The organism is Streptomyces sp. NBC_01171, assembly GCF_045039805.1.
GTDB lineage: Bacteria > Actinomycetota > Actinomycetes > Streptomycetales > Streptomycetaceae > Streptomyces.
This window is the reverse complement of sequence record NZ_CP108609.1, coordinates 3079203-3193398: the sequence shown is the minus strand read 5'-3', so window position 1 is coordinate 3193398 and position 114196 is coordinate 3079203. Positions and strand designations below refer to the sequence as shown.

Below are 114196 nucleotides of genomic sequence, written 5' to 3'. Positions count from 1 at the left end.
GCTCATGTGCCAGTCGGTGGCAAATGTGAGGATCGCTCCCACGGCTATGAGGATGATGCATCCGCCGAGGCCCATGAGATCTTGCCTCCCCTAGTAGGTTCCGGAATCTCCGGTCCCGTTCGGCGGGTACCCCCCATCCGGCCGGTTAGCCACCCAACCGGGTTGTCAACTACGCCTCCAGAAAGGCCGTCAGTGCCTCGGCGAGGAGGAACGGGTCCTCGGCGCCGCAGAGTTCACGCGCACTGTGCATGGAGAGGATCGCCACGCCGATGTCCACGGTGCTGATGCCGTGGCGGGCGGCGGTGATGGGGCCGATGGTGGTGCCGCAGGGCATCGAGTTGTTCGAGACGAACGTCTGGAACGGCACCCCGGCCCGCTCGCACGCCGCGGCGAACACCGCGCGGCCCGAACCGTCCGTGGCGTAGCGGTTGTTGACGTTCACCTTGAGGATCGGGCCGCCGTTGATCCGCGGGTGGTGCGTGGGGTCGTGCCGCTCCGCGTAGTTGGGGTGCACGGCGTGCCCGGTGTCGGAGGAGAGGCAGACGGTGCCCGCGAAGGCGCGGGCGCGGTCCTCGTAGGAGCCGCCGCGCGCGAACACCGAGCGCTCCAGCACGCTGCCGAGGAGCGGTCCGTCGGCGCCGGTGTCGGACTGCGAGCCGTTCTCCTCGTGGTCGAAGGCGGCGAGGACCGGGATGTGGGTGAGGGTTTCCCCGGAGGTGGCCGCGGCGATCAGCGCGGCGGTACCGGCGTGCACGGACAGCAGGTTGTCCATCCGGGGCCCGGCGACCAGCTCGCGGTCCCGGCCGAGGTAGGCGGGCGCCTCGACGGGATAGGTCATCAGGTCCCAGCCCGCCACCGAACCGGCCTCCAGCCCGACCTCCTCCTCCAGGAAGGCGATCAGGTCGCCCTCGCCGACGTCGTTCCCGAGGCCCCAGACGGGCTGGAGGTGGCGCTGCTTGTCGAGCTTGAGGCCGTCCACGGAGACCGAGCGGTCCAGGTGGATGGCGAGCTGCGGCACCCGCAGCAGCGGGCGGTCGATGTCGACCAGGACCGAGCCGCCGTCGCGCAGGGTGAGCCGGCCGGCCAGGCCCAGGTCGCGGTCGAGCCAGGAGTTCATCAGCGGGCCGCCGTAGATCTCCACCGCGACCTGGCGCCAGCCGTGCGCGCCGCTGTCCGGTTCGGGCTTGACCCGGAGGTTCGGGGAGTCGGTGTGCGCGCCGACGATCCGGAACGGGGTGTGCGGGGCCGCGCCCTCGGGGACGTACCAGGCGATGACCGCGCCGCCGCGCAGCACGTACCGTCCCCCGCTGCCGGTGCCCGCGGGGGTGTCCCACGCCTCGGTCTCGGTGACCTGGGTGAAGCCGGCGTCCTCCAGCCGTGCGGCGACGTTCGCCACGGCGTGGTACGGCGTCGGGCTCGCCGCCAGGAAGGCCATCAGGTCGTCGGTGTGGCCGCGGTCGAAACGGGACGGTGCGCTCATGGCGTTTACCTTAACGACGAGCGCGGGCCCGCTCTCCGGAAGGAGGAAGCGGGCCCGCGCCGGGTTTTCTCGAGGAGGGGCGAGGACTAGAAGGCGGCCTCGTCCAGCTCCATCAGGTCCAGGTCGACACCGGAGGCGACCTTGCGGGCCAGGGTGACGCCGGGCAGGACGTTGGCCGCGAAGAACTTCGCCGCCGCGATCTTGCCGGTGTAGAACGCCTTGTCCTTCGCCGAAGCCGTCTCAAGCTTCTCGGCGGCGACGGCCGCACCGCGCAGCAGCAGGTAGCCGACGATCACGTCGCCGGAGGCCATCAGCAGGCGGGTGGTGTTGAGGCCCACCTTGTAGATGTTCTTGACGTCCTGCTCGGTGGCCGCGAGGTCGGTCAGCATCAGGCCGACGATCGCCTCCAGCTCCACGGCCGCCTTGGCCAGGTGCTCGCGGGCGCCCGCCAGCTCCTCGCCGCCGGTGGCCAGCGCCAGGAACTTCTTGATGTCCTCGGCCAGACCGTTCAGCGCGGCACCCTGGTTGCGGACGATCTTCCGGAAGAAGAAGTCCTGGCCCTGGATCGCGGTGGTGCCCTCGTAGAGGGTGTCGATCTTGGCGTCGCGGATGTACTGCTCGATCGGGTACTCCTGGAGGAACCCGGAGCCGCCGAAGGTCTGGAGCGACTGCGCGAGCTGCTCGTAGCCCTTCTCGGAGCCGTAGCCCTTCACGATCGGCAGGAGCAGGTCGTTCAGCGCGTGCTCGGCGGAGGCGTCCTCACCGTTCGCCTCCTTGACCGCGATGGTGTCCTGGACGGACGCCGTGTGCAGCACCAGGGCGCGCATGCCCTCCGCGTACGCCTTCTGCGTCATCAGCGAGCGGCGCACGTCGGGGTGGTGGGTGATGGTGACCTTGGGCGCCTTCTTGTCCATGAAGTTCGCGAGGTCCGGACCCTGGACGCGCTCCTTGGCGTACTCCAGCGCGTTGAGGTAGCCGGTCGACAGGGTCGAGATGGCCTTCGTGCCGACCATCATGCGGGCGAACTCGATGATGCGGAACATCTGGCGGATGCCGTCGTGCTTGTCGCCGATCAGCCAGCCCACGGCGGGGTGGCGGTCGCCGAACGTCATCTCGCAGGTGTTGGACGCCTTGAGGCCCATCTTGTGCTCGACGTTGGTGGCGTAGACGCCGTTGCGCTCGCCCAGCTCGCCCGTCTCGCCGTCGAAGTGGTACTTCGGCACGAGGAAGAGGGAGAGGCCCTTGGTGCCGGGGCCGGCACCCTCGGGACGGGCGAGGACGTAGTGGAGGATGTTCTCCTCCATGTCGTGCTCACCGGAGGTGATGAAGCGCTTCACGCCCTCGATGTGCCAGGAGCCGTCCTCCTGCTGCACGGCCTTGGTGCGGCCGGCGCCCACGTCCGAACCGGCGTCCGGCTCGGTGAGGACCATGGTGGAGCCCCAGGTCTTCTCGACCGCGATCTTCGCCCACTGCTTCTGCTCCTCGGTGCCCTCCTCGAAGAGGATGCGCGCGAACGCCGGGCCGGAGGAGTACATCCAGATGGCCGGGTTGGCGCCGAGCACCAGCTCCGCGTACGCCCAGATCAGGGACGGCGGGGTGTTGGTGCCGCCGATCTCCTCGGGCAGGCCGAGCCGCCAGTACTCCGAGTCCATGAAGGACTTGTAGCTCTTCTTGAAGGAGGCCGGGACCGGCGCGGTGTTGGTCTCGGGGTCGAAGACCGGGGGGTTGCGGTCGGCGTCCACGAAGGACTCCGCCAGCTCGTTCTCCGAGAGACGGGTCAGCTCCGCGAGGACGGACTTGGCGGTGTCGGTGTCCATCTCCTCGAACGGGCCGGTGCCGTACAGCTTCTCGCGGCCGAGGACTTCGAAGAGGTTGAACTCGATGTCGCGGAGGTTGGACTTGTAGTGCCCCATGGTGACTCCATCACGGACTCGGCGAGGCACTGACTCCTCGCGGCTGATCACGTACCAAGCAAGTGGCTACGATGATGCTACCCGTCGGTAATAAGACGCAACCCCGCCCCCTGTCATCTGCGCCACGCCTCAAGAAGATGCCGGGCCTCGGGCGGGCCCACGTGCCTCGTTCGCGCGCTCTTCGCCGTGCCCCACCGCGCGCCCGCCTGTTCGGGTGAAGCGACGCCTCCGGAACAGGCGCGTCGTGTGACCGGATGGATACCTTCCGTGACGACCCCTTTCTCTCGGTGTTCGGAGGCACAAGTGCGACGACTTCTGACCAGGTTCGGCGGCCTTGCCGCGGCGGCGATGCTGACCGTCGGACTGGCCCATCCCTCGCAGGCGGCGAACCCGGCGTACTTCGAGTTCACGGACATCACCCGTCACACGGCGGTCGTCCGGATCGACGACCCGGCCAAGATCGAGCACGCGCGGCGACTGCTCAGCGGTGAGACGCAGGACCGTCCCCACCTCGTCGGGCGGATCGTCACGCGGCCCGCCCCGTACAACCCCAGGTGGAGCTACCACTACGACCCTTCGACGGTCGACTTCTTCGATGTGGCCATCGAGGTCTGCGACGCCACCCTCCCCTACGTCGAGGATCACGTCGACGAGGTGGGCGGCGCCTTCCTGCCGGGGCGCGTCTGGTGCCCGTGGTCCTCCCGCCTGACGCGTGAGGTTTCGATTCCGTAGGTCATGCGGGCGGGGCGGCTCGGTACTCTTGCGCCCATGTACGGCTACGACCAGAACGTGGGCGCCCAGCAGCAGTACGTGCCGCCGCAGCAGCAGCCGGGTGGTGTCGGCGGGTACGGCCAGCAGCCGCCGCTCTACCCGGAGCCGTCCGCACCCTCGCTGGCGGACGCGGTGCGCGCCTTCACCACCGGGCAGATGCCCGCCGAGGACTTCCAGCAGGTCTTCGCCACGTCCAAGGTGTACTGCCCGCGTGGCGACACCCCCGGCTTCCTCGCCCTGCACAATACCCAGCAGCCGGTGATCCCGATGTTCACCTCGCTGAAGGAACTGCGCCGGTACGCGGGCAAGGAGTCCAAGTACTTCGTGATCACCGGCGCGGAGGTGATCGACCTGCTCCCCACCGGCTACGGCTTCGTGGTCGACATGGAGGGTGAGCACCGGATGGTGTTCGACGCCAAGGCGGTGGAGCAGATGGTCGACTTCGCCATGCGGCGCATGTACGGATAGCCCCTGTCATCGCTGAGAGGCCCGGAGGGAATTACCTCCGGGCCTCCTGTGTTGTGGCTGGCGAAAAGTTCAACGCTCAACTAAACTGGGTCCACAAGGAGGTACCGACCATGCCTGCAGTGACCGTCGAGAACCCGTTGACGCTGCCCCGTGTGACCGCGTCCGCCGACGCCGTGTCGCGTCCGGTGCTGACCGTGACGACCGCGCCGAGCGGCTTCGAGGGCGAGGGGTTCCCGGTGCGCCGCGCCTTCGCCGGGATCAACTACCGCCACCTCGACCCGTTCATCATGATGGACCAGATGGGTGAGGTGGAGTACGCGCCGGGCGAGCCCAAGGGCACCCCCTGGCACCCGCACCGCGGCTTCGAGACCGTCACCTACATCATCGACGGGATCTTCGACCACCAGGACTCCAACGGCGGTGGCGGCACCATCACCAACGGCGACACCCAGTGGATGACCGCCGGCTCGGGCCTGCTGCACATCGAGGCCCCGCCGGAGCACCTGGTCATGTCGGGCGGTCTCTTCCACGGGCTCCAGCTCTGGGTGAACCTCCCCGCCAAGGACAAGATGATGGCGCCGCGCTACCAGGACATCCGGGGCGGCAGTGTCCAGTTGCTCACCACCCCCGACGGCGGCGCGCTGCTGCGCGTCATCGCCGGTGAGCTGGACGGGCACGCGGGTCCCGGCATCACCCACACGCCGATCACCATGATCCACGCGACGGTGGCGCCGGGTGCCGAGATCACCCTGCCGTGGCGCGAGGACTTCAACGGTCTCGCCTACGTGCTCGCCGGGCGCGGTTCGGTGGGCGCGGAGCGCCGTCCGGTGCGCACCGGGCAGACCGCGGTCTTCGGCTCCGGGGGCTCGCTGACCGTCCGCGCGGACGAGAAGCAGGACTCCCACACCCCGGACCTCGAGGTCGTCCTCCTCGGTGGACAGCCCATCCGTGAGCCCATGGCCCACTACGGCCCGTTCGTCATGAACACCAAGGACCAGCTCATGCAGGCCTTCGAGGACTTCCAGAAGGGCCGCCTGGGCACGGTGCCGGCGGTGCACGGCATGACGGAGAGCGGCCCGCAGGGCTGAGCCCGCTCCCACTGAGCCCCGCCGCCCCGGCAGACAACGGAGTCTGCGGGGGCGGCGGTGTGTGGGGAGGTGTTCTCGCTTCGCCACTCACCCACCCGGCCCGCCGCAGCAGGACAGCCGAGCCAACCCCGTGCTCCGCTGGAAGCGTGTCGCTTCTCCCCGTGCCCGTACGCCGGTTCGCCGCCTGGTGTGCCGTACTGCTGCTGGCCGCAGGCATCGGCTGGGTCGGCATCAAGCTGTGCGGAGAGCTGCGTACCGCCGTCACCCCCGTACTGCTGGCCCTCCTCGGTACCGCCCTGCTGGGCCCGCTGTACCGCTGGCTGCTCAAGATGAGGCTGAACGCCAGTCTCGCCGCCGCGCTGACCTGCGTAGCCGTCGTGGCAGTCGTCGGCGGCGCGGTCTACATCGTGGTCGCCGCCCTCGTCGACACCGGGGACGAGATCGTGGCGTCACTCCGGGAGGCGGCCAAGGCCATCGCCCGGCACTTCGGCGCCGCCGGCACCGGCCTGGACGACCTGGCGGGCAACGCCCGCGAGCTGCTGGGCAAGTTCGGCGGCACCGCCGTCTCCAACGTCATCAGCGGCGTCAGCGTGGTCGGCGAGACCATCGCCATCGCGGTCCTCGCCCTGCTGCTGGTCTTCTTCTTCCTGCGCGACTCCCAGCGGGCCCTGCGCTCCCTGCGCGGCTTCGCCCCCGCCGGTACCGCCGACGTCGTGGAGGCCATGGCGCGCCGGGCCTTCGAGGCGGTCGAGGGGTTCATGCGCGGGACGACGATCATCGCCCTCATCGACGCCGTCTGCATCACCGTCGGCCTGCTGATCCTGCGCGTACCCGGCGCGGTGGGCCTCGGCGCGCTCGTCTTCGTCTCCGCCTACATCCCCTACCTCGGCGCCTTCCTCTCCGGCGCGGTCGCCGTCCTGGTCGCCCTCGCGGACCGGGGTTTCGTGATCGCGCTCTGGGCGCTCGGCGTGGTGCTCGCCGTCCAGGTGCTGGAGGGGCACGTCCTCCAGCCGGCCATCCAGAGCCGCACCGTCCAGATGCACCCGGCGGTGGTGATGCTGACGATCACCGCGGGCGCCTCCGTCGCGGGCATCCTCGGCATGCTCCTCGCCGTCCCTCTGACCGCGGCCGTCTTCGGCGTCGTCCAGGAACTCCGCGAGCGGTACGGCACCCCGCACGAGCAGCCCTAGCCGTCCGCCTCGCCGTCCGTGTCCGCATCGGGACGCTCGTACATCTCGAACCAGATGCTCTTGCCCTCGCCGCGCGGCTCGACCCCCCAGGCGTCGGCGAGCATCTCGATCAGCATCAGGCCGCGCCCGGAGGAGGCCAGTTCGCCGGGGCGGCGCTTGTGCGGGAGGTCGTCGCCGCTGTCGGTGACCTGTACCCGCAGCCGCCGGTGTCCGGGCGCGCCGAAGATCTCCGCGAGCAGCAGCGCGTCGGCGTCGGTGTGCACCAGCACGTTGGTGATCATCTCGGAGATCAGCAGCACCGCCGCGTCCACCTGCTCGGCCGGGGTCCAGTCGTGCAGCAGTTCGCGCACGTGCTGGCGGGCCTCCGCGATGCGCTCCGGCTCGTCCTGCGCCACCGACAGCAGCGTGCTGCGCACCCGCGTCCGGGACGGGGCGGCCGGGCCGGTGCTGAGCCCCCAGCTCGCCCCGGAGCGGAACAGCAGCAGCACCGCGATGTCGTCCTCGCGGCGGTCGGTCAGCGGGCCGGTGGTGTGGTGCGAGGAGGGCCCGTGCACCCCCTGCACCAGCGCGTCGGCGAGCCCCTCCAGACCGTTCTCGCGCTCCGACTCCTTGGCGCCGTACTCCTCGAGGATCGTCCGGATGCGCCGCCAGCCGCTCTCCATGTCGTGGCCGCCGGTCTCGATCAGGCCGTCGGTGCACAGCATCATCGTCTCGCCGGGCTCCAGCGTGAACCGGGTCGTCGGATAGTCACCGTCCGGGTCCACACCCAGCGGCAGCCCGCCCGCGGTCGGCCTGAGCACCACGGTGCCGTCGGGCAGGCGGATCACCGGCTCCGGGTGTCCGGCGCGGGCCACCTCCAGGCGCCCGGTCGCCGGGTCGGCCTCCGCGTACAGGCAGGTGGCGAAGCGCAGGTCGGTCATGTGCTCGTCGTGGGTGATGCCGTGCAGGAAGCGGGAGGCACGGGAGAGCACCGCGTCCGGGCGGTGCCCCTCGGCCGCGTACGCCCGCAGCGCGATCCGGAGCTGGCCCATCAGGCCCGCCGCCCGTACGTCGTGTCCCTGCACGTCCCCGATGACCAGCGCGAACCTGCCTCCCTGGGCGGTGGTCGGGGACACCCCGCCGGGCAGCGGGATCATGTCGTACCAGTCGCCGCCCACCTGGAGGCCGCCGCCGGTCGGGATGTAGCGCGCGGCCACGCCCATGCCGGGGATCTCCGGGAGCAGCGAGGGCATCATCGACCTCTGGAGCCCCTCGGACAGCTCCCGCTGGGTCTCCGCGTCGCCCGCCCGGGTCAGCGCCTGGGCGAGCATCCGGGCGACCGTGGTCAGCACCGCCCGCTCGTCCGGCGTGAACGCCACCCGGTCGCTGAACGCCGCCATCCACGCGCCCCGCGTCCGACCGCCCAGCGTCAGCGGCAGGAACGCCCACGAGCAGCGCCCGAACCGCTCGGCCAGCGGCCAGGTCGTCGGGTAGCGGTCCCGGTACTCGGCGGGTGTGGAGAGATAGACGGCCTGACCGGTACGGACCACCTCGGCGGCCGGATAGTCCGTGGACAGCGGCATCTGGCTGAAGGGGCCGGCGTCGCCGGGGAGGTAGCCGTGGTGGCCGATTATCGTCAGCCGGTCACCCTCCACGCCGAAGACCGCGAGGCCGTCCGGGGAGAAGCCCGGCATGGACAGCGTGGCCGCGACCCGCAGCACCTCGGTCGTCGACCGCGCCTCGGCCAGCGCGCGGCCCGCGTCCAGCAGGAACGCCTCGCGGGAGCGCCGCCAGTCGCCGGTGATCGCCCTGCGCGCGGAGGACGTCCCCGGCGCCGGCTCGATGACCTCCTGAAGGGTGCCGGTCAGCTCGTACGCCCGCCGTTCCCGGTTGTAGGCCGGCTTGGAGCGGCTGCGCACCACCCGGACGGTGCGGCCCTCCGCGTCCACCACCCGGATGCGCACCTCGGCGAGCGTGCCGCGGGCCACGGCGAGCGGGATGACGCCCGTGATCTCGTGCCAGTCGGAGGGGTGCATCCGGGCCCGGGCCTGGTTCTCGGTGAGGGTGGTGGGGCGGGCCGGCAGGCCCAGCAGCCGCGCCGCCTCCGCGTCCACGGTGACCAGCTCCGTGGCCGTGTCCCACTGCCAGAGCCCCGTGGCGAGGGAGACGAGGACATCCCCCAGGGAGGGCAGTGGCTCACCTGTGCGCATTGCCCCACTTTAAGAAGGTCGTCCCCACTACTGCCACCCTGGTTCGGCCGGTGGTAATGGTGGGGAGGCGATCATGGGGTGCCCGGTACCCTTGATGGGTCCGGGCCCCGTGCCCGTTCTGGCCGGGGAGAGCACACTCCCGGCGAAGAACCCCCAACGAAGGACGATGAACGACGATGCATCGGTACAGGTCCCACACCTGCGGCCAGCTCCGCGCCTCCGACGTCGGTACCGACGTCCGGCTGAGTGGCTGGCTGCACAATCGGCGCGACCTGGGCGGCATCCTCTTCATCGATCTGCGTGACCACTACGGCATCACGCAGCTCGTGGCCCGCCCCGGTACCCCCGCGTACGAGGCGCTGGACTCCCTCTCCAAGGAGTCCACGGTCCGCGTCGACGGCCGCGTTGTTTCACGTGGAACCGAGAACGTGAACCCCGACCTGCCCACCGGTGAGATCGAGGTCGAGGTCGCGGAGGTCGAGCTGCTGGGCGCCGCCGCGCCGCTGCCCTTCACGATCAACGCCGAGGACGGGGTCAACGAGGAGCGGCGCCTGGAGTACCGCTTCCTGGACCTGCGCCGCGAGCGCATGCACCGCAACATCATGCTGCGCACGTCCGTGATCTCGGCCATGCGCCACAAGATGGCCGCGATGGGCTTCAACGAGATGGCGACGCCGATCCTGTCCGCCACCTCTCCCGAGGGCGCGCGCGACTACGTCGTCCCCTCCCGCGTCCACGCGGGCCGGTTCTATGCCCTGCCGCAGGCCCCGCAGCAGTTCAAGCAGTTGCTGATGATCTCCGGCTTCGACCGGTACTTCCAGATCGCGCCCTGCTTCCGCGACGAGGACGCCCGCGCGGACCGTTCGCCGGGCGAGTTCTACCAGCTCGACGTCGAGATGAGCTTCGTCGAGCAGGAGGACGTCTTCCAGCCGATCGAGAAGCTCATGACCGAGCTGTTCGAGGAGTTCGGCGGCGGCCGCCACGTCACCTCCCCCTTCCCGCGCATCCCGTTCCGCGAGGCGATGCTCAAGTACGGCTCCGACAAGCCGGACCTGCGCGCCAAGCTGGAGCTCGTCGACATCACCGACATCTTCGAGGGCTCGGCGTTCAAGGCCTTCGCGGGCAAGCACGTGCGTGCCCTGCCGGTGCCGGACGTCGCGTCGCAGACGCGTAAGTTCTTCGACCAGCTCGGTGAGTTCGCGGTCTCGCAGGGCGCGCAGGGCCTGGCCTGGGTCCGTGTGGGCGAGGACAGTTCGCTGACCGGCCCGATCGCCAAGTTCCTCACCGAGGACAACGTCGCCGAGCTGACCAAGCGCCTCTCGCTGGCTCCCGGCCACGCGGTGTTCTTCGGCGCGGGCGAGTTCGACGAGGTCTCGAAGATCATGGGCGCCGTGCGCGTCGAGGCCGCCAAGCGGGCCGGCCAGTTCGAGGAGGGCGTCTTCAGCTTCTGCTGGATCGTCGACTTCCCGATGTACGAGCGGGACGAGGAGACGGGGAAGCTCGACTTCTCCCACAACCCGTTCTCGATGCCGCAGGGCGGCATGGAGGCCCTGGAGACCCAGGACCCGCTGGACATCCTCGGCTGGCAGTACGACATCGTCTGCAACGGTGTGGAGCTCTCCTCCGGCGCCATCCGGAACCACGAGCCGGACATCATGCTCAAGGCCTTCGAGATCGCGGGCTACGACCGTGACACGGTCGAGGAGAAGTTCGCCGGCATGCTGCGCGCGCTGCGCTTCGGCGCCCCGCCGCACGGTGGCATCGCCCCCGGCGTGGACCGCATCGTCATGCTCCTCGCCGACGAGCCCAACATCCGCGAGACCATCGCCTTCCCGCTCAACGGCAACGCCCAGGACCTCATGATGGGCGCACCGACCGAGCTGGACGAGTCCCGCCTGCGCGAGCTGCACCTGACCATCAGGAAGCCGCAGCCGAAGTAGACAAGCAAGTAAGCGGTCCTGGACCGGCCCGGCTCCTTGAGGGAGCCGGGCCGGTCTTTCGCTGTCTTCACTCCTCGTCCTCGTCCGGAGAGGCGCCGTCCTCCAGCAGGCGCTCCGCGATGTCGTCGGACCAGTGCTGGGCCCAGGCGCGCAGGGGGCCGACCTCTTCGCGGGAGAGGCCGTAACGGAGGAACTCGAAGTCGGAGTAGAAGTCGGTGCCGGTGAGGCGGGACTGGAGGGTGGGCAGGTCGAAGGCGTCGTACGCGTGCCGACGGCCCAGCTCCTCCAGCTCGGGCAGCGAGAACCGCTCCGCAGCGCCCCGCGCGTCGATCAGGTCGACGGCCGCTCCCCGGTCGTACAGCGCCCGGATCTTCGTGCCGACGGCATCCGCGAGCGAGAGAGCGGGCCCGTACACGGTCAGCTCGGGCGGCTGCCAGAAGGCTTCCTTGTGCAGCGCGAGGTCGACGTCCTCACCCGTCTGCGGATCACCGACGGCGAGCTGAGCGGAGAGCACCCCGACAGCCCCGGTCCGCACGGCCCGCCCCCGCGCCTCGAGCGCGGCCCCGAGCCCCCGCACAACCCCTTCCATCGCCTCGCCACTCTCGGTGGCGAAGTCAAGATTCGCGTGCGCCCGCCCCACCACCCCGTGCGCCTCCAGCGCATACCCCCCAGCCAGCACCAGTCCATACGGACTCCCCGCACTGACCACATCCGCCAACAACCGCCGATGAACTCCGGAAGCCTCCACGAGGCCCGTACTCTGCCAGACCGGACCCAGGTCAGGCCGACTCCGGAGCCTCCGGGGTGTCGGTGAGGAGGTCCTCGGCGCGTTCGACGGTCCCGGCGCGGTCGAGCCATCCGCTCACGCGAGCCAGGTCGGAGCAGGCGGTGATCCGCTCGCGGACATCGTCCGGGCTGCGGTGCGCCGGTCGGTGACGGCAGGCAGGTTGTCCGGTCCGACGACAAAGGGGTGGGTGCGCTGCACGGTCCAGCCGCGCGCCCCGCAGGGAGGCGGGCATGCGGCTGGCGCCGTCCCCCGAAGGGGACGGCGCCAGTGAGGAGGGGGTGTGTCAGGCGTCCGTGCCGCCGAAGCGCTCCTTGTAGGTCTCCAGGTCCTCGTCCGTGAGCTTGGCGAAGAGGACCGGGGGGACGGTGAAGGGGACGCCCGGCTGGAGGGTGGTGAGGGTGCGGGCCTCTTCCGGGGTGGTCCAGGCGGCCGTGTCGTCCGGGAGGTCGAAGGCCGCGCGCATCGCCGCCGAGGACGCCGGGATGAAGGGCTCCGAGACCACCGCGTACAGGTGGATCAGGTTCATCGCGGTGCGCAGGGTCAGGGCTGCCGCGTCCTTGGCGGTCTTGATCTCCAGCCAGGGGGCCTTCTCCTCCAGGTAGGAGTTGCCGGCCGACCACAGGGCGCGCAGGGCGGAGGCCGCCTTGCGGAACTGGAGCGTGTCCATGTGGGTCTCGTACTCCGCCAGCAGCGTGGCGATCTCCTCGCCCAGGCGGGTCTCCGCCTCACCGGGCTCGCCGCCCGCGGGCACCTCGTCGCCGAAGCGCTTGCGGGAGAAGGAGAGGACGCGGTTGACGAAGTTGCCGAGGGTGTCGGCGAGGTCCTTGTTGACCGTGGCGGTGAAGTGCTCCCAGGTGAAGGACGAGTCGTCCGACTCGGGGGCGTTGGCGATCAGGAAGTAGCGCCAGTAGTCCGCGGGCAGGATGTCCAGGGCCTGGTCGGTGAAGACGCCCCGCTTCTGCGAGGTGGAGAACTTGCCGCCGTAGTACGTCAGCCAGTTGAACGCCTTGACGTAGTCGACCTTCTTCCACGGCTCGCGCACACCCAGCTCGGTCGCCGGGAACATCACCGTGTGGAACGGGACGTTGTCCTTCGCCATGAACTGCGTGTAGCGAACGGTGTCGTCCGCCTCGTACCACCACGACTTCCAGTCCCGGTTCTCCGGGTCCTGGTCGGCCCACTCCTTCGTCGCGCCGATGTACTCGATCGGCGCGTCGAACCAGACGTAGAAGACCTTGCCCTCGGCGGCCAGCTCCGGCCAGGTGTCGGCCGGGACCGGCACGCCCCAGTCCAGGTCACGGGTGATCGCGCGGTCGTGCAGGCCCTCCGTCAGCCACTTGCGGGCGATGGAGGAGGCGAGCTGCGGCCAGTCCTGCTCGTGCCGGGCCACCCACTCCTCGACCTCGTGCTGCAGCTTGGACTGCAGCAGGAAGAGGTGCTTGGTCTCGCGGACCTCCAGGTCCGTGGAGCCGGAGATCGCCGAGCGCGGCTCGATCAGGTCGGTCGGGTCCAGCACGCGGGTGCAGTTCTCGCACTGGTCGCCGCGGGCCTTGTCGTAGCCGCAGTGCGGGCAGGTGCCCTCCACGTAGCGGTCCGGCAGGAAGCGGCCGTCGGCCGGCGAGTAGACCTGGCGGATCGCCCGCTCCTCGATGAAGCCGTTCTCGTTCAGCTTCCGCGCGAAGTGCTGGGTGATGTCGCGGTTCTCGGCGGAGGAGCTGCGGCCGAAGTAGTCGAAGGCCAGCGCGAAGCCGTCGTACACCGCCTTCTGCGCCTCGTGCGCCTGGGCGCAGAACTCGTCCACCGGCAGGCCCCGCTCCTTCGCGGCCAGCTCGGCGGGGGTGCCGTGCTCGTCGGTCGCGCAGATGTACAGGACGTCGTGGCCGCGCTGGCGGAGGTACCGGGAGTACACGTCCGCCGGGAGCATGGACCCCACCATGTTGCCCAGGTGCTTGATCCCGTTGATGTACGGAAGGGCGCTGGTGATGAGGTGTCGAGCCATCGGGGGCTGCTCCCAGGTCGCTACGGGTACGAACCTTGAAATCGTAGCCGACGTGTGTATGCCGCCCGCCTCCCGTTTTACGGGGTGGGACGCGGGCGGCATCGGGGGTGGGACGGGGATTACGGGCGCCAGGCCGCGAGTACGCCCTCGTACAGCTCGGTGTCCGTCAGTTCGCGGGGGGTGGGGCCCGCGTGGAAGAAGGACGTGTTCTCGGTCTTCAGCTTGCGGAGGTAGTCGAACGCCTTGTTGTCCGGCTCACCGAAGGCGACGAACGAGAAGAAGACCTTGGGGTGGGTCTTCGCGGCGTTCGTGAGGGCCTGGGTGGCGGGGGTCTTGGCGTCGGGGGCGCCGTCCGTCTGGAAGACGACCAGGACGTTGTCCTCGGGGGCGTTGTGCTTGTCGTGGTGGGCGAGTACGGCTTCCACGGCGGCGTGGTAGCTGGTGCGGCCCATGCGGCCGAGGGCCGCGTGCGTTTCGTCGATCTTGGTGGCGTGGTCCTCGGTGAGGGTGAGGTCGGCTGTGCCGTCGACCTCGGTGGAGAAGAAGACCACGTGGACCTGGGGGTCCTTGTCCAGGTGGGCCGCGAGGGCGAGGGTCTGGTCGGCCAGGGCCTGGGCGGAGCCGTCCTTGTAGTACGGGCGCATGCTCGCGGAGCGGTCCAGTACGAGGTAGAGCTTCGCTGCGGTGCCGGTGAGGTCGGTTTTGGTGAGGGTTGCTGCTGCGGCGGTGTGGGCGGTGGTGAGGGAGGGGGTCTGGGTGAGGGGGGTTGCCTCGGCGAGAGTCTCGGCCTCGGCTGCGCCCTCGGCGGCCTCCGGCTTGGCGTCGGGCTCGGCCTTCGCCTTCGGCGCGGGGGTGGCCTTCGACTTGGCTTCGGCCGCCGCCTTCGGGGCCGGGGTGGGCTCGGCCTCGGCCTCCGGCGTGGGCTTCGGCTCGGCGTCAGCGTTCGCCGTCGGGGCGGAGGTGCTCTCGGCGGCCACCTTCGGTGCGGAGGCGGAGTCCTGGTCGGTGTCGGCCTCGGAGGCCGGGGCGTCGTCCTGCTTGGCGTCGGCTTCCGGGGCGGGGGTGACGTCCTGCTTGTCGTTCGCCGCGGAGACGGTGTCGGCTTCCGGGGTCGGGGTGGGCTCCGGCTCCGCCGCCTCCGGCTCCGCCGCCTCCGGCTCCGCCAAGGTGTCGGCGGGGGGTTCCGTTGACTGCTCGGGGATGGCCGGCTGGTCGTGCTCCGCCTCGGCCTCCGGGAGGGGCTCGGTGCGCTGCTGGGGGACCACGACCTCCGGGTCCGCGTCGATGATGGCCGGCTCCATCATCAGGGGCTCGATCTCCGGGGCCTCCGTGGCCGGGGCCAGGGGGTCCGGCTCCGCCGTCTTCTCCTCCGGAGCATCGGCCTGCTCGGCCTTCGCCGTGTTCTGCGGGGCGTCCGCCGGGGTCCCCGCAGCGGCCTGCGGCGCCTCGGGCTCCGGGGTGACCGGCTCCCCCGGGCCCGGGGCTTCCGCCGTAGGCGCGGTCTCCGCCTTCGGCGACTCCGCTTCCGGCGTCTCAGCCGTGGCGGGGGTCTCCGACGCAGCGGTGGCTTCCGCCTCCGTCGACTCCTCCGAGTCCAGCGTCTCCGATACGGGCGCGGCCTCCACCGGGGCGGGGGCCTTTGACGCGGGCGCGGTCTCGGCCTTCGGCGCTGCCGTCTCCGACGCAGCCGCTTCGGCCGACTTTTTCGAGGCGAGGGCCTCCGGCGCAGTTGTGGCCTGCGCCTCACGGTCCGCCGTCGCGGGGGCGGGTTCCGCCTCCGTCGACTCCACCGTGGCCGGTGTCTCCGACACCGGCGCGGTCTTCGACTCCGGCGTCTCCGCCGTGGCCGCGGGTTCCGGTGCAGCCGCGGCTTCCGACTCCGGCGACTCCGTCGCGGTCTCCGGTGCAGACCCCGCATCCGCCTTCGGCGACTCCGAGTCCTCCCGCGTAGCCCCCTGGGAAGGGACCCTCGGGGTGTCGAAGGCGTCTGTTACCAGGTCGTGTTCCTGGCGGGGGGTCGGGAGGTGGTCTGCACTCTCCGCCTCGGCGGGACGCCCTTTGCGTCCTCGGCCGAACGCGTTCCGCAGGAGAGTGAGAATGCCCATGTGCGCACCCCTTCGCGTGAGTTGTCGCCGTAGATCCCTGGCCAGGACGGCCACGTTAGGTTAGCGGCCCGTCAGTGCGGTGTGGCGATGGCTCTCGCGGCCGCCACTTCTTGTCGTACCGGTTCCAGCACGCTGCCCGCCGGGCCGGTCAGGTGGGTGGGGAAGCCGGTGAGGATCTCGGCCTCCCGTACCCCCTCCGCCAATTCACCGAGTTGGCGCACCACTTGGTGGACCTCGGCCGAGGACGGGGGCGGTGCGCCGTGGTGGACGCGGACGCGGGCCGCGGTCGTCGCGTCGACGATCCGCTCCACGGCGACCACCAGCGGCCACCATGCCGCGGCGCGCCGTCCGGTGGGCGGCGGTTCGGTGAGCGCGCGCTGGAATTCCGTCCGGATGGTGGACAGATCGCGGTACAGGCGGCGCCGCATCCGGGTGCGGCGGGCGGGGTCGGTGTCGGCGCCGAACGCCGTCTGGACGTACGCCGCCGTGTCCTCGACCGCGTCCGCGAGCCGGTCGCCGACGCGGGTGTGCCAGCTCTCCGGCCACAGGAGGTACCCCGCGACCAGGGCGATCCCGCAGCCCGTCAGGGAGTCCAGCAGGCGGGGCAGCAGCAGGCCGGTGCCCTGGTGGTTGAGGATGTCGGAGAGCAGCAGGATCACCGGGGTGATCGCGGCGGTCTGGAAGCCGTAGCCGCGCGGGGTGAGCGCCGGGACGAGCGGGGCGAGCAGCATCATCACCGGTACGTCCCACCAGCCGATCGGCACCTCTGCCAGGACCGCCGCGGCGATCGCCAGCCCCGCCACCGTGCCCAGCGCGCGCAGCAGGGCGCGGGAGAAGACCGAGCCGAAGTCGGGCTTGAGGACGAAGGTGATGGTCAGCGCGACCCAGTACGAGCGTGGGACCGGGACGAGGGAGACGAGGGCCTGCGCGATGCCGATGCAGACGGCGAGGCGGAGCCCGTAGCGCCAGGAGCCCGCGGACAGCACCGCGTCCCGGGCGGTGCGGGCGATGCGTACGTGCAGGGCGACGGTGCGTTCGTCGATGCCGCGCGGGTCCACCGACGGGGAGGTGACGACCTCGGCGGTGTGCCTGAGGGCGTGGTCGACGGCGCGTTCGGTCTCGGTGAGGGCGAGGGGGAGCTTCGGCAGGCGCAGGCCGGCCGTGTCGCCGGTCTCGACGGCGTCGGCCAGTTCCCGTACCGTCCGGGGCACTTCGGGGGGCAGCGGGCGGCCGGTGAGGTGGACGGCGGGGGCGGCCTCGACGACCGGGGTGATGGCGTTCAACCGGGCCAGCAGCCGGGTGAGTTCCTCGCTGCGGCCGTGGTGCCGGGCGCGGTGGCCCAGGATCAGGTCGTACGCCTGGTTCAGCGAGCGGGTGACGTCGAAGCGGGCGCCGATGTAGCGGTCGTCGTCGGAGGTGCCGTCCAGCAGGTCGGCGACCCGGCGGTAGGCGTTCGCCACCGACGCCCGCTCCGGCACCCCGGCCCGCAGCGGCCACGCCAGCAGGGCGAGGGCCAGCACCAGCAGGCCGCCCCCGGTCATCAGCAGCGGCGCCAGCCACCAGGGGTGGGGCAGCGGGAGCCCGGCGCCGACCACACAGTTGAGCAGGAGCAGCAGCCCCGACACGGAGGCCACCGCGCCGATGGTCGAGATCATCCCGGACACCAGCGCGACCCCGGTGACCACGGCGACGGCGTACCACCCCTGCCCGAACACGAGCTGCCCGAGGATGACGCCGACGGCGCCGGTGAGCTGGGGTACGGCGATGGTGATGACCCGCATCCGGTACGCGTCGGCGGTGTCACCGATGACCCCGTTCAGCGCGCCCATCGACGCGAGCGCCCCGAGCGCGGGCTGCCCGGCCGCGAGCCCGATCGCCAGCGGCAACGTCATCGCCACGGCGGCCCGCGCGACAGCGGCCCAGTTGACAGGCGCCGGCTGCGGCCGAAGGTTCCGAACCAGCCAGTCGGGCGGGGTGAGGCCGATGGGCAACTCTCGGAACATGCGCCCATTATGTCCACTGTGCCCACCGGGCCCCTCAACCGGCCCGCCAGGTGGAAAGGTTGACCGTACTCAGACCCGCGCCCGGGTCCGCGCAGGCGACCCGGCGGACTTCCCCCCTCCCTCCCCCCGGCGACGGGCAGAGCGGCGGCGGGTCAGCCACGCCGTCAGCGCCACCACCAGGCCGAGGCCGAGGAGGAGCCAGGAGACCGTACGGAGGCCGGAGGTCAGGGCGTCGTAGACCGCGGCGGCGACCGGGTGGGGGACGTCGGCGGGGAGGTCGGAGAGGGTGAGGGCGCGGCCCGCGGTGAGGGCCAGGCCGAGGAGGGCGCCGCCCAGGGCGGTGCCGAGGGCGGTGGCGACGACCGCGCGGCGGCGGCGTACGGCCAGGGCGATCCCGGCGGCGGCGAACAGGACGGCTGCCACCGGCAGCCACAGACCGGCGACTTCGAGCATGTGGAATCCCTTGCGGTACCGGGTCAGCTCCCCCGCCGGGAGCACCGGGACCTCGGTGTGGCGCACCGGGATGCGGGCGGCGAGCGGTATGTGGTCCTCGGCGAGCTGGGCCTTGACCTCGGCGGTCACCGGGGCCAGGTCGACGGTGACCGCGCGCGGGACGCCGCCCGCCGGGGCGTCCTCGCGCAGCGCGCGCAGCACCGCGTCGTGGGTGACCCGGTTGCCGGTGTTCCAGGCGAGGCGGAAGGCGCGGGTGTGGGTGAAGGAGCGCACCGCGTCCCGCACGAAGGGGCCGACCGAGCCGCGTACCGGCGTCATGTCCGCGTGCTGGTCGACCTCGCGGAGGATGCCGTCGCCGACCGTGTCCGCGACGGCGTCCCGCACGGCCGGGTCGGCGGCGAGCGGGGCCATCGTGGTGACGTACCGGCCCGTGTCGGTGAGCGTGTACGCCGCCCAGGCCGCCGGTGCGCCGAAGGGCACGAGGAGGCAGGCAAGGGCGATGAGCGCGGCCGACAGGGCACTCCTCAGTCGGGGGTGCACGCCTTACAGGCAAGTCCCGCCGGGCCCGCGGCGCGAGCGGAGGGGGTGCGTTCGGGGGACGGGCGCCCTCAGCTCACCCGGTGTCCCACCGCGTCCTCGCGGGTGTAGAAGCGGTAGAAGAACACGACGAACGTCACCGCCGCCACGATCAGCGGTATGCCCACCGACCGCACCAGCGAGGCGCCCGCCTGGTTGTAGAGGAAGCCGAAGGAGACGCCGACGAACACCGCCCACAGCAGCGCGTGCACCTCGCGCCGCAGCCGGGGCGCGATGGTCAGTACGGCGTAGAACACGACCCCGAAGACCAGGGCCGTGAGGAACCCGAAGAGCAGGTTCCAGCCGGTGACGGGGCCGCCGCCGCGCCGGTTGGCGGCCGCCCAGTAGCCGTAGACCAGCGCCAGCAGCACCGGTACCGCCATCCTGGCCATGCGGTGGACGCGGTTGTCGAAGATGTCGGGGGGCGGGGTGATCGCCTTCGGGGCGTCCTTGCGACCGCCCAGGTGCCGCGCGCCGGGCGCGGGTGCCGCGTGAGCCATGAGAGCGCTCCTTACTCGCCGCTTCGGGCCACGACGTGACGGCCCGGCTTCCAGGGCACACCTGCGGCGACGGCCCGGCAACTCGGCCGGGCGGGTGACGGGGCCCGGATGCGGCCGGTACCGGCCCGTGTTCCCCTGAGGTTTCCGAGGACGGCGGCCCGCCGCGACCTTCGCGTCTCGGGACGGAGATGGGGCTCGTGACCGAGATGGAGTACCGGGACCGGCGCGAGCGGCGGCGGATCCTCAGCCGGGGCACGTCCTGGCTGGTCCCGCTGGTGCTGCTGGCGGCCATCGTGGCGGTGGACTTCCAGACGAGCGAGAAGTTCCGCGTCGTCTCCTGGATCATCCTGGTGCCGAGCATCGCCGCCGCGATCTGCGGGGTCGGCGCGACCATCACGTTCGCCCTGCTGTCGCTGGTCACCTACCTCGCCGTGGACACCGCCTTCCCCGAGCGGTACCGGGCCGGCACCGCCGACTTCGTGCTGGTCGCGCTCGGCGGCGCGCTCGCCGTGATCGCCTCCGTGGTGCGGGCGCGCCGGGAGCGGCATGGCCTGCACATGCGGGACATCGCCGAGACCACCCGCCGGACGGTGCTGCGCCCGCTGCCGCCGAACTGGGCCGGTCTGGAGCACGCGGGCGTGTACCTGGCCGCCGACATGGACGCGCGGGTCGGTGGCGACTTCTACGACATCCAGCCCGGCCCCCACGGCACCCGGGTGCTTGTCGGGGACGTGCAGGGCAAGGGCCTGGGCGCGGTGGAGACGGCCGCCGCGCTGCTGGGCACCTTCCGAGAGGCGGCGTACCACGAGGCCGACCTGGGGACCGTCGCCGACCGGCTGGAGGTGCGGATGTGCCGCCACCGCGGGCACACCGCCGCGCTCGGCCGGTACGACGGCGACCGGTTCGCCACCGCGCTGCTGCTGGGTTTCCCCAAGGACGCCCGGGACGCCGTCGAGGTGATCAACTTCGGCCATGAGCCGCCGCTCGCCGTGGGCCCGCGCGGAGTGCGCCCGCTGCCCGGCGGGGAGCGGCTGCCGATCGGCTTCGGGGACCTCACGGGGGACGCGGCGCCCGGCGCCGAGCCGGGGCCGCCCGCCTGCCGGGAGCGGCTGGACGAGGACGAGACCCTGCTGATGGTGACGGACGGCGTGACCGAGGCCCGCGACCGCACCGACGAGTTCTACCCACTGCTGAACGACGTGGTCCGGGCGGTGGCCGCCGACCCCGGCCGGGCCGCGCCCCGGCGGCTGGTGCGCCTGGTCCGCGAGGGGGTGCTGCGGCACACCCGCGGCCGGCTCGGCGACGACACCACCGTCTTCGCCGTACGCAGGCTCCCCGAGCCGCAGTCCGAGCCCCCGCCCGCGGCCACGACCGGGCGACCTTCGCCGTCCTGAGCCGCGCGCCCTCGCGTCCAGCGGTTACGGTGCTGGCTGACCGGCGTACCCGGCCGGCGAACAGGGGGAGGCGCCATGCCCGGAACCGTGCTGCTGCTCGCGGCCGCGCCGCTGGGCCGCGGCCGCCTGGTGGACGCGGCGGCCGTCCTGCCCGTACTGGGGGCCGTCGCCCCGTCCGTGCTGGCGGGCACCGACACCGCGAACGTGGTCGAACTCGCCGACCCGCTCGACCCGCAGGGCGTGCTGACCCGGCTGCGCGCGGCCGCCGCCGCGTCCGGCCCGCTGACGGTGTACGTCACCGGGCAACTGCTGCTGGACCGGCGCCAGCGGCTCCCCCACCTGGCGCTGGCCCGCACCACCCCGGCCACCGCCCGGTACACCGCGCTGCCCTGGCACTGGCTCAAGGACGAGTTGCGGCTCCGCCCGGCCGGGACCACCCATCTGCTGCTGGACCTGCACGCGGACGCCGAGACCTGGGCCGATCTGGCCGAGCGCCCGCTGGACTCGGGCCGTACGGCCGTCGTGCACGGCCGGATCGCGCCGCCGCCCGGCTGGCGCCGGATCGCGGAGCCGACGTACATGCGGGCGGTGGCGGCGCTGCTGCGCGGCGGGCACCGGCCGCCGGTCGCGGAGCTGCACCGGCGGGCGCTGGACCGGATCGCGGCGGAGCTGCCGTCCAACCTGGTGCTCACCGCCCCCGACGACGAGGGCGACCCGCACGCCGCGCTGAGCGCGGCCGTCCGGGCCGGACGGCACGCCGACGCCGACCGGCTGGCCGCCCGCCACCAGGAGGCGGCGGTACGCCGGCACGGCCCCGCCTCCGAGGACGCCCTGCACTGGGCGGAGGTCCGCGCCGACCTGGCGATGTTCGCGGGCGACCCGGTGCGCAGTTGCCGCGCCTGGCTCGGCGTGGCCGGCTTCCGCCTCGCCTCCGGCCACGCCCCCGACGCCCCCGCCGTGGAGTCCGCGGTGGACCGGGCCCACCATCAGTGGGGCCGCATCGAGGACGCGGACCGGGTCCGCGAACTGGGAGTCAAACTCGCGGAGTTGCGGGCCCGCGTACCAGGACGTCGGGAGGGCGCCCTGGACGACGTGCGGGACCGGCTGGAGCAACTACAGGACGGCTAGCGTCACTTGGTGAACAGGAAGTACTTCCAGGAGCCGTGGGTCGTGGAGTTCACGCTGTCGCCGGAGCTGCCGTTGATGTACGACGAGCGCACGCGGAGCCGGTAGCCGACCTCCTGGCCGTGGTCGCCGGTGTACCGCACCTCGGAGACCCCGTCGGTGCCGAGCCTGAAGTACTCCGACCCGGCGTCGTACCAGGTGCCCTGGTAGTAGACCTGGATCTCCAGCCGGTGCGAACGGCCCTGGTAGTAGGGCATCTTGGTGGTGAAGCGCGGGTCCGTGGACTTGTGGAAGTAGGCGTAGGTCTGGCCGTACGTCCTCACCGACTTGTACTGCTTGGCGGCCGTCAGGGAGACGCTGACGCGGGTCCAGACGGTGCTGGTGGCGCTCGCCGTCGCGGTGCGCGCGTCACCGGCGAACTTCGCGGTGAGCTTGGTGTCCCGGCGCAGGTCGAGGGTGACGGCCAGGTCGCCGTGGGAGTTGACCTTGCCGGACTTCACCAGCTTGTTCGGCTTGTCGGCGCCGTAGGGGTCGGCCCAGATCTCCACCGTGCGGTTCTTGTACGTCTTCCCCAGGTGGGCCGTGAACTTCACGTCCTTGCCGTAGGAGTAGACCTTGCCGTTGTTGTTCAGCGACAGCGACGTCTTGCTCCGGGAGACGGTCGCGCTGTCGCTGCCGGAGGCCGCGGTGTGGGCGGCGTCGCCCGCGTAGGACACCTTGTACGTGACCTTGCCGCCCGCCGGCGGGGTGTCGGTGAAGGAGTAGCTTCCGTCGGCCTTCGTGGTGACCTGGGGCAGCGCCTTGCCCTTGGGGGACTCCAGGTCGGTGCGGGTCACGCTGAGCCGGGTACCGGCCGGGAGCGCGGCCTTGGCGGAGACCTTGCCCTTGACGGTGAGCTTCTTGGCGCGGGGCGCGGTGGCCGGGGCGTCGGCGGTGACCTTGGTGACGGCCTTGGTGGGGCCCTCCAGCACGCGCAGCCGGTAGGCGCCGTCGTAGTCGTGACTGACCGCGAAGAGGCGTGAGCTGTCCGGCGCCCAGGCGAGCCCGGCGGGCGCGAGGAGCTGGTCGCTCGCCCCGAAGTCGTACTCCCGGACGGTGGTCCGCTGCCCCGGCTTGAACACGTACACGTCGGGCTCGTAGGCGCCGTCGATGCCCGCCGCCACCGAGCCGTCCGGGGCGATGTCCACCGCGTTCGGGTAGGCGTTGCTGGGGTACGTGCCGTCCTCCGACAGGTCGGCCGTGTCGTAGACCGCGTGGCTGTTCGGGGACGCGCTGGCCACCACCACGTGCCGGCCGTCCGGCGTGATGGCGAGGTCCTGCGTGTTGCCGCCGTCCATGGTCCGGTGCGCGGTGCGGGCCGGGGTGCCGGACGAGACGTCGTACACGCCCAGTTCGGACGGGCTCTGCGACGGGATGCCGACGACCAGCGTGCCGCCCGCGCCGTCGAGCATGGGCGCGGCGAACCAGGGGCTCTGCGGGTCCTGGGCCAGGGCGACGGTGTGCTCGGGCGCGGCGAGGTCGACGGAGCCGATGTTGCCGCCGATGCCGGTGGAGTCGGAGTCGTAGCCGAACCACAGCTTGTCACCGGCGACGGCCGGGTACTTGGGGTCGATGTCGCCCACGGGGTAGCGGGTGGACTCGGTGGCGGTCGCGGTGTCGAAGGCGACGATCGCGTCCGTGCCGCCGGGGACCGCCGCGTACAGGGTGGCGGAGTCGGCGGAGAGTTCCAGGCCGAGCACGCCGGGCAGGGCGGTGAGCTGCTTGACGACCGTGCCCCGGTAGTCGGTGATGACGATCTTGCCGCCGGACGGGTCGCTGAGGAACACCCGCTGGTGGACGCCGTCGACCACGATCGAGCCGGTCGACCTGACCGGCAGCGGCTGCACCGTGTCGGCGTGGGCGGGGGCGGCCGCGAGGGCCGCCGAGCTGAAGAGCACCGCGAGAGCGGTGGCGGTGGAGCGGGTGCGCATACGCACGCTGATTCGAACCCCCCGGAACGAATGCTGAGTTGGAGCCGTACGGGCGGCACGGCGCGGAGAATCCCCGGTGCGCCTGTGGTGTGTGTGACCTGTGTGCCTCGTGCGGCGAGTGAGCAAAGAGTAGGTCATGCCGCTGACAGCGTCACGCGGTGATCACCAGGTGAAGCCCTCCTGGATCTTCATGCAGGCATCCGTCCTGTCACCGCTCAGGACGGCCGCCGACTTGGGGACCTCGCGCCTGGCCGGTTCCGGGAAGCGGTCGCCGGAGGGCCAGTCGGCGCCGACGACGAGGGTGATGTCCTGGGCGTCGTCCACCGCGCGGACCCGGGCGGAGGGGATGTTCAGCGCCTTGGCCACCGCGAGGGCGTCGCCCCTGAGGGTGGTGCCGGAGTACAGGACGGAGGTGCCGGGCTCGGCGGCGGCCGTCTTCTCGTAGATGGTGTGGGTGAAGCCGTCGCCGCGGAGGATGCCGGCGACCGCCCCGGCGCGGTCGGGGGCGGGGGACTCCAGGCCCGCGCCGGTGCCGTTGCGGACCCGGACGGTGATCTCGGCGGCGGGCGCCGCCGGGTCCGTGGCCTTCGGGCCGGGGTCCTTGGTGCCGCGGCCGTCCAGCGGGACGTCGTCGCGGACCATGGAGACGAGCTTGTCGGCGTCGCCGGCGGCGGGCACCAGGCGGTTGGGGTCCTGCGACCACGGCGTGGTGGGCAGGGTGGTCATGGTGATCCGCTCGGTGGGCACCTTCTGCAGCTCCATCGAGAGGTCGTACAGCTTCTTGACCGTGCCGAGGCCCTCGTCGACGGTGAGCGCGCTGGTCGCCGCCTCCGCGAGGCGTCGCATCTCGGCGGGGTTGCCGAGGGTGGCGTCGGCGCGGAGCTGGCGGACCATCGAGTTCATGTACATGTGCTGGGCGTGGGTACGGCCGACGTCGGTTCCGTCCTCGAAGCCGTAGCGGGTACGGAGCCACTGGAGGGCCTGCTTGCCCTTGACCGGGTGGGTGCCCGCCCTGAGCTTGAGGCCGGAGCCGTGGCCGCTCGCGGTGTGTGAGTAGACGTTCTGCTCGACGCAGACCGGTACGCCGCCGATGGCGTCGGCCATGGCGACCACGCCGGAGAAGTCGACCATCATGAAGTGGTCCACGGGGATGCCGGTGAGCCGCATCCAGGTGGCGACCGTGCAGCCGGGGCCGCCCCGGCCCAGCGACTCGTTCGCCATCGCCAGGCTCAGCTCCGGGTAGACCTTCTTGGTGACGGGGTCCGTGCAGCGGGGGATCGGGACCATGGTGTCGCGGGGCAGGCTGATCACCGACATGTCGTTCCGGTCCGCCGAGACGTGCAGCAGCATCTGCACGTCCGCCAGCGGGGGGCGGCCCACGTCGCCCTTGGAGCCGCCGAGTTCGAGGTCGTCGGCGGTGTTCCGGCTGTCCGAGCCGATCAGCAGGATGTTCAGCGGGGTACGGCCCGCCGCGTCCGGGGTGGCCGAGGGGTTCGGGCTGTCGCCGAGGTTGAGCGGGGCCTTGGCGAGGTTGCCGTTGAGGTGCTGGTAGTAGAGGTAGCCGGCGGCGGCGGTGCCGAGCAGGAGCAGGGCCAGCGCGAGGGCGGTCCAGCGCAGGACGCGTTTCGCCCGTCTCCCGGGCGGCCGCACGGTCTCGCCGGTGGTGTCCGGTGCCCCGGTGTCCTCCGTGCGCAGGCTGCTACCCGTCATCCCCCGTGCCCTTCCGCCCTGGCCCCCCGACCCCGGCCACCGAAAAGAATCCCCGTTCAGCGGCCGGGCGGTGCGCGATGCGCGAAGGGCCTGGCCGGATCGACGCTCACCCTAATGGCGGGGTCCGCTGTCAACTGTTGACGGTGAGATATTCCACTCCCGTACAACCGGTCTCTTGGCGGGGTTTGGGGGGATTCACCGCTCGGCTTGGGGTGGGTTTTACTCGGGGTTGGGCGAGAAACCCCCTTGCGCGGAGGGGTTGTCGGGGGTTGTCAGGGCTGGGCGTGCCGGGCCACCGGCGCGGCATCCGCCGCGCGGGCCGGGCAGGCGTGGCCGGCGATCACGAGGGTGGCCACGGCCACGACGGCCGCGGCGACCCCTCTGGCGAACGGGCCGGCGTCCGCCGGGCGGAGCCGGGCGCGGGCGGGTGCATGGGGGCGTGCGACGGGGGCGGGGGTGCGACCTGGCACGGCTACCTCGCAACATCAGCGACGGGTCAAGCGGACTTGAGCCGCCGTTTAACCTAGGGCTGCGGGAACCCAACGACAAGGGGGACCCAGGGGAGTTGGGGAGGCGCGGGCATGCCGGAGCGGGACGGGCCGGAGGTGGTCGGGCGGCGCGTGCAACGGCTGCGCGCCGAACGCGGTATGACACGGCGACAGTTGGCCGAGCCCGCCTACACCCCCGCCTACATCTCCACCCTGGAGGCGGGCCGGGTGCGCGCCTCCGACGACACCCTGCGGCACATCGCGGACCGGCTCGGCGTCACCTTCGACGAGCTGGCCTCCGGCCGCCCCGCCGGGCTCGCCACCGCCCTGCAACTCCGTCTCGCCGAGGCGCAGCGGGTACTCGCCGACGGCCGGGCCGAGGAGGCCGTCGAGCGGTACGCGGCCCTGCTGGCCGAGGCGGAGGAACACGGTCTCGTCCCCGAACAGGCCGCCGCGCTGCTGGGTCTTGGCGAGTGCGCGCTGGAGACCGGTGAACTCCAGGCGGCGCACGGCCACTTCGAGCAGGCGGAGGAACGGCTGTCCGGCGAGACCCTCCCGGTACGGGTGCCCGCCGTACGCGGCCGGGCCGTGGCGCACTACCTGGCCGGTGAACTCCGGTACGCCATCTACCTGTTGGAGTCCACCCTCGACGAACTGAACCGGGGCGGCCTGCACGACCCCGACGCCCTGCTCCACCTCTACACCGCCGTCATCGGCCCCTACATGGACATGGGCGCCCACGCCCGCGCCGCCCAGGCCGCCGAGTTCGCCCTCGCGCTCGCCCCGCGCGCCGCCGACCCCGCGCTGATCGCCCGGATGCACCGCACGGTCGCCCGTACGCTGCTCGCCGAGGGCCGGCACGCCGAGGCGGACGCCTCCCTGGCCAAGGCGGCCGGGCTCTACCGCCGGCTCCGGCTGCGCACCGAGCTGGCCAACTGTCACTGGATGCGCGGCTACATCCACGCCCAGGCGGGCGAACTCGAGCGCGCTGAGACCGAGTTGCGGCAGGCGCTGGAGATGCTGGCCGAGACCCGGGCCGCGCTGTACCGCAGCCAGGCCGCCGTCGAGCTGGCCGACGTCCTGCACCGCCGGGGCAGACCCACCGAGGCCGCCGCCCTCCTCGACGGCGTCCTCGGCGACTTCTCCTCCGAACGCGGCGCCGTCCACGCGGCCGCCGCCCACCGCCTCCTCGGCATCATCGCGGAGGAGGCGGAGGAAACGGACTCCGCCGAAGAACACTACGTACGCGCCCTGAGCTTCCTCGAACGAGCGGGAGCGGCAGGCGACTTGGCCGATCTCTGCCGTCTCCTGGGCGACCTCCTCCGCCGCACGGGCCGCACGGAAGCGGCCCTGGACGCCTACCGGACGGGACTGGGCCACCGGACGACCCCGGGCACGACCACGCTGGGCCCGGCACCGGCGGGCTCGCCGTTCTAGACCCTCCCTTCTAGACCTGCGCCCGCCCCTGCCGCCGTACGTCCGCCAGGCGCAGCGCGCCGATCTGGACCGCCGCCTGGGTCGCGTCGTTCGGGACGTCGCCGGGGCCGCCGTTGGTGAGGGCGAAGGCGTCCTCGCCCACTCGGGCGGCGGCCAGTTCGAGGGTGAGGTCCTGTTCGTCGGCGTCGGGGTTCTCGGGGTCGGTGGCGGTGAGGGTGAGGCGGAGGCCCTGGCGTTTGTCCCCGACCTCGGGGAGGGGGAGGTCGGAGACCTGGATGTCCTCGGTCCAGCCGGTCTGGGTGGTGGCGGTGAAGCGGGCGCACTTGGCCGGCATCTCGCTCAGCCACTTCAGGTCGGCGTCCACGTCGGAGGGGCGGCGGGCGCCGATCTGGTAGCGGAGCTGGGCCTCGGTGCCGGGGTCGTCCAGGGCGACGGCGACGCGGGCGGGGGCACCGAGGACCTGGTCGGAGTAGAGCGCGTCCAACAGCCGCTGGCAGTCGGCCACCTCGGACCTGGCCTTCAGCATGCCGTCCCGCCAGGTCGCGATGCCGCCCGCCACCGCCCACGGCGAGCCGAGGTCGGACTCGGTGACCAGTGCGGCCTGCGCCTGGGCGTCGGTGAGCGCGGAATCGCCGGCCGGGGCCTTGGAGGTGGCCGCGGGCTTCTCGACCGTCGGCAGGGAGTACGTCGCGGTCGGCGGATGCTCCAGGCCGAGGGTCGCGCAGCCGCTCAGCGCGAGCAGCCCGCCGAGCGGCAGGAGGACACGGGCGCCGCGGGTACGTATGCCTCCGGTCATCGGGTGTGCCTCCTGATCGTTCCGGCCGCTGCCTGCTCCTACGGCACCACCGGTGATCAGGGCCCACCAGCGCTCCGGTCCGTTCGGGTGAGGAGCCCAGCGCCTACGGCCGGACGCTCGTCTAGGGTCGAGGCGTCCGTACGCAGCGAAGCCGGCAGGAGGCCGCCGTGCAGCCCGTGGTGCCCGTGATCATCGACTGCGACACCGGCGTCGACGACGCCCTGGCCCTGCTCCTCGCCGTCCGCCACCCCGGACTCGACCTGCGCGCGGTGACCTGCGTGGCCGGGAACACCGACGTGGACGGCGTGGTCCGCAACACCCTCACCGTGCTGGAGCGGGCCGGCGCCCCGGACATCCCGGTGGCCCGGGGCGCCGAACGACCGCTGCTGGAGCCCGCCCGCTCGGCCCGCCATGTGCACGGCCACGACGGCATGGGCGACCTCGGCCTGCCCGCCCCCACCCGCGCCCCGGCCGCCGTGGACGCCGTCACCCTGCTGCACCGGGAGATCCTCGCCTCCCCGCGCCCGGTGACCCTGATCCCCACCGCGCCCCTGACCAACATCGCCCTGCTGCTGCGCACCCACCCGGAGGTGACGCGCAACATCGAGCGCGTCGTCTTCATGGGCGGCGCGGTCGGCGTCGGCAACGCCACCCCGGTCGCGGAGTTCAACGTCTGGCACGACCCCGAGGCGGCCGCGATCCTGCTCGGCGCGGACGTGCCGATCACCATGTACGGGCTGGACGTGTTCACCCGGGTCGTGGTGCCCGGCACCGAGGTGCGCCGCCTGCGCGCCTCCACCGAACCCGGCGCGAAACTCGCCGGCGACCTGCTGTCCCACCGCCCCAGCGCCCCCGGCACCACCCCGGACGACGAGGAGGCGGGCGGTCTCGGCGACGCGGGTGCGGTCTGCGCGGTCGCCGACCCGGCCGGACTCACCACCCGCCCGCTCCCGGTCGAGGTCAGCCTCGCCCCCGGCCCGGCGCGCGGCCAGACCGTCGTGGACCGCCGCCCCCGGCCGGGCGAGTCCGAGATCCACGGCGGCACCCGCGCCCGCCCCCTGGTGGACGTGGCACTGGACGTCGACGTGGCCCGGTACGTGGACCTGTACCTGAAGACGGTGGAGCGGCCCTGACCCAGGTTTCCCCCGCCGGGCGACTTGGACAGCTTTCTGTCGACACCCCCAGGTGAACCGTACGAACGGAGCCCGCATGGCGGACCTCTCGTCCAGGAACCCCGACTGGTGGCGGCAGGCCGTCATCTACCAGGTATATCCCCGCAGCTTCGCGGACGCCGACGGCGACGGCCTGGGCGACCTCGCGGGCGTCATCGCCCGCCTGGACCACCTGGCCACGCTCGGCGTGGACGCCCTGTGGCTCAGCCCCTTCTACCCCTCCGAACTGGCCGACGGCGGCTACGACGTCGCCGACCACCGCGGCGTCGACCCCCGCCTCGGCACCCTGGACGACTTCGACACCCTGGTCGGAGAGGCGCACCGGCTGGGCCTGAAGGTCATCGTGGACCTCGTCCCCAACCACACCTCGCACCGCCACCCCTGGTTCCAGGAGGCCCTGCTCTCCGCGCCGGGCTCGGCGGCCCGCGCCCGCTACGTCTTCCGACCCGGCCGGGGAAAGTACGGCGAACTCCCGCCCACCGACTGGCGGTCGGTGTTCGGCGGCAGCGCCTGGAGCCGAGTCCCGGACGGCGACTGGTACCTGCATCTGTTCGCCCCCGAGCAGCCCGACCTCGACTGGTCGCACCCCGAGGTCCGGGAGGACTTCCGCACCACCCTGCGCTTCTGGTCCGACCGGGGCGTGGACGGCTTCCGCGTGGACGTCGCCCACGGCCTGGCAAAGGACCTCACCGAACCCCTACGGGACGTCGGCGGGATCGGCGCCACCGGCGAGGAGGCCCTGCCCCGCATGGCCCCCGGTAGCCACCCCTACTGGGACCGGGACGAGGTCCACGAGATCTACCGCGACTGGCGCACCCTGCTGGACACCTACGACCCGCCCCGCACCGCCGTCGCCGAAGCCTGGGTCCCGGACACCCGCCGCGCCCTGTACGCCCGCCCGGACGAACTCGGCCAGGCGTTCAACTTCGAGTACCTGGAGACCGGTTGGGACGCGGACCGACTCCGCCGCGCCATCACCGCCTCCCTCGCGGAGGCGCACACCGTCGGCGCCTCGGCGACCTGGGTGCTCTCCAACCACGACGTGGTCCGGCACGCCTCCCGCCTGGTCCTGCCGCCCGGCACCGACCTGGACGCCTGGCTGCGCTCGGGCGGCACCGACCCCGGGACCGACCCCGAGGCGGGACTGCGCCGGGCCCGCGCCGCGACCCTGCTGATGCTGGCGCTGCCCGGCTCCGCCTACCTCTATCAGGGTGAGGAACTGGGCCTGCCCGAGGTGGCCGACCTGCCCCCCGAGGCACTGCGCGACCCGGTCTGGGAACAGTCGGGGCACACCCGTAAGGGCCGGGACGGCAGCCGCGTGCCCCTGCCGTGGACGGCCGGCGGGCCCTCGTACGGCTTCGGGCCCGGCCCGGCCTGGCTGCCGCAGCCGGAGGCGTTCGCCCGGTACGCCGTCGAGGCGCAGGCCGGTACCGAGGGTTCCACGCTGGAGCTGTACCGCACCGCCCTGCGGCTGCGCCGCAAGCTGCTCCAGGGCGAGGAGCTGACCTGGACGCCCGGCGCCCCGCCCGGCGTCCTGGACTTCACCCGCGCCCCCGGCTGGCGCTGCCTGACCAACCTCAGCACGGAACCGGTGGCGCGTCCGGCGGGCGAACTCCTGCTGTCCAGCACGCCGTTGGGCGAGTCGGACGTGCTCCCGCCGGACACCACCGTCTGGCTCGGCTAGCCGATCGTCGGCGTGGGGCTCGGCTCCGCCGGGGTCGGGTCCTCGCGGGTACTGTTCGAGCCCGGTTCGCCGGGGATGGCCAGCGGAGTCGAGGTGGCGTTCGGCGGCGGGGTGAGCACGACCTGCGGCTGACCGGGGTCCGGCGCGGGCGGCGTCAGGTTGTCCGAGGGCAGCTTCGGCGGGGTGGTCTGCTGGAAGATGGTCTGGTCGAAGTCGACCAGACCGGTCTTCTCCATCACCGTCATGTGGTCGAGCACGGTGTCGTTGGCCTGGTCGGCCAGCGAGCGGATCAGCGAGTTCTTGGTGGTGGACCGGATCTTCGCGATGGCGTTGAAGATCGAACCGTGCGTCATCCGCAGGATGTTGGCGAAGTCGGTGTCGAACGCCTTGCCCGTCTCGCCCTTGAGCTGGGTCACGAACCCCTCCTGCTGGGGGCTCGCCACGTTGGGGATCGTGATGTTCAGCATCGGCGCGATCTTGCGGCAGGAGGCGTCCAGCGCCGCGTGCCCGTCGACCAGGTGCTTGCTGGCCTCCTTGACACCCGGGGAGGCGCCCTTCTGGAGCCCGATCTGCCCGAGCGGGTACTCCCACAGCCCGGCCGCGCGCACCTTCACCACGAAGTCCCGGTCCTGCTCGGTGAGCGGACCCCACTGGGTGTTGGCGATGATGCGGGTCTGCGCAGTGGAGACGGTGTCCAGCCCGAGCATGCTCGGGTAGGCCAGCGCCGCGAGGGTCAGTGCCATGGCACCGCCCACGAAGAGAGTTCCCGTCGCGTTCCGCGAAAAGCGCACTGTTCCTCCTGCCCGGTCGTGGTTCCGCCGACAGGCGGTTCAGACACACAGCAGTACGGACGTGGAGCCGATTCGTCTCGACATCCGCCGCAAAGATTCCGCGCCGGTTTCCGTAGCTGTGCGGCGGGAGCGTCCTTGGCCCGCCAACAACCAGTGTATGAGTGGACGTTGGCCAAAGGTTGACCTCTCCTCGGGCGAAGCGGCCCAGGTCAGCGGCCTAGATTTCGCCGCATGCCCCCGCAGCCACCGCCCGGAACGCCCGCCGCCCTGCCCGTCCTGCCGTACCGCAAGCCCACCGAGGGCCGCGACTACTGGGTGCTGGACGACGCCCTGCCCGACGCCGGCGCGGTGCGCGAGCGGTGTCTCGCCAAGGAGGACTGGGCCGAGGGGTACCCGTACACATCGGAGACCTGGCCCGGACTGCGCGCGACGCCCGGCCTCGAACCCGGTGAACTGGCCTGCGTGGAGCGGCTGGTGAAGAAGGCGACCGGCGCGAAGGAGCTGTGGGTCCAGCGGACGCCCGGCGGCGGCACCCTCAACCACAACTGCGTGCAGGTCGTCGGCGAGGGCGAGAGCGAGCCCCGCCCGCACACCGACTCCCGCGCGCTGTGCCGGTACGCGGCCGTGCTCTACCTCAACCCCGCCGTGCCGAAGTCCTGCGGCACCAGCTTCTACCGCCAGTCCCTCCCCGGCGGCCGGCTCGGCGGCAATGTCGTCCAGGCCCCGCACAACAACCTCGTCGACGCCCTCGGCACCCGCTTCGTCGCCTCCGACGCCTTCGCGGAGGACGTCCGCGTCCCGCACCGGGCCAACCGGCTGCTGCTCTACAACGCCAACCTGGTGCACAGCGCGACCGCCTACACCGGCCGCACGCTGGAGGAGAAGCGGATGACGGCGGTCTTCTTCTGGATGGCGTGAGCGACCGGGGCGTCACCCGTACGGCCTAGCCCCCGTGGTAGCCGGGCGCCGCGCGCCGGATCGTCGTACCTATGGCCCCACCCGGGGTTCACGGGGGACGAGACGTCGGAGGTAACGGCCATGAGCCAGCAGACGCAGTCGGCACGGTCCCAGCACAACGGGCTGGCCGAGGGAGGCGCGGTCTTCGCGGGTGTGCTGATGCTGGTGAACGGCATCCTCCACATCTTCCAGGGCATCTCGGCGATCGCCGCGGACGACGTGTACGCCCGTATCAACGCCTACGTCTACAAGATCGACCTGACCGGCTGGGGCTGGATCCTCCTGGCGGCCGGTGTGCTCGTGGTGGCGACCGGCGCGGGCGTGCTCATGGGCGCCGCCTGGGCGCGGGTGGTCGGCATCGTGCTGACCTCGGCTGGCCTGATCCTTCAGTTCCTGTTCCTGCCGTACGCCCCGATCTGGTCGCTGATCCTGATCGGCCTCGACTTCTTCATCATCTGGGCGCTGGCTACCTGGCACCCGGAGCGCCGTACGGCGGTCTGACCGCCGCATCCCGTACGGGCCGGTGCCGCGACGCTCTCCCGCTCGGCACCGGCCTCCTGTCCGGATTTCCGTGGGCTTCATGGGCGCGACAGTCCCTGGTGCCGGGCCGGTCGGCCGGGCGAGGATGGGGCCCGTGACCATGGACAACGCTCTTGAGACCCCTGCCGCGCCCCCCGACCCGCGGGCCTCGGACACCCTCGCCCGGCTGGCCGCCGGGGCACTGCTGCTGACCGGGGCCGGCTGGCTGGCGCGGGCGGTGTGGGAGGTACGGCTGTACAGCGCGGGCGAGCCCGCCTCCGGGCCCCCGGACCAGGGCGGCGGGGTGCACCGCCCGCTCACATCCCTGGAGAACTCGTACCACCTGGTGAGCACGGCCGGTTCCGTGCTCACTCTGCTGTGCGCGGCGGCCTTCCTGATGTGGCTGTGGCGGGTCCGGGACAACGCCCGCGCGCTGTCGGGGCGGCCGCCGAAGTACGCGGGGATCTGGGTGTACCTGGGCTGGGTGGTGCCGGTGGTGAACCTCTGGTTCCCACGCGGCATCGTGGCCGACGCCTACCGGGCGAGTGCGCCGGACCGGCGGCTGCCGGCCGTGGTCAACGTGTGGTGGGGGCTGTGGCTGGCCGGTCTGCTCGGCGGCGTCCTCCAGCAGGGGGACGCCGACTCCGTGATCGGCCGTGCCTACTCCGGGATCGGGTCGCTGCTGGTGGCCGACCTGGCCGTGGCGGGCGCGGCCGTGGCGGGGGCGCTGATGGTGCGTACGGTGACGGCGGCGCAGACGGCGCGTCTCGCGAGGGCCTGACGTCTCATGGGGTGTTGCTCCGGGACCGACCCCCGCAAGAACCCTTAGGCCAGACGGGTTTCCCGTCCTGCGCGCCGGGGTGGGTTGGGCGAATATGAGGATGTTTGCCCTACCCCTCCTCTGCTAGGGGGCCTCAATGGCTGCTGTCGACATTCCCCCGCTCATCAAGCCGTCCCGGCTCCGGCACCGGGGTGGGCTGGCGGGCGAGCTCATGGCGGAGTTCATCGGGACCTTCGTCCTCATCTCGTTCGGCTGTGGTGTGGTCGCCATGGCGGTCGCCGCGCTGCCGGGTTCCGGCCGCGCCGCCACCACCACGACGATCTTCCTCGCCGCCGGTGACTGGCTGCTGGTCGCCTGGGGCTGGGCCCTGGCCGTGACGTTCGGCATCTACGTGGCCGGCGGGGTGAGCGGCGCCCACCTCAACCCGGCGGTCACGCTCGCCATGGCCGTACGCCGGGGCTTCCCCTGGCTGAAGGTGCTGCCGTACTGGTTCGCCCAGGTCGCGGGCGCGTTCGCGGGAGCGGCGCTGGTCTACCTCGTCTACCACAACGCGATCGACGCCTTCGACTCCGCGGTCAAGGGGCCCAAGACGGACGGCCACACCCTGGCCTCGTTCTCCATCTTCGCCACCTTCCCCGCGCCCTACTTCCACGGCGGCATCTGGGGCCCGCTGATCGACCAGATCGTCGGCGCGGCCTTCCTGGTGATGTTCGTGGTCGCCATCCTGGACCTGCGCAACCAGGCGGTGAAGGCGAACCTGGCCCCGTTCATCGTGGGCCTCGTGGTGGCCGCGATCGGCATGTCCTTCGGCGCCAACGCGGGCTACGCCATCAACCCCGCCCGTGACTTCGGCCCCCGGCTGTTCACCTGGGCGGCGGGCTGGGGAAGCCTGGCCTTCCCGGGGAGCGTGGCGGGCCAGTTCAGCGGCTACTGGTGGATTCCCATCGTCGGCCCGCTGATCGGCGGCATCGTCGGCATCCTCCTCTACGACCTCTTCGTCGGCGACGTCCTCTACCTCCGCCACGACCTCGGCGAACTTCCCGAGCCCGGCCGCAGCCGCCCGGTCCGGACGATCGACCGGGACGACGAGACGGGCCGGGGCGGCGACAAGCCGAAGGGGCCGGACGAGGACGACGAGTATTAGGTTCTCTCCGCAGGCTGGACCCGTGGGCGGCTCGGACTCCGGGCCGCCCACCGGTATGTGCACCTGTGTACGAGGCTTCAGTGCGGCGTGTGATCCCTGGCCCGCGTCCGCACCCGAGGTCGCGGGCGGCCGTTGGACTCTGCGTGAAGGCGGCGCGGTGCAGGAACGATTTGGCTGTGCCTCGCGCCCCCTCCCTGAGCGTGCGGCCACGCGGAGCCGCACCGCCGCGAGCTCTGGAGCGCAGAACAGTGTGGGCATACGCCGAGGACACCGAGTGGGCTTCCGCAGCGGGGCGTTGTGGACCGGACGGGCTGATCGGACGGGGGGAGGAGACGGATTCCCTCCGGGAAGGGCTGGCCCGGCATCGGCTGGTGACGGTGACGGGCGCTGCGGGCGTGGGGAAGAGCGCGCTGGCCGCTGTAACGGTGGGGGGAGCGGGGGGTGGGCCTGGTGTGGAGCCCGCGTACGGGCGCTCGGGCGACGCGGCTTCACCCCGCGTCGACGGTTCGACGGCCGGACCCCCCTGGGCTCGGGTGATCTACGTGCGGTGCCCCGGCGGGGGCGGGCCCGTCGCCGTGGGGGCGCTCGCCGCTCGGGTGGCGGAGGCGGTGCTGGGGTCGCTGGGTGCGGGCGCGGACCGGCGGCGGACGGGCGGCGTGGGGGCGGTACCGGACGCGCGCGGTGCCCGTACGAAGGCCCGGCCCGCCCTCGCCGACCTGATCTCGGCGTTGCGGGGCACGGCCGGGCGGCGTCCCGTACTCCTGCTGCTCGACGACGCCGACGCGGTGCGCACCGAGTGCGCGGGGCTGGTGCAACGGCTGCTGATGGACGTACCCGGCGTGCGGGTGCTGGTGACCTGCCGCCAGGCGCTCGGGCTCGGTGAGGAACGGGTGCTGCGGCTGATCCCGCTGGCCCCGGACGCGGCGGTGGAACTCTTCCTCGCGCGGGCCCGCGACACCGCCCCCGGTTTCCGCGCGGAGGGCGCGGAGTCGGCGGCCGTGGCCCGGATCTGCCAGGTGCTGGAGGGCGTACCCCTCGCCGTGGAGCTGGCCGCCGGCCAACTGGACGCGGAGCCCTCCGTCCGGGCGCTGGCCGACCGGCTGGAGCAGGGCCAGTGCTGGCTGTCCGCACCCGGCCCGGCCCTGCGACGGCACCGCTCGCTGCGGTCGGCCGTCGGGGCGGCGTACCTGCTGTGCGAGCGGCCGGAGCGCGCGGTGTGGAGCCGGAGCAGCGTCTTCGAAGGGGCGTTCACCGAGCCGACGGCGGCGTACCTCTGCGCGGGTGCGGGCGTCGCTCCGCACCAGGTCTCCGCCTGCCTCGCCCAACTGGCCGCCGCCGGGGTGCTGGACACCCTGGACGAACCGGGTGGCCTGCGGCCGCACCGCTACCGCATGACCCGCGCCGCCCGCGACTTCGGCGCCGAACGACTCCGCGCGGCCGGTGAGTTCGAGGTGGCCGTGGAGCGCCACGTACTGCACCACCGCCGCCTCGCGGAGGTCGCCGAGCACCTGTGGCACGCGGGCGACCAGCGCCAGGCGGCCCGCCTCGTACGGGACAACGCGGCCGACCTGACGGCACTGGTGGAGTACGCGTCCCGCCCGGAGGCCCCGGCCGCCCAGGTGACGGCGGCGCTGGCCACGGTGGCGGACCTGTGGTTCTGGTGGACGGTGTACGACCACGGCGAGGAGGGCCGCGCCCACCTGGCCCGCCTGCTGCCCCGAGCGACCGCCGACGACCACCTCACCGCCCGTGCCCGCTGGCTCGCCGCCTGGCTGCACGCCCCCGGCGACCCGGCCACCGCCCGCGCCCTGCTCGGCCAGGTCTGGCCGACGGCGGTCCTCGCCGGTGACGACGCGCTGATCGGCTGGGTCGCCCACGTCCAGGGCGTACTGGCGTGGGAGCGCGGAGACGCCCGTACCGCCGCCGAGTGCTTCCGGCAGGCCGCCGACACCGTCCCGGCGTTCGCCCCCGGCGGCCCGGCCCCCGCCGTGAGCCTGGCGGCGCTGGCCGTGGCCCAGGCCCGCACCTCCCCGGGCGCCGCGGGTCGCAGCGCGCGCCGGGCGATGGCCACCCCTGGGGTACGCGACGACGCCTGGGCGACGGCCCTGGCCCGCTACGCCCGCGCCTACACCGACCACCACCAGGGCCACACCGCCCGAGCGTGGCACCGCGCCCACCGCACCCTGGCCACGCTGGACACCCGCGTCCCCCTGCCGGGCACCTGGGACTCCCCCGACATCCCGTCCGTACGCGCCTCCCTGCACCGCCTGCTCGCCGACATCGAGTCCCCCCGCACCCCGCGAGCCGCCCGCCCCACGGTGCCGGCCCCCCGGACGGACACATCGACGCCGAGCAGAACGTCCAGCCGCGCCCAGGGTTGACGGACATTCGGGTTGTTTCACGTGAAACACGTAGGCGAGCGGGATCAGCCCTTGATGGCCGGTGGCCGCCAGCGCCACCCCGCCGCGTGCAGGGCCTCCGCCCGCTGGACGGCGATCTGGACGCGGAGGCGGGCCTCGGCGCGGTCACGGAAGGCTTCGGACGCCGTGTGCTGGGTGGGGTGCTTGCGGTAGAGGGTGCCGGGCTCGGACTGCATCCAGCCGGGGCTGACCGCCTCGCAGCTCAGCAGCAGCGCGCCGTCCTCGAAGGCGGGCAGCGCGGGCCAGCCGCCCAGGAGCCGGACCAGTTCGGTGTGGACGGTCTGCGTGGTGCCGACCACCGGCATCGCCCCGCGCGCGGCACCGTCCAGCAGAGCCCGGGCGGGCAGCGGGCCGGGCTCGGGGTCGTAGGGGCCGGGCTCGAGACGCCCGTCGGGATGCAGGTCGAGACAGGGCGAGACGGTCCACCCGTAGCCAGGTTGGGCAGCCAGCACCTCGATGTCGCGGGCAAGCGTGTCGGCATCAGGCAGAAGATCATCGGCATCGACGCACCGCAGCAGGGCACCGGTGACCCGAGCCAGCCCGAGCGTACGAGCACGAGCGGCTCCACCGTGCCGCCCTGTCCTGGTGGAGATCCACGCCTCATCAGGCAGCACCCCCGCAGGCCGCCCCGTCTCCCCGTCCTCCTGCACCACCCACTGAAGCCCCCACCCCGCAGGCAGCCGCTGCGCACACAACGAGTCGTACAACTCGCGCAGATAGGCGTGCCCGCCGTCATGAACCGGCGTCAGGACGCTGAGCGTAGGCATACGGAACGCGCTCCCCTTCGACGACCGAGGCCCTGCCCCGAAGTTTTGAAAGCCTAACGGGGGCCCCAGCCACACGGGTCGGCTCTGTAAAAGGCTCCCCCAACTCCCTTGCCCACCTGCACTTCTTTTGTCCGGGTCGACGCGGTGCGCCCTGCTGGCCGACCCGCTCTGTACGGACGGCCGCCTCGATGCTGCCGAAGCGGGTCATGCGGGGGTGGGTGCCGGGGACCGCCTGGAGCTGGTCGGCGAGCCAGTCGCTGTAGGAGCAGCCCTGTTCGTGGAGGAAGAAGTCCTCCGTGGCCAGCTCCTCCCAGGCCCCGGGGCGGGTGCGGTCCGCCAGCCGGTGGCCGGGGGCGCACAGCAGGTCCAGCGGCTGGACGGCGATGCGTTCGGCGGTGATGTCCGCGTGGTCGACGCGGTCCTCCAGCAGCAGGGCGACTCGGCGGCTTGCTCCAGCAGGGCTCGTGCGGAGTCCGCGTAGCGCATGGGCCACGTATGGCCGTGATTTCGTCATGTGTCCGGCGCCGGCGCAGCAGCTCGGCCCGAACGCGGCCAGGCCGCCTACGCGACGTCGTCCTTTCTGGTGATCGTCATGCCGGTCACCCTCCCATCCGTGAGGATGACGAGAGGATGCACCACACAACGACCGCACGCGCGGCGTGACATTGCACGAGAACCGCCCGGGACTCCGGGGCAAGCTCACCTTATGGAATGGGGTCGCGGTGCGTCGTTCTGTTCTCGCCGGCTTGATCGGCTCTGCCACGCTGGCAGCGGCGGTCCTGTCTCCTGCCGCGGTTTCCGCCGCGCCTGCCAAGGCTGCCGCGCCGGCAGACTTCTACCAGGCGCCGTCGCCACTGCCGGCCGATGAACCTGGCGCGATCATCCGGACCCGGCCCGCGAGGGTTGTCGCGACCGCGGTGACCGCAACCGCCACTACGGTGATGTACCACTCCCGCAACGCCCAGAACGCCGACATCGCGGTCACCGGCACGGTGTTCACACCGACGCTGCCGTGGCTCGGTGCCGGTTCCCGGCCGTGGGTGGATCTCGCGGTCGGAACCCAGGGGCTGGGCCAACAGTGCGCGCCGTCCAAACAGTTCGTCGCCGGCACCGAACAGGAACTCGAGCCGGTCGAGGCGCTGCTGGCGAAGGGCTGGGGTGTCGTTGTCAGCGACTACGAGGGTTACACCACCGGTTCCACCCCCACCTATGTTGCCGGGGTCTCCGAGGCGCACACCGTGCTGGACATGGCCCGCGTGGCTGCCTCGATCCCTGGGACGGGCGTCTCGGCGGCGACCCCCTGGGCCACGATGGGCTACTCGCAGGGCGGCGGCGCGTCGGGCTGGGCGGCGTCGCTGGCCCCTTCCTATGCTGCGGACCTCAAGCTGATCACCGATGTGTCCGGGGGTGTGCCGGCGGACGTCCGGAACGTGGCCGAATCCCTCGACGGCAGTGTCACCGGCGAGGGCCTGCAGCTCTACGCGCTGATCGGCCTCCAGCAGGCCTACCCCGGCCAGTTCCCACTGGATGACTCCCTCAGCGCTGCAGGCAAGGCCACCGAGGCGTCATTGAAAACCCAATGCGTCGTGCAGACCCTCGCCGGTTACCCCTTGAAGAAGTTCAGCGACTACTCGACGGGCGCGACGATTCAGCAGTTCGACGCACAACCCGGTGTCGCCTCCGTGTACGCGCAGAACAACCTGATCACCCGGCCGGCACCGACCGTACCCGTGCTCCAGTACCACGGCGCCCTGGACGAGATCATTCCTATCGCCCAAGCCCGTGCCCTGAACCAAGCCTGGTGCACCGCAGGCATCCGCACGGTCTTCACCGTCGTACCCGGAGATCACATCGCCGGCGAAACCGCCGGCCTGCCCGCTGCGGTCAACTGGCTGTCCGACCGGTTCGCCGGGCGGCCCGCGCCGACCACCTGCGCATAGCGTGGCGAAGGTCTGGAGCAGCCGGGTTTCCATCACGGAAGCGTAGTCAGCCATCGAGACAGCCGATGGCTCGTATGAAAAACTATCGCTGGTATTGATGCCGTGGGGACGCCAGCATGAGGGCATGGCTCACACCACGGAAACCGATGTCCTGCGCTACGCGGCCTTCACCCCCGACCCTGATGGGGGAAACCCCGCAGGGGTCGTCCTCGACGCGACCGGCCTCGACGAGCAGCGCATGCTCGCCCTCGCGGCCGAGGTCGGCTACTCCGAGACCGCCTTCGTCACCGAGCGGGACGATGCCGAACGCCGGTTCACGCTCCGCTACTTCAGCCCGCTCGCCGAGGTCGCCTTCTGCGGCCACGCCACGGTCGGCACCTCGGTGGCCCTCGCCGAACGCATCGGCACCGGTGAACTCCTCTTCGACACCCCCGCAGGGGAGATCAGGGTCGAGACGACGGCCGATCAGGACGGCGCCGTACGGGCGACCCTCACCAGCGTCCCCACCCGCTCCCGGCCGGCCGACGCGACCGAGCTGGCCGCCGCGCTCGCGGCCCTGCGGTGGGACGCCGCCGACCTGGACCCGGCCCTGCCGCCCCACGTGGCCTTCGCGGGCAACGACCACCTGGTCCTCGCCGCCGCCTCCCGCGCCCGACTGGCCGACCTGGCCTACGACTTCGACGCCCTCACCACCGTCATGCGGACCCACGGATGGACGACCGTCCACCTCGTCTGGCGGGAGAACGACGGCAGTTACCACGCCCGCGACCCCTTCCCCATCGGCGGCGTCGTCGAGGACCCGGCCACCGGCGCGGCGGCGGCAGCGTTCGGCGGTTACCTGCGCACCCTCGGCCTGGTGACCGCCCCGAGCACGATCACCATCCGCCAGGGCGAGGACATGGGCCGCCCGAGCGACCTGACCATCGAGGTGGACCCGTACGAGACCCCCGTAAGAGTCACGGGACAGGCCGTGCCGATCCCCGCGCCTGCCTCCTGAGCCCCGCCCGTCTCATCCGTAAATGATCAGTAGCGCCCCATCTGTGTGCTGAACTCGGGCAGTCCGCGTAGAGATTTCGAAACTTTTTGGGCAACCCTTTTTCCCGCATGTGAGTCAGCTATGCGAAAACGTTGATCCCTGCTGCCTAAAGGTTCGTTATGAAGCTGCGTCGTTCCCTGGCTCTCGCTGCTGCGACGGCCGTCCTCTCTCCGGTCGTGCTCATGACGGCCTCGGTGGCGCAGGCGGAGGAGAACCCGTCGTCGTCCACCACCGCCACCGAGTCGGCCTCGACTGGCGAGACCGAGCCCGAGGGCGACGTCACCACCACCCCGGCCACCAGCACCTCCACCCCGGCCGCGACGGACACCTCCACCCCGCCGGCCCAGAACTCCACGTCGGCCGCGCCCACCAAGGACGCCGCCTCGGCGTCGGCGTCCACCTCCAACTCCACCTCGCCGAGCGCTTCCGCCTCGGCGTCGGCGTCCGCGTCCACCGGCCCGGAGGACTGCGACGAGACCGACCCGAAGCTCGACAAGGACCTCAGCACCAGCCTCTCCGGCCTCCCGTCGAAGATCGTCGCGGGCAGCGGGTTCCACGGCTTCAAGCTCAACGTGAAGAACTCGGGCAAGCACTCTTACAAGCGGGTCGACCTCGGCGTCTTCGCCGCGGCGATGGGCGAGGACGACTTCTCCGATGCCACCCAGTACCTCACCCTTCAGTACCAGGACCCGACCACGGGCAAGTGGAACGACATCTCCGTGGACCTCGACGACGAGGCCGCCGGCTACCTCGGCTACACCGACGTGAAGGCCAAGGAGTCGTTCTCCATCGACCTGCGCCTGTCGGTCGACAAGAAGGCGCCCGCCGGGGCCGGCTTCGCCATCAGCATCGGTTCGTACGTCGACGACGAGGGCAACTGCGTCTACGCCTCGGACGACGACTTCTACGAGTTCGACATCCTGGCCGCCGGCACCACCCCCGGCCCGGTCGACGACTCCACCCCCAAGCCGCAGGGCGGCAGCAAGCCCCTGCCCACCACCAAGCCCGCCGGCAACACCGAGGTCGTCCCCCAGGGCCACCTCGCCGAGACCGGCTCCAGCTCGGCCCTCCCGGCGATAGCCCTCGCCGGCGGCGCGGCCGTCGCGCTCGGCCTCGGTGCGGTGTTCGTCGTCCGCCGTCGCCGCAACGAGGGCGGGAACGTCGCGGTCTGACGAGGCACGAGGCCCTGGCCGCCCCGTACGACTGAGGCGGAAGCCACTTTGTACGGCTGAGGCCACAGCCGCCCCGTACCACCCCGAGCAGGCCCGGACGATCTCCCGTCCGGGCCTGTTCGCGTACCTCCCCGCACCCAGGTACGCCCGTTGTTGATCAGTTATGTCCATAGGGGCGCATTTCCGTGCCCTGTGCCGATAAGTTGAGGCGCATGCTGTCACGGGGGTCTTCGCGAATATCCGGCATCACCACGCCCACCACGGCGCGCCGACCACGGAAGAGACTCTGGGCCGCAGCCGGTGTGACGGCTCTCGGATTCCTCATCGTGCTGGAGATGACCGCGCGTCGTTACGGCCTGCCGGGGCCGCTCACCAACCAGGTCGCGGAGTTGGTGTACCGCCCCAAGTCGGGCGCGCTGTTGTACGCAGGCTTGGCGTTGACGCTGGTGGTCCTCACCTGGCGGCAGCGCTTCATCGCGGTCGGAGCGGCGATCGGTATCGACGTCGTCCTCGCGCTGACGCGGTGGGCATTCGGCATCGGCGGGGTCGGTGGGACCGAGGGCCGCGCCTTCGGCAACGGCGCGTTGTGGGTGGTGCTGGGCTGCGGGGTCATCGCCGTCACCCGCCGTACCGGCCACGAACGCACCCTGCTGCTGAAGGGCGTCGGTCTGGGCCTGTTGCTGGTGGCCGGCCGCAAGACGGGCGACACCTGGCTGCTGATCACCTCGAAGAGCCGCCCCCTGGTGCTCGACCCGTACGTGGCGACCGCCGATCACGCGCTGGGCAACCCGTCGTGGGTGGCGGGCCGGATCGTCGCGGCCACCGGCCCGGTCGGCTCCCATGTCCTCGACGCGGTCTACGGCCAGCTCGCGGTGGCCGCGGTCGTCGTGGCGCTGTACCAGCTTCGCAACGTGGCGGCCGAGCGCCGCTTCCCGGCCCACCACCTGGTGCGCACGTTCCTGGTGATCGGCCTGCTCGGACCGGCCATCTACATGATCTACCCGGTGGTCGGGCCCGTCTTCGCCTACGGCACCGGCGCGTTCGGCACGGGCAGCGCGCACTGGGCGGTCGCCGAACTCTGGCCGCACACCCCGCCACCGATCGGGTCCCCGCACCCGGTGATCTACGACGCGATCACGCCCCGCAACTGCATGCCCAGCCTCCACACGGCCTGGGCCACCGCGATCTTCATCCACTCCCGCAGGGCCCCGCGGTTCCTGCGCTTCGCGGGCACGTTCTGGCTCCTGGCCACCCTCACCGCGACCCTGGGGTTCGGCTACCACTACGGCATCGACCTCGTCGCCGGCGTGGTCTTCACGCTCACCATCGAGACGGCCCTGCGCGCACTCGACCACGGCTGGGACCGCCCGGCCGTCCGGCAGGTCGCCTGCGGAGCGGCGTTCTTCACCGCCCTCCTGCTCTCGGTCCGCTTCCTGCCCGTCCAGATGGCCTACCACCCCTGGACGGCCGGCCCCCTCGTCCTCCTGGCGACGGCGGCGGTGATCTACGGCTACATACGCACCACCGCCCGCTGGGAGCCGAGCCTTGCCGCGTCGGCACCACGACCGGAGCCGCAGCTCGAACCGGCGTGAGGCGTCGCCGTGCCGGGGCTCAGTGGTCGTCGCGGATGCTCGTGGCGATGCCGTTCCTGATCACGACCTCCGCCGAGACGCCCTTCTTCGCGGCCGTCTCGAGCTGGGCCTCGGTGCACTTGGTGCCGCCGGTCGCGCCGGGGTCGCCGCAGATGTCGTCGTAGCCGGTGATCTCGGTGTCCTCGGCGACGAGGAACTCCTGCTCCTCGTTCTTCTGGCCGCTGACCGTGTACTTGCCGGGGGCGAGGTACGAGACGTTGCCGAACCAGGTGCCGTTGACGCCCTGGCCCTCGTCGATGCCCTCGACGGCGGTGTCACGGGAGGGTGAGGCGGTGCTGGGGCCGGAGTCCGTGCCGGAGGCGACACCACTGCTGGAGTCCGAGCCGGAGCCCTGCCGCGCGGTGTGCCGCTCCGACCCGCGGGTGTCCTCGGACCCGGGTGACGCCGGGGCCTTCCCCGCGACGGACGCCGTGCTCGTGCCGGACGCGGCGGCGGAGTCCGAGCCGCTCTGGCACGCCGTCATCAGCAGCCCGGCGGTGAGCGCGGCGGAGACGGCAACGGCCTTGCGCAGGTAGCGGTTCATAAGTGGAGGTTCCTTCCGGAGTAGGGGGGTCGCAAGTGGGGCCGAACGGGACTCAGCGCACGGGAAAGCCGAAGGCATAGCCCTGTTCCTTCAGCCGGGGCAGCACGCGCCGCAGCGCCTCGACCGTCTGCGAGCGGTCGCCTCCCGCGTCGTGGAACAACAGCGTCGGGCCATTGGGGAGTTCACGCTCGACCGTGGCGACGATGGCGTCCGTGCCCGGCCGTTCGAAGTCCTTGGTGTCCACGTTCCAGCCCAGCGGACGCATCCCCCGCGAGGCGGCGAGCTTGCGGCTGGCGGGGGTGAAGGCGCCGCCGGGGGCGCGGTAGTACATGGGCCGTACGCCCCCGGACGCCTCGGTGATCATGCGCTCGGCGTCGAGGATCTGCCGCGACTGGTAGGGCACCGGTTTCTTGTCCATCGCGGTGTCGTGCGACACCGTGTGGTCGCACAGCCGGTGCCCGGCCGCGACGACCTGCTTCACCAGGTCGGGATGCGCCTGCGCCTGGGTGCCGACCATGCAGAAGGTGGCCTTCACCCCGTACTCCTTCAGCACGGCGAGCACCTGGGGCGTCCAGGTGGGGTCGGGGCCGTCGTCGATGGTGATGTTGACGCCGCGCGCGCCCTGGTCCGAGGAGTGCGCGATGGTCACGTCGACCGGCTTGACGCTGCTCGTCGCGGGCTTCGGCGTGGGTCCGCCCGCGGCGTCGGCCTGCGCGGTCCATATGGAGGCACCGACCGCGAGCATCGTCACTCCGAGCGCCGCCCCGACCACCTTGCCGTACCAGCCCCGCGTCCCGTTGTGCCGCGCCATGCCCGCCCCCACTCTCGCCCGTCCGACCCCGGCCGCGTCGCGACCACTTGTCAGGACGGAGGGCGGGAGCGGGGGGATGCGCGTGTTACCGATCACGGACAATTCCGGGGGAGTTCACGGACAACGTCCCTACCAGGTCAGGGCGTCGGCCGCGTTGTCCTGCCAGTACGTCACGGCAGCGGCGCTGTTGAAGAAGACCCCGCCGTTCGGCAGGTTCAGCGTCTTCTCCTTGCCGGTGCCGCCCGCGTTGCGGTCGGTGAAGAACACGCCGAGGGTCTTCTCGGTGGCGCCGCCCTCGCCGTCGGGGGAGTACGTGGCGATGCCGGCGTACGCGGACTCGCCCGGCTCGAGCGTCACCACGGCCTGCGGCTTGCTGTCCTCGACCCGGGCCAGCGGGGCCTGCGCGTCGGCACCGGCGCGCAGGAGGGGCGCGTAGTAGGCGTTGCAGGTCGTGGTGCCGGTGTTGGTGGCCTTGAGCAGCAGGTGGTTGATCGGGCGGGCCGCCTCGGTGACGGTCAGCTTGGTGTTGGCGGTGGTGCAGGTGGCCGTGGTGGCGGCGGTGGCCGCGCCGGCCTGGACGCCGACGAGGGCGAGCGCGGTGAGGGCCACCAGGGAGGAGGCGGCGGCGGTGCGGGTGGTGATGCGCATGAGTGAGTTGCCCTGTCTGTAAGTGAGTTGAGCTTCCGCCGGTTCAACGCGCCCGAGGCGCGGGGGAAGCTGGGTCAGCACGGTGACCTGTGGGGTGCCGTGCTTGGATGGCCCCAGCCTGTGCCACCCCGCGTTCCGCCCGCCATTCCATCGGGATTTTTGGAACGCTGGGATGCCCGCACCGGCTCTGACCCGGTGAGACGCGTTCGGCATGGGATGCGGGACGGAATGGGGGACTGGTGGGGGCGGCTGAGGAGATCGCCGAGTTCGCGGCGCGGTTACGCGAGTTGAAGCAGCGGTCCGGGCTGAGTTACGAGGCTCTGGCGAAGCGCGCGCACATGAGCACCTCGACCCTGCACCGGTACTGCCGGGGGGACGGCGTACCGGCCGACTACGCGGTCGTCTCCCGCATCGCCCGGCTGTGCGAGGCGACGCCGGAGGAACTGGTGGAGCTGCACCGGCGGTGGGTGCTGGCGGACGCCGCGCGGGAGCGGGGGCGGCGGGCGGTTCCTTCCGCGCCGGAGGAGAGTGCCCCACCACCCGTCCCCGTCCCCGTCCCCGTCCCCGTGGCAGAGTCGTCCCGCCGCAGGCACTGGGCCCTGGCCGCGGCAGCCGTCGCCCTCGTCGTCACGGTGGCCACCGCGCTGACGCTCAACCGCGACGACAGCGACACCCCGGCACACGACACCACCCCGGGCCGGGCCACCGCCGCCCCCCTCACCGTGAGCACCCGCACCTACGGCTGGGACGACCCGCAGTGCGAGGCGAAGTACCTCGTCGACCGGCCTCCCGCCGAGGTCGCCCCGCCGGTGATGGGGCAGGACGTACCCGGCTGGGTGAAGGCGCACCGGGCCGTCGCGGCCGACGAGCAGCGGGTGGCGCTGACCGTCCAGGGCACCGGCGACGAGGCCGTCGTCATCGAGTCCATGCACGTCGGTGTGGCCGACTCGAGCCCACCGCCGGCCTGGAACGCGTACCTGGGCTCCTCCGGCTGCGGCGGAGGCGTCCGGACGAGGTCCTTCGACACCGATCTCGACGCCCCCCACCCCGTCATCACCCCGAAGGCCGGCCAACGCGGCTTCCCCTACAAGGTCAGCCGCACCGACCCCGAGGTCCTCTACATCACCGCCCACGCCGACACCCACGACGTCCGGTGGTACGTCGACCTCCAGTGGAACAGCGCCGGCCGCCAGGGCACGATCCGCATCAACGACCACGGCGAGGCGTTCCGCACGAGCGGGAGCCGGGGTCGGCCGGTGTACGAGTTCCTGGTGGGCGGGACGCATTGGTACCGGGACGCCTGATCCTCGCCCCGGACGACGAGAAGGGCCCCGGCCGATGACCGGGGCCCTCTCAATGACGCGGCTGCCGCGTGCTCACTCCGACCGCTGGGCGACCGGCACGGTCACGGCCTGGACCTCGCTGTACGGCGAGTAGTTCCCGGCCGCGTCGTAGGAACGGGCCCGGTACTCGTAGGTGTGCCCGTCGGCCGGCAGCGGGTCGCAGACGGTGGCCGTGGCGGTGTAGGAACGCGGGTCGTAGCCCTGATGCAGGACGGGCGACCAGGTGCCCGCCGTCGCCTCGCGGCGCTCGATCTCGAAGCCGGTGAAGTCGCGGATCGGGGCCGGCGTGGTGTCCGAGGCGGTCGCCCGGATGCCGCCCGCGCAGGTGCTCAGGGTCAGGTCGGGGGCCCGGTAGGGGGCGATGCCGTCGGGAATCTCCAGCCAGAGTTCGTTGGTGGCTCTGGCGTCGAGCCCCTCCGAGCTGTAGGTGGTGGTGCCGCCGTCGTTGGTGACCAGGACGCGGTAGTGACGCCACTCGCCGTCGGCGGTGACGGGACCGGTGGTCCAGGTGCTGCGCGTGGTGGTGCCGAGCGGGACCCAGACGTAGTAGCCGTCCACCAGGTCGTTGCTCAGGACCGTGTAGTGGTCGAACTGCGGTTCCGTGTTCTGCGGCCACTTGAGGGTGACCTTGCCGGTCGCCTTGTCGTACGTGCCCGTGAGGGACGGCACGACCGGCAGCGGCCGGACGACGGTGTCCGTACTGCCCGACGAGGTGTTGCCCGCCTTGTCCTTGGCGCGGACCTCGTAGAAGTACGGCGTACGGTCGTCGGGGTTCACCAGGGGGTCGGTGAAGCTGCGGGCGGTGGTCGTGGTCACCCGCGTCCAGGTGCTCGATCCCTCGGGCCGTCGGTAGAGGGAGTAACTCGCCAGGTCCATCTCCTTGTTGGCGGACCAGGAGACAGTCGTCCTGCGGGTGGTGGTGTTGTAGGCGGTCTTGACCCCGGTGGGGGCGAGCGGCTTGGTCTTGTCGTACTGAGCCGAAGTACGCGGCGTGTAGCTGTACTTGACCTTCGCGGCACCGCTCCAGTTCACGCTGTCGACGCGGAGGGTGTGCCTGCCGGACGGGACGGTCACGTTGACGCTCTTGGAGCGCGCGCTGTCACCCGTGCCCGACCACAGGTCGATCTTGCGCACGCCGTCCAGGTAGACACGCACGCCGTCGGTGGCGGACACCCCGAACGTGAAGGGGCCACCGGAGCCGAAGTCCCGGGTCACCGACCAGCGGACACCGAAGTTGTCCGACGGCATGCCGGACAGGGGCCTGCCGGACCAGCTCTGGTCGATGGCGCTGTCGCAGTCGGTCTTCACCGGCGAGCCCGAGAACGAGGTGTTCTTGTAGAACGCCCGCGTATAGACATTGGCCGAACAGCTGACACCGGCAGCCACCGCCTGGGGCGCGGCCACCAACAAGCCACCCAGAACGACGGCCGACATTGCACCGCCGGTCACGGCGGCAACGAGATTCTTCTGACGCACGGGGGCCTTTCACGCTGTGCTGAGCAGGACGTACGGCGTGAAGACCTCCGGGGAGGGCGGAAGGTTGCACGGGTGTTCGAGCATGTGAGCGGGTGACGAGCACCAGAGGTGAAAGCATGCAGTCGTGATCGCCCTCGAGGTCAGCGGGCTCCCTGACGAGCGAGCCTTGCACCTGTTGCTGCAGCGGGAGCTGGGATTCCCGGACTTCTACGGAAAGAACTGGGGTGCCTTCTGGGACGCGATCACCGGGCTGGTCTGGATCCCGGACCAGTAATCCCGAACAACAAAGGGCCCAGGTCATTGACCTGGGCCCTTTCAAAGAGCGGGTGACGAGAATCGAACTCGCGCTCTCAGCTTGGGAAGCTGATGTTCTACCATTAAACTACACCCGCGCAATACGGACATATCGACCGGGGTGCAGTCGACGTCCGAACGCCCGCTCACTGTACCTCATGGGCGGCCGAGGGAGGGGCGGAGCGGGGCGTACGGTGGGGGCTTCGGGGCCCCGGAGTGCCGCCTGGAACAGGGTCCGGTTGGTCCCGTAATGTGGCATTCGGCGTCGGGGGAGTGAGCCCGACGCGGCTCCTGGGGAAGGGACTTGAGGGACTTGATGGAACGCACCGTCGTCCGCTGCGCGGACGGGCACGTCTTCAGCGCCGCTTCGTTCCCGATGCAGCAGGCCGAGCGGCTGGGTCCCGGCCGGCTCGTCCGGTGCCCCCGCTGCGCGCGGTTGCGCAGCGCGGTGCCGGTCACGCTGCAGAAGCGGTAGGCACAGCACCACCAAGGGGCGCGGACTCGTCACGATTGTCGGCGGTCCGCGCCCCTTGCGTATCCTCGGGGCGTGCTTCTCTCAGACAAGGACATCCGGGCCGAGATCGACGCCGGGCGGGTCCGGATCGATCCCTTCGAAGAATCCATGGTTCAGCCCTCGAGCATCGACGTACGGCTGGACCGTTACTTCCGGGTGTTCGAGAACCACCGGTACCCCCACATCGACCCCTCCGTGGAGCAGTCGGACCTCACCCGGCTGGTCGAGCCCGAGGGCGACGAGCCGTTCATCCTGCACCCCGGTGAGTTCGTGCTGGCGAGCACGTACGAGGTCATCACGCTCCCCGACGACCTCGCCTCCCGCCTGGAGGGCAAGAGTTCCCTCGGCCGGCTCGGTCTGGTCACCCACTCCACCGCCGGCTTCATCGACCCCGGCTTCAGCGGCCACGTGACCCTGGAGCTGTCCAACCTCGCCACCCTGCCGATCAAGCTCTGGCCCGGTATGAAGATCGGCCAGCTCTGCATGTTCCGGCTGTCCTCGCCCGCCGAGCACCCCTACGGCAGCGAGCGCTACGGCTCCCGCTACCAGGGCCAGCGCGGCCCGACCGCCTCGCGGTCCTTCCTGAACTTCCACCGGACCCAGGTATGAGGGCGACGAAGATATGAGTGACGTGCGGGAGAACCTGACCTACGAGCGCTTCGGCGTGGCCGTCCGTGAGCTGGCGCAGACCATCGCGGACGACGGCTACGAGCCCGACATCGTGCTGAGCATCGCGCGCGGCGGCGTCTTCGTGGCCGGCGGGCTGGCCTATGCCCTGGACTGCAAGAACATCCACCTGATCAACGTGGAGTTCTACACCGGCGTCGGCACCACGCTCGACATGCCGGTGATGCTGGCGCCCGTCCCGGACCGCATCGACTTCTCCGACAAGAAGGTGCTCATCACCGACGACGTCGCCGACACCGGAAAGACGCTCAAGCTGGTGCGCGACTTCTGCCTCGACACCGTCGCCGAGGTGCGCTCCGCCGTCATCTACGAGAAGTCCCAATCCCTCGTGAAGTGCGAGTACGTCTGGAAGCGCACCGAGGACTGGATCAACTTCCCGTGGAGCGTCGAGCCGCCCTGCCGTAAGGCGGGCACTCCGATCACGCCCTCGAAGGACGCCCTGTAAGACCGTCGCCGCAAGCCCTGTAGGACCGCATGCCCGGCATGCCCGGCATGCCCGGGTGCCGCGTCAGGTGCCGCTCGGACGAATGTCGTCCAAGCGGTCGACGATCACCACGGACGACGGATGTGCGGGCCTGGGGACCTGAATGAGAATGGGCACATAGACCACGTCGCCATGCCTGTACTCGGCCTTCCACGAATGCCGATAGCACACGATCTCTTTCGGAGCACCGCGCGTCGCATAGCACTGGGGTACCGACTTCGTGGATGCGTTCTGCGAGTTCTCCCACCGGGCGACCGATTCGCTCGCTGATGCACCTGGTGCACCCCACGCACCGAGTGAAATGCAGCAACAGCAGAAAATCGCGGCCACGGCACCGGCATTCCGGAACGCTGCTTTCTTGATTCTCATCACGGAACCCATGTCACGGTTCGGGATGGTGCAGTTTGCGGGCGGCGTCGTGACGGGTGTGGACGCCGAGCTTGGCCAGCACCGCGCCCACGTGATGCCCGGCGGTCTTGGGCGTGATGTAGAGGCGCGCGGCGATCTCGGCGTCCGACAGGCCCTCGTTCAGCAACTTGAGGACGTCCAGCTCGCGGTTGGTCAGCCCGTACGGGTTGGCCCGGGTGGCCGCCCGCGCGCCACGCCGGATCGGGCGGATGCCCCGGGCACGCATCACGGCGCGGGTGCGTGCCATGGCCGGCCGGGCGTCCAGGGCCTCGAAGGCGGCCAGGGCCTGGTGCAGCGCGGATGCGTCGCCGGACAGGCGGGCCAGCGCCGCGTCGTGCGGGCAGCCGAGCCCGTCCCAGCGGGCCGCGGCGCCGGCCCAGTCGCCGGTCAGCTCCAGCGCGTAGGGTTCGGCCGCCGGCACCTGCGGGGGCGTCCCGCCGGCGCGGCGGATCCAGCAGGCCAGCGGGCCGGACAGCCAGGGATGCGTACGTTCCGCCAATGCGGCTAGTCCGCGGCGTGCCTCCCTCTGCACCAGCTCGTGGTCACCGGCCAGCCAGGCCGCCTCCACCCGGGCCTCCCACCCCAGGCCCGTGGTCAGCAGGCAGTTCGAGTCGACCAGGCCCGCCGCCTGCTCCAGCAACGGCCACACCTGGGCCTTGCCCTGACGGGCCCGCGCCAACCCCAGGACGGTCAGGGCCAGGGCCTCGCCGACCGGCGGTGAGCCGGGGTGGGACACGACGTTCTGTGCGGTGTCGGCGGCCTGGGTCCACAGGCCCCGGTTCAGCAGTCCCCAACTGTCCCAGGCCCTCGCGCACAGCAGGTAGGGCAGCAGGTCGTGATCGAGGAAGTAGGCTTCCGCCCGGCTCACGGCCGCGGTGGTCCGGGTGGCATCACGCTGCAACGCGGCGAGCCAGCACTGGGTGAGCGCCAGGAAGCCCGCGTCCACCGGCAGATCCCGCGCCATCGCGCTGGACAGCGCCCGCTCGCAGTCCTCCCACCCCGCCCCTTCGCTCAGCATGCGTGCCGCCGCGGCATGGAAGTGCGCATGGTCGGCCACCCCCGCATCGCCGAAACGCTCGCCCAGAGCGGCCGCCTTCTCGGCGTAGGCGGCGGCGACCGCCACCCCTTCATGCTCGTAACAGGCCAACTGGCAGAGGTTCAGGTACGCCCACGCCAACTCCCGGCTCGGCCGCAGCCCTTCGAGTACCTGCACTGCCTCCAGGCCGGTCTGCCTGGCCTCGGCGGTGCGCCCGGCCGGCCACAGCCAGCACGACAGCCAGCGCAGGTCCTCCCCCTCGCGCAGCCGGTCACCCAGTGCCCGGCGCAGCCGCACCGCCGTACGGCGGGAAGCCACCCCCTCGTCGAGCCGGCTCGACAGCAGACAGGCCTGCGAGTGGCCCTCCAGCAGGGAGGTCTGCTGGTCGGCCGGCAGATCGTCGGCGTACCGCAGGGCGCGGGCGTACTGGGCGGCCGCTTCCCGATGCGCGCCTGCCGCGGCGGCGTGGGCGGCTGCCGCGGGCGCGTACTCCAGCACGGCGGCTGCGTCCTCGGCGCCCTCGGAATGGTCGGCCAGCAGCGCCAGATCGTCCGCCGCTACCGGGCCGGACCGCATCAAGGCCAGTGCCTGCCGGTGTACTCGCAGCCGGTGGGCGGCGGGCACGGCCTCCAGCACCGCCCGCCGGGTCAGCTCATGGCGGAACTCGGTCGTTCGCCCCTCGGCGCGTACGATGCCGCAGGCCACGGCCTCGTCGAGAGCCTCCTCCGGGGCCGGCAGGATGCCGGCCAGCAGCGGCAGCGAGACCCGGCGTCCGAGGACGGCCAGCACGTCGACCACCCGGCGCGCCGGGACCGACAGGGTGGCCAGGCGGCCAGCGACGGCCTCGCGCACCGTGGCCGGGATGGGCTCGGCGGGGGCGGCCAGCATCTCGGTGACGATGAACGGGTTGCCGGCGGAGACGCGGTACACCTGCTCGGCGTCCACGGCGTGTCCGGTGGCCAGCACGGCCACGGCCCGGCGGCTCAGGGGGAGCAGGTCGTGGCGGTACACCCACGGATAACCGGCCAGGGTGCCGAGGAGGGCGGTCAGGTCGTGGGTCCGGCCGATCTCGTCGTCGCGGTAGGTGACCGCCACCAGCGCCGGAACGTTCGGCAGGCGCCGGGTCAGATGGCGCAGCAGGTCCATCGTGGCCTCGTCGGCCCAGTGGACGTCCTCCACGACCAGCAGGCTCGGGTAGGTGCTCAGGTCGGCGAGCAGGCAGTCGAAGACCTCGTCGGAACGGCAGGTGCCGGCCAGCGCCCCGGTCAGGGCGGAGCGCGCCGCGGCACCCAAGTGCGGGGCCAGGTCCATCAGGGGGCCCAACGGGCGGGGAGTGGCCAGCGGATCACAGGCGCCCGACAGCACCCGGACGTGGGGATCGGCCAGCCGAGCCAGCCGGTGGACAACGGCGGTCTTGCCGATGCCGGTCTCGCCACGCACAAGCGCCAGGCGTCCAGGGCCGCTCACTGCCACTTTCAGGTGGCCGGTGAGGTCTTGGAGTACGGCCTCTCGCTCTAGCAGGTCCATCACACGTCAGTTTCTCTCCGTGGTCGGAGCCGCGCAAAAGATCCAGTCCGATCCCAGCAGGTAGGCCGTCGGGGCGGTGATGCCCGGGTGCCGCGCCGGGACCTGGGGTGTGCCCGGGTGGAACTTGGGGTGTTCGCCCGATGCGCCGCCGGAGACAGCGGCGCATGCTGGTCGTGGAGTTCCAAACCCGGGCACACCCGCGCCTCCGAGAAAAGACTGTGGCAGTCCGCTGCGTCTTGACGTCTCGGGGTTGAGGCGGCTGGAGCCCCAGGGCTACGGAGGACGCCCTCCGTAACGAATCGGGGCCGCGAACCGCGCCGGTCCCGGCAGTCCCCGGAAAGGAATCATCATGCAGAACTTCGCGAAGCGTGCGGCGCTGGTGACGGCATCGGCTGCCCTGGCTGCTGGGGGTGCTCTGACGCCCTCCACCGCGTTCGCCACCCCGGCGCCCACAGGAACTCACGCGACGACGCCGGACAAGCCGTGCCAGAAGAAGAACTGCAAGGTCAACCGTAATGCCCAGGGCCGTAATACCCAGGGCGGGGTCCAGGGCGGTAGGGGCAACACTCAGGGCGGTGTCCAGGGTGGCGGTACTGGGAACACCCAGGGCGGTGTCCAGGGTGGCGGTACTGGGAACACCCAGGGCGGTGTCCAAGGCGGTAGGGGCAACACCCAGGGCGGTGTGCAGGGTGGCGGCACCGGCAACACCCAGGGTGGCGTGCAGGGTGGCGGCACCGGCAACACCCAGGGCGGTGTGCAGGGTGGCGGCACCGGCAACACCCAGGGCGGTGTGCAGGGTGGCGGCACCGGCAACACCCAGGGTGGCGTGCAGGGTGGCGGTACTGGGAACACCCAGGGCGGTGTGCAGGGTGGCGGCACCGGCAACACCCAGGGCGGTGTGCAGGGTGGCGGCACCGGCAACACCCAGGGCGGGGTCCAGGGTGGCGGCACCGGCAACACCCAGGGCGGGGTCCAGGGTGGCGGCACCGGCAACACCCAGGGCGGCGTGCAGGGTGGCGGCACCGGCAACACCCAGGGCGGCGTGCAGGGTGGCGGCACCGGCAACACCCAGGGCGGGGTCCAGGGTGGCGGCACCGGCAACACCCAGGGCGGTGTGCAGGGTGGCGGCACCGGCAACACCCAGGGCGGTGTGCAGGGTGGCGGCACCGGCAACACCCAGGGCGGCGTGCAGGGTGGCGGCACCGGCAACACCCAGGGCGGTGTGCAGGGTGGCGGCACCGGCAACACCCAGGGCGGGGTCCAGGGTGGCGGCACCGGCAACACCCAGGGCGGTGTGCAGGGTGGCGGCACCGGCAACACCCAGGGCGGTGTGCAGGGTGGCGGCACCGGCAACACCCAGGGCGGGGTCCAGGGTGGCGGCACCGGCAACACCCAGGGCGGTGTGCAGGGTGGCGGCACCGGCAACACCCAGGGCGGGGTCCAGGGTGGCGGCACCGGCAACACCCAGGGCGGGGTCCAGGGTGGCGGCACCGGCAACACCCAGGGCGGTGTCCAGGGTTAATCGCTAGACGGAGTTCATCACCCCGCGGAGGAAACCTCTGCGGGGTGATGCCGTGTTCTCCAGGGTCGATCACATCGCATAACCCCTGGGGCCACGGCACTCTTCTACGCCCGGATAGTTATGGCACGGAGAGAGGACCCGCCGGCCTGGAGTCGCCGTTGCGGTATTGGCATGCAAAGCGCCTCGCCATCACGGTGCAGCCTGCCGACACTCTGTACGGGTGACATTGCCTGTGTCGCTGTAGTTACGCAGTGAGGGGTTGCGGCTAATTTGGTCCGCAAGAAGTCCTATCTGCTGTCTACCGCAAGAAAGGCTTACCGTGAAACGGGTCGGCATCTTCGCAACTCTGTCTTTTGCCGCTGCCATGGCGCTGACAGGCGCAACGGCGGGCCAGGCTTCCGCGGAAAACCGCAACGATCCTGGATCCCCCGCAGGGGCTACCATTGTTTTCAACAATGGGTATTACGGTAATATTTTCAACACCCAGGGCGGTAGCCACAACACCCAGGGCGGCACGCAGAGCGGTACCAACAACACGCAGGGCGGCACGCTGAGCGGCACTCACAACACCCAGGGCGGTACCCAGGGCGGTACCAACAACACCCAGGGCGGTACGCAGAGCGGCAGCGACAACATCCAGGGCGGCACCCAGAGCGGCACCGACAACATCCAGGGCGCCATCACGCAGGGCGCCCAGGACGCAACAAAGAGGATCACTACGCGCACTCTCAAATTGATCAGCGATGGTCTGATCGGTTGATGAGGATGCGAGAGGGGCTCCCGGCACAGTGCCGGGAGCCCCTCTTGTACGTACTCGAAGTCTGTGCGTACTCGAATCAGAAAGTCCCCAGTTTCACGATCGACAGCAGCGCGATCAACTGGATCGCGGACGCGCCCAGCGCCTTCGGCCAGGGCAGGTCGTGGGAGCGGGAGACCATCAGGGTGAGCAGGGTGCCCGCGCCGAGCCAGGTGATCCAGCCGATGACCTGGACGAAGCTCGCGTCGCCGCCGAAGAACATGGCGAAGACCAGCCGCGGGGCGTCCGTCAGCGACATGATCAGCATCGACAGACCGACCGTCGGCTGCCAGGCGCCGTCGCCGCCGAGCTGGCGGGCCAGGGTGTGGGTGACCACGCCCAGGATGAACGCGCTCAGCACCATCGCCACGGCCGAGATCAGCACGATCGGGACCGCGTTGGTGAACGTCGCGCCGATCACGTCCGCGCGGGCGCCGTCGAAGCCGAACACCGCGAGCAGGCCGTAGAGGAACGTCACGATCAGGGCCGGGCCCCACATCGTGTAGTCCCGCATGCGGAGGAAGGTCGGGTTCGGGTTGAGGACGACCCCCTTCAGCAGTTCCTTCCAGTGCAGCGGCGGGCCGGACGGCCCGGGGGGCTGCGCCGAGCCCGCGTGGTAGGTCTCGCCCTGGGTGTAGGCGGACGCCTCGTCGATGGAGAACGCCTGGGTGTGGCCCGGCTGGTTCGCAGGGTACGGGTCGTGCCCGCCGTGGCCGGGGTCGCCGAAGTACTCCGGGCCGTCGTTCGCCGGCCCCGGGTACCCGTACTGGTTCCCCTGCGGGTGCCCCGTACGGCCCTGCGGGTAGCCGTAGGCGGGCCCCCGCTGCCCGTGGTGCGGGGCCTGACCGCCGTACGTCGGGCCCTGGGGTGCGTGCGCCTGCTGTCCTTGCGCGGTGCGGTTGTCCCGGTCCCCGCGTCCCATCCTGAATCCAGCCACCCGTCGAACGTACCTGCTCCCGGCCGCCCGCGTGCCGGGCCCGGGGGGTCGGGCCCGGCATTGCGGCCATCCTGTGACATCCCCTAAGGGACCGTCAGGGTTCGCATCGGGGTTGAGCAGAGGTTGAGCAAGGGTTGACCGGGGGCGGGCAGGAGGCGACAGCCGGGCTCAGCCGTTGAGGGCCGTCCCGAAGTGCGGGGTGCCCGTGGTGGCGATGCCGGTGGTCCTGGGGCCGAAGGAGAGCGAGCCCGTGGTGGTCGGGCCGCCCGCCGAGCCGCGCAGTGACCAGACCGCGCCGTCGCCCGCGTCCTCGCCGGGGCCCGCGACGGTCAGCTCGGCGCGGCGGTCACCGGAGTGGTCGGCGAGCATGAGACGCCCGCCGAAACGGTCGCCCTTCTCCGACCCACCGGGGACACCCGCGGTGTTCTGGCCGAACCATGCGGCCTTCTGGGTGGTGAGCCCCGAGACGCTGCCGTACAGCAGGGTGACCGCTCCGGCGCCAGCGTCCTCGCCGGGCGCGCCGACGGCCAGGTCCATGAACCCGTCCCCGTCGACGTCGCCCAGCGAGACGCTGCCGCCGAACGCGTCGCCGGTCTCGGCTCCGCCCGGGACGCCCGGCGTGTCCTGGTCGAGCACCAGCGGCGCGCGCGAGGTGTCCTTGCCGTCCGGCCCGCCGTAGACGACGGTGACCCGGCCGCCCTTCGCCCCGGCGGGGTCGGCGGAACGCTCGGCGGGGTTGCCGACGGCGATGTCGGCGTACCCGTCCTTGTCGATGTCGCCGATCGCCGAGACCGTGCCTGCGGGCAGGCTCTGGAGCCAGTCGCCGTAGTTGCCGATGGAGGGGTCGGCGATGAGGTCGGTGACCGTGCCTCCCGTGCCCGGCCGCCTGCCGTGCACGACCAGGCTGGTGGACCAGGCGGCGGAGACGTTCCCCGCGGTCATGGAGGTGACGCCGTACGACGGGGAGTAGGCATCGGTGACACCCGAGCCGGAGGCGCCCTGCCAGGCGCCGGACTTGGTGATCGGGCCGTTGAGGAAGCTCAGGCCGATGGAGCCGTTGGAGCCGATCGCCGCGTCGAGGTCGCCGTCGTGGTCGAGGTCGCCCACGGCCAGCGCCTGCCCGTAGCGGTCCTTCTCGTCGTGCCAGTAGTCCATGACCCCGCGGGCTCCGGACAGCCCGTTCCGGCCGCCCCAGACGACGACCACCATGCCGTCATTGGTGTCGCCGTCCACGTCCTCGCCGGGCGCGCCGACCAGCAGGTCGGCGTAGCCGTCCTTGTCCAGGTCGGCGCTCGCCACGGCGGTGCCGAAGGCGTCGCCGGCCTCGGCGGCGCCCGGCACTCCGGCGGTGTCCTGGGTGATCAGGGTGCGGGTGGCCGTCTTCAGCCCGGCGGAGCCGCCGTAGACGACGGAGACGGCACCGGCCTTGGACCGGCCGTTCACGGTGGCGTCGGGTGCGCCGACGGCGAGGTCGACACGGCCGTCGCCGTTGAAGTCGTAGGGGGCGGCGGCCGGGGCCGCGTGGGCGGGCACGCAAAGCGCGAGCGGGGCGACGAGTCCGGTGAGAGCGAGGGCGAGGACGCGCGTACGCATGAAGTGTCCTTGGGGAGGCCGGAGTCGGGTGCGGGTCACGGGGCGATCGCCGAGGCGAAGTTGCCCGTACCGGTCAGGGCGACGTCGCGGGCGGCGATGAACTTGGCGGAGCCGGTGGTCGGGCCGGATGCCGAGCCCCGCAGGATCGTGACGGCGCCGTGGCCGTCCTCCCCGCCCGCGCCGGTCACCAGGTCGGCCTTGCCGTCCCGGTTGATGTCGAGCAGACGGACCGACTGGCCGAACTGGTCCCCCGTCTCCGAGCCGCCGGGTACGCCCTTCGAGTCCTGCGTCCAGCCCTGGGCGCCCTTCGTGGTCAGGCCCGAGGCGGAGCCGAACAGGATGGTCACCGCCCCGGCCCCGAGGGCCTTGCCGAGGGCCTCGCCGGGCGCGCCCACCGCGACGTCGGCGTAACCGTCGCCGTTGATGTCACCGGTGCCGACCGAGGAGCCGAACAGGTCGTCGGACTCGCCGGTGCCGGGCACTCCGGTGGTGTCCTGGTGGATCACGGTCGGGGTCTGCGCCGGGTCCGGGCCGCCGGGGCCGCCGTACCAGACGGTGATCTGGCCGCCCTTGTGACCGGACTTCTTGGTCGTGGTGGGGTCGGAGGCGTCGCCGAGGACCACGTCGCCGTAGCCGTCGCCGTTGATGTCGGCCACCGAGCCGGCCACGCCGTCCGCCTTCGGCAGGTGCTTCATGGCGTGCTTGTAGCCGGTCCAGGTGTAGTAGATGATGTCGCCGCCCTCGTCACCGTCGACGAGGAAGGGGTAGAAGCGCTCGGCCGCGCCGTCGCCGTCGAGGTCGCCCGCGAAGGTCTCGGTCGTGGTGCCCAGTTCGCCGACGCCGGTGTTGGTCACCGGGGTGCCCGAGCGGGTGAAGGGTCCCCTGTACAGCCGGGTCTGGGTCCGGCCGGTGAGGGTCAGGTCGAGCTTGTGGTCCCCGTCGAAGTCGGCGACCGCGATGCCTTGGGCGAAGTCGCTCCACTCGGGCAGGGCGGCCGGCTGGGGCACCAAGGCGCCGCCGGACAGGCCGGACCTGCCTCCCCACAGGATGGTGGCGCTGCCCACCTGGTCCCGGTCGCCGATGCTCTCGCTCGTGGCGCCCACCACGAGGTCGGAGTAGCCGTCGCCGTCCAGGTCGCCCGCGGCCAGGCTCGCGCCGAAGAGGTCGCCCGTCTCGGCCCCGCCGGGGACCCCGGCGGAGTTCTGGGTGATCACACTGCGCCTGGCGGCGGAGACGCCCGAGGAGGAGCCGTAGAGCACGACGACGGCGCCGGCCTGCTGGGCCTTGCCGACGTCGTGGCCTGCGGCACTCAGGGCGATGTCCAGGTACCCGTCACCGTTGAAGTCACCGGACAGCCGGGACGGCGCGGCGCCGGCCGGGGTGGCGGGCAGGGCGGTGAGCAGGCCGGTGGTCAGGGTGGCGGCCAGGAGAAGGACGCGCTTGCGCAAGGCGGGCTCCGAGCGGGAGTGGGCCGGGCCCGCACTGCTGCGCGCCCGGCCGGACGAGGGATCGCCGACGGCCCGCGAGGCGGGCCGGCGGCGATCAGGAGACCCGCGGCGAAAGGTAAAGGTTGTACGTGAGTTCGGTGTGATCCCCGTGGTGCGGTGGGGGCCTCAGTCGCCGAAGATGCTGCCGAACCGGGGCGTGCCGGAGGTGGAGACGCCCACGGCGGCCGTGTTGACGAAGCGGGAGCCCGACGTGGTGATCTTCGTACCGTCGGAGGGCAGGTAGGTGAGGGCGCCGTCGCCGCCGTCCTCGTCGGCGCCGACCAGCAGGTCGGCCCGGCCGTCGCCGGTGACGTCGTCCAGCTTGACGTCGATGCCGAAGTGGTCGGCCTTCTCGTCGCCGCCGGGGACGCCCGCGCTGCTCTGGGCGAAGGACTGGGCGCGGGTGGTGGTGTTCACGCCGCTCGCGGAGCCGTACAGCACGGTGACCATGCCCGCCTCCGACACCTTGCCGAGGTCCTCGAAGATGCTTGCGATCACGAGGTCCTGGTAGCCGTCGCCGTTGATGTCGCCGAGGTCCAGCTCGCCGCCGAAGCCGTCGCCCTTCTCGGAGCCGCCGGGGACGTTGCCGGTGTCCTGGTTGATCGCGGCGGTGCGGCTCGGCCCGGAGACGGACCCGTAGGTGATGTTGACGCGGCCCCCGGTGGAGGCGTCCGGGACCGCGGTGCCGTCCTCCAGCTTGCCGGCGTCCCACATGGCGCCGCTGACGATGTCGCCGTAGCCGTCGCCGTTGATGTCGCCGATGCCGGTGATGATGCCGGACTTGAGCTTCTTGGCGGCGGCGGTGCTGAGACCGTTCGCGGTGCCGGGCAGCCAGTAGTTGGTGTTCCACCCGTAGCGGGTCTTGGTCTCGTAGCCGTCCACGACCAGGTCGGTGCGGCCGTCGCCGTTGACGTCGCCCGCGGTCAGGTTCAGCGGGCCGAAGGGGTACGTGTCGTCGCCCGACTGGATCGGCGGGTTGAGGGTGGTGCGGCTCGGGGTGGTGCCGGTGGAGCTGAAGCCGCCCTTGTAGAGGTACAGCGCGGAGGTCGAGGCGCCCACGACGAGGTCGGTGCGGCCGTCGCCGTCGAAGTCGCCGGCCGCCATGACGTGGCCCCAGTAGTCGTGGGAGGACTGCGCCGGGTCGAGGAGTTCCGCGCTCTTGCCGGTCAGCCCGCTCTTGGAGCCCCAGAGCAGGGCGACCGCACCGGCGTTGGTGTCGCTGCCGAGCTTCTCGTGCGGGACGCCGACGGCGAGGTCGTCGTAGCCGTCGCCGTTGAAGTCGCCGTACGCCAGGGAGCCTCCGAAGGCGTCGCCGATCTCGGCGCCGCCGGGGACGCCGGGGGTGTCCTGGCTGAGGGTGGTGTGCCTGGCGCCGGAGACGCCGGTCTTGGTGCCGTACAGGACGACGACCTGGCCGGCGCCCTTGCGGCCGGCCACGTAGGCGTCGGCGGCCGAGGTGGCGAGGTCGCCGATGCCGTCGCCGTTGAAGTCGGCCTTGGCGACCGTGGTGGAGTCGGCGGCCGTGGCCGGGGCGGTGGTGAAGGTGAGCAGGCCGCCGGTGAGCGCGGCCGTGGTGGCCGTCGCCATGACGATTCTGTGGTGCGCGCGCATGGGGTTCTCCTGCGGCGTACGGGGGATGCCGGGAGCGGCATCCGCAAGTCGGTGAAGGGCCGACAGCCCGCGTGGGCCCTGGTCGCCCAGGGGGCCGCGAAGCGGTTGGCGATCATCAGACCGACACCGGCGGGGAACGGTTGTGCGGCTTCCCGGAAAACTTCCGGGGCGGGCGGGGCCCGGCCGGTGGGGGCAGGATGGGGGCATGAGCGTAGTGAAGATCAATGTGCTGACCGTTCCCGACGAGCAGCGGGAGGTGCTGGAGAAGCGGTTCGCCTCGCGGGCGCACACGGTGGAGAGCTCGGACGGGTTCGAGTGGTTCGAGCTGCTGCGGCCGGTGGAGGGCACCGATCAGTACCTCGTCTACACCCGCTGGCGCGACGACGCGGCCTTTCAGGCGTGGATGGAGGGCCCCATGAAGGCCGCCCACCAGGGCGCCGGCGGCGGTGAGGGCGGTGAGAAGCAGCGGCCCGCCGCGGCCGGCTCCACCCTGTGGTCCTTCGAGGTCGTGCAGCAGGCGTCCCCGAAGTAACCCCTACGGGTACGACGGCGCCCCCCGGCCTCGTGGACCGGGGGGCGCCGTCGTGTGCGAAGCGGTGCGCTACTTCGCCGGCTCGGGCTCCGGCTCGGTGGCGGGCTCGTCCTCGTCCGCGGGGTCCGCCGGGGTCCGGACGGAGTCCAGCAGGAGCTGGGCGACGTCGACGACCTGGATGGACTCCTTGGCCTTCCCGTCGTTCTTCTTGCCGTTGACCGAGTCGGTCAGCATGACCAGGCAGAACGGGCAGGCGGTGGAGACGATGTCGGGGTTGAGGGAGAGGGCCTCGTCGACGCGCTCGTTGTTGATGCGCTTGCCGATCCGCTCCTCCATCCACATCCGCGCGCCACCGGCGCCACAGCAGAAGCCGCGCTCCTTGTGGCGGTGCATCTCCTCGTTCCGCAGCCCCGGGACCTTGCCGATGATCTCGCGCGGAGGCGTGTAGATCTTGTTGTGCCGGCCCAGGTAGCAGGGGTCGTGGTAGGTGATGATGCCCTCGACCGGGGTGACGGGGATCAGCTTGCCCTCGTCCACCAGGTGCTGGAGCAGCTGGGTGTGGTGGATGACCTCGTAGTCGCCGCCGAGCTGCGGGTACTCGTTGCCGAGCGTGTTGAGGCAGTGCGGGCAGGTGGCGACGATCTTCTTGGCCGACTTGGGCTTCGCCGACTCGGGCACGACCTTGCCGTCCTCGTCCATCTCCTCGCCGAAGGCGGCGTTGAGGGACATGACGTTCTCCATGCCGAGCTCCTGGAACAGGGGCTCGTTGCCGAGGCGGCGGGCGGAGTCACCGGTGCACTTCTCGTCGCCGCCCATGATGGCGAACTTGACGCCCGCGATGTGCAGCAGCTCGGCGAACGCCTTGGTGGTCTTCTTGGCGCGGTCCTCCAGGGCGCCGGCGCAGCCGACCCAGTAGAGGTACTCGACCTCGGAGAGGTCCTCGATGTCCTTGCCGACGACCGGGACCTCGAAGTCGACCTCCTTGGTCCACTCCAGGCGCTGCTTCTTGGCCAGGCCCCAGGGGTTGCCCTTCTTCTCCAGGTTCTTGAGCATCGTGCCCGCCTCGGACGGGAACGCGGACTCGATCATCACCTGGTAGCGGCGCATGTCGACGATGTGGTCGACGTGCTCGATGTCCACCGGGCACTGCTCGACACAGGCGCCGCAGGTGGTGCAGGACCACAGGACGTCCGGGTCGATGACACCGTTCTCCTCGGCGGTGCCGATCAGCGGGCGCTCGGCCTCGGCGAGGGCGGCCGCGGGCACCGAGGCGAGCTGCTCCTCGGACGCCTTCTCGTCGCCCTCCATGGTCTTGCCGCCACCCGCGAGCAGGTAGGGCGCCTTGGCGTGGGCGTGGTCCCGCAGCGACATGATCAGCAGCTTCGGGGAGAGCGGCTTGCCGGTGTTCCACGCGGGGCACTGCGACTGGCAGCGGCCGCACTCGGTACAGGTGGAGAAGTCCAGCAGGCCCTTCCAGGAGAACTGCTCGACCTGGGAGACGCCGAAGACGTCGTCCTCACCGGGGTCGGTGAAGTCGATCGGCTCGCCGCCGGAGGTCATCGGCTGGAGCGCGCCGAGCGCGACCCCGCCGTCCGCGTCCCGCTTGAACCAGATGTTCGGGAACGCGAGGAAGCGGTGCCAGGCCACACCCATGTTGGTGTTGAGCGAGACCACGATCATCCAGATGAACGAGGTCCCGATCTTGATCATGGCCACCAGGTAGACCAGGTTCTGCAGCGTGGTGACGCTGAGCGCCTTGAAGGCCAGGACCAGCGGGTACGAGGCGAAGTAGGCCGCCTCGTAGTGGTCCACGTGGTGCAGGGCGCCCTCGAGGCCGCGCAGGGTGTAGATCGCCAGGCCGATGGTGAGGATGACGTACTCGACGAAGTACGCCTGGCCGGCCTTGGACCCGGCGAAGCGGGACTTGCGGCCCGGCCGGCTGGGCAGGCTCAGCAGCCGGATGACCATGAGCACGGCGATGCCGAGCACGGTCATCACACCGATGAACTCGATGTACAGCTCGAAGGGCAGGAAGTCGCCGATGAAGGGCAGCGTCCAGTCGGCCTTGAAGAGCTGGCCGAACGCCTGGGCCAGGGTCGGCGGCAGCGTCAGGAAGCCCACGGCCACGAACCAGTGGGCCACGCCGACGATGCCCCAACGGTTCATCCGGGTGTGGCCGAGGAACTCCCGCACCAGGGTCACGCTGCGCTGGTACGGGTTGTCGGTCCGGGTACCGGCGGGGACGGGCTGGCCCAGCTTGAAGTACCGGACGAACTGTCCGATGGCCCGGGCGAGCAGCGCGACACCGACCACGGTCAGGACCAGCGACACGATGATCGCGGCGAGTTGCATGAGGGGCTCCTGAGGCGGCCTCGAAATTACTAAGCGGTAACTTATGCAGTCCGTCTGAGACTACCCCCATCCTCCTGCGCGATGCAGCACGGCGCGGGGTGAGATGAGTCGCTGAGGGTTGCCTTCGCCGGGACGGCGGAACGGCGCCCATAGAGGGCAAGTCGCCCCCGTGCGCACTGCCTTGCATATAAGCGCCATATAAGAGTTGAGTCCGGTCGGCTCATGTCTGTTGACCCCGTGCGATCGGAGTGGCACACTTGAGCCAGTCCCACTCAAGTCCTCTGGAGGAATCAACCATGGCACGTGCGGTCGGCATCGACCTGGGCACGACTAACTCCGTCGTCAGCGTTCTGGAGGGCGGCGAGCCCACCGTCATCACCAACGCCGAGGGTGCCCGGACCACGCCGTCCGTCGTCGCCTTCGCCAAGAACGGTGAGGTGCTCGTCGGCGAGGTCGCCAAGCGCCAGGCGGTCACGAACGTGGACCGGACCATCCGCTCGGTGAAGCGCCACATGGGCACCGACTGGAAGATCCAGCTCGACGGGAAGGACTTCAACCCGCAGCAGATCTCCGCGTTCATCCTGCAGAAGCTGAAGCGCGACGCCGAGTCCTACCTGGGCGAGAAGGTGACCGACGCGGTCATCACCGTCCCGGCGTACTTCAACGACTCCGAGCGTCAGGCGACCAAGGAGGCCGGTGAGATCGCGGGTCTGAACGTCCTGCGCATCGTCAACGAGCCGACCGCCGCCGCGCTGGCGTACGGCCTCGACAAGGACGACCAGACCATCCTGGTCTTCGACCTCGGTGGCGGCACCTTCGACGTGTCGCTGCTGGAGATCGGTGACGGCGTCGTCGAGGTGAAGGCCACCAACGGTGACAACCACCTCGGTGGTGACGACTGGGACCAGCGCGTCGTCGACTACCTGGTCCAGCAGTTCAAGGCCGGCCACGGCGTGGACCTCGCCAAGGACAAGATGGCCCTCCAGCGCCTCCGCGAGGCCGCCGAGAAGGCCAAGATCGAGCTGTCCTCCTCCACGGAGACCTCGATCAACCTGCCCTACATCACGGCGTCCGCCGAGGGCCCGCTGCACCTGGACGAGAAGCTCACCCGCGCCCAGTTCCAGCAGCTCACCGCCGACCTCCTGGAGCGCTGCAAGACGCCGTTCCACAACGTCATCAAGGACGCGGGCATCCAGCTCGGCGAGATCGACCACGTGGTCCTCGTCGGCGGTTCGACCCGTATGCCGGCCGTCGCCGAGCTGGTCAAGGAACTGACCGGCGGCAACGAGGCCAACAAGGGCGTCAACCCGGACGAGGTCGTCGCCATCGGTGCCGCCCTCCAGGCCGGTGTCCTCAAGGGCGAGGTCAAGGACGTCCTGCTCCTCGACGTCACCCCGCTGTCCCTCGGTATCGAGACCAAGGGCGGCATCATGACCAAGCTCATCGAGCGGAACACGACGATCCCGACCAAGCGGTCCGAGATCTTCACCACCGCCGAGGACAACCAGCCCTCCGTGCAGATCCAGGTCTACCAGGGCGAGCGCGAGATCGCGGCGTACAACAAGAAGCTCGGGATGTTCGAGCTGACCGGTCTGCCGCCGGCCCCGCGCGGTGTCCCGCAGATCGAGGTCGCCTTCGACATCGACGCCAACGGCATCATGCACGTGACCGCGAAGGACCTGGGCACGGGCAAGGAGCAGAAGATGACCGTCACCGGTGGCTCCTCGCTGCCGAAGGACGAGGTCGACCGCATGCGCCAGGAGGCCGAGAAGTACGCGGAGGAGGACCACGCCCGCCGCGAGGCCGCCGAGTCCCGCAACCAGGGCGAGCAGCTCGTCTACCAGACCGAGAAGTTCCTCAAGGACAACGAGGACAAGGTCCCGGGCGAGATCAAGACCGAGGTCGAGGAGGCTGTCGCCGAGCTGAAGGAGAAGCTCAAGGGCGAGGACAGCGCCGAGATCCGTACGGCCACCGAGAAGGTCGCGGCCGTCTCGCAGAAGCTCGGCCAGGCCATGTACGCCGACGCCCAGGGCGCCCAGGCCGCCGGCGGTCCCTCCGCCGACGCCGGTGAGGCCAAGGACGACGACGTCGTGGACGCCGAGATCGTCGACGACGAGCGCAAGGACGGTGCCGCGTGACGGAGGAGACCCCGGGCTTCGAGGAGAAGCCCGACGTCCCCTCCGGCGCGAACCCCGACGACGCCGAGCCGAAGGCCGCCTCCGAGAAGGAGGCGGCCCCGGCGGGGGACGCAAGTGCGGACGCCGGTCTGGTGGCGCAGTTGGACCAGGTGCGGACGGCGCTCGGTGAGCGCACGGCCGACCTCCAGCGGCTCCAGGCCGAGTACCAGAACTACCGCCGCCGCGTCGAGCGCGACCGCGTCGCGGTCAAGGAGGTCGCCATCGCGAACCTCCTGACCGAGCTGCTGCCCGTGCTGGACGACATCGGCCGCGCACGGGAGCACGGCGAACTGCTCGGCGGCTTCAAGTCGGTCGCCGAGTCGCTGGAGACCGTGGCGGCCAAGATGGGCCTCATGCAGTTCGGCAAGGAGGGCGAGCCCTTCGACCCGACGATCCACGAAGCCCTGATGCACTCCTACGCGCCCGACGTCACCGAGACGACGTGCGTGGCCATCCTCCAGCCCGGTTACCGCATCGGTGAGCGCACCATCCGCCCCGCGCGGGTGGCCGTCGCCGAGCCGCAGCCCGGCGCGCAGACCGTCAAGGCGGAGGAGGCCGAGGAGAGCGCGGCCGACGACAAGGAGAACGGTGGCCCGGAGGAGGGCTGACGTAATCACGGAAATCATGCAGGTCCGGAAGGAGGGACGTCGGGGATGAGTACCAAGGACTTCATCGAGAAGGACTTCTACAAGGTCCTCGGCGTCCCCAAGGACGCCACCGAGGCCGAGATCAAGAAGGCGTACCGGAAGCTCGCCCGCGAGTTCCACCCGGACGCCAACAAGGGCAACACCCGCGCCGAGGAGCGCTTCAAGGAGATCTCCGAGGCGAACGACGTCCTCGGTGACCCCAAGAAGCGCAAGGAGTACGACGACGCGCGGGCCCTGTTCGGCAACGGCGGTTTCCGGCCGGGGCCGGGCGCGGGCGGTGGTCAGTTCAACTTCGACCTCGGCGACCTCTTCGGAGGCGCCGGCGGTGCGGGCGGCGCGCAGAGCGGCAGCTTCGGCGGCGGCCTGGGCGACGTCTTCGGCGGCCTGTTCAACCGGGGCGGCGCGGGTACCACCCGTACCCAGCCGCGCCGGGGGCAGGACGTCGACACCGAGGTGACGCTCAGCTTCACCGAGGCGATCGAGGGCGCGACCGTACCGCTCCGGATGACCTCCCAGGCGCCCTGCAAGGCGTGTTCGGGCACCGGCGACAAGAACGGCACGCCGCGCGTGTGCCCGACCTGCGTCGGCACCGGACAGGTCGCGCGGGGCTCGGGCGGCGGCTTCTCGCTCACCGACCCGTGCCCCGACTGCAAGGGCCGCGGCCTGATCGCCGAGCACCCCTGCACGGAGTGCAGCGGCAGCGGCCGGGCCAAGTCCTCGCGGACCATGCAGGTCCGCATCCCGGCGGGCGTCACCGACGGGCAGCGCATCCGGCTGCGCGGCAAGGGCGCGCCCGGCGAGCGCGGCGGCCCGGCGGGTGATCTGTACGTCACCGTCCATGTCGGCGAGCACAAGGTGTTCGGCCGCAAGGGCGACAACCTCACCGTCACCGTGCCGGTGACCTTCACCGAGGCGGCGCTCGGCGGTGAGGTGCGGGTGCCCACCCTCGGCGGGTCCCCGGTCACCCTGAAGCTGCCGCCCGGCACGCCCAACGGCCGCACCATGCGGGCGCGGGGCAAGGGCGCGGCGCGCAAGGACGGCAGCCACGGCGATCTGCTGATCACCGTGGAGGTGAGTGTCCCGAAGGACCTCTCGGGGAAGGCTCGTGACGCGCTGGAGGCGTATCGCGAGGCGACCGCGGACGAGGACCCGCGGGCGGAGCTGTTCGAGGCCGCGAAGGGAGAATGAGCCCGATGGACACACCAGGTCGTCGGCGCAACCCGTACGAGCTGACCGAGGAGACCCCGGTCTACGTCATCTCGGTCGCCGCGCAGCTCTCCGGACTCCATCCGCAGACGCTCCGGCAGTACGACCGCCTCGGTCTGGTCTCCCCGGACCGCACGGCGGGGCGCGGGCGGCGCTATTCGGCGCGTGACATCGAACTGCTCCGCCAGGTGCAGCAGTTGTCGCAGGACGAGGGCATCAACCTGGCCGGCATCAAGCGCATCATCGAACTGGAGAACCACGTCGCGGCCCTCCAGTCCCGTGTCGCGGAGCTGGAATCGGCCCTGGACGGCGCGGCGGCGACGATGCGTCAGCGCGAGGCCGCCGTGCACGCCTCCTACCGGCGGGACCTGGTCCCGTACCAGGAGGTCCAGCAGACCAGTGCGCTGGTGGTGTGGCGGCCGAAGCGGCAGCAGTCCGCGGACTGACCTCACTGGCCGGACCCGTCCGGCGAGCACCCTCGAAGGGCCGGGAGGCACGAGCCTCCCGGCCCCTTCGTGTTTTCACGAAGGCCGTGCACAGCGGGCGTTCACGCCGTGGCCGAGTTCATTCGCCTGTGTGTACGTAACACGCGGTTCGCGCGGGGAGGCTGTGAAGGGTGTTTACAGTGGATTACGCAAGGTTCCGCCAGGTCTTCACCTGCTGAACGCAGCGTGGTGTTGCCATCTCGTTAAGTTGTTTTGCTTGACGCCATGGGGCGCCTCCGCGTTGTCTTTTCAGACACCCGGGTCGCACGCAGCACCCCGTCGGAACGCACCTGAAGTGAGCCCTCCAATGCGTCGTATCGCCATGTCCGTGGCCGTCTCCACGATGGTCCTCCCGCTCGCCGGCTGCGGCGTCCTGAACGCGGCGGGAGACGACGCGAGCGCGAGCCCGACCATGGGCGACCAGGTCACCGTCGGCCTGCTGCTGCCGGAGAAGGCGAACACCCGCTACGACAAGTTCGACTACCCCATCATCAAGAGCAAGGTGGCCGAACTGACCCACAAGAAGGGCAAGGTCGAGTACGCCAACGCCGACGCGGACGCCGGTCAGCAGGCCGAGCAGATGCAGCGGATGATCGACGAGAAGGTCAACGTCATCCTGCTGGACGCCGTCGACGCGCACGCGATCGCGCCGACCGTGAAGAAGGCCAAGGACGCGGGCATCCCCGTCATCGCCTACGACCGGCTGGCCGAGGGCCCGATCCAGGCGTACATCTCCTTCGACAACGAGCTGGTCGGCGAGGTGCAGGGCCGTTCCCTGCTGGAGCGGCTGGGGTCGGGTGCCGGGCTCTCCGACAAGATCGTGATGATGAACGGCTCGCCCACCGACCCCAACGCCAAGCAGTTCAAGGAGGGCGCGCTCTCCGAGCTGAACGGCAAGGTGACGATCGCGGAGAGCTTCGACACCAAGGAGTGGAAGCCGGAGAACGCCGAGGCCAACATGACCGAGGCGATAGGCCGGATCGGCAAGGACAACATCGCCGCCGTCTACGCCGCCAACGACGGCATGGCCGGCGGCGTCATCAAGGCCCTGAAGAACGCCGGCGTCACCAACCTGCCCCCGATCACCGGCCAGGACGCCGAACTGGACGCCGTGCAGCGCATCCTGGCGGGCCAGCAGTACATGAGCGTCTACAAGTCCTACCCGGACGAGGCCGAGGCCGCGGCCCAGATGGCCGTCGCCAAGGTGCAGGGCAAGGACATCCAGTTCGACGCCCTCACCCAGGACCGCATCGACAGCCCCACCGACAAGCAGATCCCGGCCAAGCTGGTCCAGGTGACCGCGCTGACCAAGAGCAAGATCAAGGACACGGTCGTCGAGGACGGCATCTACACCGTCGACCAGATCTGCACCGCCCCCTACAAGTCGGCCTGTGCGGCCGTGGGCCTGCGCTGACGCGCCGGTACGCGGCCGGGGAGCGACCCGGAGACAGGTGAGGGAGGCGGCCCCGGTGACGGCGGGGCCGCCTCCCTCTTCGTGTGCCGGACCGCCCCCGGCGATCCGGGCATACCGGTGTTTCGCGGTCCGTGGGCCGGGAGGAGCCGTGTTGCGGAGGCGGGCGGGGCCGCGCATAGTTGCGCTGCGAAGTGGCGGCGACCGGGGGTGGAATGGGCGATGGCCGGGCACGCGACGGAGGAGCATCCCCACGGTGCCGACCGGCTGTGCGGGCAGGGGGACCGCGTGTACTCCCGTGCCGTGCGCCGGGGCCGGGTGCCCCGCGCGGACGCCGAGCCGGTGCCCTGCCTGCTGGAGCTGGCCCTGCTGCACCCCGACCCCGACGACATGGACTGGCTGGTCCCCACCTCCCCGCAGGAGGTGATGACCCGGCTGCTGCGCGGGGTCTACGACGAGGTCACCGAGAGCCGGCGCCGGATGGGCTCGGCGGTCGCCGCGTTCGACTGGTACGCCGGACTCGGCCGTCAACTGCCCGCCCTCGCCGCACAGGGTGAAGGCGCCGCGATCCGGGTGCTGGACGGGCTCACCCGTATCCAGGCCGCGATGGACGAGGCGACCGAGCGGTGCGCGACCGAGGTGCTCACCGTGCAGCCCGGCGGCATCCGGCGCGAGGCCGAGCTGACCGAGGGGCTGCACCGGGCGCTCGAACTGCGTGGCCGCGGGGTACGGATGCGCGACCTGTACACCCATGTCGCCCGGCACGGCCAGGGGTTGCTCAACTACCTGGAGCTGATGGGTGACGCGGTGGAGGCCCGCACCCTGGACGAGGTCATCGACCGGCTCATCCTCTTCGACCGCACGGTCGCCTTCATCCCCGCCAACACCGACCGCACGATGGCCCTGGAGCTGCGCCACCCGGCGCTGGTGGAGTACCTGGTGACGGTCTTCGAGCGGCTGTGGCGGCTGGCGATCCCGCTGACCGCGCCGCTGCCCGACACCGGCATCGAGGGCATCTCGCACCGCGAACGCGCCATCGCCGCGCTGCTCGCCGAGGGGCACCAGGACGCGGTGATCGCCGAGCGGCTCGGCATCAGCGTGCGCACCTGCCGCGCGCACATCGCGCGGCTCTCGGAGACCCTGGGCGCGACCAGCCGTACCCAACTCGGCGTCCGTATCGCCCAGGTGGGGCTGGACGGCCCCTCGCACGGACCCGCGCCCGCGCCCGCCGGTGCGCGTACGCCCTGAACGCCCCCCTCAGACCTCCTCGTTGAGGATGCCGGAGCGGGCGATCAGGTAGCCGAGCTGGGCCCGGCTGCCGCTGCCCAGTGCGGTGGCCAGCTTGGCGATGTGGGCCCGGCAGGTGCGGACGTTCATCCCGAGACGCCGCGCGATGGCCTCGTCGACGTGCCCCTCCACCAGCAGCTTGGCGATGGAGTGCTGGATGTCGGTGATGCCGTCCGGGGCGGTCTCGTAGGGCGTGCCGGCGCTCAGCGGGACCGCGCGGTTCCACATGAACTCGAAGACCTTGACCAGGTAGCGCACCAGGCCGGGGTGGCGCAGCTCCAGGGCGACCTGGCGGTCCTCGCGGACCGGGATGAAGGCCACCGTCTCGTCGCAGATGATCAGCCGCTCGACCAGCTCGTCGATGGTGCGGTACTCGGCCTTGCCGTCGGTGAAGCGGTCCACGTAGGCGAGGCGGTCGGCGCTGTAGCGGGCGGTGTGCTGGTACAGGGTGCGGATGCGCACCCCGCGCTCGATCAGCGGGCGGTCGCGGTCCAGCGCCTCCAGCAGGCGGTTCTCGGGGCTGCGGCGGCCGCCGGGCTGCACGGTGAGCACCTCGGTGCGGCACTGGCCGGTGGCGAGGTCCAGGGCCGCGTTGATGCGGTCCAGGCCCTCCAGGACGGTGATGGCGTGCGTCGGGGCGTCCTCGCGGGCGCTCAGCGTCATGAAGGGTTCGAAGATCTCGGAGAGCACGATGGACCGGCGCCGCCGCTCGGCGATCTCCCGCTCGATCGGGGTCAGCCGCTGGGCCAGCGCGACGGCCGGCGCCACGGGCCGCAGCCAGCCGGGATCGTCGGGGTCGGGGTGGAGCAGGGCGAACTCCATCAGGCACGGAGCGGCCTCGGCGTCCGCGCGCGGGATGCGGCCGGTGCGCAGGGCGCTCGCGTAGAGGCGGCTTCCTTCCGCGCACATCTCTGTCACCGCGTGGGGATGTGTCGCCTCTGTCCCGTTTGTTACCAAATCTCCACCCCCCAGGGTCCTGAACATGCAGGAACATGATGCACCGATCGTGTGGCGATGATGTGCCTGAATGAGCCATCGTCTAACTCGACGGGGGAAGAGGGGACTTTCAAGTGAGGACGAAGCCGACCATGCGTAACAGAATGCTTCGCTCGGCGCTTGTTGCCGCTCTCTCCGCCGTTGCGGCCGTCGGAACACTGGCGGGCCTCTCCGGTGCGACGAGCGCGCACTCGCCGGGTGACGGGGGGGCCGCGACAGCGGCGGGCGTTCAGGACACCCGGTGGGACACCACACCGGCCGACACCAGGTGGGACACCACGCCGGCGGACACGAGGTGGGACGTCGCCCCGCTCGACACGCGGTGGGACTGATCACCATGACCACGCCTCCCGACGACCGCTCCTTCCGTCGTGAGATGGCCACCGCCTACCGCTCCGGCTGGCACTTCATCGACCTGGTCACCGCCATCCCCCACAGCGGCGACTCGTTGATGGTGACGGTGTTCGGCGAGCCGGTGGTGGTCACCCGTGACGAGGACGAGGACGTACGGGCGTACCGCTGCCTGCGCAAGCCCCGCGGCGCGCCGCAGCCGGTGCGGTGTGCCGTCCGGTACGGCATGATCTTCGTCAATCTCGACCAGCGGGACCACCGTCTCGCGGAGCCCGAGGTCGCCGACCTCAGGACCACAACTGCCACCCCCCGCAGTGCCTGACGCGATTCCCCCGTCGTAAAAGATCGCCTCAGGTACTTCCCCCCGCAGCGGCGTCACCGTGACCTGAACACGGTGACGCCGCTGCAGTTTCTGCGCATATTTCGGGGTATCGGCACTCCGGCCACGGGGCCGGAATTCTTCAGCCGCGCCCGAGCGCGCGTTCCACCTGGATCTCCAGGGCGACCCGCAGCGGGTTCTCCCGCGGCTCCCGGCCGTACCGCTCGGTGAAGCGCCGCTCCGCCTCCGCGACCGCCGCCCGGTCCTCGCGCACCCGCGCCCGCCCCTCCAGCGTGGCCCAGCGCCGGCCGTCCACCTGGCACACCGCCACCCGCGCGCCCTCGTCCCCGGCCGCGCGCACCAGCGCCGCCTTGGTGCTGGTGCCGCTGGTGATGACACGGGCGATGCCCGCTTCGGGGTCCCAGGTCACGCACACCGGCACCACGTGCGGGCTGCCGTCCGGGCGCAGGGTGGTGAGCGTGCTCAGGTGCCGCTCCCGCCAGAAGGCGACGTACGCATCGTCCGGTGTGTCCAGATCCACGGAATATGAGGCCATGGCTGAAACCTAGCCAACCTGAAGTTCCCCGCCCTTAATTGAGCGCACCAGACTCAAGTTTGTGTACACTGGTTAAGTCATCAGTGGAGCAGTGGCGGAAGGGGAGAACACGCACGTGGACGCCGAGCTGACCAACAGGAGCCGGGACGCGATCAACGCCGCAAGCCAGCGGGCCGTGACGGAGGGGCACCCCGACCTGACGCCCGCTCACCTGTTGCTGGCGCTGCTCGCGGGCCAGGACAACGAGAACATCACCGACCTGCTCGCCGCCGTCGGCGCCGACCCGGCCGCCGTGCGTACCGGGGCCGAGCGCGCGCTCGCCTCGCTGCCCAGCGTGACCGGCTCCACCGTCGCGCCCCCGCAGCCCAGCCGGGAGCTGCTCGCCGTCCTCGCGGACGCCGACGAGCGCGCCGGGGACCTCGGGGACGACTACCTCTCCACCGAACACCTGCTGACCGGTCTCGCCTCGAAGGGCGGCGCCGCCGGGGAAGTGCTCCGCGAGCAGGGAGCCACCGCCAAGAAGCTGCAAGACGCCTTTCAGAAGGCCAGAGGAGGACGCCGCGTGACCACCGCCGACCCCGAGGGTCAGTACAAGGCCCTGGAGAAGTTCGGCACCGACTTCACCGCCGCCGCCCGGGAGGGCCGCCTCGACCCGGTCATCGGCCGGGACCAGGAGATCCGCCGGGTCGTGCAGGTACTGAGCCGCCGCACCAAGAACAACCCCGTCCTCATCGGTGAGCCGGGCGTCGGCAAGACCGCCGTGGTCGAGGGGCTGGCGCAGCGCATCGTCAAGGGCGACGTGCCGGAGTCCCTGAAGGACAAGCGGCTGGTCTCGCTGGACCTCGGCGCGATGGTCGCGGGCGCCAAGTACCGCGGTGAGTTCGAGGAGCGGCTCAAGGCCGTGCTCTCGGAGATCAAGGGCTCCGACGGGCAGATCATCACCTTCATCGACGAGCTGCACACCGTCGTCGGCGCGGGCGCCGGGGGCGACTCCGCGATGGACGCGGGCAACATGCTCAAGCCGATGCTGGCCCGCGGCGAGCTGCGCATGGTCGGCGCGACCACGCTGGACGAGTACCGCGAGCGGATCGAGAAGGACCCGGCGCTGGAGCGGCGCTTCCAGCAGGTGCTGGTCGCCGAGCCGAGCGTCGAGGACACCATCGCCATCCTGCGTGGTCTCAAGGGGCGGTACGAGGCGCACCACAAGGTGCAGATCGCGGACAGCGCGCTGGTGGCCGCCGCGACCCTGTCCGACCGGTACATCACCTCCCGCTTCCTGCCCGACAAGGCGATCGACCTCGTGGACGAGGCCGCGTCCCGGCTGCGCATGGAGATCGACTCCTCCCCGGTGGAGATCGACGAACTCCAGCGCGGGGTCGACCGGCTGCGGATGGAGGAGCTGGCGATCGGCAAGGAGACCGACCCGGCCTCCCGCGAGCGCCTGGAGCGGCTGCGCCGCGACCTCGCCGACAAGGAGGAGGAGCTGCGCGGGCTCACCGCCCGCTGGGAGAAGGAGAAGCAGTCCCTCAACCGCGTCGGTGAGCTGAAGGAGCGCCTGGACGACCTGCGCGGCCAGGCCGAACGCGCCCAGCGCGACGGCGACTTCGACACCGCCTCCAAGCTGCTGTACGGGGAGATCCCCGAGCTGGAGAAGGAGCTGGAGGCCGCCTCCGAGGCCGAGGAGGAGGCCGCGAAGGACACCATGGTCAAGGAGGAGGTCGGCTCCGACGACATCGCGGACGTCGTCGCCGCCTGGACCGGCATCCCGGCCGGCCGCCTGCTGGAGGGCGAGACGCAGAAGCTGCTGCGCATGGAGGACGAGCTGGGCAAGCGGCTCATCGGCCAGAGCGAGGCCGTACAGGCCGTCTCCGACGCGGTACGGCGTGCCCGCGCCGGGGTCGCGGACCCGGACCGGCCCACCGGCTCCTTCCTGTTCCTCGGCCCGACCGGCGTCGGCAAGACCGAACTGGCCAAGGCGCTCGCGGACTTCCTCTTCGACGACGAGCGGGCCATGATCCGCATCGACATGTCGGAGTACGGCGAGAAGCACAGCGTCGCCCGCCTGGTCGGCGCGCCTCCCGGCTACGTGGGGTACGAGGAGGGCGGCCAGCTCACCGAGGCCGTGCGGCGGCGCCCGTACAGCGTGGTGCTGCTGGACGAGGTGGAGAAGGCGCACCCCGAGGTCTTCGACATCCTGCTCCAGGTGCTGGACGACGGCCGCCTGACCGACGGCCAGGGCCGCACCGTCGACTTCCGCAACACCATCCTGGTGCTCACCTCCAACCTGGGCAGCCAGTACCTGGTCGACCCGGCGCTGGACGAGGCGGACAAGCGGCAGCGGGTGCTGGACACGGTACGGGCCTCGTTCAAGCCGGAGTTCCTGAACCGGCTGGACGACCTGGTGGTGTTCTCCGCGCTCAGCGAGGCGGAGCTGGCCCGGATCGCCCGCCTCCAGATCGACCGGCTCGGCCGGCGGCTGGCGGAGCGGCGCCTCACCCTCGACGTCACCCCCGACGCCCTGGCCTGGCTCGCGGAGGAGGGCAACGACCCGGCGTACGGCGCCCGCCCCCTGCGTCGCCTGGTCCAGACGGCCATCGGCGACCGACTCGCCAAGGAGATCCTCTCCGGCGAGATCAAGGACGGCGACACGGTCCGCGTGGACCGCGCCGAGGACGGCCTGAAGGTGGCTCCGGCGACCGGAAAGTCCCTGTAAATCCGGGCCCCCACGTTTGCCCGCGCGGTCCGGGTGTCACTCGTCCAGGCGACGCGTGGCACCCGCGCGCGGGCCGCGTGTCCGCCCGTGGCTGACAGGCCGCGCCGGGGCTTGCCACGGACCTCCCCCTCTGGGGGAGGATGGCGGAATTCCGTACGAAGGGAAAACCACGGTGAGCATCGACCCGTCCTCGATTCCGAACTTCGGGGGCCAGCCCGAGCAGCAGCCGCAGGGACCGGCGGGCCCCGTCCTCCCGGATCAGGACCTCGTGAAGCAGCTCCTGGACCAGATGGAGCTGAAGTACGTCGTGGACGAGGAGGGCGACCTCGCGGCGCCCTGGGAGCAGTTCCGTACGTACTTCATGTTCCGCGGTGAGGACGAGCAGGCCGTCTTCTCCGTGCGGACCTTCTACGACCGCCCGCACCAGATCGAGGAGAAGACGCGGCTGCTTGAGTCCGTCGACGACTGGAACCGGCGCACCCTGTGGCCCAAGGTCTACACCCACACCCACGACGACGGCACGGTCCGCCTCATCGGCGAGGCCCAGATGCTGATCGGCACGGGCGTCGACCTCAACCACTTCGTCTCCTCCGTCGTGAGCTGGGTCCGCGCGGCCATCGAGTTCGACAAGTGGCTCGCCGAACAGCTCGGCCTCGAGCAGGAGATCGACGACGCGGAGGACTCGGGCGGGGACGTGGAGTAGTCCACGGCCTGACCGACCGACGGCCGAGGGCCGGGGCGCGCAGTCTGGCGCCCCGGCCCTCGGTCGTTCCGTTGTCAGGCCATGCGGCGGAGGCGGTCCGTGGCCTCCTGGAGGATTTCCGGCTTCTTGCAGAACGCGAACCGTACGAACGGGGCGCCCGCCTCGCGGTCGTCGTAGAAGACGGCGTTCGGGATGGCGACTACGCCGGCGCGTTCGGGAAGGGCGCGGCAGAAGGCGAAGCCGTCCTTTTCGCCGAGGGGGCGGATGTCGGTGGTGATGAAGTAGGTGCCCGCGGGGCGGAAGACGCCGAAGCCCGCCTCCGCCAGGCCCGAGGCGAGGAGGTCGCGGCGGGCGAGCATGTCGCGGCGGAAGCCGTCGAAGTAGGAGTCGGGCAGCGCGAGGGCCTCGGCGACCGCGTACTGGAAGGGGCCCGCGGAGACGTAGGTGAGGTACTGCTTCGCCGAGCGGACCGCGCTGACCAGGGCGGGAGCCGCCGTCACCCAGCCGACCTTCCAGCCCGTGAACGAGAACGTCTTGCCGGCCGAGCCGATCGTCACCGTGCGGTCGCGCATGCCGGGGAAGCTCGCGAGCGGGAGGTGCTCGGCGTCGTCGAAGACCAGGTGCTCGTACACCTCGTCCGTCACCACCAGCAGGTCCCGCTCCACCGCCAGCTCGGCGATGGCGGCCAGTTCCTCGCGGGTCAGGACCGTGCCGGTCGGGTTGTGCGGGGTGTTGATCAGCAGCAGCCGGGTGCGGTCGGTGACGGCAGCGCGCAGCTCGTCCAGATCCAGCCGGAAGCGGTCCTCCGCCGGGCGCAGCGTCACCGGTACGCGCCTGCCGCCCGCCATGGCGATGCACGCCGCGTACGAGTCGTAGTACGGCTCCAGCGCCACCACCTCGTCACCCGGCTCCACCAGCGCGAGCAGGGTCGCCGCGATGGCCTCCGTGGCGCCCGCTGTGACCAGGACCTCGGTGTCGGGGTCGTACGCCAGCCCGTACCGGCGCTGCTGGTGCGCGGCGATCGCGTGCCGCAGCTCCGGCACGCCCGGCCCCGGCGGGTACTGGTTCCCCCGCCCGTCCCGCAGCGCCCGCACCGCCGCCTCCCTGATCTCCTCGGGGCCGTCCGTGTCGGGGAAACCCTGCCCGAGGTTGATCGCGCCGGTGGCCGTGGCCAGCGCGGACATCTCGGCGAAGATGGTCGTCCCGAACTCGGCGAGCCGGCGGTTGAGGTACGGACGTGCGGTGGAGGTCATGCCGGCCATCCTCCGCCCAAGCTCTGGAGTTCCTCAACTCGGCTTTGGGGTTCTTCACGGGCGGGCATTTCCCGGTCACCGCGCGGTGCGCGGGGTTGGACGAGGGGCCCACGGGGGGTCGCTTCGGGGGAAACGGGAGGAGGGGGGGACGCCATGGTTGTCGGCATCGTCCTCGTCGTGGTGATCGTGGTCGGAGTGGTCGTGGTGCGGTCTCGGCGGCGGCGTGCGTGCGGGGTTTCCGCAGGGAAGACGCGGTCCCTGCGGGGTGGGTCGTCCTCGGGGTCCTCCGGGTCGTACGACGGCGGGTCCAGTTGGTGGGTCTGGGGTGGGGACTCCGGGTCCTCCTCGGGCGGGCACCACAGCGGGGGGCACCACTCGTCCTGCGGGGGCGGGCACTCGTCCTGCGGCGGCGGGTCCTCCTGCGGAGGCGGCGGCTGCGGAGGCGGCAACTGAGCCCTCCGGGCCGGCACACCGAGGCGCTCGGGCGGCCGTAGCGGCGATATTCGGCCGCCTACGGTCGCCCCCGCGTGGCGGAAACGCCCAGTGAGCGGCGCCCAGGGTGCGCGAACCGGCGGAGCCCCATGCTCCGCGCCAGGCGTACGCCGTAGTTGAACAGTTGAGCTGTGGAGCCCTCTGAGGGATGGAAACCCTCCGAACTTGGGTAAAAACGCTGTGGCACGGCCAGTGTTCGTGATTCCCTCTAAAACACCACCTCAAGCCCTCGGACATCCGATGGACACCGCTTCTCCAGCCGGGCCGACCTGGCCGAATCGCCCGGTGTCACCGAGGTGCGCCGCCCCTCTCCTTGTGTGTTAGCGGAGCCGACCCATGCTCACGACCCTGAACACGTCCTACACCGACACCCGAGCCGCCGACCTCGCCTGGGCCCTCGGCCGCGAACCGCTCCCGGCCCTGGCCACCCTCGATCTCGAACTGAGCGGGGCGAAGATGCAGTTGAGGCTGCTCGGCGCCTCCCACCAGGTCCTTCTGGAGGAGGACCGGGGCAGTTGTTCGGAGACGGTCGCGTGCATCCCCGGCTCCTCCACGCCGCTCCCGCTCGGTGTCTCCAAGCGCGTCGGTGACTGGGAGTACGAGTTCGCGGCGCGCGTGGAGATGCTCACGCCGGGCTCCTTCGCGGGCCGCGCCCAGGAGTTGCTCGCACTGGTCTGCGACCACCCGCACGGACTCGCCGGGGTCTTCCCCGGCAGCCCGCACGCCTTCACCGCGATGCTCGCGCAGCGGCACGAGGGCCAGGTGCGGTGGCGTACCTGGCACGCGTACCCGCAGGACGGGCAGTTGGTGGCGACCCGCACCCGTGTCGGGGTGAGAGTCCCGGCGGGGCGGAGTGCCTGGTAAACCAACAGGGCCAGGTTGACGGGGAGTTTCCACACGTGTGGGTGACGAAGCGTCCCGCTGCGGTGACGTAACGTCGCAGCGTGATCGATCCGCACGCCCCCGTGTCCCGGGGTGCCCCGCTGTCCTCGGGTGCCCCGCCCTGGACCGAGCCCGCGCGGCTGCCCGTCGAGCCTGGTACCGGGCGGTTCCTGGTGCTCGCGTGCGTCTTCGTCTGCGCGGCCTGTGGGCTGGTGTACGAACTCGAACTCGTCGCCTTCGCCTCGTACTTGATCGGTGACTCGGTCACCCAGGCGTCCGTGGTGCTGTCGGTGATGGTGTTCGCCATGGGCATCGGCTCGCTCGGCGCGAAACGGCTTCGCTGGCACGCGGCGATGGGGTTCGGCGCGATCGAGACCGCGCTCGCGCTGGTGGGCGGGTGCAGTGCGATGGCGCTGTACGCGGTGTTCGCGTGGACCGGCGGCTGGGGCGGGATCTGGGCGGACGGGCCACGCTGTCTGCTGGTCGGATTCTCCCTCGCCATCGGGCTGTTGGTGGGCGCGGAGGTGCCGTTGCTGATGGAACTGATCCAGCGCATCCGACGCCAGGACGCGGGCGGGGCGGTGGCCGACCTGTTCGCCGCGGACTATGTGGGCGCGCTGGTCGGGGGGTTGGCGTTTCCCTTCGTACTGCTGCCGTTCCTGGGCCAGTTGACCGGCGCGCTGCTCACCGGGTCGGTGAACGTGGTCGCGGGGAGCGCGCTGGTGCTCGGGCTGTTCCGCCGCGATCTCACCCGGCGTGCCCGCTGGACGCTGCTGGTCGCCGGGGTGGCGGTGCTCGGGGTGCTCGCCTCGGCCGCCGTTCTGGCCGGTGACTTCGAGGCGGCCGCCCGGCGCGCGGTGTACGGGCCGGACGTGCGGGTGGCCGCGCAGACGGACGTACAGGAGGTGGTCCTCGCGGGGGGTACGGACGGCAAGCCGCTCGACCTCTTCCTCGACGGGCGGCTGCGCGTCGGCGGCCGGGACGAGCGGCGGTACCACGAGGCGCTGGTCCACCCCGCGCTGGCCGGGTCGCACCGGCGGGTGCTGATCCTCGGCGGCGGGGACGGGCTGGCCACGCGGGAGGTGCTGCGGCACAAGGGGGTCTCGCGGGTGGACGTGGTCGAACTGGACGCCGGGCTCGTCCGGCTGGCCCGCCACGACCCCGGGCTCTCCGCACTCAACGCGCACGCGTACGACGACCCGCGCGTGCACGTCACCACGGCGGACGCGCTGAACTGGCTGCGGCGGGCGCCGGCCGGGCGGTACGACGTGGTCCTCGCGGACCTGCCCGACCCCGGCATCACGGCGAGCACCAAGCTGTACTCCCAGGAGTTCTACGGGCTCACCCGCCGTGTCCTCACCCCGGACGGACGCCTCGCGGTGCACGCGGGTCCGGTGTCGGCGCGGCCCCGCGTCTTCTGGACGGTCGCGGCGACCCTGCGCGCGGCGGGCTTCTCCACCACCCCCTACCGGGTCCTCGGCCAGGACTCCGGGTTCGCCACCGGCCCCGACCGCTCGGCGGGCGCCTCCCGCACCCCGCACGACTGGGGCTTCCTCCTGGCCGCCCCCGGCCCGAAGGCCCCCCGCCCCCACCTCGACCTCCACCCCTACACGCTGACCGCCTCGGACCTGAGAGTGGACGTGGCGGCGGCCCGCCTCACCCGCGTACCGGGCCTGGCTCCCTCGACGCTGGCGCATCCGCGGTACTGAGGGCAGGTGCATTCCGGGGACTACTGGGTAGGCTCGGCCAACATGGAGCTCCAGGTCTTCGTTCCGGTTCCGGCCGACCGGCTCAGGGAGGCCCTCGCGGACGCCGTGAGGGTGGCTCGCGCGGTGCCGGGACTTCAGCAGGACGCCGGGGCGGAACCCGTCGCCGGCCGGCTGAAGCTGCGGGTCGGCGGCCACTCGGTCACCTACCGCGGCACCCTCGCGGTGAGCACCCGCGCGGACGGCACGTACGCGGTACGCGCGGACGGCACGGAGTCCCGCGGCGCCGGCACGGTCACGCTGTCCCTGACCCTGACCCTCGCCCCTGCGGAGTCCGGCACGACGGTCACTGTGGGCGGCACCGCCCAGGCGGAGGGCCGCCTGGCCGAACTCCCTGCGGACGCGGTGACGACCGCGGCGAACCGTCTGCTGACCCGCACGCTGGAGACGTTGGCGGCGGGCGCGTCCGAGGGCGCTGGGCCGGGACAGGCAGAGGGCGCGTCCGAGAGCACCGAGCCGGAAGAGGCGGAGGCCGAGGCGGCCGGGCCGGGGCAGCGGGCAGAGGCCGAGGACGAGAAGCCCGAGTCAGGCCAGCAGGCCGAGGCCGGTGACGAGAAGCCTGCCACCCCGCCCCCCTCCGTCTTCGACACCGAAGTCCCCCCGCCCTCCCTCGACCCCGAGACGGACGCCGCGATCCCCGACACCGTCCCCGACGGCCTGGAGGTCCGCGCCGAACCCCCCGCCGAGGCCGCCCACGCCCGCCGGACGATGATCGGCCGCAGCGCGGAGGAGGTCGACCACGCCCCACCCCGTGGCCGCTACGCCCCCGTCCCCGCCCCTCAGACAGTCACCGCCAACCCGGCCCTCCGCTGGGCCGCCCCGGCAGCAGCGGTGGCCGTCGCCTCGGCGATCGTGGTCGCGAGAGCCCTCCGCAAGCGCCACTGACCGCTCCGCGACAACGGTGGTCCACCCGGCTGGACCACCCCGCCCCACCCCGGGAGGGACCAGTAGGGTCGGTCCCGTGAGTAACGGAGAGATCACGTTGGCCGCGGGTGACGCGGAGGTACGGGTGCTGCCCGGTAACGGGGGGCGGATCGGCGGGCTGCTGGTCGGGGGCACCGAGTTGTTGCGGCAGGGGGAGCGGTTCGGGTGCTTCCCGATGGTTCCCTGGTGCGGGCGGATCAGGGACGGGCAGTTCCTGGACGGCGGAGTCGTACGGCAGATGCCGCTGAACTCCCCGCCGCACGCCATCCACGGCACCGCCCGCGACGGCGCCTGGCGCACCGCGCGCACGTCGACGGACGAGGCGGTGCTGACGTACGAACTGACCGACCCCTGGCCGCACTCCGGCAGGATCACGCAGATCGTGAGCCTCGGGGAGGACAGCCTGACGCTGACCATGTCCGTGGAGACGTACGAGGATTCGTTCCCGGCGCAGATCGGCTGGCACCCCTGGTTCAACCGGAACCTCGGCGGCGAGGACGTACGGATCGACTTCCACCCCGCCTGGCAGGAGGAGCGCGGCGAGGACCACCTGCCGACCGGCAACCGTATCGAGCCGAAGCCCGGCCCCTGGGACGACTGCTTCGGCATGCCCGACGGCGTCGACGTGCGCCTGACCTGGCCCGGACAGCTCGAACTCAAGGTGGCCAGCCGCGAACAGTGGGCGGTCGTCTACGACGAGCAGGACGCCGCCGTGTGCGTGGAGCCGCAGACCGGCCCGCCCAACGGCCTGAACACCGCCCAGCGCCTGGTCACTCCACTGGAACCGCTGGAGGCGTCCACGACCTGGACCTGGCGCCGCCTCTAAGCTGGGCGATATGACGACGGACGTAAACGAAGTAATGCCGTCAGGCACACGTGGCGAACTGCTCCAGCAGATCAAGGACAAGGCCGTGGTGCACGGCAAGGTGACCCTCTCCTCGGGTCTGGAGGCCGACTACTACGTCGACCTGCGCCGCATCACCCTGGACGGCGAGGCCGCCCCGCTCGTCGGCCAGGTCCTGCTGGATCTCACCGCCGACCTGGACTTCGACGCGGTGGGCGGTCTGACCATGGGCGCCGACCCGGTGGCCGCCGCCATGCTGCACGCGGCCGCCGCGCGCGGGCAGAGGCTCGACGCGTTCGTGGTCCGCAAGGCCGCGAAGGCCCACGGCCTCCAGCGCCGGGTCGAGGGACCGGACATCGCCGGCCGCCGGGTGCTGGTCGTCGAGGACACCTCCACCACCGGCGGTTCGCCGCTGACCGCGGTCGAGGCGGTGCGGGAGGCCGGCGCCGAGGTCGTCGGCGTCGCCACGATCGTGGACCGGGCGACCGGCGCCGCGGAGAAGATCGAGGCCGGGGCGGGCGTTCCGTACCGGTTCGCCTTCTCGAAGGATGAACTGGGGCTGGACTGACGGTCCGCCCGGCGCTGGACTTCTCCCCGGCCGCCAAACCGTCCGGCAGGGCAGGTCTGGAAAGATGGGGCCGACGCCGATGTCGCCCCCAGGGTCCAGGTCAGGGCCGCATATCGCAGAACGCCAACCCGCAACACGAGGAGCGGACAGATGCCCATCGCAACTCCCGAGGTCTACAACGAGATGCTCGACCGGGCGAAGGCAGGCAAGTTCGCCTACCCGGCCATCAACGTCACGTCGAGCCAGACCCTGAACGCGGCGCTGCGCGGCTTCGCGGAGGCGGAGAGCGACGGCATCGTCCAGATCTCGACCGGCGGCGCGGAGTTCCTCGGCGGCCAGTACAACAAGGACATGGTGACCGGCGCGGTCGCGCTCGCGGAGTTCGCGCATGTCGTCGCCGAGAAGTACCCGGTCAACATCGCGCTGCACACCGACCACTGCCCCAAGGACAAGCTGGACGGTTACGTGCGTCCGCTGCTCGCGCTGTCCGAGGAGCGCGTGAAGGCCGGGCGCAACCCGCTCTTCCAGTCGCACATGTGGGACGGCTCCGCCGAGACCCTCGCGGACAACCTTCAGATCGCCCAGGAGCTGCTGGAGCAGGCCCGCCGCGCGAAGATCATCCTCGAGGTCGAGATCACCCCCACCGGCGGTGAGGAGGACGGCGTCTCGCACGAGATCAACGACTCCCTCTACACCACGGTCGACGACGCGATCCGTACCGTCGAGGCGCTGGGTCTGGGCGAGAAGGGCCGCTACCTGCTGGCCGCGTCCTTCGGCAACGTGCACGGCGTGTACAAGCCGGGCAACGTGGTGCTCCGCCCGGAGCTGCTGAAGGAGCTGAACGAGGGCGTGGCCGCGAAGTTCGGCAAGCAGTCGCCGTTCGACTTCGTCTTCCACGGCGGTTCCGGTTCCTCCGAGGAGGAGATCCGCACCGCGCTGGAGAACGGCGTCGTGAAGATGAACATCGACACGGACACCCAGTACGCCTTCACCCGTCCGGTCGCCGACCACATGTTCCGTCACTACGACGGTGTGCTGAAGGTCGACGGCGAGGTCGGTGACAAGAAGCAGTACGACCCGCGCACCTGGGGCAAGCTGGCCGAGGCGGGCATGGCGGGACGTGTCGTCGTCGCCGCGAACAACCTGCGGTCGGCGGGCAACAAGATGAAGTGACCCCCAGTGGTCTCCCCCAGGGGGCCCGGCATCCCGTTCACGCGGGGGCCGGGCCCCCTAGGGGTATCCGGGGTATACCTGGGGCATGCCCGATGTCCGGCTGGCGTCCCCCAAGGGCCGGTGGATTCTGCTGACCACCGTGCTCGGCTCCAGCATGGCCCTGCTGGACTCGACCGTCGTCAACGTCGCGCTGCCCCGCATCGGCCGCGACCTCGACGCCAGCCTCGCCGCGCTCCAGTGGACGGTCAACGCGTACATGGTGACGCTGGCCGGGCTGATCCTGCTGGGCGGTTCGCTGGGGGACCGGTACGGGCGGCGCCGGGTCTTCGTGATCGGGGTGATCTGGTTCGCGGTGGCCTCGCTGATGTGCGGGCTGGCTCCGGACCCGAACGTGCTGATCATCGCCCGTGCGCTCCAGGGCGTGGGCGGGGCGCTGCTCACGCCGGGGTCGCTCGCGCTGATCCAGGCGTCCTTCCATCCCGACGACCGCAGCCGCGCGGTGGGGCTGTGGTCGGGCTTCGGCGGGGTCGGCGCGGCCATCGGTCCGTTCCTCGGCGGCTGGCTGGTGGAGGGGCCCGGCTGGCGCTGGGTCTTCCTGCTGAACGTGCCGCTCGCCCTGATCTGTGTACCGGTGGCGCTGCGGCACGTACCGGAGTCGGACGCGGGCCCGGCGCACGGGCGGTTCGACGTCCTCGGCGCGGTGCTGGGCGCGGTGTCGCTGGCGCTGCTGACGTACGCGCTGATCGAGGCGCGCTCCGCGTCCGTCGCGGTGTGGGTGACGGCGGTGGCGGGCGTGGCGGCGGCGGTGGCCTTCGTGTACGTCGAGCGCCACCGGCCGTACCCGATGCTCCCGCCGGACATCTTCGCCTCGCGCCAGTTCACCGCGGTCAACCTGGTCACGCTGTGCGTGTACGCGGCGTTCGGCGGCTTCTTCTTCCTGACGGCGCTCCAGCTCCAGGTGGTGGCGGGCTACTCCCCCCTGGCGGCGGGCACGGCCCTCCTTCCGCCCACGATCCTGATGCTGCTCTTCTCGTCCCGCTCAGGCGCCCTCGCCGACCGCGTGGGCCCCCGCCTCCCCCTGACGGTCGGCCCCCTGCTCTGCGCGGCAGCGATGCTCCTGATGCTGAGAGTGGGCCCGGACGCGGACTACGTGACGGACGTCCTCCCCGCGCTGCTGGTCATGGGCGCAGGCATGGTCACTCTGGTGGCCCCCCTGACGGCCACGGTCCTGGCCTCGGTCGACACCGCCCGGGCGGGCCTGGCGAGCGGCATCAACAACGCGGCGGCGCGGGTGGCGGGCCTGGTAGCGGTAGCCGCCCTCCCCTTGCTGACCGGAATGGGCCCGGAAGCGTACCGATCCCCGACCGCCTTCAACAGCTCCTTCGACAAGGCGATGCCGATCTGCGCAGGCGTCCTGATCCTGGCCTCCGCCCTCTCCGCCACCCTGATCCGCCACCGCCCCACCCCGAACTGCCCCCACCCGGAATGCAGGACCCACGGCAGCATCACGACTCCACCGCTGGAGAGCGGGGAGGCGGAGCCGGCATCCAGGGGATGAGCGGCGACAGGGGGGCGCTGCACTCGATCGGGTTGCTTCAACGGGCTGCCGCAACTGTGGACGAGTGTCTAGCGTGATAGCCCACGAAACCACGGTGGGCACGGACGAGGGGGGACGACATCATGTTGTTCGAGGCGATGACGGCGCTGGCTGCGGCCGGTGGCAGTGCGGTGGTGCAGGCGGCGGGTACGGACGCGTGGAACGGGTTCCGAGGGCGGGTCGCGGCGCTGTTCGGCCGGGGTGACGCGCGGCGTGAGGCGGCGGAGCTGGAACGCCTGGACCACACCGCCCAGGTCCTGACCGCCGGAGGCGAGGAAGCGCCGGCGCAGCGGGCCCGCCAGGAGGGGGCGTGGCAGGCCCGGTTCGAGGGACTGCTGGAGAACCTCGACGAGGCGGAGCGCGATCAGGTGGTGGGCGAGCTGCGGTCGCTCTTGGCGTTCGTCGCCGAGACGACGGGCGACGCGGTCGTGGGGACCGGCAAGGCGACCGCACGGGAGGGGGGCAGTGCGGTGACCGGCATCAAGCGGACTGGGGAAGCGACCGGAGGACCGGCGCGGGCCGCGAACACCGGTGACGCCGAAGCGACCGGGGCGGGCTCCAGCGCCGTCTCCGGGATCGTCCACGACCGCTGAGGCAGAGGCAGCGGGTGTGAGAGCGGACTTCGACGAGGAGCGGGCCCTGACCGGAGGTGGGGCGGGGTCGCTGCGGGCCGTGTCGGCGGGTGCTTCGGCTGGTCCGGGGGCCGGCGAGCCGGGGCAGGTCGCCAGTGACACGGGTGCGGCCACGGCCAGCGCGCCGCACAGCGTGGCGGTGAGCGGCATCTACAACGCCCGCACCGAGCTGCCGGCCGACGCGCTGCGTCCGGCGTCGGAAGTGGACGCCCGGGACGGGCTGAACGACCTGCCCTGGCGGCCTGACCACTTCGTCGGCCGGGACGGCGAACTTGACCGCCTCGACGCCGCCTTGGCCCAGCCCGGCGTGGCGTTGGTGCAGGCGGTGCACGGGCTGGGCGGCATCGGCAAGAGCACGCTCGCCGCGCACTGGGCCGAGACCCACGAGCACGGGCGCCGACCGGTGCGCTGGTTCACCGCCGACAGTCCGGCCGGTGTCCAGCAGGGGCTCGCCGACCTCGCCGTCGCCCTCCAGCCCGCGCTGAAGGTGTTGCCCGTCGACGCGCTGGCCGAGTGGGGGGTGCAGTGGCTGGCCAGCCACACCGGATGGCTGGTCGTCCTCGACAACGTCAACGACCCCGCGCACATCGCTCCGCTCCTCAGCCGGGCACCGGGCGGCCGATTCCTGATCACCAGTCGCCTCGGGGACGGGTGGGGCGGCAACGTCGCGCTGGTCCGCCTCGATGTACTGGCGCCGGACGAGTCCCTGGACCTGATCTCCTCGATCATCACCCGCAAGGGCCCCCGCGACCTGGACGGCGCCGCGGAACTGTGCGAGGAGCTGGGGCACCTGCCCCTCGCCGTCGAGCAGGCGGGCGCCTACATCGCCCAGACCCCCTTCACGACTCCCCGCACCTACCTCCAACTCCTCACGGAACACCCTGCCGAGATGTACGAGCAGGCGGGAGCCACGACTCCGGACGAGCGGACCGTAGCCCGTGTCTGGACCATCACCCTCGACCACATCGCATCCCGCCAGCCCCTGGCCGTCGACCTGCTCCGCATCCTGGCCTGGTACGCCCCCGAAGCCATCCCGGCCTCCCTGGCCAACCTTCCCGAGGGCACGCCGGTCCAGACGAACCAGGCCCTCGGTCTGCTGACGGCGTACAGCATGGTCACTCCGGACCCCGCCACGGGCACGATCGCCGTCCACCGCCTGGTCCAGGCGCTCGCCCGGACCCCGGACCCGACGAGCCCTCACCGCTCAGCGGACCTCATTGAGCGGGGTCGTGCGAGCGCGACCGCCAACATCAACACGGCCTTGCCTCAGGAGTGGGACGACCCGACCACCTGGTCTCTATGGCGCGCATTGATTCCCCACATCGAGGCCCTCACCCAACGCACCGACGAGTGCCCCGACCTCACCACCGCCCGCATCCTCAACCAGACCGGGCTCTACCTCAAAGATCAGGGCCTCACCACCCGCGCCATCAGCGCTCTGCGCCGCGCCCAGGTCAGCCACGAACGGATTTCGGGTGACGACGCACCAGGCATATTCACCATCAGAAATAACCTAGCCAGCGCCTATCTGGACGCTGGCGACCCCACCCGGGCCATCCCGCTGCATCAACAGAACCTCGAAGACCGTATCCGGGTCCTGGGCCCCGATCACCAGAACACCCTCACTACGCGCAACAACCTCGCCAATGCCTATCAGGCCGCTGGCGACACCACCCAGGCCATCGCTCTCCACCGGCAGAACCTCGAAGACCGTATCCGGGTTCTCGGCCCGGACCATCCTCATACGCTCAGCAGTCGCAACAATCTGGCCAACGCCTACCAGGCCGCTGGCGAGCCCGCCCGCGCCGCCACCCTTCACCAGCAGAACCTTGAAGACTGCAACCGGGTCCTGGGCCCTGATCACGCCTATACGCTCAGTACTCGCAACAATCTGGCCAACGCCTACCTGGACGCTGGTGACCCCACCCGCGCAATCCCGCTATTTGAACAGGCTCAGAAAGACTGCACCCGGATCTTGGGTCCCGACCACCCTCAAACCCTCGCCGCGCGCAACAACCTCGCTGCGGCTCGCCGAGGCGCCGACGACTCGACGCGTGCCATCTCCCTCCTTGAGCAGACCCTCGACGATTGCAGGCGGGTCCTCGGCCTCGACCATCCCCAAACGCTCGTTACTCGTAACAACCTCGCCAACGCTTACGGGGGCGCCGACGACGTCACTCGCGCCCTCCACCTTCTTGAGCAGAATCTCCGAGAGTTCGTTCGGATCGTCGGCCCGGACCACCCTGACACCCTCACCGCTCGCAACAATCTCGCCCTTGTCCACCGTGCGGTCGGCAATCTCGAGTACGCCATCACGCTGCTCTTGCAAAACGTGACCTTTTGCCGGGAGCGATTCGGGACTGATCATTCGCTGACCACAAGGGCTGAGCACGCCTACGCGTTGGCATGGCAGAAGCGGGCTGTGAGCGGCCCGAAGCTGGAGTTGGGACGTGCGTCGCGGGACTGAAGGGGTGCAGCGTCGACAGCGGATGGGCACAGCGGCCGCGAATCACAAGTGGGGGTGCGTATGAGCGCGGACTTCGACGGCGTGGGACCGGTCGCCTCGGACACCGGTGATGCCACGGCGGTCGGGTCGTACAGCATGGCCGTGTCCGGCAACTACACCTCCCGCGTGGAGTTGCCCGCCGACGCGCTGCGCCCGCCGTCGCAGGTTCCGGCTCATGAGGGGATGAGTAACCTCCCCCGCCACCGGAGCAGCTTCGTCGGACGTAAGAATGAACTCGGGCGTCTGGACGGTTTCTTGAGCCGGCCGGGGGCGGTGCTGGTGCAGGCCCTGCACGGGCTGGGCGGTGTCGGGAAGAGCACGCTCGCCGCGCACTGGGCCGAGACCCGAGAGCATGGCTGCCGCCCGGTGCGCTGGGTCACCGCCGACAGCCCCGCCGGTGTCGCGCAGGGACTCGTTGAGTTGGCCGTCGCTCTGCAGCCGGCGTCCAAGGTGCTGCCCGTTGAAGCGCTAGCCGAGTGGGGTTTGCAGTGGTTGGCCAGTCACACCGGCTGGCTGGTCATCCTCGACAACGTCAACGACCCCGCCGACATAGCCCCGTTGCTCGACCGCGCCCCGGGCGGACGCTTCCTGATCACCAGCCGGCTCGCCGAGGGATGGGAGGAGGACGTCACCCTGGTCCGACTCGACGTCCTGGACGCGGAGGAGTCCCTGGCCCTGATCACCTCGATCATCACCCGCAAGGGCCCCCGGAACCTCGACGGTGCCTCAGAACTCTGCGAAGAACTGGGCCATCTCCCCCTGGCCATCGAGCAGGCCGGCGCCTACGTCGCCCAGAACCCCTTCACCACCCCGCGCACCTATCTCCAACTTCTCGCCGAGCACCCCGCCAAGATGTACGAGCGCGGAGGTGCGACCACCCGCGCGGAACGGACCGTCGCCCGGGTCTGGGACATCACCCTCGACCGCGCCGCCACCCAGCAGCCCGAAGCCATCGACCTCCTACGCGCCCTCGCGTGGTACGCCCCGGAGGACATCCCCCTCCACCTATGCGCGGGGCTCGTGGACCAGCCCGCCCTGGACACCGCGCTCGGCCTCCTCAGCGCCTACAACATGATCACGCCCGACCTCGACACCGGAACGATCGCCGTCCACCGCCTCGTCCAGGCCCTCGCCCGCACCCCCGACCCCACCAACCCCCACCGCACACCCGACCTCATCGACCAGGCCCGCACACTGGCCACCACCAACCTCGACACCGCGCTGCCGCAGCAATGGACCGACCCTGCCACCTGGCCCGAGTGGCGCACGCTCCTTCCCCACATCGACGCCCTCACCGGACACGCCGCCGAGGAAACCGACACCACCAGAACCGCCCACATCCTGAACGAAACAGGGCTCTACCTCAGGGATCAGGGCCTGATCAGACGCGCGACCAGCACTCTCCAACGTGCCAACAGCAGCTATGAACGGGCGCTGGGCAACGACCACCCGGACACGCTCATAAGCCGCAACAACCTGGCCAACGCCTACCAGGGCTCCGGCGATGCGATCCGCGCCATCGAGCTCCACGAACAGAACCTCGAAGACTTTGCCCGAGTGCTCGGCCCCGACCACCCGCACACCTTCATCACCCGCAGCAACCTCGCCAACGCTTATCAGGATGTCGGTGACGTTGCCCGGGCTGTCGCCCTCCACGAACGTAACCTCGAAGATCGTGTCCGGATCCTCGGTCCCGATCACCCTCACACTCTCGCCAGCCGCAACAACCTCGCCGACGCTTATCAGGATGTCGGTGACGTTGCCCGGGCTGTCGCCCTCCACGAACGTAACCTCGAAGATCGTGTCCGGATCCTCGGTCCCGATCACCCCCACACTCTCGCCAGCCGCAACAACCTCGCAGCCGCCTACCAGCGTGCCGGTGACCTTGCCCGGGCTGTCACCCTGTTCGATCAGAATCTCGCCGACGGCGCGCGGATTCTCGGTCCCGATCATCCCCGCACCGTCATCAGCCGCAACAACCTTGCCGTCGCCCACCGCGAGGCCGGCGAACCGGATCACGCCATCATGTTGTTCAAGCAGAACTTGGCTCTGTGCCTGGAGCGGTTCGGGTCCGATCACCCGCTGACCATCGAGACGCAGGGTGCCTATACCTCGGCCTGGCAGAAACGGGCTGTGAGCGGTCCGAAGCTGGAGGTCCCACACTCATCGCGGCACTGAAGCCGCACGCGCAGGCCCGGGGACGCCGCCCCGGCGGAGCCGACTCGTCTGCGTCACTCCACACGAGTCAGCCCCCCCCGGCCGGAGTCAAGCCCCCCCGCCGAACGGCGGAGCCTACCGCCGCAGCTCCGCGTAAGCCTCCTCGCTGCTGTCCTGCAGGAACTGCCAGCAGCGGTCGGCCTCTTCCTTTTCGTCGATCGCGTCGGCCGCGCGGGCCAGGGCGGCGAGGCAGCGGAGGAAGCCTCGGTTGGGGTGGTGGGACCAGGGGATGGGGCCGTGGCCCTTCCAGCCGGCGCGGCGGAGGGCGTCGAGGCCGCGGTGGTAGCCGGTGCGGGCGTAGGCGTACGACTCGACCACGCGGCCGGCCTCGAAGGCGTCGTCCGCGAGCATCGCCCAGGCCAGGGAGAACGTGGGGTACTTCGCCACGACCTCGGCCGGGGCCAGGGAGTCCTGGTCCAGCAGGCGGTACGCCTCTTCGTTCTCGGGCAGGTGCGTCGGGTCCGGGCCGCCGAGCAGGTTCTTGTGCGTAGTCATGGCTGAAGTCTGCCACTAGGGGATGAGCTCTGACCGGGCTCGGGGAGGCGTTCGTAGACCGTCACTCGGCGGCCGCGCACTGTCTCGTCCGCAACCGGGGTGAAGCAGCTCCGGAGTGCGGCCCTCTTGGCCTTGTCCCGGCGGGCCGAGTCCCGTTTCGCCACGCCCGGCGCGTCTGTGACCAGCAGGATTCGGTCGGAGCGGAGCATGGCCGTGCGGATGCGGGACGGCTCCGCCTCCACGCCCTTCAGGGTGCCCGACGCCACCGGGGACTCCGCCAGGGCTATGTCCCGCAGCCCTGTGAAGGCGTCGGGGGAGACCAGGGCCGTGTCTCGGCGGGCCGCCGGGATGAAGAGGACCGCGTCTCCGGGGTGCTTCAGGTGGTGGACGCGGTCGGCGGCCGACAGGACGTCGTCCACGCGGCTCTCGGGGGAGCGTTTGGCCAGGGAGTAGGGGAGAAGGGCCCCAAGAGCCGACAGAAGTGCCAACGGGAGGATCAGCCGTGCGGTCCTTGGGAAGCGGGGGGCCGTCGCGTCGATCGCCCGGCCCAGTGCCGTGCCGATCAGCAGAGTCAGGCCGAGCTGGCCGAAGAGGATGTAGCGGTCCAGGAACAGGGGCTTGATCAGGGACATCCCTGTCAGGGCGAGGAGGGGGACCGCCAGTAGGGGGAGGCCCACCGAGGCGACCGAGGGTCCGCCGGGGAGCGGGCGGTCCAGGAGAGCCCCTAGGGTGCCGATCGCCAGCAGGATCGCCGGGCCGATCAGCATGTGCCAGGTCAGGGGCGGTATCCAGGAGATCTGCTCCGACTGGCCCCGGCTGAAGAGGATCAGTGGTGCCGTTCCGGAAACGGCGCCCCCTGCAGCCACCGCCCAGCGGACCCACGTACCCCGCCCCGCCCGCGTCCAGCACAGCGTCACCCCGTGCGCGACCAGCACCAGCAGCGCGAGCCAGTTCAGCAGCCCGCACAGCAGGACCGTCACGCCGTACGCGGCCCAGCGCCAGGAAGCGGGACGCTCCAGCAGCACCACCAGGAGCAGTGTCGAGACCGCCGAGCCCGCCATGACCAGCGCGTACGGTCGGCCCTCCTGGAGGTGGAACTGCACGGCCGGGAGCAGCCCGAGGGCCATTCCGGCGCCCAGCCCGGCCCAGTTCCCGGCCAGCCGTTGTCCGATGACCGTGACGCAGCCCGCCGCGACCGCGACGGCCAGTACGGAGGGCAGGCGGAGGGTCGTGGTGCCGGGGCCCAAGCAGGTGAAGAGGGCGTGCATCAGCAGGTAGTACAGGCCGTGTACGGCGTCGACCTGCTCGAGCAGGTGCCAGATGTCGGCCGTGGAGCGCCGGGCCACCTGCCAGGTCGCCGCCTCGTCCCGCCACACGCTGTGTTCCCGCGACAGCCCCCACAGCCCGAGCCCCGCGGTCCACAGCACCGGCACCACCCACAGGGGCCCACCCCTGAGGCCCCGTACGGGAACCCCGGTAAGCCGCGTACGGACCTCCAGCGAGGTCACGACCCCGCCCCCACAAAAGCGCACAGCACAGCCCGCACCCCTCCCCCGATACGCGCGAGCCCGCAATCCCCCGTGCCCCCATGACACCGACCGGCACTCCCGCCCCGCCCGCGACCATAGGTGATCTCATTCAGGAAAAGAACGGTCGTTTACGGCCAGCAAGCCGCCCCGCCACGGCCAGCAAGCCGCCCCACCACGCGCCGCAGGCCACCCCGCCAAGGTCAGCACAGCGCCCCGCCTTGCCGTATCCCATGCGATTGCGGAGGATTCCGTCTGGGGACCGGGGCCCCCGTGCCGGCATCGGCAGGGGCGGACCGCTACCCGGAGTTCAAACAGGAGACAGCGATGTCCCATCAGGCTCACCCCCCTTCCCAGGCCGCCGAAGAGGCCGCTGAGCCCGAGACCCCGCATCTCGACTTCGCCGGTACGACGCCGTACGAGGACTACGTCCGGGCCGACGTGCTCACCCACCTCCAGCACACCCTCTCCGACGACCCCGGAGAGATGGTCTTCCTGGTCACGACCCAGGTCATGGAGCTGTGGTTCACGGTGATCACACACGAGTGGGAGACCGCCGCGAAGGCGCTCCGCTCGGACGACGTGCCCACCGCGATCGCCGCGCTGAAGCGTTCCGTACGCGAGCTGGACGCGCTGAACGCCTCCTGGCGTCCGCTGGCCCAGCTCACCCCGGCTCAGTTCAACTCGTACCGGTCCGCCCTGGGGGAGGGTTCGGGGTTCCAGTCGGCGATGTACCGCCGCATGGAGTTCCTGCTCGGTGAGAAGTCCGCGTCGATGCTCGTCCCGCACCGCGGCACCCCCCGCACGTACGCCGAGCTGGAGAAGGCGCTGTGCGAGCCGAGCCTGTACGACGAGGCGGTACGCCTGCTCGCCCGCCGCGGCCACGCGATCCCGGCCGAGGTGCTGAACCGGGACGTGTCCCAGCGGTACGAGCCCGTCGACGCGGTCGAGGCCGCCTGGACGGCCGTGTACTCCGGTGACCCCGACACCGACCTCGCCCGCCTCGGGGAGGCGCTGACGAACGTCGCCGAACTGGTGTGGCGATGGCGCAACGACCACCTGGTGGCGACCCGCCGCGCGATGGGCTCGAAGGCCGGCACCGGCGGCTCCGCCGGAGTGGCCTGGCTGGAGAAGCGGGCCCGCAAGAACGTGTTCCCCGAGCTGTGGACGGCGAGGTCCCATGTCTGACCGTACGGAACTGGCTCTGCGTGCCAAGGAGTTGGACGCGGCCGACGCGCTCGCCGGACTGCGCGACCGGTTCGTCCTCGACGAGGGTGTGTACCTGGACGGCAACTCGCTCGGCGCGCTCCCCGCACACGTACCCGACCGGATGCGGGACGTACTGGCCCGCCAGTGGGGCGAGTTGCGCATCCGCTCCTGGGACGAGTCCGGCTGGTGGACCGCGCCGGAGCGGATCGGGGACCGGATCGCGCCCCTGATCGGTGCGGCACCGGGGCAAGTCGTGGTCGGCGACTCGACAAGTGTCAACGTCTACAAGGCACTTGTGGCCGCCGTCCGCATGGCAGGGGAGGGCCGGGACGAGATCCTGGTCGACGCGACGACGTTCCCCACGGACGGGTACATCGCCACCTCGGCCGCGAGGATGACGGGTTGCACCCTCCGCGCGCTGACCCCCGCCGAGATCCCGGCCGCCCTCGGCCCGCGCACGGCCGCGGTCCTGCTGAACCACGTCGACTACCGCACCGGCCGACTGCACGACCTGCCCGCGCTGACGGCGGCCGTCCACGACGCCGGTGCCCTGGTCGTCTGGGACCTATGCCACAGCGCGGGCGCGCTGCCGGTCGGACTGGACGCGCACGGGGTGGACCTGGCGGTCGGCTGCACCTACAAGTACCTGAACGGCGGCCCCGGTTCGCCCGCGTACCTGTACGTCCGCAGCGACCTCCAGGACCGTTTCGACTCGCCCCTGCCGGGGTGGAACTCGCACGCCGAACCCTTCGGGATGAACCCCGAGTACACCCCGGTGCCTGGCGCGCGGCGCGGGCGGGTCGGCACGCCGGACATCCTCTCCATGCTGGCGCTCGAAGCGGCACTGGAGGTCTGGGACGGGGTCTCGGTGGACGCCGTGCGGGCGAAGTCGCTGACCCTGACCGACTTCTTCCTGGACTGCGTGCGCGCGTACACCGAGCCCGGCCGGGTGGAGTGCGTGACGCCGCTGCGGCACGAGGAGCGGGGCAGCCAGGTCGCGCTGCGCTGCGCGGACGCCGGTGACGTGATGAAGCGGCTGATCGACCGGGGTGTGGTCGGCGACTTCCGCCACCCGGACGTGCTGCGCTTCGGCTTCACCCCGCTGTACGTCGGTTTCGCGGACGCGGAGCGGGCGGCGCGGGTGCTCGGAGAGGTGCTGGCGTAGGCGTACGCGCGGGGCGCCGGGGGGCTGTGCGGAGGGACGAACTCCGCACAGCCCCCTTTTGCCTCACCCTGGGTGACATCCCCGTGTCCGCGCACGTCACGGGCCTGATACCGTCCCGGCCAACGGCCGAATCCCCACTCTGGCCCTGGTCCGCCAAACCCCTTACGTAGCTGGAAGGTTGGAGCATGCCGGAGGACGCAAGCGCAGCCCGTGCCGCCGCCGAGGAGGAGTCGGCGTTCTCCCATCCGCCGGTCGACCCCGACGCGAGCGCCCCCTACGGGGACCACCCCGACCAGGTGATCGACTTCTATGCGCCGCGCACCGGGGCGGCGTCCGCGCCGCTGGTCGTGGTTTTGCACGGCGGGGCGTGGCGGGCGCGGTACGACCGGCGGCACATCACGCCGTTCGCGGACTTCCTGGCACGGCGCGGGTTCGCCGTCGCCAATGTGGAGTACCGGCGCGGTGGGCCGGACATCCCGGCGCAGAACACGGGCGCGGAGCCTTCTTCCGTACCGCCGGCGGGCCGCTGGCCGGAGACCTTCGACGACGTCGCCACCGCGCTGGACGCGCTGCCGGAGCTGGCCCGCGAGGCGCTGCCGAGCGCGGACGCCCGGCGCATGGTGCTCACCGGGCACTCGGCGGGCGGGCACCTCGCGCTGTGGGCGGCCGCGCGACACGTCCTGCCGGCGGACTCGCCCTGGCGCACCGACCGGCCGGCGCCGCTGCGGGGGGTCGTCGCGCTGGCGCCGATCGCGGATCTGGGGCTGGCGGAGAAGCTGGAGGTCTGCGACGAAGCTGCGGTCCAACTCCTCGGCGGACAGCACTCGTTCGCGGAGCGTGTTCCGCACGCGGACCCAGCGCTGCTCCTCCCGACGGGTATCGCCACGACCCTGGTGCAGGGCCGTACCGACCGGGATGTCCCCTACGAGGTGGCGGAGTCCTTCGCGGACGCGGCGGCCAGGGCGGGTGAGGTCGTGGGAGTCACGCTGCTGGAGGACATCGGCCACTTCCCGCTGATCGACCCGGCGGCGGACGCGTGCGCGGTGGTGGCGGAGGAGATCGCCCAACTGGCCTTTTAAAGCTATGCCTTGACCGGGTCGGTGCCGGGCCGCTTGACGAGCCGGTCGCCGACGGCCACGTCCTTCCAGAGGCGGCGGCCGATCCGCACCTTCGTGGACTCGCCGTCGGTCAGGCGGAGTTCGACGAAGTGATACATGTTCGAGCCGTCGAGCATGCCACGCGACTTGTCGGTGACGACGCCTTCCCAGGCGTCGTCCTGTCCGGGTTTGCGGGATTTGAACATGGGACGAGTCTAGGAAGACGGGGGCCCCAGGGGCAGTGCCGAGGGGCATGTCCTGGGGATGACACATGTCATCTACCCCGGTGGGGCCCGCACGGACTAGCGTCCCCCCATGGGCACCACCTTCGACCCCTGGTCACCGGAGTTCCTCGCCGACCCCTACCCGGCCTACGCCGAGCTGCGGGCACGCGGGCGGGTGATCAGGTACGAGCCGACGGACCAGTGGCTGGTGCCGCACCATGCCGACGTGTCGGCGCTGCTGCGGGACCGGCGGCTGGGGCGTACGTACCAACACCGGTTCACGCACGAGGAGTTCGGCCGGACCGCGCCCCCGCCCGAGCACGAGCCGTTCCACACGCTCAACGACCACGGCATGCTCGACCTGGAGCCGCCGGACCACACCCGCATCCGGCGCCTGGTCTCCAAGGCGTTCACCCCGCGCACGGTGGAGCGACTGCGGGGGTATGTGCACGGGCTGGCGGACTCCCTCGTGGCCGGTCTGGTCAGGGCGGGCGGCGGCGACCTGCTGGCGGACGTGGCGGAACCCCTCCCGGTCGCGGTCATCGCGGAACTCCTGGGCATCCCGGAGGCGGACCGGGCACCGCTGCGGCCCTGGTCGGCGGACATCTGCGGGATGTACGAGCTGAACCCGTCCCCGGAGGTGGCCGCGCGGGCGGTACGGGCGTCGGTGGAGTTCTCGGAGTACCTGAGGGGCCTCATCGCCGCGCGCCGCTCGGCCCCTAGGGACGACCTGATCACGGCCCTGATCGCGGCCCACGACGAGGATGACCGGCTCACCGAGCAGGAGATGATCTCCACGGCGGTCCTGCTGCTGAACGCGGGCCACGAGGCGACGGTGAACGCCACGACCAATGGCTGGCTGGCGTTGTTCGAGCACCCCGCCCAACTCTCCGCCCTCCGCGCGGACCCCGCCCTGATCCCCACGGCGGTGGAGGAGTTGCTCCGCTACGACACTCCCCTCCAGCTCTTCGAACGCTGGGTCCTGGATGACATCGACATCGCCGGCACGACGATCCCCCGAGGCGCCGAACTCGCCCTCCTCTTCGGCTCGGCGAACCACGACGAGCGTGTCTTCGACGACCCGACGAGCCTGGACCTCACCCGCAGGGACAACCCCCACGTCTCCTTCAGCGCAGGCACCCACTACTGCATCGGCGCGGCCTTGGCCCGCCTGGAGCTGGGGGCATCCATGCGCGCGCTCCTTGAGCAGGCCCCCACCCTGACCCTGGCCTCGGCCCCACCCCGAAAGCCGGGGTTCGTGATGCGGGGGTTGGAGGAGCTGAAGGTGACTGTCGCCTGAGGGCCGGGTGCCCTGGACGATCAGCGTGCCGTACTGCCCCACGATGGGCTCACGGTGCGAGCAGGTGAACACGCCACCGGGGCGGGTGCGGGTGCCTCCGGCAAGCCGTCGCGGAAAGTACTCTCGGGGAATTCGGTGGGGTCCGGGGATTGTGGAGTGTGGGGCAGTGCGGGAGTTTCTCGAAGTTCAGGTGCCGAGTTCTGAGGATTCGGAGGCTTTGCTCACCGATGAGGAGGAACGGCGTTATCGGGAGCTCCTGTTCCGGGAGTTGGGGAATGTGATCTCTGAGCGGGGGTGGGTGCGGTATCCGGCGCACTCGCCCGAGGAGCGGCGACGGTTGGTCGACGTGGCCGCTCGGCTGGGGGAGTGGTGGGGGCGGCGGGTGTTCGTGGAGGCCGAGGATGTGACGCGGCTGCGGCTGTACCTCGCCGGGTACGGGGCGGCGGCCGTGGCGGAGCCGGTCTTGGGATGATCCGGGCCGCGTCGCCGGGTTGCGGGGGTCAGAGGTTGTTGAAGGGTTCGGGGTAGGTGAAGGCGCCCCGCAGGGCCGGTTCGTGCGTGGTCAGGGTGCGGACCTGGAAGTGGGCGCCCCAGCCGGGATCGGGAGGGGTGACGCCGTACTGCGTGCCGGCCCGGAAGCCGAAGCGGCTGTAGTACGCGGGGTTGCCGAGCAGCGCGACGAGAGGTTCGCCGGTCGCGTCCGCCGCACCCAGTACGGAATGGACGAGCGCCAGGCCCACGCCACGGCGTTGGTGCTCCGGATGCACACTGAGCGGGCCGAGCGCGAGGACCGGGTGGGCTTCGACGTGCCCGCGCGTGCAGACGACGTGCCCGACGATCTCCCCCTGGTCACCGATCGCGACCAGCGACAGTTCCGGGAGCCATGCCCCGCAGGTCCGCAACCGATCGAGGAGACCGACCTCCACGGGGACCGGCGTTTCCGGCTTGGCGAACGCGGCGGCGGTGACCGCGCGTACCGCGTGCTCGTCGGCGGGCTCTTCTCGTCGGATCAGCATCGGCACAGTCTTGGCGACCCGGCGTTGGCACCGCAAAGGTATTTGCCCTGCCGGCCCGCCGCCGCAAGCTTCACTCCTACGAGTCGGGCGTCTGGTTGACGTCGATGTTTCCGCCGCCCGTGCGGATGGTCACGTGGTGGGGGGAGGAAGGGTCGGTGGGGACCGAGACGGTGTTGCGGCCGCCGCTGGTGGTGGCGTCGACGGCGTAGGGGGTGCGGGGGAGGGTGACCTTGACGTTGCCGCCGCCTGTTTCCGCGGTGAGGGTGGTGGGGGGCTTCGTCAGGGACGCCTCGATGTTTCCGCCGTCGGTCCGGGCGGAGAGGGTCTTGGGGGCGGTGTCGGTCACGCGTACGTTTCCGCCGCCCGTCCGCGCCTTCATCGCGCCGTTGACCTCGCGGACGGTGATGTTGCCGCCCTCGGTGTCCAGGGTCAGGATCGTGCCGGGGGGTACGGAGACGGTGTAGTTCACGCCGCAGTCGTCGCAGCGAGGTGCCGTGAGGGTGAGGCGGCCGTTGCTCACGGAGTGCTCGGTACGCGGCTTGTCGTTGGCATACCGGATCTTCTCCGTGACCCGGGCGCCGGTGCCGTCACCAGGGACGACGTCGATGTTGCCGCCCTTGGTCGTCACACTCAACGCGGTCACCTCCGCGTCGATCCCGTACCGCGAGGTCGCCGACTTGTCCTGCACGGCACACCCGCTGAGCACGAGCCCCGCCATGACCGTTCCGGCCACCATCAGCTTCGCCTTCATGCGTCCCCCTAGATTCCGCCGCCCCCTCACAGGTAGCAGCCCCCGCCCGCCGCTGAGGAGGAACGGCCTGATCCCATCGCCCAAAAGACGGAAACCGATCACTCGGGCCACGTCCCCTCCAACCCGGCCCCGAATTACACGCGCGAGAGAACCCCCGCCTCCCTCGGAGCACCACCCGTACGTGATCTCAGCCCGCCAAGTCCCGCCGGCGCAGCCCCAGAACCCCCGCCCCCGTCAGCGCCGCCGCCACCCCCACCAGTACGGAAACCGGTCCCCACTCCATCTCCGCCCCCGGCAGCTTGGGCAGGTGGCTGTAGGGGGAGAGGTTCAGCAGCCATCCCGGAGCGTCCAGCGCTGGGCCGACCCAGCCGATCAGCAGGACCGCGCCCGCCACAGCCCATCCCGCCACAGCCGCCCTAGGGACGAACCCGTAGAGCAGTACCGTCACCGCCCCCAGCGTCCACGCGGCCGCTACCTGGAGGAGGCACGCACCCAGAACCGCGCCGGGACGGGCCCCGTACCCCGCCCAGAAGCCCAGCCCCGCCAGCAGCATCAGGACGCCGACGCCGCCGAAGGCGATCACCAAGTGGCCCGCCGCCCAGCGGAGGCGGCTCACCGCACATGCCAGCAAGGGTTCCGCTCGGCCCGAGGACTCCTCCGCGGAGAGCCGGAGCACCGCCCCCACCACGTACAGCGCGGCCACCAGCCCCAGCATGCCGATCATCGCGGAGAGGAACGTGTCCGTGACCCCCGCCCGGCCCCCCATCCGCTCCAGGACCGCACGCGCACCCGAGTTCCCCGACACCAGGTCCGCCGCTCCCTCCGTCAGGCTGCCGTAGATCACGCCCGCCAGGAAGAAGCCGATGCTCCAGCCGAACAGCCCGCCCCGCTGGAGACGCCAGGCGAGGGCGCCCGCGCTGCCCAGGCGGCCCACGGCGGGGCCCGGCCGGGTGGGGAGGAAGCTCATGCCGAGGTCGCGGCGGCCGGCCAGACCGTAGGCCACCGCACCCTGGACAACACAGGCAGCGGCCAACAACCCCAGCACCCACCACCGTTCCCCCGCGAACGCCCGCACCTTCTCCAGCCATCCCAGCGGCGAAGCCCAGGTCAGCCAAGAGGAGCCCGAGTCGCCCGCCGCCCGGAGCACGAAGGCGGCGCCCAGCAGGCCCGACGTCAACCCCCGCGCCAACCGCGCACTCTCCGTGAGCTGAGCCGCCACCGCGGCAGCCGACGCGAACACCAGACCGACCAGCCCCACCGCGAGCCCCAGGGCAACCGCACCCGACAGACCCAGCGACGCCAGCCCCGCGACCAGCACCCCCGCCAGCACCCCGTTCGCCGCCAAAGACGCCAGCAGCGCGGAACTCAGCGGAGCCCGCCGTCCCACCGCGCCGGAGGCGACGACCTCCAGGCGTCCGCTCTCCTCCTCGTCCCGCGTGTGCCGGATGACGATCAGGAGGCTCATCACGGCGGCCAGGAGCCCCGCGTACACCCCGACGCGCCAGGCGGTCAGGCCCCCTAGGGAATCGTCCAGTACGGGCCCTGTCAGGGCCCGCAGGGAGGCGTTGCCGGCCACCTGGGAACGCAGGGACGCGCGTTCGGCGTCCGTGGCGTACAGCCCCCTGAGGGTTCCCGGCATGGACAGCACCATCAGGGCGTTCACGCCGATCCACACCGGAATCAGCACCCGGTCCCGCCGCAGCGCGAAGCGGAACAGCACCCCGGTACCCGCCAGCGCGCTCATCGGACGCCAACCTCCACCGCGTCCGCAGACTCGTAGTGCCGCAGGAACAACTCCTCCAGCGTCGGCGGCGTACACGTCAGCGACCGCACCCCAGCGGCGCTCAACACCCGCAGCACACCGCCAAGTTCAGCGGTGTCCACCTGAAGCCGCACCCGAGCCCCCCGCACCTCCAGGCCGTGCACCCCGGCCAGCCCCTCCAACGCCACCGCCGAAGAAACCTCCGCACTCACACTCGTCCGCGTCAGATGCCGCAGCTCCGCGAGCGACCCGCTCTCCACCGTGCGCCCCTTCCGCACGATGCTCACCCGGTCGCACAGGGACTCCACCTCGCTGAGGATGTGCGAGGAGAGCAGGACGGTACGGCCCCGCTCCCGCTCCTCGCGGACACAAGCCTGGAAGACCTCCTCCATCAACGGGTCCAGCCCCGAGGTCGGTTCGTCCAGGATCAGCAGGTCCACCTCGGAGGCGAAGGCCGCGACCAGGGCGACCTTCTGCCGGTTGCCCTTGGAGTAGGTGTGGCCCTTCTTCGTGGGGTCCAGCTCGAAGCGGGCGGTCAGTTCGGCACGGCGCCGCGCGTCCAGCCCGCCGCGCAGGCGGCCGTAGAGGTCGATGACCTCGCCACCGGACAGGCCGCGCCACAACGTCACGTCCCCGGGGACGTACGCGATGCGCCGGTGGATCTCGACCGCGTCGGCCCACGGGTCGCGGCCGAGGATCTGCGCGGCGCCGGAGTCGGCGCGGAGCAGGCCAAGGAGGACGCGGATGGTGGTGGACTTGCCGGCGCCGTTGGGGCCGAGGAAGCCATGCACCTCGCCGGCCTCGACTTCGAGGTCGAGGCCGGTCAGGGCGTGGGTACGGCCGAAGGACTTGTGCAGCCCCGAGACCGTGATTGCCTTGGTCATGATTCTGAACGTACGCTTCCTTCAGAAATTTGTGAAGTTAAGGAAGTGTATGAATTCGAGTTAGGGTGAGGGCATGACGGAGGCGAGCGTGGAGAGTGGGGACGGGCGCGATCCGGAGTCGGTGTCGCGGTTCGTGGAGCGGTTCGCGGCCCAACTGGTGGAGGCGGGGGTGCCGCGCATGCCCGCGCGGGTCTTCGCTGCCCTGCTGGCCTCCGACACCGGGACGCTCACCTCGGCGGAGCTGGGCGAACTGCTGCGGATCAGCCCGGCGGCCGTCTCCGGCGCGGTGCGCTACCTCTCCCAGGTCCACCTGGTCTCCCGCGAACGCGAGCCCGGCTCCCGCCGCGAGCGCTACCGCGTGCACAGCGACCAGTGGTACGAGGCCCTGACCAGCCGCGAGGCCATCATCAAACGCTGGGAGGACGCCTTGCGCGAAGGCATCGCCAGCCTCGGCCCCGAAACCCCGGCCGGCCGCCGCCTCACCGACACCCTGGAGTTCTTCGAGTTCATCGAGGACGACCTGGCGGGAATCATGGAACGCTGGCGTGAACACCGAGCCAAGCGCAGCCCCTGACGCGCCCCGCTACCCCGGTACCACCAACCCCCAAGCCCCCTCCGCCACCCGCCAGGTCCGCCGCCGCACCGGACCGGAGGTCTCCGCGTCGGCCCGGTAGTGGAAGTCCTCGCCCGTCACGGTGACCGTGCGGCCGCAGGAGCGGAGCGGGGTGGACTCGGCGCCCAGGGACACCGGGCGGATCTCCACCTCCGCGACCCCCCGCGTGCCCGGCGTGACCGAGACCGACTCCACCGGGCGGTCGAGGTCGATGACCGTGACGCCGTCGATCTCGACCCGGAGCCGGGCCGGGCGGGCGGCGAGGGTGCGGACCAGGGTGCGCAGCCAGGGCCGGGCGCCGACGCCGACCGGTTCGGCGGGGACGGAGGCGGGCGGTATGCCCAGCGAGCCGAGCACGACGCCGTCGCTGTCGTCGACCAGGAGGTCCAGTTGCCGGGACACCCCCTCCAGCACCGCCCGCGCGGAGGCGACCGGCCCGCCGGGCACCCCCAGGGACCGCGCCAGCCCCGCCGACCCGACCGGCACCACGGACAGCGCGCATCCGGCCAGCTCTCGATGCCGGTGCAGCAACCCCACCGCTCGAACAAGTGCTCGATCATCCCCGATGACCACCGGCCGCCGCGACCCGCGTCGCCCCAGCGCACGGGCGAATTCCTCCGGCCCGTCCGGCAGACACACTTTCGCCGTCGCACCCGCGCTGAGCACGTCTTTCGCTATCCGCACGGACTCTCCGTCCGTGTGCCGGGCCATCGGATCGATGATCACAAGGAGCTGATCGGACGTCGCGGAAGTCGCCACCTCGGTCCTGCCTCGCTTCCTCGGGTAGCATCTTTGTGCAAGAGCCCCTTGCGCTATTGCGCCAGGGGCTTCGTCTATTCCGGGGCATCCGGTCCGACGGTCGTGCGGCCAAAGGCGGTCGCGGGTAAGCGGTGTACGCCCATACCCCGACCATGGACATGCCCCGCCCGGAAGGGGTGTACGCGCGTGCCCGCACTTGTGCTGCTCGGTGCTCAGTGGGGTGACGAAGGCAAGGGGAAGGCGACCGACCTGCTCGGTGGCTCGGTGGACTATGTAGTGCGCTATCAGGGCGGCAACAACGCCGGCCACACGGTCGTCGTGGGCGACCAGAAGTATGCGCTCCACCTCCTCCCTTCCGGAATCCTCTCCCCAAGCTGTACGCCGGTCATCGGCAACGGTGTCGTCGTCGACCCCTCGGTCCTGCTCTCCGAGCTGAGCGGTCTGAACGAGCGCGGCGTCGACACGTCGAAGCTCCTGATCAGCGGTAACGCGCACATCATCACGCCGTACCACGTCAGCATGGACAAGGTGGCGGAGCGCTTCCTCGGCAAGCGCAAGATCGGCACCACCGGCCGGGGCATCGGCCCGACCTACGCCGACAAGATCAACCGCGTCGGCATCCGGGTCCAGGACCTCTACGACGAGTCGATCCTCACCCAGAAGGTGGAGGCCGCGCTCGACGTCAAGAACCAGATGCTCACCAAGCTGTACAACCGCCGCGCCATCGCCGCCGACCAGGTGGTCGAGGAGCTGCTGGGCTACGCGGAGCAGCTCAAGCCGTACGTCGCCGACACCGTCCTGGTGCTCAACCAGGCGCTGGAGGACGACAAGGTCGTGCTGTTCGAGGGCGGTCAGGGCACCCTGCTCGACATCGACCACGGCACGTACCCCTTCGTCACCTCCTCCAACCCGACCGCCGGCGGTGCCTGCACCGGCGCGGGCGTGGGCCCGACGAAGATCAGCCGGGTCATCGGCATCCTCAAGGCGTACACCACCCGCGTGGGCGCCGGTCCGTTCCCGACGGAGCTGTTCGACGAGGACGGCGAGGCGCTGCGCCGGATCGGTGGCGAGCGCGGTGTCACCACCGGCCGTGACCGCCGCTGCGGCTGGTTCGACGCGGTGATCGCCCGTTACGCCACCCGCGTCAACGGCCTCACCGACTTCTTCCTCACCAAGCTGGACGTGCTCACCGGCTGGGAGGAGATCCCGGTCTGCGTCGCCTACGAGATCGACGGCAAGCGGGTCGAGGAACTTCCCTACTCCCAGACCGACTTCCACCACGCGAAGCCGATCTACGAGACCCTGCCGGGCTGGTCCGAGGACATCACCAAGGCGAAGTCCTTCTCCGACCTGCCGAAGAACGCGCAGAACTACGTGAAGGCGCTGGAGGAGATGTCCGGCGCGCCGATCTCCGCGATCGGTGTCGGCCCGGGCCGCGACGAGACGATCGAGATCAACTCGTTCCTCTAGGCCGCACGGTCTGTACGTGGGTACGCCCGCCGGTCCGCCCTATGGGCGCGCTCGGCGGGCGTTCCGCGTTCCGGCGCGGTGGAATTTCTCCATGAGCAGCGACCGGGAGAAGTGCGGGGGGCCCTACGGCGAGGTGTCCGAGTGCGGGGACCCCGCGGTGTTCGAGGTGCGGCGGCACAACCGGTCGTCCTTGCCGGTGTGCCCGCTCCACCTCGGCCCGTCCCTGTTGATGGGCTCGGGTGTGCTGTGGCCGCCGGAGATCAGCCTCGTCGCGCGTCCGTGAGGAACGTGGTCCACGCGGTGGGCGTTACGGCGAGGAGGGGGCCGTCGGTCTGCTTGGAGTCACGGACGTGGATAGTTTCGGGGCAGGAAGCGACTTCGACACAGTTGCCGCCGCTGGCGTTGCTGTAAGAGGACTTGTGCCAGGTGAAAGCGGCTTCGACGCACTGGCCGCCACTGTCATTGCTGTAGCTCGACTTGAACCATAGGAGGGTGCTGGTCATTTCGCGCTTCTCCCGCCAACTTCTGGATGAGGCTCACAGAGTCGTCCGGGCTCAGAGCCTGTGATCGGATCTTCGCATACCGGTGGGTTAGCCGCGCCACCTTAACGGGATCGCTGACCAGCACGCTCTCGTCTTGAGCCTCCAGATAGACCACGTGGTGGTGTTCGCTGGTCGTGACCAGCGTCATGTCGCCGAAGGTGCCCGCGTGAGCGCCCTTCGCTCCTCGGTCCAGGCGCAGGACTTGCAGGCTCACATTCTCCCGCTCGGCGTCCTCGGCGAGAGCGTACAACTGCTCGCTCATGACGTCCCTGCTGCCGATCGTCCGAAGGAGCGCGGACTCGTCAAGGACCAGCTCGATCATGGGGGTTGGGTCTGTGCGGTCGAAGAGGCTCCTACGCGCTAGACGGGCGTCGACCAGCTCGTCCACCTTGGCCTGCGGAAGCGCGGGAGAACCGCCGCCGATCAGCGCACGCGCGTAATTCTCCGTCTGGAACAGGCCAGCGATCACGTAGGTCTCGTAGGAGGACAGGGAGACCGCCTCCGCCTCCATCAGGGCGAAGTCCTGGAACTGCGGAGGGTACTTGTCCAGCAGGACGAACTTGCGGGCCATCTCGAAGATGCCCATGCCGTCCCCGAGCACCCGCTCGAGTTCCATCAGCATCTTGTCGCTCGCGGGCTGCGCACACGTCTCCATCGCGCTGATCGCTGACGCGGTGTAGCCGATGAGGGCGCCCAACTCCTCCTGGGTGAGACCCATCTGTTCACGCCGTGCCTTCGCGAAGGCGGCGACCATGCGCGCCGTCCCGCTCGCCGCCACCTTGTTCGCCGCTCGCGCCACTGCGATCACCCCTGGACTCAACCGAACTCAACCGGGCTTCAACGAGCGGCCCCGACTCCCGACCGTTCCGACGGGTCGACGGAGAGTCATGGAAACCGTAGCGGCGCCTGCCGAAACTGATCGCATGAATACGCAAAGTCACGCGGGCATCCAGTGGATTCCCGCCAGGGGCATCCAACTGCGGCGGGCCGGCGTCCAGTTCGACGCGGTACGGCTGGACGGTGATCGTGGACGCGACATCGCGGGCCGGATGGCGCGCATGACCGGGGGTGATCCGGGGCCGGTGGTGGAGTCGGGGAACGGGCGCAGGTGCGTGTACTTCCTGGTCGCGCCGGGGAGTACCGCGCATCACGCCTGGCCCGCCGAGGTCACCCGGCTCACGAGCGGGCCGTATCGCGTCAGCTACATCCCGGTCCCGGCGCTGGACGGGCAGACCTGGCCGCTGGCCTGGCGGTTCCCGCCGACCGCGCCGGACCGGTTCGTACACACGCTGCTGCTGCGGGCGGCACTGCTGGACGGGAGCCAGGGGCCGCCGCAGCCGCCCGAGCTCAACTGAAGACGATCATCGAGCCCTGGGCGAGGGAACGGGTCGCGGCGGCGTGCAGGCCGAGCCAGACGTGCCGTTCGCGGGCGAAGGGGCTCGGGTCGTAGGGCGCCGGGACGGCGGGTTCCTCCAGCTCGGTGGGGGCCGAGGGGGGCGCCGGGGCGGCGGGCGGGTTCGCCGGGTCGATGCCGATGGCCGGGGCGACCTGCTCCAGCTCCCGCAGCAGGGCATGGGCGGAGCCCAAGGGGCCGCCACCGGCGAGGAGTTCGTCGTTGGAGAGGGGCTGCGGGAAGTCGAGCGGGACGTAGGCGCCGGCGTGGTCGTAGTGCCAGACCAGGTGGGACTGCTGGGCGGTTGACTCGAACATTTCGAGCAACTGCTCGTAATCGCCGCCCAGTTCCCCCACAGGGGTGACGGGGAGGCCGCAGAGCTGGAGCAGGTGGGCGCGGCGCAGGAAGTGCAGCGCGTCGTAGTCGAATCCCGCGACGGGGGCGACCTCGCCGTTGAGGCCCGGCATGTACTGGTAGACCGGGACCGGGGGGAGCCCGGCGGCGGCCAACGCGTTGTTGTAGACGGCGAGTTCCTCGGCGAACGGGTTGTCCGGCGTATGGCACAGCACGTCCACGAGCGGCACCAGCCACAGGTCACAGGCCAAGAAGAACTCCTCGCATCGTCCGGTGCGGGGGTGCCCCTCGCACGCGGGTGGACCAGGAAGCGTAGTCCGTACGGCGGGGCATAGGAAAGCCCTATGGCCCCTGCTGCTATTCGGTCTTTGCTTCCTCTTCTTTTCCGGACCTACGGTGAAGCGACTCGAAGAGAAGTCCGCCGTGAATTGTCCGAGGAGAGGACCGCAGAAATGGCCACCACCCAGAACGGAACCGGATCACCGGAACTCAAGGGAAAGCGGGCCCTGGTCACCGGGGGTTCCCGGGGCATCGGGGCGGGCATCGTGGCCCGGCTCCTGGAGGCCGGCGCCGAGGTGCTCACCACCGCACGCTCGTCGTCCGGCACCGTGCCGGAGGGGGCGAGTTTCGTCGCCGCCGACGTGCGGAGCCGGCAGGGCGCGGAGGACCTCGCGGCGGCCGCGGTCGACGTGCTCGGCGGGGTGGACATCCTGGTCCACAACGCGGGCGGGGCTCAGCCGCACGCGTCCGCCGTCGCCATCCCCGACGAGGAATGGCTGGACGCGCTGAACCTCAACCTGCTGGCCTCGGTGCGGCTGGACTCGCTGCTGGCACCGGCCATGCGGGACCGGGGTTCCGGGGCGATCGTGCACATCTCCTCGGCCGCCGTGCCCGTCGCCTTCCCGCCGTTCCTGCACTACACGGTGGCGAAGGCGGGTCTGGAGAACTACAGCAGGGGCCTGGCCGCCGAGCTGGCCCCGGCCGGGGTCCGGGTCAACACGGTCACTCCGGGCCGGGTCACCACCCCCGGCGGCGAGGCCACGCGGGAGCAGTGGGCCCGCCTCGACCCGACGCAGACCGGGCCCGAGTCCCTCGTACCGCTCGGGCGCGACGGGCTGCCCGACGACATCGCGCGGGCGGTCCTGTTCCTGGTGTCCGACCAGGCGAGCTGGGTGACCGGGAGCAATTTCGTCATCGACGGCGGGGAATTCCCGAGGGGCTGAGTGAGAAAGTTGCTGTGAATTCCGGTCAGGGAGCCGGTGCGGGGGAATTCGGCCCGTCCCAGTTCTCCTGGCGGAGGAATTCGAGCAGGGCCGTCTCCGCCGGGCCCGCCGGGTGCCGGACCACGGCGATGACGGGCTGTGCCACGGCGGGGGAGACCGGGCGGGCGAGGTGCTCGTGGCCCGGGGGGACCGCCGAGGCGGGGACGAGGGTGGCACCGAGACCCTGGGCGGCCCAGCGGACGGCGGTCGCGGTCTGGGAGACGCGGGCGACCGTGTCGGGGTCCGGGTCGGTCTCCCGCAGGGCCTCCACGAGGACGCCGTCGAGCGCGCTGTCCCGGTCGAACCGGACCCAGGGCTCGCCTTTGAGGTCGCGCAACTCGATGCGCCCTTGTGTGAGTTGGGGGTGTCCGGCGGGCAGCACCACGACGAACTCCTCCTCGCCGAGGCGGTGGGCGTCCGCGGGGGTGCGGTCGCACTTCGCCATCAGGGCGAGGTCCAGCACGCCCCGGCGGCACAGCCGGTCCAGCTCGGCGGAGCTGGGCTCCTCGGAGAGGGTGACCTCCAGCCGGGGGAAGCGGCGGCGCAGCGCGCCGAGCGCCTCGGGAAGCTGCCGGGTGCCGAAGCCCATCTGCACGGCGACGGTCAGCTCGCCGACCAGCTCGGCGGCACCGGCCCGCGCGGTCGCCGTCGCCCGGCGCGCCGCACTCACGGCGGTCTGCGCCTCCCGCAGAAACGCCCGCCCGACCACGGTGGGCGTCAGCCCGCTCGGCGTCCGGGCGAACAGCTCCACCCCGAGATCCCGCTCCAGCCCCCGGATCTGCTGAGACATCGACGGCTGCGCAACCCGCAACCGCTCCGCCGCCGCCGTGACCGACCCCTCCTCGGCAACGGCCAGCGCATACTCGAACTGCCGCAGACTCATCGCGTCCCGTCCCTCCGTGGGGTCAGCCCCCCTCGGGGCAACTCCAGCGCGGCGGCGCGGATTCCCCGGTCAGCCCCCGGTGAGTTCCTCGACCATCTCCAGGGCGTGGGCGTTGGCGGCGGCGACGATGGCGCGGGCGGCCTCGGGGTCGTGGTTCGACAGGGCGTCGACCAGGTCTATGTGGCCGGCCCACAGGCGGCCGCGGACCTCGGGGAGGCGGCGGAGGTGCTGGACCGCGCAGACCCACGAGCGGACGCGGAGGCGGTGCAGGAACTCGGCGAGGTAGGGGTTGCCGAAGAGCACGCTCAGCTCGCGCCAGAAGCGGAGGTCGTAGCCGATGAGCACGGTGAGGTCGCCGGCCGCGTTCGCCCGCTGGGCCTCCTCGCCCCGGCGGCGCACGGTCGCCAGCGCGGCGGCGGTGTCCGGGTCGTCGGGGCGCGCGAAGGCGGGGTGGCCCTGGCTGAGGACGCGGAACATGCCCTCGGTGACCAGTGAGCGGGCCTCGATCATGCCCCGGTAGTCGTCCAGGGAGTACTCGGGGACGCGGAAGCCCCGGTGGTGGTCGGCCTCCAGCAGGGCCTGCGCCGACAGGTCGACCAGGGCCTCGCGTACCGGCGTCGCGGAGACCCCGTACAGGTCCGCGATCTCCTTCACGGTGAACGCCCGCCCCGGCAGCAGCCGCCCGGCCAGCACCTCGTCACGCAGCGCGTCGGCGATCTGCTGCCGCAAGGTACTGCGCGTCACAGCGCCGTAGCCGGGCATCGTCCCGGAGTCTCCTCACACGGATGGGTGCGGTACTCGTACGCACGTGCCTATTTCCACTACCTCTTACGAGCACGTCACCTTACGCGTTCACCCCTGCCGGGCATCAGCCCCGGTGCCCTTTATGTGTGGGGGGATGGTGTGTAGGGGCGTAATGGGGGGCGGGGGTGCTGTGTGGGGCGGCGCTGTGGGGGCGGCCTGGGGGGCGGCGGCGCTGTGGCGGCCGGGACTGTGTGGCGTGGCGCTATGTGTGGCGGCCCTGTGTGGGGTGGGGCTAGGCGAGGCCGTCGATCATCAGAGCCACCGTGAAGTCGAAGCGGTCGTGGGCCGTGCCCGCCGTCAGTTCGGCCGCGTGGCGGGTGGTGTGGGGGAACGTGCTGGCGGGGAGGGCGGTGAGGCGGTGGAGGAGTTCGGTCTTGTCGGCGGGCCAGACCTCGTCGCCGTCCTCGGCCCGGCGATGGGCCACCGACAGCTCCAGGCAGTAGGCCGCTACGTACAGGAGCAGGGCGTCGATGGCCCAGGCCGCGCGCTGGGGGGCGATGCCGGCGGTGAGGAGGATGGCGAGCATGCCCTCGCTGACGCGGAGGGTCTCCAGGTCGGTGGGGGCCATGGCGAGGGCGGCCCGGGAGATGCCGGGGTACTTCAGATACTGGTCCCGCAGGTCCTCGCAGACCCCCCGGAGCTGGTCCCGCCAGGCGGCGGGGTCGGGCGCGGGGAGGGTGAGCCGGGCGCACAGGCGGCCGATGAGCAGCTCGTCCAGGTCGGCCTTGTTGACCACGTGGGCGTAGAGCGAGGCGGGGCCGGTGTCCAGCGCGGCGGACAGTCTGCGCATGGTCAGCGCGTCGTACCCCTCCGTGGCGATGATCCCGAGCGCGGTCTCGACCACCTGGTCCACGGTGATCGGGTCCTTGCGGCGGCGGGGCCGGGCGTCCTCGGCGGCGGGGGACTGGTGCCGGGCGGTGCGGCGCTCTTTCGCGTTCACGGGACGACTATAACTTGACACGAACGCTGTTCGTTTCTAGAACAGTGTTCGTGAAGGTAGATGTGGATGTGATCGTGGTCGGTGCCGGACCCGTCGGGCTCACCCTCGCCGCCGAGCTGGTGCTCGCCGGGGTGTCGGTGCGGGTACTGGAACGGCGGGACTCACCCGACCCCGCGATGAAGGCGCAGTCGATCAACGTGCCGACGGCGGAGGCACTGGACCGACGCGGGCTGCTGCCCGCCCTGGAGCAGATCCAGCGGGAGACGCTGGGGGTGTCCGGCTTCCGCTTCACCGGGCACTTCGCGGGGGTGCCGCTCGATCCCGGCCTGGTGGACTGGAACGACTCCGACCTCGCCGCACACACCGCCGTGGAGGGGGCGCGGATGATCCCCCAGCCCCGGCTGGAGGCGCTGCTCGCCGGGCATGCCGAGCGGCTGGGCGTGACGGTGCGGCGCGGGGTGGAGGTGACCTCGCTGGAGGACACCGGTGACGGAGTGGTCGTCGGCACCAACACCGGCCCGCTGCACGCCGGTTGGCTCGTCGGCTGCGACGGCGGCCACAGCGCCGTACGCCGGCTCGCGGGCATCCCGTTCCCCGGCACGGACCCCGAGATCACCGGCTACCAGGCGGTGGTGGACATCGCCGACCCCGAGAAGCTCGCCGACGGCTGGTCCTGGTCCCCCCAGGGCGTCTACCGCTACGGCCCCCAGCCCGGCCGCATAGCCACCGTCGAGTTCGACGGGGGTCCGGCCGACCGGTCGGCCCCGGTCACCCTGGACGACGTCCAGTCCAGCCTCCGTCGCGTCTCGGGCACGGACATCACCCTGACGGGGTTGCGCGCGACCCCGACCCGCTGGACGGACAACACCCGCCAGGCATCGCAGTACCGCGCGGGCCGCGTGTTCCTGGCCGGCGACGCGGCCCACGTCCACCCTCCGTTCGGGGGGCAGGGGTTGAACCTGGGCGTGGGGGACGCGGTGAACCTGGGCTGGAAGCTGGCGGCGGTGGCCTCCGGCCGTGCCCGGGAATCCCTACTGGACACCT

101 protein-coding genes and 1 tRNA gene (2 of these 102 only partly in view) are annotated in these 114196 nt (G+C 71.3%); 57 read left to right on the top strand and 45 right to left on the bottom strand.

Annotation, left to right across the window (positions count from 1 at the left end):
• From OG448_RS14625 to OG448_RS14615, 3 genes are all read right to left on the bottom strand, one after another.
• Positions 1-75: the start of a DUF6458 family protein gene (locus tag OG448_RS14625; protein WP_391297317.1), read on the bottom strand. Its footprint begins 180 nt before the window's first position; only the first 75 of its 255 coding nucleotides appear in the window; it begins with the start codon at positions 73-75; the stop codon falls past the left edge of the window.
• A 94-nt stretch (positions 76-169) separates the two neighbouring features.
• Complete coding sequence (locus OG448_RS14620) at positions 170-1480, bottom strand: M18 family aminopeptidase (RefSeq protein WP_405554130.1); 1311 nt, start codon at positions 1478-1480, stop codon at positions 170-172.
• 86 nt (positions 1481-1566) lie between these two features.
• On the bottom strand, positions 1567-3393 hold the full coding sequence (locus OG448_RS14615; RefSeq protein ID WP_405554128.1) for an acyl-CoA dehydrogenase: 1827 nt from the start codon (positions 3391-3393) through the stop codon (positions 1567-1569).
• Between the two features lie 303 nt (positions 3394-3696).
• On the opposite strand from OG448_RS14615, the gene OG448_RS14610 reads away from it, so the two are divergent.
• The 4 genes from OG448_RS14610 to OG448_RS14595 all read left to right on the top strand — a co-directional run bounded on the left by OG448_RS14610 (position 3697) and on the right by OG448_RS14595 (position 6910).
• A complete protein-coding gene (locus OG448_RS14610) occupies positions 3697-4125 on the top strand; it encodes a calmodulin-binding protein (protein ID WP_405554126.1) in 429 nt (142 codons plus the stop codon).
• Between the two features lie 36 nt (positions 4126-4161).
• Positions 4162-4632: an SseB family protein gene (locus OG448_RS14605; protein ID WP_135787274.1), complete on the top strand. Its 471-nt coding sequence runs from the start codon at positions 4162-4164 to the stop codon at positions 4630-4632.
• A 110-nt stretch (positions 4633-4742) separates the two neighbouring features.
• A complete protein-coding gene (locus tag OG448_RS14600) occupies positions 4743-5720 on the top strand; it encodes a pirin family protein (RefSeq protein ID WP_405554124.1) in 978 nt (325 codons plus the stop codon).
• A 146-nt stretch (positions 5721-5866) separates the two neighbouring features.
• Positions 5867-6910, top strand: coding sequence for an AI-2E family transporter (locus tag OG448_RS14595; RefSeq protein ID WP_405554122.1), 1044 nt, complete (start codon positions 5867-5869; stop codon positions 6908-6910).
• Here OG448_RS14595 and OG448_RS14590 read toward each other — a convergent pair.
• Entirely contained in the window at positions 6907-9099 is a 2193-nt protein-coding gene (locus OG448_RS14590) for a SpoIIE family protein phosphatase (RefSeq protein ID WP_405554120.1), read from the bottom strand. The genes OG448_RS14595 and OG448_RS14590 overlap by 4 nt on opposite strands.
• 176 nt (positions 9100-9275) lie before the next feature.
• Here OG448_RS14590 and aspS point away from each other — a divergent pair, with 176 nt between their 5' ends.
• Positions 9276-11039 (top strand): aspartate--tRNA ligase, encoded by a 1764-nt coding sequence (aspS, locus tag OG448_RS14585; protein ID WP_405554119.1) that lies wholly within the window; start codon positions 9276-9278, stop codon positions 11037-11039.
• A gap of 67 nt (positions 11040-11106) precedes the next feature.
• On the opposite strand, the gene OG448_RS14580 is transcribed toward aspS, so the two are convergent.
• The 6 genes from OG448_RS14580 to OG448_RS14555 all read right to left on the bottom strand — a co-directional run bounded on the left by OG448_RS14580 (position 11107) and on the right by OG448_RS14555 (position 19462).
• A complete protein-coding gene (locus OG448_RS14580; protein WP_405554117.1) occupies positions 11107-11787 on the bottom strand; it encodes a hypothetical protein in 681 nt (226 codons plus the stop codon).
• A 322-nt stretch (positions 11788-12109) separates the two neighbouring features.
• The gene (gene metG / locus OG448_RS14575) at positions 12110-13825 is read right to left on the bottom strand and encodes a methionine--tRNA ligase (RefSeq protein WP_405554115.1); all 1716 of its coding nucleotides are present in this window, start codon (positions 13823-13825) and stop codon (positions 12110-12112) included.
• Positions 13826-13944: 119 nt separating this feature from the next.
• Positions 13945-15636 carry a VWA domain-containing protein gene (locus tag OG448_RS14570; RefSeq protein ID WP_405554113.1) on the bottom strand — a complete coding sequence of 564 codons (1692 nt, stop codon included), beginning with the start codon at positions 15634-15636 and terminating at the stop codon, positions 13945-13947.
• A 365-nt stretch (positions 15637-16001) separates the two neighbouring features.
• Complete coding sequence (locus OG448_RS14565; RefSeq protein ID WP_405554112.1) at positions 16002-17933, bottom strand: FUSC family protein; 1932 nt, start codon at positions 17931-17933, stop codon at positions 16002-16004.
• Positions 17934-18002: 69 nt separating this feature from the next.
• Positions 18003-18926, bottom strand: coding sequence for a hypothetical protein (locus tag OG448_RS14560; protein WP_405554111.1), 924 nt, complete (start codon positions 18924-18926; stop codon positions 18003-18005).
• Between the two features lie 68 nt (positions 18927-18994).
• Positions 18995-19462: a hypothetical protein gene (locus OG448_RS14555; protein ID WP_405554109.1), complete on the bottom strand. Its 468-nt coding sequence runs from the start codon at positions 19460-19462 to the stop codon at positions 18995-18997.
• Positions 19463-19668: 206 nt separating this feature from the next.
• On the opposite strand from OG448_RS14555, the gene OG448_RS14550 reads away from it, so the two are divergent.
• Both OG448_RS14550 and OG448_RS14545 read left to right on the top strand, forming a co-directional pair.
• Complete coding sequence (locus tag OG448_RS14550; protein ID WP_405558807.1) at positions 19669-20856, top strand: PP2C family protein-serine/threonine phosphatase; 1188 nt, start codon at positions 19669-19671, stop codon at positions 20854-20856.
• A gap of 75 nt (positions 20857-20931) precedes the next feature.
• Positions 20932-21984: a hypothetical protein gene (locus tag OG448_RS14545; protein ID WP_405554107.1), complete on the top strand. Its 1053-nt coding sequence runs from the start codon at positions 20932-20934 to the stop codon at positions 21982-21984.
• Between the two features lie 2 nt (positions 21985-21986).
• Here OG448_RS14545 and OG448_RS14540 read toward each other — a convergent pair whose 3' ends face one another.
• The 3 genes from OG448_RS14540 to OG448_RS14530 all read right to left on the bottom strand — a co-directional run bounded on the left by OG448_RS14540 (position 21987) and on the right by OG448_RS14530 (position 26131).
• A complete protein-coding gene (locus tag OG448_RS14540; RefSeq protein ID WP_405558805.1) occupies positions 21987-23951 on the bottom strand; it encodes a YncE family protein in 1965 nt (654 codons plus the stop codon).
• A 162-nt stretch (positions 23952-24113) separates the two neighbouring features.
• Positions 24114-25661 (bottom strand): LCP family protein, encoded by a 1548-nt coding sequence (locus OG448_RS14535; RefSeq protein WP_405554105.1) that lies wholly within the window; start codon positions 25659-25661, stop codon positions 24114-24116.
• A 272-nt stretch (positions 25662-25933) separates the two neighbouring features.
• On the bottom strand, positions 25934-26131 hold the full coding sequence (locus OG448_RS14530; RefSeq protein WP_405554103.1) for a hypothetical protein: 198 nt from the start codon (positions 26129-26131) through the stop codon (positions 25934-25936).
• Between the two features lie 111 nt (positions 26132-26242).
• Here OG448_RS14530 and OG448_RS14525 point away from each other — a divergent pair, with 111 nt between their 5' ends.
• Positions 26243-27586: a tetratricopeptide repeat protein gene (locus OG448_RS14525; RefSeq protein ID WP_405554102.1), complete on the top strand. Its 1344-nt coding sequence runs from the start codon at positions 26243-26245 to the stop codon at positions 27584-27586.
• 10 nt (positions 27587-27596) lie between these two features.
• Here the strand turns inward: OG448_RS14525 and OG448_RS14520 are convergent, their stop codons facing one another.
• Positions 27597-28382: a hypothetical protein gene (locus OG448_RS14520; protein WP_405554100.1), complete on the bottom strand. Its 786-nt coding sequence runs from the start codon at positions 28380-28382 to the stop codon at positions 27597-27599.
• Between the two features lie 167 nt (positions 28383-28549).
• Between OG448_RS14520 and OG448_RS14515 the strand changes: the two genes are divergently transcribed.
• The gene (locus OG448_RS14515; RefSeq protein ID WP_405554098.1) at positions 28550-29515 is read left to right on the top strand and encodes a nucleoside hydrolase; all 966 of its coding nucleotides are present in this window, start codon (positions 28550-28552) and stop codon (positions 29513-29515) included.
• 76 nt (positions 29516-29591) lie between these two features.
• Positions 29592-31238, top strand: coding sequence for an alpha-amylase family glycosyl hydrolase (locus OG448_RS14510; RefSeq protein ID WP_405554096.1), 1647 nt, complete (start codon positions 29592-29594; stop codon positions 31236-31238).
• On the opposite strand, the gene OG448_RS14505 is transcribed toward OG448_RS14510, so the two are convergent.
• On the bottom strand, positions 31235-31981 hold the full coding sequence (locus OG448_RS14505) for a DUF4142 domain-containing protein (RefSeq protein WP_405554094.1): 747 nt from the start codon (positions 31979-31981) through the stop codon (positions 31235-31237). The two genes, OG448_RS14510 and OG448_RS14505, sit on opposite strands and share 4 nt — an antisense overlap.
• A gap of 279 nt (positions 31982-32260) precedes the next feature.
• On the opposite strand from OG448_RS14505, the gene OG448_RS14500 reads away from it, so the two are divergent.
• The 5 genes from OG448_RS14500 to OG448_RS14480 all read left to right on the top strand — a co-directional run bounded on the left by OG448_RS14500 (position 32261) and on the right by OG448_RS14480 (position 37811).
• Positions 32261-32947: a DUF6445 family protein gene (locus tag OG448_RS14500; protein ID WP_405554092.1), complete on the top strand. Its 687-nt coding sequence runs from the start codon at positions 32261-32263 to the stop codon at positions 32945-32947.
• Between the two features lie 120 nt (positions 32948-33067).
• The gene (locus OG448_RS14495; RefSeq protein ID WP_405554090.1) at positions 33068-33487 is read left to right on the top strand and encodes a hypothetical protein; all 420 of its coding nucleotides are present in this window, start codon (positions 33068-33070) and stop codon (positions 33485-33487) included.
• 139 nt (positions 33488-33626) lie between these two features.
• Entirely contained in the window at positions 33627-34286 is a 660-nt protein-coding gene (locus OG448_RS14490) for a DUF4328 domain-containing protein (RefSeq protein WP_405558803.1), read from the top strand.
• Between the two features lie 136 nt (positions 34287-34422).
• Complete coding sequence (locus OG448_RS14485) at positions 34423-35430, top strand: MIP/aquaporin family protein (protein WP_405554088.1); 1008 nt, start codon at positions 34423-34425, stop codon at positions 35428-35430.
• A gap of 452 nt (positions 35431-35882) precedes the next feature.
• Complete coding sequence (locus OG448_RS14480) at positions 35883-37811, top strand: ATP-binding protein (protein WP_405554086.1); 1929 nt, start codon at positions 35883-35885, stop codon at positions 37809-37811.
• Positions 37812-37855: 44 nt separating this feature from the next.
• On the opposite strand, the gene OG448_RS14475 is transcribed toward OG448_RS14480, so the two are convergent.
• Entirely contained in the window at positions 37856-38617 is a 762-nt protein-coding gene (locus OG448_RS14475; protein ID WP_405554085.1) for a glycosyltransferase, read from the bottom strand.
• Complete coding sequence (locus OG448_RS14470) at positions 38583-39110, bottom strand: LysR substrate-binding domain-containing protein (protein ID WP_405554083.1); 528 nt, start codon at positions 39108-39110, stop codon at positions 38583-38585. Before OG448_RS14470 ends, OG448_RS14475 begins: the two co-directional genes overlap by 35 nt.
• A 166-nt stretch (positions 39111-39276) precedes the next feature.
• On the opposite strand from OG448_RS14470, the gene OG448_RS14465 reads away from it, so the two are divergent.
• From OG448_RS14465 to OG448_RS14450, 4 genes are all read left to right on the top strand, one after another.
• The gene (locus OG448_RS14465; RefSeq protein WP_405554082.1) at positions 39277-40557 is read left to right on the top strand and encodes a lipase family protein; all 1281 of its coding nucleotides are present in this window, start codon (positions 39277-39279) and stop codon (positions 40555-40557) included.
• Between the two features lie 124 nt (positions 40558-40681).
• Positions 40682-41554 carry a PhzF family phenazine biosynthesis isomerase gene (locus tag OG448_RS14460; RefSeq protein ID WP_405554080.1) on the top strand — a complete coding sequence of 291 codons (873 nt, stop codon included), beginning with the start codon at positions 40682-40684 and terminating at the stop codon, positions 41552-41554.
• 221 nt (positions 41555-41775) lie between these two features.
• Positions 41776-42765: an LAETG motif-containing sortase-dependent surface protein gene (locus OG448_RS14455; protein ID WP_405554078.1), complete on the top strand. Its 990-nt coding sequence runs from the start codon at positions 41776-41778 to the stop codon at positions 42763-42765.
• A 335-nt stretch (positions 42766-43100) separates the two neighbouring features.
• The gene (locus tag OG448_RS14450) at positions 43101-44357 is read left to right on the top strand and encodes a DUF5933 domain-containing protein (RefSeq protein ID WP_405554076.1); all 1257 of its coding nucleotides are present in this window, start codon (positions 43101-43103) and stop codon (positions 44355-44357) included.
• 19 nt (positions 44358-44376) lie between these two features.
• On the opposite strand, the gene OG448_RS14445 is transcribed toward OG448_RS14450, so the two are convergent.
• From OG448_RS14445 to OG448_RS14435, 3 genes are all read right to left on the bottom strand, one after another.
• On the bottom strand, positions 44377-44940 hold the full coding sequence (locus OG448_RS14445) for a hypothetical protein (protein ID WP_405554074.1): 564 nt from the start codon (positions 44938-44940) through the stop codon (positions 44377-44379).
• A 52-nt stretch (positions 44941-44992) separates the two neighbouring features.
• Positions 44993-45751 carry a polysaccharide deacetylase family protein gene (locus OG448_RS14440; protein ID WP_405554072.1) on the bottom strand — a complete coding sequence of 253 codons (759 nt, stop codon included), beginning with the start codon at positions 45749-45751 and terminating at the stop codon, positions 44993-44995.
• A gap of 129 nt (positions 45752-45880) precedes the next feature.
• Complete coding sequence (locus OG448_RS14435) at positions 45881-46399, bottom strand: DUF4232 domain-containing protein (protein WP_405554071.1); 519 nt, start codon at positions 46397-46399, stop codon at positions 45881-45883.
• Positions 46400-46638: 239 nt separating this feature from the next.
• Between OG448_RS14435 and OG448_RS14430 the strand changes: the two genes are divergently transcribed.
• Positions 46639-47703, top strand: coding sequence for a helix-turn-helix domain-containing protein (locus OG448_RS14430; protein ID WP_405554069.1), 1065 nt, complete (start codon positions 46639-46641; stop codon positions 47701-47703).
• 72 nt (positions 47704-47775) lie between these two features.
• Here OG448_RS14430 and OG448_RS14425 read toward each other — a convergent pair whose 3' ends face one another.
• Positions 47776-49146: a PA14 domain-containing protein gene (locus tag OG448_RS14425; protein WP_405554067.1), complete on the bottom strand. Its 1371-nt coding sequence runs from the start codon at positions 49144-49146 to the stop codon at positions 47776-47778.
• A gap of 196 nt (positions 49147-49342) precedes the next feature.
• Here OG448_RS14425 and OG448_RS14420 point away from each other — a divergent pair, with 196 nt between their 5' ends.
• Entirely contained in the window at positions 49343-49492 is a 150-nt protein-coding gene (locus OG448_RS14420; RefSeq protein ID WP_405554065.1) for a barstar family protein, read from the top strand.
• A gap of 47 nt (positions 49493-49539) precedes the next feature.
• On the opposite strand, the gene OG448_RS14415 is transcribed toward OG448_RS14420, so the two are convergent.
• Positions 49540-49610 (bottom strand) — tRNA-Gly (locus OG448_RS14415).
• A gap of 218 nt (positions 49611-49828) precedes the next feature.
• Here OG448_RS14415 and OG448_RS14410 point away from each other — a divergent pair.
• From OG448_RS14410 to OG448_RS14400, 3 genes are all read left to right on the top strand, one after another.
• Entirely contained in the window at positions 49829-49987 is a 159-nt protein-coding gene (locus OG448_RS14410; RefSeq protein WP_165425636.1) for a hypothetical protein, read from the top strand.
• A gap of 72 nt (positions 49988-50059) precedes the next feature.
• Positions 50060-50635, top strand: coding sequence for a dCTP deaminase (gene dcd / locus OG448_RS14405; protein WP_391297394.1), 576 nt, complete (start codon positions 50060-50062; stop codon positions 50633-50635).
• 13 nt (positions 50636-50648) lie between these two features.
• Positions 50649-51158, top strand: coding sequence for a phosphoribosyltransferase (locus tag OG448_RS14400; protein WP_405554063.1), 510 nt, complete (start codon positions 50649-50651; stop codon positions 51156-51158).
• A gap of 421 nt (positions 51159-51579) precedes the next feature.
• Here the strand turns inward: OG448_RS14400 and OG448_RS14395 are convergent, their stop codons facing one another.
• A complete protein-coding gene (locus tag OG448_RS14395; protein ID WP_405554061.1) occupies positions 51580-54168 on the bottom strand; it encodes an ATP-binding protein in 2589 nt (862 codons plus the stop codon).
• A 349-nt stretch (positions 54169-54517) separates the two neighbouring features.
• On the opposite strand from OG448_RS14395, the gene OG448_RS14390 reads away from it, so the two are divergent.
• Together OG448_RS14390 and OG448_RS14385 are read left to right on the top strand one after the other, a co-directional pair.
• Entirely contained in the window at positions 54518-55690 is a 1173-nt protein-coding gene (locus OG448_RS14390) for a hypothetical protein (protein ID WP_405554060.1), read from the top strand.
• Between the two features lie 319 nt (positions 55691-56009).
• Positions 56010-56450, top strand: a complete 441-nt coding sequence (locus OG448_RS14385; protein ID WP_405554058.1) for a hypothetical protein — start codon at positions 56010-56012, stop codon at positions 56448-56450.
• Between the two features lie 76 nt (positions 56451-56526).
• On the opposite strand, the gene OG448_RS14380 is transcribed toward OG448_RS14385, so the two are convergent.
• From OG448_RS14380 to OG448_RS14365, 4 genes are all read right to left on the bottom strand, one after another.
• The gene (locus OG448_RS14380; RefSeq protein WP_405554056.1) at positions 56527-57423 is read right to left on the bottom strand and encodes a YIP1 family protein; all 897 of its coding nucleotides are present in this window, start codon (positions 57421-57423) and stop codon (positions 56527-56529) included.
• Positions 57424-57591: 168 nt separating this feature from the next.
• Positions 57592-59016, bottom strand: coding sequence for a hypothetical protein (locus tag OG448_RS14375; RefSeq protein WP_405554054.1), 1425 nt, complete (start codon positions 59014-59016; stop codon positions 57592-57594).
• Positions 59017-59051: 35 nt separating this feature from the next.
• Positions 59052-60464 (bottom strand): FG-GAP-like repeat-containing protein, encoded by a 1413-nt coding sequence (locus tag OG448_RS14370; protein WP_405554052.1) that lies wholly within the window; start codon positions 60462-60464, stop codon positions 59052-59054.
• A 165-nt stretch (positions 60465-60629) separates the two neighbouring features.
• Positions 60630-62114: an FG-GAP repeat domain-containing protein gene (locus OG448_RS14365; protein WP_405554050.1), complete on the bottom strand. Its 1485-nt coding sequence runs from the start codon at positions 62112-62114 to the stop codon at positions 60630-60632.
• Positions 62115-62319: 205 nt separating this feature from the next.
• On the opposite strand from OG448_RS14365, the gene OG448_RS14360 reads away from it, so the two are divergent.
• Positions 62320-62646: an antibiotic biosynthesis monooxygenase gene (locus OG448_RS14360; RefSeq protein ID WP_350900950.1), complete on the top strand. Its 327-nt coding sequence runs from the start codon at positions 62320-62322 to the stop codon at positions 62644-62646.
• Between the two features lie 69 nt (positions 62647-62715).
• Here OG448_RS14360 and OG448_RS14355 read toward each other — a convergent pair whose 3' ends face one another.
• On the bottom strand, positions 62716-64998 hold the full coding sequence (locus tag OG448_RS14355) for a (Fe-S)-binding protein (RefSeq protein ID WP_405554048.1): 2283 nt from the start codon (positions 64996-64998) through the stop codon (positions 62716-62718).
• Positions 64999-65294: 296 nt separating this feature from the next.
• Here OG448_RS14355 and dnaK point away from each other — a divergent pair, with 296 nt between their 5' ends.
• The 6 genes from dnaK to OG448_RS14325 all read left to right on the top strand — a co-directional run bounded on the left by dnaK (position 65295) and on the right by OG448_RS14325 (position 72172).
• On the top strand, positions 65295-67136 hold the full coding sequence (gene dnaK, locus OG448_RS14350; protein ID WP_086692773.1) for a molecular chaperone DnaK: 1842 nt from the start codon (positions 65295-65297) through the stop codon (positions 67134-67136).
• On the top strand, positions 67133-67783 hold the full coding sequence (gene grpE / locus OG448_RS14345; protein WP_381097986.1) for a nucleotide exchange factor GrpE: 651 nt from the start codon (positions 67133-67135) through the stop codon (positions 67781-67783). The genes dnaK and grpE overlap by 4 nt, the downstream gene beginning before the upstream one ends.
• Before the next feature lie 45 nt (positions 67784-67828).
• Positions 67829-69010, top strand: a complete 1182-nt coding sequence (dnaJ, locus tag OG448_RS14340) for a molecular chaperone DnaJ (protein WP_161201748.1) — start codon at positions 67829-67831, stop codon at positions 69008-69010.
• A gap of 5 nt (positions 69011-69015) precedes the next feature.
• A complete protein-coding gene (locus OG448_RS14335; protein ID WP_030816557.1) occupies positions 69016-69474 on the top strand; it encodes a heat shock protein transcriptional repressor HspR in 459 nt (152 codons plus the stop codon).
• A 346-nt stretch (positions 69475-69820) separates the two neighbouring features.
• Entirely contained in the window at positions 69821-70927 is a 1107-nt protein-coding gene (locus tag OG448_RS14330; RefSeq protein WP_405554045.1) for a sugar ABC transporter substrate-binding protein, read from the top strand.
• Positions 70928-71146: 219 nt separating this feature from the next.
• The gene (locus tag OG448_RS14325; RefSeq protein WP_391297418.1) at positions 71147-72172 is read left to right on the top strand and encodes a LuxR C-terminal-related transcriptional regulator; all 1026 of its coding nucleotides are present in this window, start codon (positions 71147-71149) and stop codon (positions 72170-72172) included.
• A 9-nt stretch (positions 72173-72181) separates the two neighbouring features.
• Here the strand turns inward: OG448_RS14325 and OG448_RS14320 are convergent, their stop codons facing one another.
• Complete coding sequence (locus OG448_RS14320; protein ID WP_405554043.1) at positions 72182-73195, bottom strand: helix-turn-helix transcriptional regulator; 1014 nt, start codon at positions 73193-73195, stop codon at positions 72182-72184.
• A 349-nt stretch (positions 73196-73544) separates the two neighbouring features.
• Between OG448_RS14320 and OG448_RS14315 the strand changes: the two genes are divergently transcribed.
• Positions 73545-73880 carry a hypothetical protein gene (locus OG448_RS14315; protein WP_030816552.1) on the top strand — a complete coding sequence of 112 codons (336 nt, stop codon included), beginning with the start codon at positions 73545-73547 and terminating at the stop codon, positions 73878-73880.
• A 139-nt stretch (positions 73881-74019) separates the two neighbouring features.
• Here OG448_RS14315 and OG448_RS14310 read toward each other — a convergent pair whose 3' ends face one another.
• Positions 74020-74433: a pyridoxamine 5'-phosphate oxidase family protein gene (locus OG448_RS14310; protein WP_405554040.1), complete on the bottom strand. Its 414-nt coding sequence runs from the start codon at positions 74431-74433 to the stop codon at positions 74020-74022.
• A 115-nt stretch (positions 74434-74548) separates the two neighbouring features.
• Here OG448_RS14310 and clpB point away from each other — a divergent pair, with 115 nt between their 5' ends.
• Both clpB and OG448_RS14300 read left to right on the top strand, forming a co-directional pair.
• A complete protein-coding gene (gene clpB, locus OG448_RS14305) occupies positions 74549-77146 on the top strand; it encodes an ATP-dependent chaperone ClpB (protein ID WP_405558801.1) in 2598 nt (865 codons plus the stop codon).
• Positions 77147-77318: 172 nt separating this feature from the next.
• Positions 77319-77849, top strand: coding sequence for a YbjN domain-containing protein (locus OG448_RS14300; RefSeq protein ID WP_030816547.1), 531 nt, complete (start codon positions 77319-77321; stop codon positions 77847-77849).
• Between the two features lie 74 nt (positions 77850-77923).
• Here the strand turns inward: OG448_RS14300 and OG448_RS14295 are convergent, their stop codons facing one another.
• Positions 77924-79111 carry a pyridoxal phosphate-dependent aminotransferase gene (locus OG448_RS14295; RefSeq protein WP_405554038.1) on the bottom strand — a complete coding sequence of 396 codons (1188 nt, stop codon included), beginning with the start codon at positions 79109-79111 and terminating at the stop codon, positions 77924-77926.
• 819 nt (positions 79112-79930) lie between these two features.
• On the opposite strand from OG448_RS14295, the gene OG448_RS14290 reads away from it, so the two are divergent.
• The 10 genes from OG448_RS14290 to fxsT (OG448_RS14245) all read left to right on the top strand — a co-directional run bounded on the left by OG448_RS14290 (position 79931) and on the right by fxsT (OG448_RS14245) (position 92664).
• Positions 79931-80458, top strand: coding sequence for a DUF2617 family protein (locus OG448_RS14290; protein WP_405554036.1), 528 nt, complete (start codon positions 79931-79933; stop codon positions 80456-80458).
• 80 nt (positions 80459-80538) lie between these two features.
• Entirely contained in the window at positions 80539-82185 is a 1647-nt protein-coding gene (locus OG448_RS14285; RefSeq protein ID WP_405554034.1) for a polyamine aminopropyltransferase, read from the top strand.
• 42 nt (positions 82186-82227) lie between these two features.
• The gene (locus OG448_RS14280; RefSeq protein ID WP_405554032.1) at positions 82228-83127 is read left to right on the top strand and encodes an SRPBCC family protein; all 900 of its coding nucleotides are present in this window, start codon (positions 82228-82230) and stop codon (positions 83125-83127) included.
• A gap of 76 nt (positions 83128-83203) precedes the next feature.
• A complete protein-coding gene (locus tag OG448_RS14275) occupies positions 83204-83992 on the top strand; it encodes an aldose 1-epimerase (protein ID WP_405554031.1) in 789 nt (262 codons plus the stop codon).
• A 34-nt stretch (positions 83993-84026) separates the two neighbouring features.
• Positions 84027-84578: an orotate phosphoribosyltransferase gene (gene pyrE / locus OG448_RS14270; protein ID WP_030817046.1), complete on the top strand. Its 552-nt coding sequence runs from the start codon at positions 84027-84029 to the stop codon at positions 84576-84578.
• Positions 84579-84728: 150 nt separating this feature from the next.
• Positions 84729-85751, top strand: coding sequence for a class II fructose-bisphosphate aldolase (fbaA, locus tag OG448_RS14265; RefSeq protein ID WP_405554029.1), 1023 nt, complete (start codon positions 84729-84731; stop codon positions 85749-85751).
• A gap of 85 nt (positions 85752-85836) precedes the next feature.
• The gene (locus tag OG448_RS14260) at positions 85837-87309 is read left to right on the top strand and encodes an MFS transporter (RefSeq protein ID WP_405554027.1); all 1473 of its coding nucleotides are present in this window, start codon (positions 85837-85839) and stop codon (positions 87307-87309) included.
• A 122-nt stretch (positions 87310-87431) separates the two neighbouring features.
• Entirely contained in the window at positions 87432-87941 is a 510-nt protein-coding gene (locus OG448_RS14255; RefSeq protein WP_405554025.1) for a hypothetical protein, read from the top strand.
• A gap of 178 nt (positions 87942-88119) precedes the next feature.
• Entirely contained in the window at positions 88120-90447 is a 2328-nt protein-coding gene (fxsT, locus tag OG448_RS14250; protein ID WP_405554023.1) for an FxSxx-COOH system tetratricopeptide repeat protein, read from the top strand.
• Between the two features lie 60 nt (positions 90448-90507).
• On the top strand, positions 90508-92664 hold the full coding sequence (gene fxsT / locus OG448_RS14245; RefSeq protein ID WP_405554021.1) for an FxSxx-COOH system tetratricopeptide repeat protein: 2157 nt from the start codon (positions 90508-90510) through the stop codon (positions 92662-92664).
• 114 nt (positions 92665-92778) lie between these two features.
• Here fxsT (OG448_RS14245) and OG448_RS14240 read toward each other — a convergent pair whose 3' ends face one another.
• On the bottom strand, positions 92779-93198 hold the full coding sequence (locus tag OG448_RS14240; protein ID WP_405554020.1) for a DUF3151 domain-containing protein: 420 nt from the start codon (positions 93196-93198) through the stop codon (positions 92779-92781).
• Positions 93195-94625 (bottom strand): hypothetical protein, encoded by a 1431-nt coding sequence (locus OG448_RS14235; protein ID WP_405554018.1) that lies wholly within the window; start codon positions 94623-94625, stop codon positions 93195-93197. The genes OG448_RS14240 and OG448_RS14235 overlap by 4 nt, the downstream gene beginning before the upstream one ends.
• 426 nt (positions 94626-95051) lie before the next feature.
• Between OG448_RS14235 and OG448_RS14230 the strand changes: the two genes are divergently transcribed.
• The 3 genes from OG448_RS14230 (at position 95052) to OG448_RS14220 (ending at position 98177) form a co-directional block, all read left to right on the top strand.
• A complete protein-coding gene (locus OG448_RS14230) occupies positions 95052-95912 on the top strand; it encodes a tryptophan 2,3-dioxygenase family protein (RefSeq protein WP_405554016.1) in 861 nt (286 codons plus the stop codon).
• Complete coding sequence (kynU, locus tag OG448_RS14225; RefSeq protein WP_405554014.1) at positions 95905-97098, top strand: kynureninase; 1194 nt, start codon at positions 95905-95907, stop codon at positions 97096-97098. Before OG448_RS14230 ends, kynU begins: the two co-directional genes overlap by 8 nt.
• A gap of 185 nt (positions 97099-97283) precedes the next feature.
• A complete protein-coding gene (locus OG448_RS14220) occupies positions 97284-98177 on the top strand; it encodes an alpha/beta hydrolase (RefSeq protein WP_405554013.1) in 894 nt (297 codons plus the stop codon).
• Positions 98178-98179: 2 nt separating this feature from the next.
• Here OG448_RS14220 and OG448_RS14215 read toward each other — a convergent pair whose 3' ends face one another.
• The gene (locus OG448_RS14215; RefSeq protein WP_405554011.1) at positions 98180-98401 is read right to left on the bottom strand and encodes a hypothetical protein; all 222 of its coding nucleotides are present in this window, start codon (positions 98399-98401) and stop codon (positions 98180-98182) included.
• A 109-nt stretch (positions 98402-98510) separates the two neighbouring features.
• Here OG448_RS14215 and OG448_RS14210 point away from each other — a divergent pair, with 109 nt between their 5' ends.
• Both OG448_RS14210 and OG448_RS14205 read left to right on the top strand, forming a co-directional pair.
• A complete protein-coding gene (locus OG448_RS14210) occupies positions 98511-99719 on the top strand; it encodes a cytochrome P450 (RefSeq protein WP_405554009.1) in 1209 nt (402 codons plus the stop codon).
• 166 nt (positions 99720-99885) lie between these two features.
• Entirely contained in the window at positions 99886-100191 is a 306-nt protein-coding gene (locus OG448_RS14205) for a hypothetical protein (RefSeq protein WP_405554007.1), read from the top strand.
• A 28-nt stretch (positions 100192-100219) separates the two neighbouring features.
• Here OG448_RS14205 and OG448_RS14200 read toward each other — a convergent pair whose 3' ends face one another.
• The 4 genes from OG448_RS14200 to OG448_RS14185 all read right to left on the bottom strand — a co-directional run bounded on the left by OG448_RS14200 (position 100220) and on the right by OG448_RS14185 (position 104132).
• Positions 100220-100735, bottom strand: a complete 516-nt coding sequence (locus OG448_RS14200; protein ID WP_405554005.1) for a GNAT family N-acetyltransferase — start codon at positions 100733-100735, stop codon at positions 100220-100222.
• Between the two features lie 76 nt (positions 100736-100811).
• The gene (locus tag OG448_RS14195) at positions 100812-101486 is read right to left on the bottom strand and encodes a DUF4097 family beta strand repeat-containing protein (protein WP_405554003.1); all 675 of its coding nucleotides are present in this window, start codon (positions 101484-101486) and stop codon (positions 100812-100814) included.
• 187 nt (positions 101487-101673) lie between these two features.
• A complete protein-coding gene (locus tag OG448_RS14190) occupies positions 101674-103230 on the bottom strand; it encodes an ABC transporter permease (protein WP_405554002.1) in 1557 nt (518 codons plus the stop codon).
• Positions 103227-104132: an ATP-binding cassette domain-containing protein gene (locus OG448_RS14185; RefSeq protein WP_405554000.1), complete on the bottom strand. Its 906-nt coding sequence runs from the start codon at positions 104130-104132 to the stop codon at positions 103227-103229. The genes OG448_RS14190 and OG448_RS14185 overlap by 4 nt, the downstream gene beginning before the upstream one ends.
• Positions 104133-104205: 73 nt before the next feature.
• On the opposite strand from OG448_RS14185, the gene OG448_RS14180 reads away from it, so the two are divergent.
• Positions 104206-104706 (top strand): GbsR/MarR family transcriptional regulator, encoded by a 501-nt coding sequence (locus tag OG448_RS14180; RefSeq protein WP_405553998.1) that lies wholly within the window; start codon positions 104206-104208, stop codon positions 104704-104706.
• 9 nt (positions 104707-104715) lie between these two features.
• On the opposite strand, the gene OG448_RS14175 is transcribed toward OG448_RS14180, so the two are convergent.
• Positions 104716-105504: a diacylglycerol kinase gene (locus tag OG448_RS14175; RefSeq protein WP_405553996.1), complete on the bottom strand. Its 789-nt coding sequence runs from the start codon at positions 105502-105504 to the stop codon at positions 104716-104718.
• Positions 105505-105690: 186 nt separating this feature from the next.
• Between OG448_RS14175 and OG448_RS14170 the strand changes: the two genes are divergently transcribed.
• Positions 105691-106974, top strand: coding sequence for an adenylosuccinate synthase (locus tag OG448_RS14170; protein ID WP_399569710.1), 1284 nt, complete (start codon positions 105691-105693; stop codon positions 106972-106974).
• Between the two features lie 91 nt (positions 106975-107065).
• A complete protein-coding gene (locus tag OG448_RS14165) occupies positions 107066-107257 on the top strand; it encodes a hypothetical protein (protein ID WP_405553994.1) in 192 nt (63 codons plus the stop codon).
• Here the strand turns inward: OG448_RS14165 and OG448_RS14160 are convergent.
• Both OG448_RS14160 and OG448_RS14155 read right to left on the bottom strand, forming a co-directional pair.
• The gene (locus OG448_RS14160) at positions 107235-107477 is read right to left on the bottom strand and encodes a DUF397 domain-containing protein (RefSeq protein ID WP_405553992.1); all 243 of its coding nucleotides are present in this window, start codon (positions 107475-107477) and stop codon (positions 107235-107237) included. The two genes, OG448_RS14165 and OG448_RS14160, sit on opposite strands and share 23 nt — an antisense overlap.
• Positions 107434-108270 (bottom strand): Scr1 family TA system antitoxin-like transcriptional regulator, encoded by an 837-nt coding sequence (locus tag OG448_RS14155; protein WP_405558800.1) that lies wholly within the window; start codon positions 108268-108270, stop codon positions 107434-107436. Before OG448_RS14155 ends, OG448_RS14160 begins: the two co-directional genes overlap by 44 nt.
• A 169-nt stretch (positions 108271-108439) precedes the next feature.
• On the opposite strand from OG448_RS14155, the gene OG448_RS14150 reads away from it, so the two are divergent.
• Positions 108440-108871 (top strand): hypothetical protein, encoded by a 432-nt coding sequence (locus OG448_RS14150; RefSeq protein WP_405553991.1) that lies wholly within the window; start codon positions 108440-108442, stop codon positions 108869-108871.
• Here OG448_RS14150 and OG448_RS14145 read toward each other — a convergent pair.
• Entirely contained in the window at positions 108864-109514 is a 651-nt protein-coding gene (locus OG448_RS14145; RefSeq protein WP_405553989.1) for a hypothetical protein, read from the bottom strand. The two genes, OG448_RS14150 and OG448_RS14145, sit on opposite strands and share 8 nt — an antisense overlap.
• Before the next feature lie 201 nt (positions 109515-109715).
• Here OG448_RS14145 and OG448_RS14140 point away from each other — a divergent pair, with 201 nt between their 5' ends.
• Positions 109716-110486 (top strand): oxidoreductase, encoded by a 771-nt coding sequence (locus OG448_RS14140; RefSeq protein WP_405553988.1) that lies wholly within the window; start codon positions 109716-109718, stop codon positions 110484-110486.
• Positions 110487-110511: 25 nt separating this feature from the next.
• Here the strand turns inward: OG448_RS14140 and OG448_RS14135 are convergent, their stop codons facing one another.
• The 3 genes from OG448_RS14135 to OG448_RS14125 form a co-directional block, all read right to left on the bottom strand.
• Entirely contained in the window at positions 110512-111408 is an 897-nt protein-coding gene (locus tag OG448_RS14135; protein WP_405553986.1) for a LysR family transcriptional regulator, read from the bottom strand.
• A gap of 69 nt (positions 111409-111477) precedes the next feature.
• Positions 111478-112170, bottom strand: a complete 693-nt coding sequence (locus OG448_RS14130; protein WP_405553984.1) for a GntR family transcriptional regulator — start codon at positions 112168-112170, stop codon at positions 111478-111480.
• Positions 112171-112444: 274 nt separating this feature from the next.
• A complete protein-coding gene (locus OG448_RS14125; RefSeq protein ID WP_405553983.1) occupies positions 112445-113152 on the bottom strand; it encodes a TetR/AcrR family transcriptional regulator in 708 nt (235 codons plus the stop codon).
• Positions 113153-113202: 50 nt separating this feature from the next.
• Between OG448_RS14125 and OG448_RS14120 the strand changes: the two genes are divergently transcribed.
• Positions 113203-114196 carry the 5' portion of an FAD-dependent monooxygenase gene (locus OG448_RS14120; RefSeq protein WP_405553981.1) on the top strand. Its footprint extends 473 nt past the window's final position, so the window shows 994 of its 1467 coding nt (coding positions 1-994); the start codon lies at positions 113203-113205; the stop codon falls past the right edge of the window.

Bases quoted from the DNA above. Each gene is read 5' to 3' on its own strand.
- OG448_RS14520 (WP_405554100.1), bottom strand. From the start codon at position 28,382: ATGACCGGAGGCATACGTACCCGCGGCGCCCGTGTCCTCCTGCCGCTC.
- OG448_RS14190 (WP_405554002.1), bottom strand. From the start codon at position 103,230: ATGAGCGCGCTGGCGGGTACCGGGGTGCTGTTCCGCTTCGCGCTGCGG.
- OG448_RS14325 (WP_391297418.1), top strand. From the start codon at position 71,147: ATGGCCGGGCACGCGACGGAGGAGCATCCCCACGGTGCCGACCGGCTG.
- OG448_RS14330 (WP_405554045.1), top strand. From the start codon at position 69,821: ATGCGTCGTATCGCCATGTCCGTGGCCGTCTCCACGATGGTCCTCCCG.
- OG448_RS14280 (WP_405554032.1), top strand. From the start codon at position 82,228: ATGGAGCTCCAGGTCTTCGTTCCGGTTCCGGCCGACCGGCTCAGGGAG.
- OG448_RS14495 (WP_405554090.1), top strand. From the start codon at position 33,068: ATGAGCCAGCAGACGCAGTCGGCACGGTCCCAGCACAACGGGCTGGCC.
- OG448_RS14220 (WP_405554013.1), top strand. From the start codon at position 97,284: ATGCCGGAGGACGCAAGCGCAGCCCGTGCCGCCGCCGAGGAGGAGTCG.
- dnaK (WP_086692773.1), top strand. From the start codon at position 65,295: ATGGCACGTGCGGTCGGCATCGACCTGGGCACGACTAACTCCGTCGTC.
- OG448_RS14545 (WP_405554107.1), top strand. From the start codon at position 20,932: ATGCCCGGAACCGTGCTGCTGCTCGCGGCCGCGCCGCTGGGCCGCGGC.
- dnaJ (WP_161201748.1), top strand. From the start codon at position 67,829: ATGAGTACCAAGGACTTCATCGAGAAGGACTTCTACAAGGTCCTCGGC.
- OG448_RS14540 (WP_405558805.1), bottom strand. From the start codon at position 23,951: ATGCGCACCCGCTCCACCGCCACCGCTCTCGCGGTGCTCTTCAGCTCG.
- OG448_RS14510 (WP_405554096.1), top strand. From the start codon at position 29,592: ATGGCGGACCTCTCGTCCAGGAACCCCGACTGGTGGCGGCAGGCCGTC.
- OG448_RS14140 (WP_405553988.1), top strand. From the start codon at position 109,716: ATGGCCACCACCCAGAACGGAACCGGATCACCGGAACTCAAGGGAAAG.
- OG448_RS14335 (WP_030816557.1), top strand. From the start codon at position 69,016: ATGGACACACCAGGTCGTCGGCGCAACCCGTACGAGCTGACCGAGGAG.
- metG (WP_405554115.1), bottom strand. From the start codon at position 13,825: ATGGCTCGACACCTCATCACCAGCGCCCTTCCGTACATCAACGGGATC.
- OG448_RS14490 (WP_405558803.1), top strand. From the start codon at position 33,627: ATGGACAACGCTCTTGAGACCCCTGCCGCGCCCCCCGACCCGCGGGCC.
- OG448_RS14230 (WP_405554016.1), top strand. From the start codon at position 95,052: ATGTCCCATCAGGCTCACCCCCCTTCCCAGGCCGCCGAAGAGGCCGCT.
- fbaA (WP_405554029.1), top strand. From the start codon at position 84,729: ATGCCCATCGCAACTCCCGAGGTCTACAACGAGATGCTCGACCGGGCG.
- OG448_RS14195 (WP_405554003.1), bottom strand. From the start codon at position 101,486: ATGAAGGCGAAGCTGATGGTGGCCGGAACGGTCATGGCGGGGCTCGTG.
- OG448_RS14240 (WP_405554020.1), bottom strand. From the start codon at position 93,198: ATGACTACGCACAAGAACCTGCTCGGCGGCCCGGACCCGACGCACCTG.
- OG448_RS14255 (WP_405554025.1), top strand. From the start codon at position 87,432: ATGTTGTTCGAGGCGATGACGGCGCTGGCTGCGGCCGGTGGCAGTGCG.
- OG448_RS14550 (WP_405558807.1), top strand. From the start codon at position 19,669: ATGGAGTACCGGGACCGGCGCGAGCGGCGGCGGATCCTCAGCCGGGGC.
- OG448_RS14290 (WP_405554036.1), top strand. From the start codon at position 79,931: ATGCTCACGACCCTGAACACGTCCTACACCGACACCCGAGCCGCCGAC.
- OG448_RS14165 (WP_405553994.1), top strand. From the start codon at position 107,066: ATGAGCAGCGACCGGGAGAAGTGCGGGGGGCCCTACGGCGAGGTGTCC.
- OG448_RS14485 (WP_405554088.1), top strand. From the start codon at position 34,423: ATGGCTGCTGTCGACATTCCCCCGCTCATCAAGCCGTCCCGGCTCCGG.
- OG448_RS14185 (WP_405554000.1), bottom strand. From the start codon at position 104,132: ATGACCAAGGCAATCACGGTCTCGGGGCTGCACAAGTCCTTCGGCCGT.
- OG448_RS14450 (WP_405554076.1), top strand. From the start codon at position 43,101: ATGACCGCGCGTCGTTACGGCCTGCCGGGGCCGCTCACCAACCAGGTC.
- OG448_RS14605 (WP_135787274.1), top strand. From the start codon at position 4,162: ATGTACGGCTACGACCAGAACGTGGGCGCCCAGCAGCAGTACGTGCCG.
- OG448_RS14390 (WP_405554060.1), top strand. From the start codon at position 54,518: ATGCAGAACTTCGCGAAGCGTGCGGCGCTGGTGACGGCATCGGCTGCC.
- OG448_RS14475 (WP_405554085.1), bottom strand. From the start codon at position 38,617: ATGCCTACGCTCAGCGTCCTGACGCCGGTTCATGACGGCGGGCACGCC.
- OG448_RS14365 (WP_405554050.1), bottom strand. From the start codon at position 62,114: ATGCGCGCGCACCACAGAATCGTCATGGCGACGGCCACCACGGCCGCG.
- OG448_RS14525 (WP_405554102.1), top strand. From the start codon at position 26,243: ATGCCGGAGCGGGACGGGCCGGAGGTGGTCGGGCGGCGCGTGCAACGG.
- OG448_RS14130 (WP_405553984.1), bottom strand. From the start codon at position 112,170: ATGCCCGGCTACGGCGCTGTGACGCGCAGTACCTTGCGGCAGCAGATC.
- OG448_RS14455 (WP_405554078.1), top strand. From the start codon at position 41,776: ATGACGGCCTCGGTGGCGCAGGCGGAGGAGAACCCGTCGTCGTCCACC.
- OG448_RS14150 (WP_405553991.1), top strand. From the start codon at position 108,440: ATGAATACGCAAAGTCACGCGGGCATCCAGTGGATTCCCGCCAGGGGC.
- OG448_RS14440 (WP_405554072.1), bottom strand. From the start codon at position 45,751: ATGGCGCGGCACAACGGGACGCGGGGCTGGTACGGCAAGGTGGTCGGG.
- OG448_RS14260 (WP_405554027.1), top strand. From the start codon at position 85,837: ATGCCCGATGTCCGGCTGGCGTCCCCCAAGGGCCGGTGGATTCTGCTG.
- OG448_RS14135 (WP_405553986.1), bottom strand. From the start codon at position 111,408: ATGAGTCTGCGGCAGTTCGAGTATGCGCTGGCCGTTGCCGAGGAGGGG.
- OG448_RS14535 (WP_405554105.1), bottom strand. From the start codon at position 25,661: ATGACGGGTAGCAGCCTGCGCACGGAGGACACCGGGGCACCGGACACC.
- OG448_RS14315 (WP_030816552.1), top strand. From the start codon at position 73,545: ATGACCACGCCTCCCGACGACCGCTCCTTCCGTCGTGAGATGGCCACC.
- OG448_RS14310 (WP_405554040.1), bottom strand. From the start codon at position 74,433: ATGGCCTCATATTCCGTGGATCTGGACACACCGGACGATGCGTACGTC.
- OG448_RS14160 (WP_405553992.1), bottom strand. From the start codon at position 107,477: ATGACCAGCACCCTCCTATGGTTCAAGTCGAGCTACAGCAATGACAGT.
- OG448_RS14445 (WP_405554074.1), bottom strand. From the start codon at position 44,940: ATGAACCGCTACCTGCGCAAGGCCGTTGCCGTCTCCGCCGCGCTCACC.
- OG448_RS14620 (WP_405554130.1), bottom strand. From the start codon at position 1,480: ATGAGCGCACCGTCCCGTTTCGACCGCGGCCACACCGACGACCTGATG.
- kynU (WP_405554014.1), top strand. From the start codon at position 95,905: ATGTCTGACCGTACGGAACTGGCTCTGCGTGCCAAGGAGTTGGACGCG.
- OG448_RS14410 (WP_165425636.1), top strand. From the start codon at position 49,829: ATGGAACGCACCGTCGTCCGCTGCGCGGACGGGCACGTCTTCAGCGCC.
- OG448_RS14180 (WP_405553998.1), top strand. From the start codon at position 104,206: ATGACGGAGGCGAGCGTGGAGAGTGGGGACGGGCGCGATCCGGAGTCG.
- OG448_RS14435 (WP_405554071.1), bottom strand. From the start codon at position 46,399: ATGCGCATCACCACCCGCACCGCCGCCGCCTCCTCCCTGGTGGCCCTC.
- OG448_RS14355 (WP_405554048.1), bottom strand. From the start codon at position 64,998: ATGCAACTCGCCGCGATCATCGTGTCGCTGGTCCTGACCGTGGTCGGT.
- pyrE (WP_030817046.1), top strand. From the start codon at position 84,027: ATGCCGTCAGGCACACGTGGCGAACTGCTCCAGCAGATCAAGGACAAG.
- OG448_RS14200 (WP_405554005.1), bottom strand. From the start codon at position 100,735: ATGCTGATCCGACGAGAAGAGCCCGCCGACGAGCACGCGGTACGCGCG.
- OG448_RS14295 (WP_405554038.1), bottom strand. From the start codon at position 79,111: ATGGCCGGCATGACCTCCACCGCACGTCCGTACCTCAACCGCCGGCTC.
- OG448_RS14600 (WP_405554124.1), top strand. From the start codon at position 4,743: ATGCCTGCAGTGACCGTCGAGAACCCGTTGACGCTGCCCCGTGTGACC.
- fxsT (WP_405554021.1), top strand. From the start codon at position 90,508: ATGAGCGCGGACTTCGACGGCGTGGGACCGGTCGCCTCGGACACCGGT.
- OG448_RS14615 (WP_405554128.1), bottom strand. From the start codon at position 3,393: ATGGGGCACTACAAGTCCAACCTCCGCGACATCGAGTTCAACCTCTTC.
- OG448_RS14320 (WP_405554043.1), bottom strand. From the start codon at position 73,195: ATGTTCAGGACCCTGGGGGGTGGAGATTTGGTAACAAACGGGACAGAG.
- OG448_RS14460 (WP_405554080.1), top strand. From the start codon at position 40,682: ATGGCTCACACCACGGAAACCGATGTCCTGCGCTACGCGGCCTTCACC.
- OG448_RS14400 (WP_405554063.1), top strand. From the start codon at position 50,649: ATGAGTGACGTGCGGGAGAACCTGACCTACGAGCGCTTCGGCGTGGCC.
- OG448_RS14555 (WP_405554109.1), bottom strand. From the start codon at position 19,462: ATGGCTCACGCGGCACCCGCGCCCGGCGCGCGGCACCTGGGCGGTCGC.
- OG448_RS14590 (WP_405554120.1), bottom strand. From the start codon at position 9,099: ATGCGCACAGGTGAGCCACTGCCCTCCCTGGGGGATGTCCTCGTCTCC.
- OG448_RS14210 (WP_405554009.1), top strand. From the start codon at position 98,511: ATGGGCACCACCTTCGACCCCTGGTCACCGGAGTTCCTCGCCGACCCC.
- OG448_RS14215 (WP_405554011.1), bottom strand. From the start codon at position 98,401: ATGTTCAAATCCCGCAAACCCGGACAGGACGACGCCTGGGAAGGCGTC.
- OG448_RS14395 (WP_405554061.1), bottom strand. From the start codon at position 54,168: ATGGACCTGCTAGAGCGAGAGGCCGTACTCCAAGACCTCACCGGCCAC.
- OG448_RS14375 (WP_405554054.1), bottom strand. From the start codon at position 59,016: ATGCGTACGCGCGTCCTCGCCCTCGCTCTCACCGGACTCGTCGCCCCG.
- aspS (WP_405554119.1), top strand. From the start codon at position 9,276: ATGCATCGGTACAGGTCCCACACCTGCGGCCAGCTCCGCGCCTCCGAC.
- OG448_RS14565 (WP_405554112.1), bottom strand. From the start codon at position 17,933: ATGTTCCGAGAGTTGCCCATCGGCCTCACCCCGCCCGACTGGCTGGTT.
- OG448_RS14500 (WP_405554092.1), top strand. From the start codon at position 32,261: ATGCCCCCGCAGCCACCGCCCGGAACGCCCGCCGCCCTGCCCGTCCTG.
- OG448_RS14505 (WP_405554094.1), bottom strand. From the start codon at position 31,981: ATGGCACTGACCCTCGCGGCGCTGGCCTACCCGAGCATGCTCGGGCTG.
- OG448_RS14360 (WP_350900950.1), top strand. From the start codon at position 62,320: ATGAGCGTAGTGAAGATCAATGTGCTGACCGTTCCCGACGAGCAGCGG.
- OG448_RS14155 (WP_405558800.1), bottom strand. From the start codon at position 108,270: ATGGTCGCCGCCTTCGCGAAGGCACGGCGTGAACAGATGGGTCTCACC.